We start from the raw sequence: 115,343 nt of genomic DNA on the forward strand, positions 1-115,343 counted from the left end.
TTGATGGACAGGAGTGTATCAAAGTCGATGAATGGGGGACTGAGAAAGAAACCTATGTGCTTGGAAATTCCGTAACAGATAAGCAATTCTTTTATGCAGAGGTAAATGGTGTTTCATTTGAGTATGATTATCAGCCACAGCGGGGAGAAGTAGAGGAAGATTATCTCAACGAGATGGTAGAAAGGGATATAGACCGTCATGAGGCGGAGGTATTTGCACGGATTGAAGGCAGTGATAATGCTCAGGATGGTGTAGAGGAAGCACCATTAGTAGCAGAAGATGTGCAAAATCTGGTTTTGATTAACAGGGAGTATTCTGCAGGAACCAGAACCACGGTTTATGATTTTGAATGTGATATTCGTGGGGAACATGACACATTGCAATATACTTTAGAGCATCACGATGACGGGGAAGGTTATACCATTCATACGCAGAAGGATGATATTTGGGAACGAATGTCTGAGCCGGAACTTGAGCGTCTTGAGGGCATTATCAGCCGTGAATCCTTGTATTTTAAATACCATGATAAAATAGCAGGTGCAAAAAGCGTAGAGGATATGGAGGAGATTCAGTTCAGTATTATGGAAGATGAGTCTCCTTATTTTTCGGCAGTTTCAGATAGGGTATGGAAAGAATTTAACCAGAAAGAAAATGAGCTGTCTGGAGAAAATAGGGAAACTTCCAGACAGGATGTCCAAAAGCCGGAGGAAGTGTCAGATACACCATTAGAGCCGGACATCGAAGTTCCTGTGAAGCAGGCAGAACCGCAGATTGATAAGACCGGAGCCGTCAATTTCCATATCACGGATGATGATTTAGGAATTGGCACTGCAAAGGAAAAATTCCACAGAAATGTGGAAGCCATACGCACACTGGAGAAAATAGAGAGCGAGAGACGTATCGCAACACCGGAGGAACAGGAGATTTTATCTCAGTATGTTGGCTGGGGCGGGCTTGCGGATGCCTTTGATGAAAGTAAGAGTGCCTGGTCGAATGAATATCAGGAGTTAAAGGGACTGTTATCCGATCAGGAGTATGCTTCAGCAAGGGAGAGTACCTTAAATGCCCATTATACAAGCCCTGCCATAATCCGCAGTATCTATGATGCCTTGGATAAAATGGGATTTGAAAAAGGAAATGTTCTGGAGCCGGCAATGGGTATCGGAAACTTCTTCGGAATGCTGCCGGAGAAGATGCAGGAGAGCAGACTTTACGGCGTGGAGCTTGACGGTATCACGGGAAGGATTGCAAAGCAGCTATATCCAAATGCTGATATTAAGATTACAGGATTTGAAAAGACAGATTATCCGAACGATTTCTTTGATGTGGCAATCGGAAATGTGCCATTTGGACAGTACAAGGTGGCAGACAAGCAGTATGACAAACAGAATTTTTTAATTCATGATTATTTCTTTGCAAAGACCTTGGATAAGGTTCGCCCCGGCGGTGTGGTTGCCTTTGTTACCAGTAAGGGAACAATGGACAAGAAAAGTCCGGAGGTCAGAAAATACCTTGCCCAGAGAGCAGAGCTTCTTGGTGCGGTCAGACTGCCCAACACGGCATTTAAGGAGAATGCTGGAACAGAGGTCACTTCTGATATTTTGTTCTTAAAGAAGCGTGACCGTGTGATGGATTTGGAGCCGGACTGGGTGCATCTGTCAGAGGATGAGAACGGCATTGCCATGAACAGCTATTTTGCCGAACACCCAGAGATGATCGTGGGAAAAATGGAAATGGTCAGCGGACCGTATGGTATGGAAAGTACCTGTATGCTTGATACCACAAGACCATTTGCACAGCAGCTACAGGAAGCGGTCAGCCATATTGACGGAGAGATAGAAGCGGTGGAACTGGATGAGCTGGCAGATGAGCTTGCGGATGCCACCATTCCAGCGGACCCGGATGTCAAGAATTACAGCTACACTCTTGTGGATGATAGGGTGTATTACCGTGAAAATTCCATTATGAAGCCTGTGGATATGTCAGCTTCCATGCAGGAACGTATCAAGGGCATGGTGGGTATCCGAAACTGTACGCAGGAGCTTATCAATCTGCAATTAGAGGAATATCCGGATACAGTAATCAAGGAAAAGCAGGCGGAGTTAAAAAGTTTATATGATGCTTTTTCCAAGAAACACGGTCTAATTAACTCGCAGACCAACAAAAGAGCATTTAATCAGGACAGCAGCTATTGTCTGTTATGTTCTCTTGAAAAATTGGACGATGAAGGCAATTTCAAAGGCAAAGCGGATATGTTCACGAAGCGTACCATTAAAAAGGCAGAGGTTGTCACAAGTGTGGATACGGCAAGTGAAGCACTGGCAGTGTCCTTATCGGAAAAAGCAAGAGTTGACCTCGATTATATGGCAGAGCTGACTGGAAAAGATGTGGATACGGTCAAGGAGGAGCTGACAGGAATTATATTCCAGAATCCCTTGACGGATCAGTGGGAAACAGCAGATGAGTATTTAAGTGGAAATGTCCGTGACAAGCTGGAAACAGCAAAGGTCTATGCAGAGAGCCACCCGGAATATGCCGTGAATGTGCAGGCACTCACACAGGTACAGCCGAAGGAGCTGGATGCCAGCGAAATTGAGGTGCGTATCGGTGCCACATGGATTGACCCGAAGTATATTGAGGATTTTATGAGGGAGACCTTTGAAACGCCGCAGCATTTGTTAGACAGAAATGTCGTGGGCGTACAGTACTCCGATGTGACAGGACAGTGGAACATAAAGGGAAAAAATGCGGACTATGGCAATTCCCTTGTAAATATGACCTACGGTACAAGCCGGAGAAATGCCTATACCATTCTGGAGGATTCCCTTAATTTAAAGGACAGCCGTGTTTACGATACCATAGAGGAGGACGGCAAGGAAAAGAGGACCCTGAATAAAAAGGAAACCACCATTGCATCACAGAAGCAGGAAGCCATAAGGGAAGCATTTAAGGACTGGGTGTTCCGTGATCCGGAACGCAGACAGGTACTTGTGGCAAAATATAACCAGCTTTTCAATTCCACCAGACCAAGGGAATATGACGGTTCACATCTGAAATTCCCCGGCATGACACCGGATATTGAGTTAAAGCCTCACCAGAAAAATGCAGTGGCTCATGTACTTTATGGGGATAATACCCTGCTTGCCCATTGTGTGGGAGCCGGAAAGACTTTTGAAATGACAGCGGCAGCCATGGAGAACAAGCGTCTTGGATTATGTCAAAAGAGCTTATTTGTGGTTCCGAACCATTTGACGGAGCAGTGGGCAAGTGATTTTTTACGGTTATATCCCGGAGCCAATATCCTTGCTGCAACAAAGAAAGACTTTGAGCCTGCCAATCGTAAGAAATTCTGTTCCAGAATAGCCACAGGAGATTATGATGCGGTTATTATCGGGCATAGTCAGTTTGAGAAAATTCCACTTTCGCAGGAAAGACAGGTAGCCATTATTGAAAGGCAGATTGATGAGATTGAGCTTGCCATTGCACAGGCAAAAGCCGACAACGGAGAACGCTACACCATTAAGCAGATGGAGAAATCAAGAAAATCACTTCTTACAAGGCTTGAAAAGCTGAATGATGCATCAAGGAAAGATAATGTAGTGACCTTTGAGCAGCTTGGTGTGGACAGGCTTTTCGTGGACGAGAGCCATAATTATAAAAATCTGTTCCTTTATACTAAGATGCGTAATGTGGCAGGAATCGCACAGTCAGAGGCACAGAAGTCCTCGGATATGTTTGCAAAATGTCAGTATTTAGATGAGTTGACGGGCGGTAAGGGCGTGACCTTTGCAACAGGTACGCCGATTTCAAACAGTATGACGGAGCTTTACACCAATATGCGTTACCTTCAGTATGGTACGCTTCAGAAGTTAGGTCTGGGACATTTTGACAGTTGGGCATCCTCTTTTGGAGAAACGCAGACCGCCATTGAGCTTGCACCGGAGGGAACCGGATATCGGGCAAAGACAAGGTTTGCAAAGTTTTTTAATCTCCCGGAGCTGATTGCACTTTTTAAGGAGAGTGCCGATATTCAGACACCGGATATGTTAAATCTCCCTGTGCCGGAAGCAGAGTATGAAAATGTGGTGCTAAAGCCAAGTGAATATCAGAAAGACATGGTGGCATCTTTGGCAGAAAGGGCAGAAGCCGTGCGTGACAGACAGGTACAGCCTTATGAGGACAATATGCTAAAGATTACCAATGACGGAAGAAAGCTGGCATTAGACCAGAGGCTTATCAATGATATGCTGCCGGATGATGAAAATTCAAAGGCAAACACCTGTGTGGAAAAGGCATTTGAAATATGGGAACAGACAAAGGAGCAGAAGTCAACGCAGCTTATTTTCTGTGACCTGTCAACACCGAAAGGAGATGGTACATTTAATGTTTATGATGACATCCGCAACAAGCTGATCGAAAAGGGTGTCCCACCGGAAGAAATCGCATTTATACATGAAGCAAATACGGAGCTTAGGAAAGCGGAGCTGTTCGGAAAAGTAAGAAGCGGACAGGTTCGTTTTTTACTTGGTTCCACACAGAAGATGGGAGCCGGAACCAATGTGCAGGACAGGCTTATCGCACTGCACCACCTCGATGTGCCTTGGCGTCCTTCTGACATTGAACAGCAGGAGGGGCGTATTTTACGACAGGGCAATCTTAATCCCAAGGTCAAGATTTTCCGCTATGTGACGGAAGGAACCTTTGACAGTTATTCGTGGCAGCTCATTGAGAACAAGCAGAAATTCATCGGTCAGATCATGACAAGCAAATCTCCGGTACGTTCCTGTGAGGATGTGGATGAAGCAGCCCTTACTTATGCGGAGGTCAAGGCTCTGGCAACAGGAAATCCCTACATCAAGGAAAAGATGGACCTTGATATTCAGGTTTCAAAACTGAAACTTATGAAAGCAAACCATACCAGTCAGAAATACCGTTTGGAGGACAACATTGCAAAGCATTATCCTCAGCAGATTACAATTTTAAAGGAGCGTATCAGCGGGATGCAGGCGGATATTCAGACTGCAAAAGCAAATCTTCCGGTGGACAAAGAGCAGTTTTCCATGAAAGTTGGGGATACGCTCTATACAGATAAAAAAGAAGCCGGAACAGCCCTTGTGGAGATGTGCAAGGAAATAAAAACAGTCAATGCCCCTGCGGTCATTGGCGAATATGCAGGTTTTAAGATGGCAGTATCCTTTGATGCGTTCAACCACAAATTTGTAATGAACCTGAAAGGACAGCTTTCCCACAATCTGGAAGTCGGTTCAGACCCACTCGGTAATATCTCCCGTATTAACCATGCACTGGAGTCCATGCCAAAGCAGCTCATGGAAGCCCAGACAAAACTTGAAACGGTGGAGCATCAGCTTGAAACCGCGAAGGTGGAGGTGACCAAGCCTTTTGCACAGGAAGCGGAACTTGCAGAGAAGTTAGAGCGTCTGTCAGCATTGAATGCCCTGCTTAACATGGATGAAAAGGGAAATGACGGGATTGATATGGATGATGAGCCGGAAGCTCCAAAGAGCGAAAAAGAGGTTGCAGACCGTCTGGCGAAGAATACTCCGCTTGCAGAGAAAACAGTGGGTATAGGGCAGGATAAGAGCATCAGACAGTATGCAGATGTACCTGCAGAAAGAGTATCCCTGAAGGCGAAGCTGGAGGTGATGAAAGCAAAGGTTGCAGGAGGAGATACAGAAAAGCCTATGCCACAAAAGGTAAAGGGAAAAGAAGAAACCTTATAAGAAAATCTGAAGTTTTTTTATTTTTATTCCCAACTTTATTCCCAACATGTTATAATTATTCTGGTTGGGAATAAAAGTTGGGTAAAGGAGCATACTAATGGATATTAAACAAATTGTTTTAGATTTATGTGCCTTAAGTGATGAACAGGAATGGTTTGAATTTAAGGAAAACTGGTTTCAGCCTGAGGCATTAGGCGAATATGTATCTGCCCTGTCAAATGCGGCGGCTTTTCATTATAAAAAATATGCGTATTTCATTTGGGGTGTAAATGATACAACCCATGAAATTGTAGGAACAACATTTAATCAGTATTGTGAATATAACAAGGAACCGTATCAGAATTATCTTGCGAGAAATCTGTCACCAAGCATAAATTTTAGTTTTGAAGAAACAGAAATTTATGGAAAGAGAGTCGTTGGTTTGGTAATTCCTGCGGCAACCGAGATTCCTACGGCATTTAAAGAAAAGAGGTTTTTAAGGATAGGATCATCAAAATGTAATATGAAAGATTACCCTAAGAGAGAAATTGAACTTTTCAAAATACTGGATGGAAGAACCGAAACGATAGAAACAGTACCGGCAAAATACCAGGAACTTACATTTCAAAAACTCTTTGGATATTACGGTTCCAAAGGTATTGTTCTAAATCAAAAGACGTTTATTAAGAATCTGGGGCTAAAAACAGAAGAAGGCGAGTTTAATATATTAGCGCAGCTTCTGTCGGATAACTCTCATTTTCCGCTTCGTGTATCTATTTTTGATGGAGAAACAAAAGGCTCTAATCTTTTCTCTGTACGTGAATTTGGAAATGACTGTTTATTATACAGTTTGGATGAGTTGTTGCGTTATGGAGATGTATTGAACCTGATTCAGGCGGATGAGACAGACAGGGTCGTTGAACGAAAGGAGGTTCCGTTATTTGATAACAAGGCATTTCGTGAGGCTGTCATAAATGCCGTCCTGCACAATAAATGGGTGGAAGGAAATGAACCTATGATTTCGGTTTTCTCTGACCGGATAGAGATACTATCGAGAGGAACACTTGCTCCGGCACAGACCATGGAGGGATTTTTCTTAGGAGAATCAATCCCTGTAAATGAAAAGTTGTCCGAGATATTTCTTCAACTGCATATAAGTGAGAAGTCCGGACGAGGGGTTCCTAAAATTACGGAAATGTATGGAAAAGATGCATTTTCATTTAGGGAGAATTCCATTGTTGTTACTATCCCATTTGAGAGAATAAATAAGGTTGGGAATAAAGTTGGGAAAAAGGTTGGGGATAAGAAACCTTTAAATTCCAGAAGACAAAAGATTATTGCAGAAATGAGAGATAATCCGAATATTACAACTGCGGAACTTCATAGCATATTAGGCGTGAGTGAAACAGCAGTAGAAAACAATATATCATTTTTAAGAGAAAATGGGTATATAGAGCGGGTTGGTTCAAAAAAGGCAGGATACTGGAAAGTATTATAGCAGTTTAATTTTAATAGTGTGATTATGCAGAAGGCAGTCCATAGCGGGCTGCCTTTTGTCGTGCAAAAAAATGAAAATATGGAGGTTTATTATGGCAGACGAAAGAACAGAAAAACAAAAAGTACAGGAAATTACAGACAAGTTGGAGGAAGGATTAAAGGAACTTTTTGAGAGTGAAAAGTACAAGACTTATCTTTCCACCATGTCAAAATTTCATAATTACAGCTTTAACAATACGTTACTTATCGCCATGCAAAAGCCAGAAGCAACACTTGTAGCCGGATATAAGGCATGGCAGAAGAATTTTGAAAGACACGTTAACAAAGGAGAAAAGGCAATCCGTATTCTTGCCCCTGCACCTTACAAAATTAAAGAGGAACGGGATAAATTAGACCCTGTCACAGGAGAAATGATGTTTGATGAAAACGGTATGCCTCAAAAGGAGCAGGTAGAGGTCACGATTCCAGCATTTCGTGCCGTGTCTGTATTTGATGTATCGCAGACAGACGGAAAGCCAATTCCGGAACTGGAAGCACAGGAACTTTTATCAACAGTGGAGGGATATGAGGACTTTGTGCAGGCACTTATGAATGTTGCCCCGGTTCCTATTGGTTTTGAGGATATTCCTGGCGATTCCAAAGGATATTTCCATACCGAGGAAAAGCGGATTGCAGTGCAGGAGAATATGAGTGAGAGCCAGACATTAAAGACAATGGTGCATGAAGTAGCTCATTCCATGCTGCATAATAAGGAAATCAATCGGGATGATTTGATAGAAGAACCTGCAAAGGACAGAAATACAAAAGAAGTAGAAGCAGAAAGCGTTGCCTATACGGTATGCCAGCATTTTGGCATAGATACCTCGGATTATTCCTTTGGTTATATTGCAGGGTGGAGTAGTGGTAAGGATATGAAGGAACTGAAATCTTCCCTAGATACTATACGAAAGACGGCATCGGAACTTATTACAGGAATTGAGGGAGCATTAAGGGAATTGCAACTAAATCGTGAGATGGAACAGGAACAGAGTAAAGAGTGTATCCTGCTGATACAGAATGAAGATCTGACGGAGTTCAGCCTTGTAAATGTCCGTGGAATGGATACGCAGGAGCTTGTGGCTGCTCTTACTAACATGAATGAGGATGATAAACTCAGCATACAGGCATACTTGGAAAGCAAGGGTGCATGGACTACAGAGCTTGGTAATGATAAAACGAGAGAATTTGAGGAATATCATCTTGATGTTCGTTACAATCTTGATACATGTGGAGACGGTAGTCTTGATGTCAAGAAAAGATAAATAAGTGCCAGAAAGCGGCGTATTTCCGGGCTTTTTCGGAGGTTTGGATTTGAAGCCAGACTCTTGAAAAGGCTCGGTTGTTTTATATGGAAACATATCTAATGCAAAATGTGTGTCAGGTTGTGACCTCGGATTAGATGTCACGGATTTTGGAATGAATTTTGGAAAACGGAAAGGGCTGACAACTAATCAGGCAACTCGACCATTTGGGGTGGTTGCAGGCAGTGGAATAGATATTAAGAATTGGAGGCGTATTTATGTTTAATCCTGGGATAAAAATAGGACAAATTGTAAAGAACGCAGATATTGTTGGAATATTCAAATGCGGAAATATGGGAGGTATGCGCCGGTCAAGAACAACGAATACACTTGTTATCGTATCGGATTATACAAAAGGTCTTTATCATGATAAGTGGATTGGCGGGGTTTTACATTATACGGGCATGGGCAAATCAGGCGACCAAGACATTCATTGGGCGCAGAATGCCACATTGGCTGAGTCTGATTATAATGGAGTCGACGTTCATCTGTTTGAAGTTATAGATGCTGGAGAATATATCTACTGCGGAAGAATAGAACTTGTGAGCAAGCCATATACAGATGTGCAGCCCGGTGAAGATGGTAATGCTCGAAAAGTATGGATGTTCCCGATAAGGCCTGTACCAGATAATGATGTAAAGAAGCCGCAAATGTTCGTGTTTAAGGATATGGATGACTACGAAAATCGCGGTAAGAATGTTGATGCTGAGTATACAAAAATGATGGCTGCTGCCAAGAAAAAAGGAACAAAGAAGCCTGTATTTGTTGCACCGATTGTTCCGAAACCGGAGCAAAAACCGCAGATGGAAATACCAACCGATATTGTCGGAAGACAGGTGAAACATAAAGTATTTGGCCTTGGCAAGATTACAGCGATTGAAGGAACTTTGATAGTCGTTCAGTTTGATAAGGTTGGATTAAAAAAGATGGGGTATGAATTCTGCATGGAAAAGAAGTTGCTGGAGTTTATATAAGGAAGATATGAAGACGATTAGAGTTGTCGCTGCAGTGATTCGTAGCGAAGATAAGATTTTTGCCACAGCGAGGGGATACGGTGAATTTAAGGGCCAATGGGAGTTCCCTGGAGGAAAGATCGAACCTGGGGAAACGCCACAAGAAGCCTTAGTAAGGGAAATTCAAGAGGAACTTGATGTGAAAATCGAAGTTGGCGATTTGATAGACACTATTGAATATGATTACCCATCATTTCATTTAAGTATGGACTGCTTCTGGTGCATTGTGACTGATGGTGAAATAACACTCAAAGAAGCAGAAGATGCGCGTTGGCTTAGTAAAGATGAATTATACAGCGTTGACTGGTTACCTGCCGATATGGAACTGATTGAGAAAATTAGTGTTATCCAATAAAAGCTTAGAATGGAGGAGATTCAAAGGGTGAGACAAAAGCAAAGTATCATCATTTGATTCCAAGAACATACCTATCTGCATGGGAACACGGGAATGGTACTTTATATATACGTTTTCTTGAGAACAAGGAACGTGTAGTTGAGCGAAATAAAGATAATATAGCAGGAATAACAAACTATCATTCGATTGTAGCTGGGATGCCCATCGTAACCAAAGAAGATGCAGATAAAATTTTTGCGTGCCTCAAAGATTTAGAAGTTCATTATGGAAAGGTAGTTGTTTCTGATAATCTTGAATTGAATAAGATTTATTACGACTTTGATAATTGGGCGATCCAGAGAAAGGACGGATCTGTTGTAAGTAAGAAAAAACTGAAAGCGGAAATAGAGAAAGTAAAAATACGAGATATAGAAGAATTATGGTCTTTAAAATATGAAGATGCGTGGGGTACAGTTCGTTCAGAACTTGAAAATTCAATATTTAATTCGGCGGACGGAATTATTTCCAATGCTAATAAAGAGTATTTAATGAAATTTTATACGGCGTTAGATTGGAGAAGTATTAAATCTAACATACAGTTTAACGATGCATGGGAGTGGCTTTGCAAGGAAGTTCTTCGCTTAGATGAAATAGACATTCCTGAAGAAGAACGAGAACTTCCTATACTTGACAATGCTGCAGAAGAAATGAAACATAATTTGTTATTGAAATTTTATCGTCAATATTTAAATGATTCTGGAGTGATATATACACATGCGATGGCAAATTTATCCAATACATCCTTTCATTTTCTTGTTGCAGATGGACCTGAGACATTTAATACCAGTGACAATCCTGTTTTTGTATTTAGAAGGCTGGATGGAAAGCTGCAAGGAGTGCTACCTTTGTCGCCTAGAATTTTAATGGCGCAAGGTAGAAATTCAGAACATGATGAGAATTTTTATGTTACTCATATCGCGGATGAAGCAGTAAAAAGATATAATATTGAAATTGAAAAAAATGCAGCGAATTTTGTTGTCCAGCTGAATAACTAAAAAATACCCTCCCGGCCATCATGGTCGAGAGGGGTTCGTGCATTTACGGGATTACCCTCCAATATCAATTTTTAGTCCGGACTTGAGCTCCACAGTGAAGTGGTCATCCCAGACGATGATTCGCTCAAGCCAGCGCTTTACCAGGGGCTCGTCGAAGGCTCCCAGGTGTGCGGGCTGCTGCTTGATGAAATCCTGCAGCTCGTTGATGCGGGCAATCTGTGCGTCCCTGGCAGCAGTGTCAACTGTACATTTTTCTCGTTGTTCCCGGAGTTTGAAGATCTCGTCAGCAACCTCATCATAGGCCTCTTTGTTATGGGCTTTTTTGAGAAGCTCTTTTTGGAGTTCCTGCAGTCTTTCGTCAATGCCATCAGCGGTATTTTGCTGAGCGCTTCGGATCACCTTTGCAGTGCTCTGCTGGGGCTGCGCCTGGTAGGTGGACTTATCGCCAAGGAGCGTGTTGATGGCCTGAACTACCACATTCTCCAATACCGGCTCATTGACAGTTCTTGCGTGGCATTCCTGCCCGGTCGGCTCCAGTCTACTGATGCAGCGCCAGACGATGGATTTGCAGCCGCGATTGTTCCAGTGAATTCTGCGGAACATTTCACCGCATTCGCCGCAAATGACAATCTGAGCAAAACAGTGGTTGCAGCTGTAGGAGCGCTTTTTGCCATTGGCGCTTGTCTTGACCACTCGCCTGCGTACCAGCTCCTCCTGCACCCGCAAAAAAATGTCCTTCGGAATAATTGCTTCATGATTGCCTTCTACATAATATTGTGGAACGATGCCATTGTTCTTCACTCTGGTCTTGTTCAGGAAGTCTGTGGTATAGGTTTTCTGAAGCAGGGCATCGCCGATGTATTTCTCGTTTCGGAGGATTTTGCTGATGGTGCTGGTCCACCATTTTGTTTTGCCAGCGCCGGTGAGGATGCCGTCTGCTTCCAGACCTTTTGCAATCCGGTCCATCGAGTAGCCCTCCAGGTATTCCCGGTAGATGCGTTTTACCACCTCTGCCTGTTCTGGATCGATGATGAGATTGCCATCTGCATCCTTGGTGTAGCCGAGGAAGTGATTGTGATTTACCTGTACCTGGCCATTCTGGTATCGAAACTGGAGTCCAAGCTTTACATTCTGGCTGAGGGATTGTGATTCCTGCTGCGCCAGGGAAGCCATAATCGTAATCAGGACCTCACCCTTGGCATCCATTGTGTTGATGGATTCCTTTTCGAAGAAGACGGGAATGTTCTTATCCTTCAGCTGGCGGATGTATTTCAGGCAATCCAGCGTGTTTCTGGCAAATCGGCTGATGGACTTGGTGATAATCATGTCGATATTTCCGGCCTCGCAGTCGTCAATCATACGGTTAAAGTCCTCACGCTTTTTTGTGTTGGTGCCGGAAATACCATCATCGGCGTAGATACCGGCAAATTCCCATTCCGGGTTTTTCTGTATAAATTCTGTATAATGCTCGACCTGAGCATCGTAGCTTATAGCCTGTTCATCGCTGTCAGTACTGACTCTGCAATACGCCGTGACTCTAAGCCTTGGCTTTGCATCCTGCTGTTTGGCAGTGTTTCCGACCTGCCGTTTTGCAGGGATGACCATAACATTTCCCATTATTTGACCTCGCTTTCTATCAGGCTGTATGGGTATTCTGCCTGCCTGACCGGATTTTCATAATTTTCTGTAATGTCACCAAGTCGAAAGGCTGTCGGTGGCTTTTTTATGATTGGTGCAATATAGCGGTCATTCCGTCCGAGCTTTGTGGAGCGTTTGGTAAGCTCCGCACTGACGGCATCGAAGGATGCCGGATCAATGATGGCAGGGTAGAAGTCGTCTCCGAGGTAATGCCTGTTTAGCATCATGCGTTTGGCACCTGCATGGAGAAGGTCAAGCCCGGCTTCCTTCGCAGCATTGGTAAGGGATAGACCGCTTAAATAATGCTTGTAAAGATCCCGAACCTGAGCGGCAGCAGATTCATCTGTCACTGCCTTGCCATTCTCAATCCGGTAACCGAAGGGTGTGTGTCCCATCAAATCACCTCCTTGGATTCTTTTTCGGTAGATTAGTTTGTCTTCTCGTAAACCTTCATGCGGGCTTCGTGATATTCAAGATCACGCTTAGCACTTTCCTGTTCGCGAATCTCACGCTTGTGGTCATTGATGAGGTTCTGGATCGCAGTGATAAGAAATACCACACTGAACAACAGCCAGATTGCAAGAAGAATAACAACGAGAATAGTCTGCAACATTTCCATAGTCGCCACCTCCATTAATTAAGGAAATCGTCATCTTCATCAGATGCGAAATCAGACTCAGCAGATGCCTTGCCACCAAGAGGTTCACCGTCGCGAATCTTCTGCAGATTGTTAAGACCGCAGGCGATACCCTTGTTACCGGAGCTGTTGAATGCATAGAAGCTGATGCTGGCGCGACCATACACACCGGAGTAAACCTCGGAGCGAGTAAGAATTGGATTGCGGTCCGCATCCACGATGCCAGGAGCAGAGGTTGCATTGGCATTTACGAAATAGGCATTGGCGTAGGCCGGATCGTCCGGACGCTCCATGTCGCCATCACGAAGAGGCGTCTTGATGACAGAGAGGGCAGGTACGGACTTGCCATTGCCCTTGAGCTTGGCCTCGCCCTCCTTGTAAGCGGCCTCGATGGCAGCTTCAATCTTGGCGATGGTCTTGGTATCAGACTTCGGAATAATCAGAGATACGCTGTACTTCGGTGTACCTCTATTGATGGATTTCGGCTCCCAGACGTTGGCATAAGACCAACGAGTGTCAGGGCCAGTGATTACCTTCATAGGATTGTTGATTTTTACATTCTTGTTCATTTAATTTTCCTCCATAAAATCAGTTTTTGCATTGTTCATTGCCGGACGTTTATCGCTCTCCGGTACGAGCGTCGGTTTACCTTGAGGCTTTTCAATATAGGCGGTAAGCAGCTCATCGAATCTGGATTTGCCAAGACGCTTCTGCATGGCAGTGATACCAAGGAGCTTCTTTTCATATGGATCAAATCCGGCATCTGTAACTGCCTGGATGACCGCTTCCTCATTGGAATACTTACGGTTGGATCTTCCTTTGACTAACTTCCAGCCAGCCCATTCCTTACCGCTGATGGCCTGCTGCAGAGCATATTCCTTGATATCGGATGCCCAGGCAACCAGCTCATCTGCGCGGGAGAGGATGTATTCAATCTCCGAATCCTCTAAAAGAGGTGGAAGCTTGAAATCGTACTGAGCCAGCGTAAGATTGGCTTCCGCTCTGGCACGGCATTCGTGCTTGGCCTTACAGAAACCACACCATTCGCCACAGAGGAAGTTTCCATCCCCGGCAAAGGCAAGATCTGCGGTCGGCTTCAATACTTCATTCGCCCACTTGTACAGCGCATCCTTGGAAATTTCAAAGGTGGAAATATTCTGACGCCTTGGCTGGTAGATGGTCATGCTGACATTATTAATGTCGTAGATGTCATCAAAGAGCTCCAGGGCTCCAAGCGCGTAGCATTTCATTTGCGGATTATCGGTCGCATCTACGAGGACTCCAAGACCGTGCTTGTAATCGCATATTCTCAAGGTGCCATCTGCAATGATGATGCAGTCAGCGGTTCCGAAGCCCTGCTCCACCCAGCGAGAGAAATCTACACGCTGTTCAATCAGAACCTTCGGATCAGCGCAGCTTTCCTTGGCAGCCTCTACCATTTCAAGGATGTAGGCGGCATAGCCATTGGCACAGTCCTCCATTTCCTCGTTGTACCAGGTGAGATTCTCCGTCGGATCACTGGCATCCATCCCCAGGGCCCTCTTTAGCTTGTACTCACAAAGCTCATGAGCATCGGTGCCTTCCGCAGCATAATCGCTGCCTTTATCTTCGTAGGTCTTGCAGAGCCTTGCAGAAGGCGGGCAGTGGAGCCAGCGGTCCGAAGAGGAAGCAGATAAGATAGCATGTCCTTTAGGTGGCATCGTCAAGTACCTCCGCATCCTGTAACAAGGCTTCATAGTGCTTCGGATCAACAGCAGATAGCTTGGAAGCACCATACTTCTGAAGTAATGTACGGATAGCAGCGGTATGCCCGGCACGGGACTTTTCTGCTAAGACAGCTCGTACATCCTCAAGCTTCAGCTCCGGTTTCTTTTCTTTCTTGGCAGCAGGCTCTTTGGCAGGTGCTTCATCAGCAGTGCTACCAAACTGTTCTGCTAACCAGCTGGCTGCTTCGTTAATAGCAGCGGCTGCACTGCGCAGCTCTTCGATGGTCATAGCCATATCGCTCATTTTGCTCATAGCAATGTTCTCCTTTCTCTGATTGTCTTTGCTGTGCGAGGATGGTCATGTTTCTCGCCATTCTTGCGGATACGTGGGAGATTGCATTCAGTACTGCAATCAGCTCCGTGTCGTTATCGCCTGAATCGAAGTTGGACTTCTTCATGTGCTTCACCTCCGTTTCTGTGATGGTTAAGGCTTGTTGTTTCGTGCCTTACACCTTCCACTGGAGATGAGTGGCGGATTTGAGCGGAGAAAAGTTGAAAAAATATAAAATCCCTCCGGGCATCGGTTGATGGCATGCCAAGAGGGATGAATTGCTACATACGATATGTAGGATTAATGGCCACGGACCTTACGGAGCTCCGTGCGGATCTTCTTCATCTGATCAGCGAAGGTACGCTGCGGGCGACCGAGCTTTTCAGCGATTGCACGATCTGAGATCTTGTAATCATCAAGCCAGCACTGAATGATGGTATCAGCATCCGGATCAAGTTCTCTCAACCTATTAAAAAGCTGGTTGAGAAGGAGCCTGTCTGCAATTACATTCTCCATTGATGGTGATGAATCAGGAATGCAATCGTACATATTGGCTTCACCGTCTTCGGTAGGAATATCGAGTGAAAGCGTATCTCCAGCTGCATGATATTTGCATCCGATACAGTCTCCATCGCATTCCCAGAGATGTTTTTTGCTACACATACAACGATGATGATGCTGCTCTTTATGACGGATGCGGTCGGCTTCCTTATAGAAAGCATCACGCTGTTCCTTTGTGACGGAGATTTTCTCTCCTGTAGAGCGAAGATAGATGAATGGTGTACTAAGATTTTCATGATTTGACATAAATTTTCCTCCTGTGATTGGCTTTGTTGAGCAATCGCAGGGGCATTTGGCTATCACGAAATTCGCATCTTCCTATCATCACAAAACGTTGCGTGCAATTGAAAAGGAGTGTGGATTGTGATATACTTTATTAAGGTTTATTGGGGTTTAATCTGATTTGCGTACCAGAGAAAATCCTGCATCAAAATAAAAAAGTCCCTGTGATTTGCTCACAAGGACATCCAATAGTTGCTTGAGTTAACGTGTCATAGTTGGCAGAGTTAGTAGAGTTGGTGTTTTGAAAAAGAGGGACAATCAATGACGAATAGAGAGAATATAAGACTCTGCGGCGGCACGTTCTTCACCTTATTGCTTGAGGATAGAAAGCCACGGGCCGGAGTAAGAGAACATTACGCGGGAGAGAAGGATGGGCTGTCTGAACCAGAAGTATTGATAGGATTATCTAAGGTTTTGGTGCCTGATTTTCAGGAGCCGCTAGAAAGTATGATGACAACTATTAAAGGGAATACGTCGGAATACAAGAGCTGCAAAAACAAAGGAGGCACTTATTTTCCTTTTGGCAATAAAGTTGCTTTGACGGCATTTGATAAATGCATAAAAGAAAATTATCGGGTTGCGTTGAATCGAATGATTGAATTTTGCGATGAGTTTCTTCACGTAAAAGACAGTACAAAAAAAGACGAGAGGCTGGTCAAGGCCCTTATCGATACGATAGATAAAGATGATTCAATAGAATCAAACCAGCTATTCTACGCTTTACAGGATGGCATGGGCATGTCGAAAGCAGATATTATCAAAAGCCAGAGTTTTTGCTTTCAGACATTTTTGCTGGGAATTCTGCACTTTTGTGTTATGCGTACCGATCCTGCAACGATTGGAAAAGAAACCTTTGATTTCTGGTGTCCGCCAAAAAACAGAGCACCCAGAACATATGTGGGAACTATGGGTGAGGATTGGAAAAAAGAAGTGAAACTGACTTATGCAGAAGAAATTGAAGCAGAACGCAAAGATCCGGAAATTGTCGAAATAATAGAGGCGGATCAGGAACAGACATATGAAGAACAGCAGTCGGATGTAGAGGGACAAGATATAAAAGAAGCTCCACAAATGAATTTCACTTTTAACGTTACCGGCAATAACAATAGCTTCTACAACCATGTTGACACGGTAAATAATTACTATGGAGGAAAGAAGGATGGAAAATAAGCTTCAGTTAAATAAGCCTACCGTGCTTCAACAAAATAACACTCCGACGGAAATTAACCTTCCGGGCGATCATAATACGCTTATTGCTCATGCAGATAATGTGAAAAACGAATATAGGCCTACAATCCTGATCACGAATCCTATACCGGGGATGCAGCAAGGTTACGCGATAGCAGTAACACTAAATCTCGATTTCTATAATTTGATAGTCGTCGCTGGAGATGTCCTTGATGGAACAAATCATGTGATGGTTGATAAAGAGAGAGCTATTACGGAGAGTACGTCAGATGAATTGAAAAAGCAGTATGCTGCACTGACACCGGAGGCTATAGCTGAAATAAAAACGTTTCCAACAATCATAGCCACTGAAAACCATAGTTATGGGAAAACAGATGAAGCGCATTACGCTCACTATGGAATTATCACCGATATAAAAGTTCAAGATAATGGAATAAAGATATACTATCAGTTTTTGAATTCGATTCCCCAGCAGAAACTAAATGAGCTTTTATTTGAATTAGGTCTGCAGGGAAATTCAAATTTTAATGAGCTTAATCGAATGCATTGGGCAATCAAAAGAATCAATATGGTAGAAGTTTTAAGAGAAAATGGAATTCAAGTTTTCTCTATGTAATACAGCTCGCAGACAGCAATGAATGGAGGTAGAAAATGAGCAAGGAATACGAAGAAATGAACGTAGAAAAATGGGTAAACCTTGAGGATGTAGCAGTACATCTGAGTCTCAGCCAGGATACCGTCAGAACATGGATAAAAGAAGGAAAGCTGCCTTTTTACAAAGCAGGTAAGAGATATAAGTTTAAAATTTCCGAAGTCGATGAGTGGGTTAGAACAGGGAAAATTAAGGAATAAAGGAAAAGAGGTGCGGTGTATTCTATGAAGCCAAAGATGCAATCAGCAATTGAAAGAATAACCTTAAACGATGCGACTTTTACTGGAGAAGTAATTGAGCCGACTTTCGTGAACTTTTTCTACGGAAAGAATGGTGCGGGAAAATCCACAATAGCCAGATCTCTTCGTGATAATACAGGAATAGAATGGAAAAATGGCAAGTCAGCATCAGACTATGATGTGCTTACATACAATACAGAATTTATTGATGCCAATTTCGCCAACTATGGCAATCTGGCCGGTGTATTTACCGTTTGCGAAACAAATATAGAAGTACAAAAAAAGATAGAGGCCCTTCAAGCTGATAAGAGTGCGGTTGCGGAAGAGTATAAAAAGAAGTCCGAAGCAGCTGAATCAAAGAGAAAGGAAAAAGAAGGTGCTTTAGGAGTATTTCAGGAAGCCTGCTGGAATCAAAGCAAAACACTTAGACCAACATTTGATGCAGCTATAAAGGGTAAGAAGACGAAAGCTCTGTTTGCAGGTGAAATTCTAAAGATTACTCCGGTTCATCATGATGGAATTGCACTTGAAGAAAGAGTAAAGACTCTTTGGGGCGGTGATGATAAGCAGTACGGCAAATTCACTAAGGCAGGAAAAGTTTCTTATGCTTCGCTGCCTGGATTTGATTTAATAGGAAAAGTTGTTGCTAGCAGCAGTGAAACGCCGTTTGCAAACTTTATCAAGAAATTAAATGCAACCGATTGGGTAAGACAAGGTCATACGCATTATGCTGGACAAACGGATGGCAAATGCCCATACTGCCAGCAAAAATTACCGGTGTCATTTGAGGATGATCTGCTCAAATGTTTCGATGCTCAGTATCAGGAGGATATTGTAGCAATCAGTAATTTTCAGTCAGTTTATGTATCTGAAATGAGCAGTTTAGTGCGCACATTTGAAAGCAATCTTGATGAGGTTCTGCCAGGACTGAATACAGATGAATATCAGGCAAAGGTAAAGAACTTCAAGGATGCGATTACCATCAATTCACAGAGAATTGAGGCCAAGGTTAAAGAGCCGACTACGGTAGCATCGCTTGAGGATACAGATTCTTTACTGCTGGAAATCGGCAGCATCATCGATCAGATGAATGTTCAGATAGAGGCTCACAATACCCTGGTGGGTGATAAGAAGAACCAGCAATCAAAATGCAGCAAAGAAGTGTGGGAGTATTTGGCTTTTGTGCTTCAAGATGCTGTAAAAGAATATAATGATACGCTTGCTAATGCGGATAAGGAATTAAATGCACTTAAAACAGAGCTGAATAATCTGAGAACAAAGGATGGAAATATCACAACTGAAATTAGCAACTTGAATAAGCAGGTTGTTAATACCGAGGCCACGATTGAGGGTATCAACAAAATATTAAAGACTTCTGGATTCCAGGGGTTTAATCTTCGTGCAAAGAAAGATGTGCAGAATACATACGAGGTTATTCGCCCAGACGGAACGATTGCTGAGAAATTATCTGAGGGCGAGCGGAATTTCATAGCTTTCTTATATTTTTACCACCTTGTAAGAGGTAGTTTCAGTGACAAGGAAGTGAAGGATAAGATTGTAGTGATTGATGATCCGGTTTCCAGCATGGATAGCAGTGCGCTTCTCATCGTAAGTGCACTGGTGCGCGAAATGGTTGAAATCTGTCTGAATAACACGGATTATTTGAATCAGAAAATTGAAGGTAACTTTATCAAACAGATCTTTATTCTGACTCACAATGTCTATTTCCATAATGAGATAACGCCACGTCAGGTAAACAAATATAGAAGTACATCTTTCTATCTCATACGCAAAACAGATAATATTTCACATATTAAACTTTGTGTAAGACAAAGCCACACAGCACCGACGGATGAGGAAAACTATAATCCGATTCAGAACTCTTATGCAGCTCTATGGGATGAATACAAAGAATTGAAGACCGTGAATACTCTTACGAATGTGGTACATCACATTCTGGAATACTACTTCATCCAGATTTGTGGATATGCCGGAGCCGATTTACAGAAGATTGTCCTTGATGATAATAAAGACAAATTCGTAGATACCAGTGGTAGTAAGCCGGATTATACGAAACACGAACTGGCGTCGGCGCTTCTCTCTTATATTGATAGTAGTCCGGCACTGATTGCGGATGGTTTCAATATCATAGAAACGGGATTTGATGCAGAGCAGATAAAAGAAGTGTTCAAGATGATTTTTGAGGCAATGCAGCAGGAGCAGCATTACAAAATGATGATGAATACGGAGTCCTGATTATGGGACACGATAAGAATTAAAATGAATTTAGTCAGGGATATCAGATCCCGATGAATGGAGGATACAGCAATGGCTGAAAAGCAGACAATTGACGCAATGTGGGACGACTCTCCGATTGACGTTTCTACAGAGGTGAATTTTATCTGGTCTATTGCAAACAAGCTGCGCGGTACATATCAGAGTGACAAATATAAGGATGTTATTATTCCGATGGTTATCATCCGCAGATTTGAGTGCGCATTGGCACCAACAAAGCAAAAAGTAGTAGAGCAGTTTAAAGCTAATCCTACTTACCCAGCAAAGGCTATGTATCGTATAGCTGATGGATACCATTTCTACAATACTAGTGAGTTTGATCTGGCAGAGTTGATAAATGATGCCGATCATCTTGCGGCAAACTTTAAGTCCTACATCCAGGGATTTTCTGCAAATATTCAGGATATTATTAAGAGTCTAGATTTTGATAAACAAATTGACAAAATGGATAAGAACAACAGATTGCTTAGCGTTGTAAAGGCTTTCTCAGAATTGGATTTGAATCCAGTGACAATCGATAACGTAAAGATGGGATACATCTTTGAAGATTTGATCAGAAGATTTTCAGAAAATGCTGAGGCCGGTGATCACTATACCGGCAGAGACATCATCAAACTGATGGTCAATATTCTGCTGGCAGAAGGCTGTGATGATATTTTTGACGATGGAAAGGTCATTACTGTATTGGATCAGGCCTGTGGAACCGGAGGTATGCTTTCCACCAGCTACAACTTTATCAAGCGCTATAATCCGTCTGCGGATGTGCGCCTGTTTGGTCAGGAAATTAATCCAGAATCATATGCGATCTGCTTGGCTGAGATGATGATTAAAGGTCAGAACGCAGAAAACATTTGCTATCAGGACACGATGAAAGCTGATCGATTCAAGGAAACCAAGATGCGATTTGTTATTGAAAATCCTCCCTTTGGAACCCCTTGGGGCGGCAAGGATGCAGCAGAAGGCGTAGAGCAGGCAGTTAATGATGAATATACAAAAGGCTTCGACGGTCGCTGGGGTGCGGGCCTTCCTGGCTCTGGCGATATGCAGATGTTGTTCTTGCAGTCTGCTATAGATAAGATGGATGACAATTTTGGTCGTGCTGCGATTATTGAAAATGGTAGTCCCCTGTTCTCTGGTGGAACTGCTTCCGGTGAAAGCCAGATCCGTCGTTGGATGTTGGAGAACGATCTGATTGAGGCAATTATTGCACTACCTACGGATCTTTTCTACAACACAGGTATCGCTACATACATCTGGGTACTTTCTAAGAATAAGAGACGTGAGAGAAAAGGGAAGATTCAGCTGATCGACGCGTCAGGATTTTATAACAAGCTACGTAAAGCTCTTGGTGATAAGAAAAATGAAATCTCACCGGAGAATCGTACTGATATTACAAAACTCTATGCGGACTTTGCTGAAAATGAGTATTGCAAGATTTATAAAAACGAAGAGTTTATCTATCGTGAGTACACTGTGATGCAGCCGCTTCAGAGAAGCTATGCTATTACCGGAGAGAGAATTGAAGCAATGCTGTCAAAGGGCTCTCTTTCTTCTCTTTACGATCAGACAAAGGTGGATGAACTGGAGAATATGGAAGAACTGTCCGGTAAGGATTTAAAGAAGCTGGAAAATTACCAGAACAACCAGCCGGTTTATGAAGCAATCATTGAAGCGATGCAGGCGGCAGTATCAGAACAGGTTTATGATTCACCAAAAGCATTTATGCCGGTGCTGACAAAGGCCCTTGTTAATGCAACAGCAGACAAGAAACTGCTTGATAAGATTGCGGATGGTTTGTCTGTCATGGATAAGGATGCTGAAATTCAGAAAGATAAAAAAGGCAATATTCTCTTTGATAAGGAAACCAAAGATACAGAACTGGTGAAATGGGAAGAAAGCATCGACGATTATATGGCGAGAGAAGTACTGCCGCATGTCCCGGATGCTAAGGCATTCTTTGAAGAGGATCTGGGCAAAAAGAAACCAGTCATAAAGACTGGCGCAGAGATTCCGTTTACACGCTACTTCTATAAGTATCAGCAGCCGACACCAAGCGAAGAACTGGAAGTGAAGTTTATGGATCTGGAGCTTTCAGTTTCTGAACGTGTGTCAAAGTTGTTCGAGTAAGGCGGTGATGATATGCGTGAAATGAAAGATAGTGGGATTGAGTGGATTGGAGGGATTCCGGCTACATGGGACATACATCCTGTTTATAGTTATTTCGGAGAGAGAAAAAATAAAAATAGCCTTGGAAATGAGAATAATCTTCTGTCTCTGAGCTATGGTCGTGTTATAAGAAAAGATATAAATGCAAACGGTGGATTGTTACCAGAAAGCTTTAACACATACAACATAGTGGAAGCAGACGATATAATCATTCGTCCTACAGATTTACAGAATGACAAACGAAGCCTGAGAACAGGGTTGGTAAAAGAACATGGAATTATCACTTCTGCATATATAGATCTGTGCCCTATTAAACATGTTGATTCGAGATATTTTCATTATTTACTTCATGCTTATGACGTAATGAAAGTGTTTTACAACATGGGAAATGGTGTACGACAAGGATTGAACTATTCTGAATTTTCAAAGCTTATGGTATTCGAGCCGAGTTATGCAGAGCAGGTATCAATAGCGGATTTCCTTGACGCTAAGTGCGCCGAGATAGATGCTCTTACAGCAGATATTCAAATGCAGATTGATACATTGGAGCAATATAAGCGTTCCGTGATTACGGAAGCCGTAACTAAAGGGCTGAATCCAGATGTGGAGATGAAGGATAGTGGAATTGAGTGGATTGGCGAGATTCCAGCTACATGGAACATTATTAGAGGAAAATACCTTCTCAAATATTTGCAGAAACCAGTTAAAAAGGATGATGGTGTTATTACCTGCTTTAGGGATGGCGAAGTTACTTTAAGAAGTAATCGTCGCGAGGATGGGTTTACGATGTCTGATAAAGAAATTGGCTATCAGGGTATTGATGTAGGTGATCTTGTAGTGCATGGTATGGACGGTTTTGCAGGTGCTATTGGTATATCAGATTCCAGAGGAAAGGCATCACCAGTTCTCAATGTGATGGATACCAAGCAAAACAAGAGATATATCATGTATTACCTTCGGAGTATGGCTTATAGTGATGTTTTTGTCGCATTGGCCACGGGCATCCGTGTACGTTCATGTGATCTTAGGTGGAATAAGCTTGCTGATTTGCCATATCCAGTTCCAAACATAGAAGAACAGATTGCCATTGGTGAGTACATAGACGCAACTTTAGAAAAAACGGATGCTGTAATTACTGAAAAGAAATCCCAGATAGAAACGCTGGACGAATATAAGAAATCTCTGATTTACGAATACGTCACAGGAAAGAAGGAGGTGCCAGCTATATGATCAGACAAGGTGGATGGTACTGGTATCTTTCTGGTGAAGAGGGCAAGCTCGAAAAACACAAATGCGGCAAGTGGATGTACTTTTTTGAAGATCAGTCCTTTGCACAGCAGATATGCGAGAAGGCCATTACGGAGCACGTATGCTATGAGTGCAAGTGTACCGACATGGAAGTGCAGCTTGCTCCGACGGGAGTGGTTTGCTTTTACTTGAATGGTGATGACATTGAGAATCATAAGCGTGTGATTCAGTTTATGATGGACAATGATCTGATTCGGAAAACTAAGACCGGTAGATACTATAACAACAGCTTCAAGTTTGATGACCAGACTCGTGCCGGTGAATATGGGGCGGATTTTGAAGGAAAAATCAAGTTGGATGAGTTTATCAATTTGAAAACCGGCAGATGGATCAGAGAGGAGGCTTAAAGCGAATGAATGATAAAAATATACTTGAGCTTCATGTGGAACAACAGGATGCAGATGGGACTGCAAAAAGAGCCTCAGAATACCATAAGCGCCTGATCCATCAGGCATCCATTCTCTCTGAGAAGGAATACCAGAAATTTTTGCTGGAGCGTTTGGAGAAGGACAATGGTTTTGTAGTCCGTAAAGCCGCGAATTTTGACCGTTATTATGCCGTGGATCGAGAGATGCTCTTTAAGTTTCTGAATGATACTCAATCGGATACCATGGAGTATCTGCGCAAGATTTACAAAGATGATCTGGAAGAGACGATTGTCAGCTTCATCAATGCGGAGACTACGAAGACACGTGGCAGCCTGATTGAGGTGCTGAAGCATGGCATTGAGCTTTCGAATCAGAAGATTGAGCTCATGTATACGAAGCCCGCGACTACCTTTAATCCGGAATTGACGAAGAAATACAGCCAGAATATTTTCTCTGTGATGGAGGAGGTCTGGGCCAGCGACAAGGAAAGAATCGATGTGGTTATTTTCCTGAATGGTCTGGCAATTATGGCTTTTGAGCTGAAATGTAATGCGGCGGGTCAGTCTTATCAGGATGCCATCTATCAGTTCCGTACTGACCGAAATCCAAAGACAAGACTTTTCCGGTTCAAAGCGGGAACTCTTGTGAATTTTGCTATGGATTTAGAAGAAGTATATATGACCACAAAGCTTGATGGTCAGGCTACATTCTTTTTGCCTTTTAACATGGGGAATGGTCATGGTGTTACTGCAGGGGCTGGGAATCCGGCATTTAAAGATAAATACAGTGTGTCCTATATGTGGGAGGATATCCTTACCAAGGATACGATTCTCGATTTGATCAGCAAGTTTATCTTTGTGGAAGTAAAAGAAAAGGTCGATGAAGAAACCGGAAAAGTGAAGCGCTCGGAAAATCTGATTTTTCCACGTTATCATCAGCTGGATGTTATACGTAAGATACTGGCAGATGTACGTGAGAATGGAACAGCACAGAATTATCTGATTCAGCATAGCGCTGGATCCGGAAAGACCAACTCCATTGCGTGGCTGGCACACCGGTTAACTTCACTGCATGATCCAAACAACAGGATTATTTTTGACAATGTTGTTATTGTTACAGACCGAGTTGTTGTAGATAGGCAGCTGCAGAAAGCCATCATGGGTATGGAACACAAGGCAGGACTCATCCGTGTGATGGATGATAAGTGTGTGTCCGCGGACCTGGCGATTGCGTTGAATGGCAATACAAAGATTATTGCAACAACGATTCAGAAATTCCCATATATCGTTGATAGTGTAGCTAATTTGAAGAACAAGCGGTTTGCCGTCATCATTGACGAGGCGCATTCTTCGACAGCCGGTAAAGATATGGCTGCTATCACGATGACGCTTGGATCCGGAGAAGATACGGAAGCGGATGTGGAAGATATGATTTCCAGCGAAATCAAGCGGAATGGTAAGCAGGCCAATGTGTCTATGTTTGCTTTTACAGCAACACCGAAGCCTACTACCATACAGCTTTTTGGGCATCAGAACACAAAGGGCCAGAAGGAAGCATTTCATGTATATTCCATGAAGCAGGCGATTGAAGAGGGATTTATCCTGGATGTACTGCAGAACTATACGGAGTATTCAACGTTCTATCAGATTAACAAAGAAATTGAGGATGATCCGCGCTGTAAGACCAATGATGCGAAGCGCCAGATTGCACGTTTCATAGAATTGCATGATACCAATATTGCGCAGCGTGTAGAAGTGATTGTAGAACATTTTCGCACCACGGTCATGCAGGAATTAGGCGGTCAGGCTAAGGCAATGGTAATTACCGCTTCTCGTCAGAGCGCAGTAAAGTATCGTCAGGCATTTGAAGATTACATTGCGAAGAAAGGATACGAGGGCATTCATGCATTGGTGGCTTTCTCTGGAAAAGTAAAGCTTCCGGATGATGAGCAGGAGTATACGGAAAGCTCTTTGAATGGATTTCCGGAGGATCGTCTTACAAAGGAATTTGATACGGATAAATATCAGGTTCTACTGGTAGCAAATAAATATCAGACCGGATTTGACCAGCCGAAACTCTGCGCCATGTATGTTCTGAAAAAGCTGAAAGGTGTCAATGCGGTACAGACATTGTCCCGGTTAAACCGTATCTGTGCACCTTATGATAAAAAGACGTTCGTGCTAGATTTTGTAAATAGCTATGAAGATATCAAATCTGCTTTCGCACCATATTATACAACGACATTACTGGCCAATTCTGTAACACCGAGTGCGGTATATGATCTGGAAGCTAAGATTGATGCTTATGGCATATTAGATCCGGCTGATATCGAAGCGGCTAACGATATCCTGTATGCCGACAAAGTGAATGGTAAGCAGAAACAGAGATTGACCTTTTTCCTTCAGAAGAGCAAGAAGCTGATTGAACATTATGAATACAATACACAACGCCAGTGCGTAGCTGATATGAGAAGCTTTGTTCGCTTCTATGAATTTCTGCTGCAGGTGTCCAGCTTTGAAGATACAGATTTACATAAGAAATATAACTTTGTATCCTATCTGCTGGCTTATATTAACATCAAACATCCAGGCGGCGGTTTTAATCTGGATGGAAAGATTAAGGCTACTAATTTCGTACAGAAGAAGGGCGAAGAGCATAAGTCGGCTGATCTCGTTGCCGATCCGGTTATGAAGCTTCCGACAGCAGAACACTTTGGACTGACAGAAGACAAGGAAAAGAGACTATCTGAGATCATCGATGAAATTAACAGCCGCACTGGTAAGAATTATGACAATGATTTAGTGGTTAGAGCGATGCTACAAATTCGTGATATCTTGATGAAGTCAGAAAAGTTGAAGACAAGTGCACGCAACAATACGCAGCAGGATTTTGAGTTTTCCTATTTTGATGATATTGACGACGCTTTGATTGAGGGATTGTCACAGAATCAGGACTTCTTCTCCATGCTTCTCTCCAATGATGAGATGAAGCGGCAGGTTCTTGGTATTTTCTCAGCTGAGATATACAAGAGTCTTCGGAATGCAAAATGATAAGGTGGTGATTTGCAATGTTCAATAAAATGCGATTAAAGTCAGCGCTTGTTGAATACAAGAAACGATTTATACAGACACAGTGGCCGGATGAAAAATATAAGTGGGAAGCTGTAAAATGCTTTCAGGTGAACTGGGATGTTAATGCGGATGATTTTGCGGCAATGCTTACAAAGGCGTTATCGCAGACAGGCAATCTGCTGGCTTCAGTAAATAACTTTCCGGCCAAAATGATTATTAAGTTTGCGGAGATAGCACAGGAAGAAGTCAGAGCAATGTTCATCGAGCTCTTTGATGAAGGCAAAGATGTGTATGAACGTATTGACTCTTTCAAGCAGAAATCGAATAGCCTTCTCGAAAGATATGGCAATGGTGCGGCACAGCATTATCAGTATGAGAATGCAATATGCACCTATTTGTGGCTGCGTTATCCGGATAAATATTACATTTATAAACTTACAGAGATCAAGGCAGTTTCTAATGAGCTGGAAAGCGATTATACGTTCAAAAAGGGTGCGTATGCAGATAACATTCGTAATTTTTTTGCTTTCTATAATGAAATCTGTGACGAGTTGAAGCAAGATGAAGAACTCAAAAATATGCTTGCATCACAAATAACGGGAACGTGCTATCCAGATCCAGAATTAAAAACACTGACAATTGATGTTGGATTCTTTATAAGTCGATACCTTAATAAAGATGAATCTGCACCGACATCAGATGAATGGTGGCCGACAGATTATACTCCTGCATTATCAGTCGATGATTGGGAAGTATTGCTTAATGATGCGGATATATTTACAGACAGTAGCCTTGAAATAATGAAGCGCATTCTTGATTATGGAGGGAAGGCTACCTGCACTCAGCTTGCGATAAAATACGGTGAAAGCAAGAATTTCTATAATTCAGGATCATCAGCGTTGGCCAGAAGGATTGTAAATAAAACAAACTGCCCAATCATGTCGCGGGATAACGATGAAAGTAAATGGTGGCCAGTTCTTTATGTTGGCAAAGCAGCCAAAAAGGATGAAGAAGGATCTTATGTTTGGAAGCTTAGAGATGAGCTTGCAGAAGCTCTTGGACGAGTTGATTTGTCTAAGGTGAATTTGTATGCAAATTTAGAGCCTAATTTCTGGAAGATAAGCCATGGTAATGACTGTATTTCTGATGTAGAGGCAGCAGCATTTGAAAAAAGACAAGTAATTGTGGTACATAAGGATACAGCTGCAAAGGGTAAATCAAAAGTATCTCAGGGCGAAGATTTTATGGCTACAATGAAGAAAGGTGATTTCTTCTATTTGTGCCGTGGAAACAGCATACGGCTTTTGGGACGTATTGATTCGGATGAAGTAAATGAAAATCCAGAAAAGCAGGATGGCTGGTATGAGAGAAGTTATACGGTTATTACGGAGTCTCGTGATACAAGTGCCTATTCTGGAAATAAAAAGTGGTGGACGCCAAACGAGAACTCGACTTGCATTGTTGTTCCTAAAAGTGAAACACAGCTCTTTGAAGACTATATCTTAAAGCCTTATTTTGACATTACAAAAGAAGAACTTCTGAAGAATGATGCATCAGGTTTGCGCTACTGGTTTTTAAATGCAAATCCTAAAATATGGAGTATGTCCAGTATGCCAATTGGTGAGGTTCAGGACTATACCCTTTATAACGATAATGGAAATAAACGCAGGATTTTTCAGAACTTCTTAGATGCTAAGGCCGGCGATATGGTAATTGGTTATGAATCAACACCAGTAAAGCAGATCGTTGCAATTCTGCGCGTTAGTGCGGAGCAAGATGGGCAAAAAATCTATTTTGAGAAAGTAGAAGGCCTTTCCTCTCCTATTGATTTTTCGACGTTGAAAGAATGCTCAGAGCTTGAGAAGATGGAATATTTCTCTATGACACAGGGTAGCTTGTTTAAGCTTACACGTGGAGAATATGATTTTATCATCGACATGATCCGAGAGGAAAATCCGGCTCCCTCAGGGAAAGGCAATACCGAATATACGAAAACAGATTTTTTAAGAGAAGTCTATATGACAGAAGCCAAATACGATAGGCTTGCAGCGGTTCTGAAAAAGAAAAAGAACATTATTCTGCAAGGAGCACCAGGAGTTGGAAAGACATTTGCAGCTAAAAGGTTAGCCTACTCTGTGATGGGTGAAAAAGATGATGACCGTATCGAATTTGTTCAGTTCCATCAGAATTATTCTTATGAAGATTTCATGATGGGCTATAAGCCTGTGGAAAATGGATTTGAACTAAAATATGGTATTTTCTATCGTTTTTGCCAAAAGGCTGCAAACCATCCAGATAAAGACTATTTCTTCATCATAGATGAAATCAACCGTGGAAATATGAGTAAGATTTTCGGAGAACTGCTGATGCTGATAGAGGCAGATTATCGAGATAAAAAAGCAACGCTTGCATATAATGGCCTGAGCTTTTCGGTTCCTAAGAGATTACATATTATCGGAATGATGAATACCGCAGACCGAAGTCTGGCAATGATTGATTATGCATTAAGACGTAGATTCAGCTTTTTCGATATGGAACCAGGCTTTGATTCGGAGGGATTTATCAATTATCAGAATAGCTTTGCAAATGAAACATTCAACACTCTCATTGAGCGTATTAAGGAACTCAACAAGGAAATAGCTCAGGATAAGTCTCTGGGTAAAGGCTTCTGCATAGGGCATAGCTATTTCTGTAATGCGGATGACTGCACAGAAGAATGGATGAAGGACGTTGTTGATTTTGATATTTTACCGATGCTCAGTGAATACTGGTTTGATGAAAGTTCAAAGTTACAGCGGTGGGAGAACATCTTGCACGGTGTATTTCAATGACAAAAGATAAGAGCATATTCATCAAAAATATATATTATATGCTGTCCTATGCTTTTCAAACGTTGAATCAGGAAAACTACGATGATGTAGCAGTTGAATCGTTTGACGAGATGTATGATTTATTGGCTGCGATTCTTGCAAGAGGGATTGGAATTCAGCTGAAACAAGGCCTCTACCGGGAGTATATAAACCGTCAGGAGGAACTCCCGGTAATGCGCGGAAAGATTAACATGCCAGGAACAATTAAGAATCGACTGGTACGTAAGCAGTTACTGACATGTGATTATGATGAGTTGTCTGAGAATAATCTTTTCAATCAAATAATTAAGACGACGGTTATGCTGTTACTGCGAAATGCAAAGGTTAAGGCGGAGTACAAGGATGATTTGAAAAAGAAGATGTTATTCTTTTCCGACGTTGATACGCTTGAGCCAACCTCCATACGGTGGTCATTTATTAGATTTCAGCGAAATAATCAGACTTACAGGATGCTTATAAGTATTTGCCAGCTGATAATTGAGGGTATGCTTATCACAACAGATGCTGGAGAGTATATGCTTGCATCATTTGTGGATGAGCAACGCATGTGTAGGCTGTATGAGAAATTTATTCTTGAATATTACAGTAAGCATTTTCCTGAGCTGTCAGTCAGTGCCTCTCAGATACCTTGGTCTGTGGACGACGGAATCAGAACGATGCTACCGGTAATGCAGAGTGATATTCATCTGCAAAAAGGTAATACCGTACTGATTATTGATGCGAAATATTATAGTCATACAACTCAAACGCAGTATGACAAACATACGCTCCATTCAAATAATATGTACCAGATATTCACGTATGTGAAGAATCGCGATTATGAATTTGGAGATGAAGATCATAAGGTTTCCGGGATGTTGCTGTATGCAAAAACGGAAGAAGAGATTCAACCGGACAACGTGTATCAAATGCACGGTAACCAGATTACCGTCAGAACATTAGACTTGAATAAGCCTTTTGCGGATATTGCTAAGCAACTGAATACCATTGCGGAAACGCACTTTGATTTACCGGAGAGGAGCAAGGGATGACAAACGAAGAAAAGATAATGAAGTTTAGGCAGTTGCTCTCAAATATAAATGTTACCAATAGCTATGAGGTGCTTGAAGAGACTGGTGACCTAAAAACAAACTACTGGGATTATATGACCACAGAGCCTGTAAATTGTAACGAAGAGTTAAAACGCCTGGAATGCGCTGACTATGATTTGTGTTCAGCTTTGTTGACGATGCTATTGCGAGAAGATCATTTTTGTAATGGTGCTTTTGATCAGAGAGTGGAATCCGGACAGGTTGAACATATTGTTCAGCGAATGATAAAATTGCTTGAAAAATAAGGAAAGGTTTATTTATAGCATTTATCTGCAACAGGATTCAGTCATTCGAAAAATTCGAATAACTCATAATTATAAGAAGCTTCAGTTATCTGATAATTTTGGATAACTGCTGGTAGTGGTTATTCACAGGGTGAAATTGGAAAAACAGTATTTACCCGATTCACAAATTAGTTTAAATGAACTATTCGGAATTTCCGGATAGTTCAAATCTAATGGAAGTTGGGGCATATGCGATACCGATAAAAAGATGACAGGATACCAGGTCGAGACGGTGAAATCCGGCAACTCAACTCCCTGAGAGTGTATGGCTAATCATCGGTCAGAGCGGATGGATTGTGTAGAAGTTGAACGGCCTTCACTGTCTCAATGGTCGAGACAGTGGCAGGTGGTAGCAGTGTAAACTTGCCTTGCATTATCATAGGTAGAAAAGGCCTTATACCGACTTGTTCCCGTAGACTTCAACAGTCAAGACCGTGGTATGGATGTCATTTTTGCCACAGATTGCATCTGTTTGTAGCTGTGAATGCGCGGTTTCAGAAGCTGTGGACATGTTTCCGTTTTAACAGGATATATTTCCGCGAACGGGCACAAAACCTGACATCAATCAGAAGGTATCGTGCCATGTGGAGACGGTAGTACTGCTTTCCCACAAAAAGCCAGACGGACATATCAACGTAAAAGTTGAGTTTGGCGAGGGTGAGGGAAAAGTTCCACTTGATAATATTGCTAAAAGAGCGGAAAGTTACAAGCCCAAAGAGCGAGTGACCTACAAAATGATAAAGGAGTACATAGAAGCTAAATACGGTTTCAAAGTACATACCGCATATATCGCAGAGGTAAAGAGAGATTTAGGCTTGCCAATGTACGATGCTCCTAATGCGGTAGAAGAATTGAAACAGTCGAGGAAGCATCCGACAGCGGAGAAAGTGGAAGCGATAAAGGATGCGTTGAAGCACTTTGAGGTGATTTAAAATCATGAGCGTACCATTAAAAATAATGGTATACTTATGATATGGGAGGCGAATATTATGATTATACCTGTAAGCGTTAAAAATCAGAGTATTGATTCTTCTGGAATTACAAGTGATTACAAAGCTGCTATAAGTGAATATATTTGGAATGGTTTTGAGGCTAATGCTAAAAGAGTTAGTATAGAATATACACTTAACGAAGCGTTTGGAGTTAAGGAATTAATTATAAAGGACAACGGTGATGGAATAAATTACGATGAATTGGAGGAGACATTTGGTGCTTTTCTGGCATCAAAGAAGAATTTACTGTCATTACAAATGAAATCTAAGGCAAATAAAGGGAAAGGGCGATTCTCTTTTATTGCTTTTTCAAGTAATGCAGAGTGGCATACTGTTTATAAAGATAACAATGTTTATAAAGAATATGATATTAATATGTCCAGTGATAAAAAAGAGGTTATTGACTGTTCTGAACCACAGTTATCTGACAGACAAGAAACAGGAACAGAAGTGAAATTTACCAATATAAATACATTAACTGCGGAGAATATGGGCTTTGAAATAATTGAGCCAGCATTACTTAAAGATTTTGCTTGGTTTTTGTACCTATATAAAAATAAGAATGTAGAAATAGTAGTTAATGATGAAAAGATTGATTATGAAAAGTATATAAACACAGAGTTGAGCGAAAAATCTATGGTTACAATTGAAGGATATAGATTTGAGATTAACTTAGTTGTATGGCAGGAATCAATTTCTGAAAAATTCTGTTGTTATTATTTTGATAACAAGAACGTGCTGAAAGGAAAGCGAACTACAACTTTTAATCGGAATACGATTAATTTTAATCATAGTGTGTTTGTGAAGTCAGAATTTTTTGATGATAAGGAAAATGTTATAAGCGATCATGATGATACCCAAATTAATATGTTCGAACATCCAGATGAGAAAAAGATTCTGAAAAAATTGCATAAAGAGATTCAAATGCTTATTGAGAAAAAAATCAGTGTATATTTATCGGATAAGGCAGAAGAAGCGGTCGAAGCAATGATAACAGAAAGAAAAACGTTTCCGGAATTTCCAAAAGATGTATATGGACAAATGCGTAAGAATGATTTGAAGAGGGTAACAAAAGAAATTTTTAAATTGGAGCCACTAATTTTTCATAAATTAAAACAAATTCAAGAAAAATCGTTATTAGGTTTTTTGAATTTGCTTTTGAGTTCTGAAGAGAGAGAAAATGTTTTAACTATAATAGAGCAGGTTGTGGAATTATCACCTCAACAGAGATCTGATTTTTCAATGATATTAAAAAAGACATCTTTGGAGAATATCATTGATACTATCAAGTTTATTGAGGATAGGTACAAAGTAATAGAATTATTAAAAAGTATTGTGTATGATTTGACAAAGTTTGCAAATGAACGTGATCATGTGCAGAAGATTGTAGAACGACATTTTTGGCTTTTTGGTGAACAGCATAATTTGGCAAGTGCTGATCAGAGAATGCAAAAGGCATTGGAGCAGTATAGGAATATTTTGTATGGAGAAGAGGATATTACAGCAAAATTAAATTCAGATGCGGAAAATGAACGACGTATGGACATTTTTCTGTGTAATACGCGAAATATCGAAACAACATTTGAAACAACTCTGGAAGAAAATATTGTTGTTGAATTGAAAGCACCGAAAGTTCTGTTAACGAAAAAAATATTACGCCAAATAGAAGATTATATGGATTACGTTAGGAGACAGCCTCAATTCAATAGTGAATTACGGAAATGGAAGTTTATCGCTGTATGTAAAGAAGTAGATGATTATGTTAAAAGCCAATATAAAGCATTTGAAGATAAAGGAAAAGTTGGGTTAGTATTCCAAGTTGATAATTGTGAAGTATATGCGCTTACTTGGGATGATATATTTAAGAGTTTTGAAATAAAGCATAAGCCGATGTTAGAACGATTGAAGTATGATAGAGAACGGGTGGCAAATGAATTAATGGCAGAAGTAAGTGGTATTGAAGGGCGAGAAAAAGCGGATACTCTTACGAAAATTGCTGTTGCAAAAGTGCTGTAAAATATTAGTTGATAATTTAAGAAGGAGAGTTAATAAATAATTTGTAAATGAGAGGATGGCTTTGATATGATGTGCGAATCTTTTTATAAGGAAATCAAATAAATTTTAATTTCAGCAAGAAACAAGGTTTATCAAACAGCCAATTTTGCAATGGTTGAAGCCTACTGGAATATCGGGAAGTCAATCATTGAAGAACAAGGTGGACATGAGAAAGCGGAGTATGGTACAGGCTTGCTAAAAGAGTTGTCAAAACAAATGACACAAGATTTTGGAAAAGGATTTACTGTTGCCAATTTGAAAAATATGAGGCAGTTTTATTTGACGTTTCCAAATGGCTAGCTAAAGGAATTCATGATTTAGATATCAAACTGACAATACATGATAAAAGGCCAACTATACGGAACCTTGCTGGTGACAGGATTTACTGTGATGATGCCTGATATGGATTTTGAAGCAGCTGGAGTTAAAGTGACCACTTATTATAAAGACGAGAAAGATGGCCACGAGTATGGCTTTTTGCCAAGTTGGAGGAAGGACCTCCCGAAGGAGACAAAACGAAATTATCATACAAAAAATTATGGGTAAAACTTGTAGAAATGGATATGAAGAAAACCGAATTTGCTAAGAAGGCAGGAATTAGTTCTGCGTCTGTAGCAAAGCTTGGTAAAGGTGCAAATATCACTACAGATGTACTTGTAAAGATATGCGAGTATCTAAAGTGTGATATTGCGGATATTGTGGAAGTAGTTTCTGACAAAACGCCGGAGGAGGAAAATGATAATGGCAGATAAAAATGGCAAGGTTAAAAAATAACAGCGAGGTGATATGAAGTGAACAAAGATCCATTTAAGGAATATATCAAAGAATCCGAGCCTGCAAAGCGGGACAAAGGCTATGCATGGCATACGGCCATTGGCCTGCAGGCGGTTGACGGACTGAAGACATCAGAATATTTGGTGCATACCGCTGTCCGGAATATCGAGGGCGAGATTTCCCTTGAAGAGGCTAATGCGCTTTTGCAGACCTACTACGAGGAAAATCCTACCCGTGATGCGTCAGACCGCACTGAGGAGGCCGACAAGGTTTCGGCGCGGATCGCTACACTTCTTTCCGAGAAGGCTTTCAGCTTTACACCGAATGAGTATCTTTCCATTCATAGGAAACTGTTTACCGGTATCTATTCCCACGCCGGACGCATTCGGGATTATAACATCACGAAGAAGGAATGGGTGCTGAACGGAGCGACAGTACTTTATGGAAGTGCCACTGAGCTTCGGGCGACATTAGATTATGATTTCTCAGAGGAGAAAAAGTTCTCTTATAAGAGTCTTTCGATGGATGAGATCATCCAGCATCTTGCGTTTTTTATTTCCAGACTGTGGCAGATCCATGTTTTTGGAGAGGGTAACACAAGAACGACGGCGGTATTCTTCATCAAGTATCTGCGCACATTGGGCTTTGATGTGACAAACGATACTTTTGCCGAGAACGCATGGTATTTTCGTAATTCATTGGTCAGGGCGAATTACAATGACCTGAAAAACGGCATTCACGAAACGACGGAGTTCCTTGAGGTATTCCTACGCAATCTTCTGCTGAATGAGAATCACGCGCTTCATAACCAGACATTGCATATCAGCCGCACCTTTAAGGAAGCAGAAAAACCGGACATTGAAACTGCAAAACCGGACATTGACGATTTAAAAGCGGACATTGAAGCTGCTTTTCAACCGAAAACGGCAAGCCATATTTTGAAGTTGCGTGAGACATTTCCGGGGCAGACGATCTTTGGACGGTCAGATGTAATGAAGGCGATTGATATTAAAGCATCCAGAGCTTCTGATCTTCTGAAGGAAATGGTGGAACATGGAATCATTGAGCCGGTATACGGACACGGAAAAGGTAAGTATCGCTTCCTGCGGCAGTAGAATGGATGTAAAAGAGATCCGGCATGAAGACAAAGAAAATAAGGAAAGGTTTGTTTATAGCGGTCTCTGTAACAGAATTTAGTCATTCGAAAAATTCGAATAACTCATCATTACAAGAGGGTTTGGTTATCCGATAATTTGGGGTAACTGCTGGTAGTGGTTATTCACAGGACGAAATTGGAAAAACAGTATTTACCCAATTCGCAAATTAGTTTAAATGAACTATTCGGAATTTCCGGATAGTTCAAATCTAATGGAAACTAGGGCATATGTGATACAGATAAAATGATGACCAGATTCCAGGTCGAGACGGTGAAATCCGGCAACTCAACTCCCTGCGAGTGTATGATAAATTCGTGGTCAGAGCGGATGGATTGTGTAGAAGTTGAGCGTTCTTCACTGTCTCAACTGTCGAGACAGTGGCAGAGAGCAACAGCGTAAAATTGCCTTGCATTATATAGGTAGAAAAGACCTTATGCTGATTTGTTCCCATAAACTCCAATGGTTAAGACCATGATATGGATGTCAAATTTGCCACAGATAGCATTGGCGTGCAGCTGTGAATGAGCGGTTTCAGAAGGCGTGGATCTGTTTCCTTTTTGACAGGATCTGTTTCCACGAACGGGCACAAAACCAGACATCAATCAGAAGGTATCGTGCCATGTGGAGACGGTTGTCTTGATGTCAAAAGTACAGAAATAAGAACTGCAAATAGTCTTGAAATAAAGGGATTTCGAGAGTTTGGAGTAAATATTATAGGTTTGCTCCATGCTCTCTTTTTTGTGTCTGAGAGAACTGGTCTACTGCGATTTTTCGGTATGGTTGAGTTGACAAGATGAACATTGGCATAGGTTGAGTTGATAGGATTATTGAATTGGCTAATTACTATATGTTATTATTGGTTTATATTGATTAGGCGTCAGAGGGGAGGAGAATAAAATATGCAGAGAAATTCAAAGGTACATTTTATACCTCCGATACCGAAGAGAGAGCAACATGTCGGTATTTATTGTCGTGTTAGCACAAACAGTATGGAGCAACTGCAAAGCTGACTGCTCAAGTATCTCATTTGACAAGACTGACGGCTGCCATGCCGCAATGGGTGTTGGCAGGTGTTTATATGGATATTGCTACCAGCAAGACAGGTTCATCAAGGAAAGAATTCAATCGTCTGCTGGAAGATTGCGATTCGAGGAAGATTGAGATAGTAATTACGAAAAATATCAGCAGATTTGGAAGGGATACTGTAGAAATTTTGGATGCCTTGAATCAACTGAGAACATTAGGCGTTCGTGTAATATTTGAGCAGGAGGAACTGGATACTGCGAATACGGATAGCGACTTAATGATTTCAATAATTGAATCGCTTGCATAGACTGAAAATGAATCCCGTAGTGAAAATATAAAATGGGGCATTAAGCAACGAGCAGCGTCAGGAACTTCAAAACTGTATGACAGGAAGTGCTATGGATATAAACATGATAAGGATGGCAAGTTGATTATTGATGAACAAAAAGCTGAAAATGTTAAACTGATATTTGATTTGTATCTTAGCGGTCAAAGTGTTATAGGAATTATCAAAGAGCTGGAAAAACGGAATATTCTCTCACCTACCGGAAAAGAGAAATGGTGTAAGAGAACGATTGATGTAATGCTTAGTAATGAGAAATATACTGGAGATGTCCGGCTTCTAAAATCGGGTAAAAGTGAGGTTCAATATCTGTCTTTGAATAATAATCCTATGATAATTTCAAAAGAAGCGTTTGAGGCTGTGCAGATTGAAAAGAAACAGAGAAGTAATATGGTAAAAGATGAGAATGGATGGCAGAGAAAAAATGAGAAATATAGTTCAAAAAAGAAAATCGAAAACAAATAGCATTTGAAGATATAACCAGAAAAATAATAACTAAAATGGGGTGATTTTTTGCAATCAAATAATAATGAGTTATATAGGCGCCATATTGCAACACATTCTGAACGTTCAGCAGAAGATCGTGCAGCAGTTTCAACTTTAGAAACATTCCTGACTTCAGATGGAAAAATTAATACAGATTTCTCTTGTGATGATAAGTGGCCAAATCATGATGGTACATTTGAGTTTGTTTCGGAACCCGAAATATCTAGATGTCCAGAACAGAACTTTATAGTTCAGATAAAAGGAACGCATAATTATAAAGACGTTGATGGAATTATTTCGTATAGCTTGACAAGCTTAGCATTTCCAGCTTTTATAGCTAGTGAAGTAACTGCAGATCCAGGAATTTTATTTATTGTTTTAAATCCGGATGTCAGAGGCAAGAAACGTGTTTTTTGGAAATATTTGTCTCCCAGTTTTATCCAATCTATAGACTTTGGAAAAAATAGTACTACAATTAAACTCAGTTCTGAAGATGAGATAGAAGATACAGATGAAAGCGTTAATATGTTCTGTCATAAACTTCAAAAAATTATCGATATCCATTTGTTCCTGAGTAAATTAGATAAGGATAATCTCAGAAAAGAAGAAGCTGTAAAAATCATTGAAACTAGATGTGAGGATATATCACTAGAGATTGATAGAATTAGTGATGGTAACAAATCTCGCGACTGTATATCCAGAAGAATTGTGAATGGATTATATGATTTGTGTTATGCTGTTTTAGTTTTAAATGCAATAAATCTGGGATATATGAATGTCAATGAAAGATTGGCATGGGAGTTATCTCAATTTAATATTGAAACTAAATATTTGAGTAACTTTTTGAAAGGTCTTAAATATATTGGATCAAGAATTCCAGAAGAAGGTCAATCAGAAAGGTTGATGCTGAAATACTACAACTATCTTTGGGAAATTAGAAGGTTCTTAAAAACTAATTTCAATATTGATGTATTGAGAAATCTGGAAAGATTTCCTTTGAATACGGATACTCTTGATGTAGAGTATTATGAAATGGTAGCTTCGAGCATTTGTGCAATTGATTTATCACCAAAAGCACCGAGGACTTCCAGATATTATATTCAAAAAAAGACACCTTTCTTTGTTAATGGGGAAAGATATTTTGAAATCACGTTACAGCTCGCCGGATTGTATGCAACGAAATTTAATCGTATAACTGTATATAGCAAGCAAAATATATCAACTAATTACTCAATACAGATTGCATATGCCGATGCAGAAATTAACCTTTGGGGAGCAAAAAGTAAAATTAAAGTAGTAACGAATTGGAAGGTGTCTATTGATCCTTCATGTTTGAATAAGTTAGGGAAAATCTTAAAAATTGATATTAACTTAAATAAAAATTATGGTGAGTACAACGCATTGATGAATTTTCTCACTAGAACAGGCATGAATCTTTTTGATTTAATTAATATACATGAAAATAACTTTCAAAATGCTTTGGATCAAATCTATGGAGAGACAAACACTAATACATTTAAGGATGTATTGATTAAACTGAGAAGAGATTATTCACTTTCTTCAAACAAAAAAGGAAAGCATACAATACGCTACATATTACTAAACCTGCGGGAAGAAACGTTAGAATTCGTGCTTCCTAATACGTTTGATAAGTATTGTCTTTCTGATGATCTTTATATTACGAGTAGATGTTATCCATTTGAGAAAAAACCCTTTATTTCAAATTTAGCCGGAAGGAAAACCAGTAAGGGTAATATAAAGGATATCCTTGAAATAACAAATGGCTCTGCGGAGTTTGATACAGTACGTCCGTACTTAACGATTGAAAGTATGATACGTGAAACGGGGGAGCTGTATTTTGATATTGATTCGGTAGCAAGCCGGGAAGCGATAAAAAAGTACAACTCTAGTCTGGATCAGTGGGAATGCAGTAACGGTTTTATGATAAATGAAGAAAATGGATTTTTATCAATTGCTTCCTACGAAACTACAACTATATTTATACTTAATAAATTGCTAAAGTTTTCAAAAATAAGTAATAGAGGACAAAGGGAGTCCAACCTACGATATCTTAAGCAATGTAATATAAATTTCGAAGATCCATTAAAAAAGGTTGCCTTGCAAAAGTTATTTGTAAGTTCTCAAGTAATGCTCATTTACGGAGCAGCTGGTACGGGAAAGACAACATTGATTAATTACATTTCAAATATGATGAATCAATCAAAGAAACTTTTTCTTACGAAAACGCATACTGCTTTGCAGAATTTGGAAAGACGTATAGAAAATCCGGGTCTTGATTCTGATTTTATAAGTATTGATAGCTTTACAAAGACAATTACACTTACAGATTATGACATAGTTTTTGTTGATGAATGCAGTACAATAGACAATAGAACAATGAAGAGGTTGCTTGAAAAAATTGATGAAAGTACATTGCTTGTTTTAGCTGGAGATATTTATCAAATTGAGTCCATTGATTTCGGTAACTGGTTTTATTATGCCAAGGATATTATTAAAACGGATGGTGCCAATGTTGAACTTTTAAATACTTGGAGAACGGACAAAAAAGAGTTAAAGGGCTTATGGGATGAAGTTAGAAAAATTCAACCTATTATTACTGAAAAACTTGCAATAGATGGTCCCTTTTCAGCTGATATAGGAGAAGAAATATTCGTATCTCAGGATGAAGATGAAATTGTACTATGTTTAAACTATGACGGTAAATTTGGTTTGAACAACATGAACCTTTATTTTCAAAATGCTAACACTAAAAGCGAAGTATATACGTGGGCTGAGTGGACATTTAAAGTCGGAGACCCAGTGATTTTTCTCGATACCAAGCGTTCTCCTATATTATATAACAATTTAAAAGGAAGAATTGTAGATATCTCGAAAAGAGATTCAGCTATATTATTTACGCTTGATATAGACACTATTTTAACAGAGCGGCAATGCAGAAACGAAAGTTTTGAATTTGTTGATGTGACAGATCGTGGAACAAGAATACGCTTAGAAGTAATCGCAAGCGATGATGAATCGGCACCAGAGGAAGAACGATTCAAGACAATTATTCCTTTTCAAATCGCATATGCTGTTTCTATTCATAAGGCACAGGGTTTAGAATATAACTCTGTAAAGATAATTATTCCCTCTTATAATGCAGAAAAAATATCGCATTCTATTTTTTACACTGCAATAACCCGTGCAAAAGAAAAACTCAAGATATTTTGGAGTGCGGAAACAATGAAAGCCATTGTAGAAAGTTTTGATAAAGAAAAAATCGGACAGCGTACACTTAAGTTTATAGAAAAAAAGCTAGAATAATATAATAGCCTAATCAAACATACAACGTTGAGAAGATAAGATGGCTGCAAAAGGATTGAATTTCAAGGAATTTTAGTAAATGTGGGTTTGTTTGGTTATAGCCTAACTATTACACGTGGAGACGGTAGTCTTGATGTCAAGAAAAGATAAATAAGTGCCAGAAAGCGGCGTATTTCCGGGCTTTTTCGGAAGTTGGGATGTAAGGCCCGACATCTGAAAAGGTCCGGTTTTCTTATATGGAAACATATCTACGGCAAAATATGTGTCAGGTTGTAACCTCGAATTAGATGTCGCGATTTGGGACAGTGGATTAGATGTCACGGATTTTGGAAAACAGAAAGGGCTGACAACCAATCCGGCAACTCGACCATTTTGGGTGTTTGTAGGCAGCGGAATAGATGTGAAGGGAAAATTCGGTAGATTACAATTTGAGGAAAAGAAGAATGGAAGATAAAAAAATATTACTCGATAATATTAACAAAATTCATACAACTGAACTGGGAGTTGATAGAATTAAAAGAAATCTAAAAATAGATATAGTAGATGTTGTTGAGTATTGCAAAAATAAGGTGTTGGATGAAAATTGCCATATATACAAACAAGGTAAAAATTGGTATTGCGAAATTGAAAATGTCAAAATCACTATCAATTCATATAGTTATACAATTATTACAGCACATATTATTAAGTAAATTATAAGTTGAGGTGAAATTATGGCATCAAGCAAAGAATATTTAGAGTTTATTTTAGGGCAGCTATCTGAGTTAGAAGAAATTACTTATCGAGCTATGATGGGAGAATTTATTATTTATTATCGAGGAAAGATTGTAGGTGGTATCTATGATGATAGATTACTTGTTAAACCAGTAAAATCAGCAATTAGTTATATGCCGACAGCTTCATATGAATTACCCTATGAGGGAGCAAAAGAGATGTTGTTGGTAGATGAAGTTGATAATAAGGGATTTTTGGCAGGTTTGTTTGGTTCTATGTATGACGAACTGCCAGCACCAAAACCGAAAAAGAAGAAATAAACAAATTCACGTTTGCCGAAATATATTTCTAACTTTCCCTATTTTACAGGCTTTCCAGCCTGTGCATTAGCGAAACGATATGTATTTTCCCTTATTTTTGCCCTTATGAGATAATCGTAAGGGAAATAAGGGAAAGTTTTATTTAGTCATTGCCTGCCACTTTATCAAGTAACCTTGCAGATTCCCGCTTGGCTTTTCTTGTAGAGTGTGCATAGACATTCATGGTGGTACTGACATCTGAGTGCCCTAACAGTTCCTGCACATCCTTTGGTGCTGCTCCATTTGCCAGAAGGTTGCTTGTGTAGGTGTGTCGCAACTGGTGAAAATGAAATCCTTCAAATCCATTCAGTTTCTGAGCAATCTTCCTGCAAACAATTCCTAACGTGCTTGGCAGTTCCAAACTTCCATCCGGTCTTAAGCAGACAAATGATATTTCCTTATAATCTTCTGGAACATTCTCTGTTCCGTCCAGATGATAGAAATCATAGTAAACTCTGTTTTTGTCTTTTACTTCTCTGTAGTAGTTTTTGTGGTAAAGTTCTCCGTACTGCATTCGGTTTTTAAGTTGTTCCTTTCGGGCATTGCGAAGAATCTCTGCCAGTGTATCTCCAAAATCAACAATCCTTACCTTTTTTCGTTTGGTGGGTCCGATGATATTCTTGTGCCTTGAACCATCATATCGGATACTGCGTCTGATCGTAAGGCACTGTTCTTCAAGATTTACATCCTGCCATGCCAGACCACAGGCTTCACCGATACGAAGTCCTGCATAATAAGCTATCTGGATTGGAAGTATTGCCGGTGGATTGTAATCCTGTAGAAATTCAATCAGTCTTTCATAATCCTCTCGTGGAATTGGCTGTATACCGCCATCCATGTCATCATCAGAAAACAGGTCAACCTCATCCGTCTGGTATTTCAGCTTAATATACTGCATCGGATTGAAAGTGATATATTGCTTTGGTGATACTGCAAATCGGAATGACTGCTGTAATACTGCCGAGAAAGAACGAATGTAATCTTTGCTATAACCTTTTCTTTCTGAACCATCTGGATAAGTGCCACCAAAGGAAAGCAGATCGAAGAAGGCTTGTAAATGCTCAGATGTTACATTTTTCAACTTTCTCTCTGAAATTGGATGCTTCTTGATGTTGGTAATGGCACCGAGGTAATTCTGGACTGTCCCATTACTGAGCGTACCGGTCTTTAATTCTTCCTCTGCCCATATATCAAGTAATTCTCCAATTGTAATATTTTCCGACTTTGCAATGAATTTCTTGCTTTCGTAATCGTCCATTGCCTGACGGAGCAGTTTTTCCGTTTCACTTTTACTTTCTGTTCCAGCGTATTCTTTCTGAACCAGATTGCCGCTTGCATCTTCTACATAGAAGCGGTAGTACCATTTCTTTCCTTTTTTTCTTACAGATCCTTTTGCCATAATCGTGTGTCTCCTTTCGATATCAGACAATCGGAACTGATGAAATGCTTCTTGCGTGTAAGTATATCATAACTCCGGTTGTCGTTCTATACCGAATCGGAATCCTCATACAAAACTTCTGATAAAAGATTTTCAAGCCTTTGTTCTGCCATTTCCGGTTTCTTGGAATAAAGCCTTACAATATCTGCCATATCATTAAAGGCATTAACGGTATGGGTGATCTCCCGGAGAAACATAATCTCGTTATATTCATCATTCGATTCAAATCCCATTGCCTTTGCAATATCCGCTTCATTCGTGTTGCCCTTGTAATTCTTGCAGGCAAACTGGAATGATTCAAGAAACAGGTTATATTGCTTTAACATCAACAGCAGTAAATCTTTGGAAAAAGCATCTTCCTTTTTACTAAGGTCGAGAGGTAACTGTTTGAGAATATCGCCCATTGCATCACGAATCTGTAATTCTTTCTTATCCGTAATATCGGTTTCGTATTCATCGGTTTCCCCCTTGAGCCATTCAATAGATACATGAAGTGCTTCCGAAAGACCTTCCAGCACCATCTTTTTGGTATTGTCAATCGAACCATTCTCATAACGCAGGATTGTGGAAGCTGTAACTCCCATCTTCTCTGCAACATAAGGCTGTGTCAGATTTAATTCCAGACGACGCTGTTTTGCCCTGCTGCCTATCAGTTTGCGTAGTTCTTTATCTTTCATGCTGATTGCCTCCTTTTTCGGTATGTATGAATTATAGCATGTACCTCACATAATTGCAATATGCAACTTAATGATTATTTTTAAAATTTCATAACGCTTGACAACGCAATATAAAACCGCTATACTAACAGCACAACAAAAATTGCATAATGCAATTTAACGGGAGGTGACAAGATGACGGAAAGAAAGATTGCATTATCCATCGAGGAAGCAGCCGACTATACAGGAATTGGCAGAAACACTTTGAGAAAGCTGGTTGAATGGAAGAAGCTTCCGGTATTAAAGGTCGGAAGAAAAGTCCTTATTAAAACTGACATTCTGGAAAAGTTCATGGAAGCCAACGAGGGGCGTGATCTGAGGGATAAAGGAAATGTAAAAGCTGTCACAAGAAATGTGGCAACTTAAAAAGGCGGCTTCCTAAGAAACCGCCAAAGGTTCTATCAGACCGAAGCCATGATATACCTACACGCAAGAGGATTATACCATGTGCTTCTCCTGATATGCAACCGGGAACTGTTGTTTATCGGAAAAAGAAAGGATGAAGACGATATGGCGAAATCAACAAAGACTTATGAAGAAAGAATACGTGCATTAGAGAAAAAGGAACAGGAAAGCATTGAAGCTACAAAAAAGCTCATTGCACAGCGGAAGGAACTGGAAAAGCGAAAGAAAGCAGAGGAAAGTAAAAAACGAACCCACAGGCTCTGTCAGATTGGTGGCGCAGTGGAATCGGTTCTTGGCTGTCCGATTGAGGAGGAAGATTTACCAAAGTTGATAGGCTTCTTAAAAAGGCAGGAAACAAACGGAAAGTTTTTCTCAAAGGCGATGCAGAAAGAGCCACTTACAGATATGGAGGAAGTGTAATGGCGGAGGGAGTGGTTTTTCCATTCCCTTCATTGCCTTTGAATGAAGGGCGCACTTATGGACAACCAGAGGTCGTCCTTATAAGTTTGCCACAAGTGGCAACCGGTCTGCGCTTACGCTTGCCGGGCTCGTTCCGTCGGCGGGGCTTTCAGCCAGACCTGCTCATGCCGCAGGGGGCACTCTTGCGCAGAGGGCGTTCCGACAGCTTCACTTCTGCCAAACCAGAAGAAGATGCTGTCGGAAATCAATGCCGGATACGGCAGAAAGGGGGAATCGTATCATGGCGATATTTCACTTTACAGTAAAGATTGTCGGGCGCAGTAAAGGAAAATCTGTCATATCCGCATCGGCATATCTTAATGGAGATGTGATGAAGAATGAGGAAACAGGCAGAATCAGTTACTATACTTCCAAAAAGGAAGTCGTCTACACCAGTCTGATGATGTGCGAAAATGCACCTCCTGAATGGCTGCATGTACCGGAAGAAAATATAAAAAGGTTTCAACAGTCTATCCGTTATAAAAGAGCGGATGATAAAGATGCCGCACTGGAAAAGTTTAAAATCACATTTCAGAAACAGCGTCTATGGAATGAGGTATTGAAGATAGAAAAAAATGCAGATGCACAGCTTGGACGCTCATTTGAATTTTCCCTGCCGAAAGAATGGAGCAGACAGGAACAGATTGATTATACAACCGAATATATTCAAAAGACTTTCGTGGATAAGGGAATGTGTGTCGACTGGAGCATACACGATAAGGGCGATGGAAACCCACATGTGCATTTACTTGTAACCATGCGACCATTCAATCTGGATCATTCATGGGGCAGCAAAGAAGTCAAGGACTGGGATTTTGTCAGAGATACTGACGGAAATATCGTGGTTGATGAATCCCACCCGGACTGGTGGCAGGATAAGAAAAATCCTGACCGGCATGGAATCCGCATTCCGGTACTTGATGAAAACGGAGTACAGAAAGTCGGGGCAAGAAACCGAAAACAATGGAAACGGGTTCTGACCGATGCTACCGGCTGGAATAATCCAAAGAATTGTGAGTTATGGCGAAGCGAATGGGCTGGGATGTGTAACCGGCATTTATCCATAGACAATCAGATTGACCACCGCTCTTATGAAAGACAGGGCAAATTAAAAATCCCTACGATTCATGAGGGTGCGGATGCAAGAAAGATTGAGGAAAAATATCTCACCGGACAGATATGGAATGGTTCATGGAAGGTAGAGGAAAACCAGATGATTAAAAAACAAAATGCACTACTGCAAAAGGTAATCACAACCTTTGGTAAGGTATCCGGTGCATTGTCAATATGGAAGGAGTGGTTGAATGACATTAGAAGAAAGCAAAGAAGTAATTCCCATGATGGAAGCAATGATTACACAGATAGAGGAACAGCAGAATATCATGACAGAGATGCTTCAGGAAATACAGGAAAAGGACGAGAAGCTGATGTGCTTTCAGGAGAAGGAAGAACGATTGCAGCAATTAGAGAGCGAATTATCAGAACTGCTTCAAATCTTGCCGGATACAGAAGAACTGTTGATACTTCTGGAAGAAAAGACAGACCAGATACAGAAGCTTACAGACGAAAATCAGCAATGGCAGGAATTGGCACAGAAATTAAACAGCGAGAACCGGCTATTGCAGAAACAGAACAGCGAATTACTGAACTTGAACAGCAATTAGAGAAAGGAAGGTCGATTGATGAACGAATTAAGAAACTCAAAGAGCGACGATCAACTGGAAGAGTTGCTTCTGCTGACAGAGCAGATGCAGGAAGAACTCGACCAGAAAGACAGGACTATCCGGGAACTGAAAATGCAGCTCGACGAATCGCTGACCTTGAACGAGAGGTTAAACAGCGAGAACAGAGCAGGGAACATTCAAGCCTTAAAGAACGACTTGAGGAAAACAAAAGAATTGTTGCAGAGAGAGAAAGAGAAAACGCACGCTGCCGAAATCATGACAGAGGAATGTCAAGATAAGCTAAGGCAGGCAGAACAGGAACGGGACTATGCACTCTCTCATCAGAAAAAAGTAGAGATACCGGTTGAAAAGCCAGTACTCTATCAAAAGTGTGGGAACTGTAACCTGACAGCTTATCTGAAAGCCAAGGAAAAGTATGATACGCAGAGAGAAAAACTGGCAGGCAGATATAAAACAAAAACAGCCATGTATGAAGCATTGATGTTTCTGCTGATATGGTATTCCGTATCAACTACTCTTTTTCAGATGATACGGTCAAAAATATTTATTTCTGATTGCGTGGTATTCTTTGATACAATCGCCACTTTTATACAGATCATTGCAGGGTGGATTATACTGACAGGAAAGAACATGGCACAGATTAGTAATGGAATATCCAATCCTGTCGTTGCCGGAATTGTATATTGGCTGATAAGAATACTGATCTGCGGTGGATGTTTGGTGGGTGCTGGAATACTTGTAGCATTTATAGAGATAAAGATTGCAGAGTTATATAAGAAGTGCTGTTGGGATATGATTACCATAATGGTAATACTTATAAGCATGGCAACAGCTATCTACTTTGGGAAGTGGATAAAGACAACATTGCCAATCAATCTGCTATTTCTCTTATTATTCGTGCAACTGGTATATGTTGGAATCAGGTGGTATGTAAAGGGATGGCGAGAAACAAGGGGATATCATTAAAACAAAAATACCGATATTTTATTGGTACTATATGTCTTTACTTTCGTGCTAATATATATTATCATATTAGCACGAAAGGAGAAAGCATATGACTCAGTTTGAAAAATTAGATTTGTTGTTGCGTGAATGTGGAGGGACAATTCAGACATTTCAAGTTCTAAATAATGGAATTAGTAAGTCTGTGTTTTATGCATATGTGAAGGAACGAGGATTAGAACAAGCTGCTCATGGTGTGTATGTATCGCCGGATACGTGGACAGATGCAATGTACCTTTTGCATTTACGTTGTGGTCAAGCTGTATTTTCTCATGAAACTGCATTGTTTTTTCATGATTTAACGGACAGAGAGCCTTTGAAATACACCATAACAGTAAGAACTGGATATAATCCAAGTCGTTTGCAGGAAGACGGTTTTCAAGTGTACACAGTAAAAAAGGATTTACATGAAATAGGAATCATAGCTATGCAGACATCATTCGGACATTCCGTTCCCGTTTATGACATGGAGAGAACAATTTGTGATCTGCTTCGTAGCAGAAAAAATGTTGAAATGCAGGTCTTTCAAGACGCATTGAAACAATATGCAAAACGTAAGGATAAAAACTTACGGATGCTTATGAAATACGCAGCTATGTTTCATGTTGAAAACATACTTAGACCATATTTGGAGGTGTTACTTTAGATGATAACAACGGCAAGACAATTAAAGGATTTAATTCGTAATATGTCAAAGAAAAAATCCGCAGATGCACAGATTTTGATGCGGAATTATATGATGGAACGTTTTTTAGAACGAATTTCTTTATCAGAGTATAAAAACCAGTTTATATTAAAAGGTGGAATGCTTGTGGCGGCAATGGTTGGTCTGGATGCCAGAGCTACTATGGATCTGGATGCTACCATAAAAGGCACTAATGTTAGTGTGGAGGATGTAGAAATGATTATATCCCAAATTATATCAATTCCACTGGACGATGGTGTTTCATTTCGGGTCAAACGGATATCGGAAATCATGGAAGAAGCAGATTATCCTGGTGTTCGTGTAAGCATGGAAACGAAATTTGATGGTGTAATCACACCATTAAAGATTGATATTTCTACAGGGGATGTAATTACACCAAGAGAAATCAAGTACAAATTTAATCTTATGCTTGAAGACCGCACTATTGAGGTATGGGCATATAATCTGGAAACGGTATTGGCTGAAAAATTGGAAACTGTTGTTAGTCGAAACGTTACAAATACACGAATGAGAGATTTTTATGATATTTATATTTTACAAAAGTTGTATGGAGAACAACTCCAAAAACAAGTTTTATGGACTGCACTTGTGGCTACAGCCAAAAAAAGGGGAACATTAGACCTGATAGAAGCTGAGGATATAAGAGAAATATTTGATGAAATTGAATCAAGTCCGGTTATGGAGACCTTATGGAAAACATATCAAAAAAATTATTCTTATGCTGCTGATATTTCATGGCATGCAATTGTGAAGTCAATCTGTGCATTATATGGAAGTATATTGGAGAATATGTATGACACATAAAAAACTGATATGTAAATTACGTTAGCATTTTGAGTTGCCTAAATTCGAAAGTTAGGAAAATCTTAATAATTTCTCAGGCAATCCATTGTGAATTTAGATGTTGTATTTGCTATACTTAATTGGAAATATGAGCAAAGGAGTTGAAAATATGTCTGAAAAGATATTGATTATAGATGACGAGCAAGATATAGCGGATCTGTTGGAGGTCTACTTGAAAAACGAAAATTACATCGTTTATAAATTTTACTGCGCAACGGATGCCATGTCGTGTATTGAAAGCGGCGACATTGATCTTGCCATTCTGGATATTATGCTCCCGGATATGAACGGCTTTTCACTTTGCCAGCTTATCCGAAAGAAATACACTTATCCAATCATAATGCTAACGGCTAAAATTGAGGAAACGGATAAAATAACGGGGCTGACATTGGGAGCGGACGATTATGTGACAAAACCCTTTCGCCCACTTGAAGTAGTTGCCAGAGTGAAAGCGCAGTTAAGACGTTACAAGAAATATTCACCCGGTATCATCACAGAGAAAATTCCATCGGAACTTTCCTATAACAAATTGTGCTTGAATGTGCAGACCCATGAATGTCTGTTAGACGGGGAACCTGTTTCTCTAACCCCGACAGAATTTTCTATTCTCCACGTCCTTTTGTCAAGTGCTGGAAATGTTGTAAGCATTGAGGAACTGTTTCATGCGGTTTGGAAAGATGAATACTACTCTAAAAACAGCAGCACAATTACTGTGCATATCCGGCATCTGCGCGAGAAACTGAACGATACTTCCGATACTCCGCAGTATATTAAAACGATTTGGGGTGTCGGCTACAAAATTTAAGCGAAAGGAGAACGCTATGAAGAGAAAATCAAATTGTTTGGCAACTATTTTATTCTTAATTTATCTGGCACTTCTGGTTTGGATCATACTGTTCAAACTACAGTTTTCAATCAGTGATCTGGATAAAGTAAGGAGTATAAACCTTATTCCTTTTCACTATGACAAAGAAGTTGGCGCAGCATTTCACTTAACAGAGGTACTCGAAAATTTCTTGATTTTTGTTCCTATGGGCATTTATCTTCAAATGCTTCTGCCAAGAACAAAATTATATGTGAAGTTCATGCTGATTGCTGGAACAAGTTTTTTATTGGAAACTATGCAGTATATCTTAGCAGTCGGACGTTCTGATATTACTGATGTACTTACAAATACGGCAGGTGGTCTTTTGGGGCTTGCTGTATATTCGATGGCAGCCCGGTTAATCGGAAATAGAATAAAAGCAAACAGACTGTTTTCCATTCTGGCAGGCATAGTAAGTGTTGTCGTGATTGGTCTGCTTGGCTTTCTTCTGTTTGCTAATCGGTAGGAGGTGTATTCTCATGTCGAATAAAGAAATGACAACAGAAAAGCGCCTTAAAGTGCGCTTATACCTATCATTGCTGGTTTATACCGTTGTTGGATATGGTTTGACCCTTATCTTGGACTACATCTTTTCAAAATTTGACAACGGTATTTTTGCATGGCTCTACTGGCGGCTTGATCTGCTTTTTATTTTGTATCTGATGCTCGGCTTTATATGTATCTTCAATTACTATTGGAAAAAGCCGTGGGGCTATCTGGATGAAGTAATTGACGCAACCCAAACGGTCTATGAGCAGAACAATCATACAGTATCGTTGTCTGAGCCACTGAAAGAACTGGAGGAACAGCTCAATCAGATTAAAATGTCTGTTCTGTTGAGCAAGCAGGCTGCAAAGCAGGCAGAAGAAAAGAAAAATGAAATTATTATGTATCTGGCACATGATATACGCACCCCTCTCACAACAGTAATCGGCTATTTGAGCCTGCTCCATGAAGCCCCTGACATGCCTGAACAGCAAAAGGAAAAGTATGTAAAAGTGGCGTTGAATAAGGCAGAGCGCCTTGAAAAGCTCATCAATGAACTTTTTGAAATTACCAAGTACAATGCACATACGGTTATTATCAAAAAAGAAACTGTGGATTTACATTGTCTGATTGCGCAGGTAATAGATGAAATATATCCGACACTCTCCGCAAATGGCAATACAGCGGTATTTACTGCGGAGGATAACTTATCCGTGAACGCTGACCCTGAAAAACTGGCGAGAGTTTTCAGTAATCTTTTACGAAATGCTGCGTCATATAGTTACCCGCAGACAGAAATCACTATATCCGCCAAACGGTTAGAGCATGATATTCAGATCACTTTTGAAAATCATGGAAAAACAATTCCACAGGAACAGCTTAACAGTATATTTGAAAAATTCAATCGCTTGGATGATGCTCGGCTTTCTAATACAGGTGGTGCGGGACTTGGTCTTTCTATTGCGGAAGAAATTATACATTTACATGGTGGAAAGATTACTGCATCCAGTCAAAACGAAACCATAGACTTTGTGATTACATTACCACTTTCCGCTTAGGAAAATAAGAATGTGATCTTAGGAATTACTTAGGAATTTAAGCGTGTGATTTTTGAGATTGAAAAGCCTTTGTTCGGTACAATGATTATCGAACAAGGGCTTTTTATTGTTCAGCTGAAGCAAAAGAAAGGAGTGTAAGCATGGAACTGAAAATAGAGCATTTAAGCAAGCAGTTCAAAGACAAAACAGCAGTAAATGATGTCAATCTGACATTGACTCCCGGCGTTTGGGGACTTTTGGGGGCGAATGGTGCAGGGAAAACCACGCTCATGCGCATGATTGCTGATATTATGACACCAACCAACGGAGCGGTTTACTATGACGGAAAAGACATTCGAGAGTTAGGTGAAGTCTACCGAAGCAAGTTTGGCTTTCTGCCGCAGGATTTTGGGTATCACCGGGATTTTACGGTCAAAGATTATTTGGAGTATATGGCTGCGCTGAAAGATATTCCTACAAGGGCAACCACCCAAAAGATCAATCATTTGTTGGACATTCTTTCGCTCTCCGATGTGAAAAAGAAAAAAATCTCCAATCTGTCAGGCGGCATGAAGCGTCGTGTTGGTATTGCGCAGGCTATGTTGAACGACCCGGAGATACTTGTCATGGACGAACCGACAGCAGGACTTGATCCCGGGGAGCGCGTGCGTCTGCGGAATTTCATTTCCGAGTTTTCGCATGATCGAATCGTGTTGATTTCCACCCATATCGTATCTGACATAGAATATATTTCTACGCGCAACGCAATTATGAAAGCCGGAGAAATTGTTGATGTCGGAACTACCGCAGAACTTGTCAAGCGGATTGAGGGCAAGGTTTGGAATTGCATAATTCCGACCTCAAAGCTGCCGGAATGTGAAATGCGGCTGCGCATTATCAATCAGCGAGGCGAAGATCACAATCAGGTTTCTATTCGTTATCTGTCCGAACATTCGGAAATTGATGGGGCTGTTACAACGGAGCCACGATTGGAAGATCTGTATCTGTGGTTGTTCCCGCAGACAGACTTGGAAAAGGAGGACAGATAATATGCGGCTCTTTAGACTTGAACTAAAACGTATTTTGAAGTCACGGCGCACCCTGATTTTACTTGCAATCGCACTTTTGCTTTCCGTAGCCATGGCATACCTGCCTATTTCATTTGAGGGTATTAACCGTCCAAACGAAGATGGCACGGTTACAGAATTAGATGGCTTGGCAGCTATCAAGTACAAACAAGATTTATATAAAACATCCGCTGGTGAAGTGACCCCGGATAGGATCAAATCGGCTTTGGAAACTTATCAAAGCTGCGTTCGAGAATATGGGCCAGTCGAGGAAGAGGGCTTTCCTCTGGCTGTATTTATTGAAAAAATCGTCCCGTTCCGTCACTTGCTGATGGGTCTGTCCGAAGCGTTTGCTGATCCATTAACAGGCATTGGTGCTGATTTAATGGATATTGACCCGAATGACATTGACGGAGCATATTATGAAAAGTGCGCAGAACATTTACAGGATGTCATGCGGAATGAACAAAGAGAAAACGAAACCGCACAACAGAAAGCTCTTGAAAAATATTCAGAACTTGATACGCCATTTTATCTTCATTCTGGAATTTCTAAAGATGCATTTGATTATATTGAGCTTTATATTTTGTTCCTTGCTATTTTGTGTGTGGCAATCGCAGCTCCTACTTTTGCCGGAGAATATCAAACGGGCGGTGACAGCATCCTGCGAACCACCAAATACGGGCGTAAACAATTAGCAATTACCAAAATTCTGGCGGCATTTACACTTTTCGTTGTTACTTTCCTTGTCGGGATCACGGTACACATTCTGATTTTAGATGCAGCGTTCGGGACGGATTGCTTAAAAACATCGTTTCAGATGCGATACTCTATCATTAACCTGCCAAACATTAATCTGGGGCAGTTGCAGATAATTCTCGCAGCAGCGGGCTTGCTTTCTGTATTAGCAACGGTTAGCTGTACGTTGTTCCTGTCTGCAAAATGTAAAGACACATTGACAGTTTTGCTGATCTCTATTGTAGTTCTTCTCATGCCGCTTTTTGCTTATGTGGCGATGGGAGCAACATGGCTCTCTACCATATTTCCATCTGCCGGAATTGGTATGCAGAACAATTTCCTTTATCAGCTTGCAGATTTCAATTATCTGAATATTGGAGGAATGAGTTTCTGGACACCGCATGTTATTTTGATTTCGGCAGGAATTGAATTATTTGTGTTTACATTCTTGGCGATTCATTCCTATTGCAGACATCAGGTAGCATAAAAGAAGTTCAAAATAGAACGAATAGGTTATCTGCAGCGCGACGGCAAAAGAAAAAAAGCCGTCGCAGAGCAGACACATTTTCACGCGCCTATGAAACGGCGGCTTTGATTTTCAGAGTCGCCGTTTCTTTGCATTTGCACAAACCTATGATGAATTTTCCGGAAATATTGTGGTTAATAGCGATTTAAACTGTTGTATTTGTTTAAAAATTAAAAAATATCTAATGAGTCTTCCGCATCTACCCACATCTGCAAATTTCCATCAAGATATAATTTGGCATATTCAAGAGGTTCATCAATGGCGAGTGCGTTTAATGCACAGTCTGATCCTGGTGTGGTTTTTAAGTTCTTTTCAGCTTCCCAACAGTCAATGCGGAGCATATAGCCAACAGAGGTGTAAACATCAATACTGTTGCGCTTGGGATTGTATTCTGCAAATATTGTTCTCATCGTATCAAATCTCCTTATCGTTAAATCAATCATTTGTTGCAAAAATCAGAAGCATTTCAATCAGTTCACAATGTCACTTTTATTTTGTGTTATACTGTTTTATATAATTTTCTTGCCCTTGTTTTTGCCCTTATCAGAGTTCGTAAACACTGGTGGGACGATATAACGCAAGGGAAACAATAAGGGAAAGCTCACCTGCGATAAACTTTGTGTTTTCAAGGGATTGAGAGATATTTGATAATAAAATATAACAGTTATTAAATCCCTTGGAATATATGAAATCTCAATTCAAGTTTGTTGATATAGAAAACACCCTCCCGGCCATCATGGTCGAGAGGGTTTCGTGCATCTATTGGGATTATCCTTCAATATCAATGTTCAGTCCAGACTTAAGCTCCACAGTGAAGTGGTCCTCCCAGACAATGATCCGCTCAAGCCAGCGCTTTACCAGGGCCTCGTCGAAGGCTTCTAGTTGTGCGGGCTGCTGCTTGATGAAATCCTGCAGTTCATTGATGCGAGCAATCTGTGCGTCTCTGGTCGCAGTGTCAACCGTGCATTTTTCTCGCTGTTCCCGAAGTTGGAAGATATCGTCGGCAATCTCATCGTAGGCTTCCTTGTTGTTAGCTTTTTTGAGAAGCTCTTTCTGGAGTTCCTGCAGTCTCTCGTTGATCTCATCAGTGGTATTTTGCTGAGCACTGCGGATCACCTTTGCAATGTTCTGCTGGAGCTGCGCCTGGTAGGTGGACTTATCACCAAGGAGCGTGTTGATAGCCTGAACTACCACATTCTCCAATACCGTCTCATTGACGGTTCTTGCGTGGCATTCCTGCCCGGTAGGTTCCAGTCTACTGATGCAGCGCCAGATGATGGATTTGCAGAATATTCAATCGCCACCGATTTCGACCGTGATACCCTTGGTTCTACTTCCCGCCATAGCGCACCTATTCTCTGCAAAATGGGTATAGAAAAAGCACCGTCCAAATAAACTTGAACGATGCTCTGATAGTTATCGGATTGTTGCTCAATCTGCTATCTCTTTATATTTTGTTTTATTGCAGTGGTCACTGCATCTATATTGAATGGCTTTGAAATGTGTCCGTTCATTCTAGAATCCAAGGATGCCTGTACATCTTCCTTGAAAGCATTTGCAGATTGTGCGATGATTGGAATTTTCGCAGCGTCTGGGCGCTCCTTGCTCATTGCACGAATTGCCCTTGCCGCCTGATGCCCATTCATTTTAGGCATCAGGACATCCATTAGAATCACATCATATGTGTCTGCTGGATTGTTGGCAAAACAAGCAACTGCGTCCTGTCCGTCTACTGCACGAGTTACATGCATACCTGCTTCTTCGAGCAGCGTGATTGCCAATTCCGCATTCAGCTCGTTATCTTCTGCGAGAAGAACCTTTACTCCATTAAGGCTGACATCCTGTATCAGATTCAGCTCAGGTATCTGTTTGGGGTTTGCAAGTTCCATATGATTAGCTCCTATTAGGAAAACACACTGTCAAAGGGGTATGTAGCGGGGGTTAGCCCGCTACTGCGGGTTTTGTGGTATTGATTTCAATGTATTCTGCTATGCGTCTAAATTCATCCGCAAACTTAAATCTCACACTAATGTTTCCATTCTCATAAACCTTGATATGATCGATCAGCTCAACGAGAAGTTCCCGGGAAAGCTGGTCGATATTTTGATGTTTTGTAAAGGCCACCAGTGCGGGATGTTCACTCTTTACACCGTTTGCCAGTTCCGCCCGTTCAGCGTTCAGCCGGGCCAGCACATCCGTAAGAGCGATGGTCTGTCGCTCATAATCGGTTTTCATATCCCGGTAGTCCTGCTGGGGAATTTCCCCGTCTTTCCAGTCTTGATAAAGGGACTGCTTGTAGCGGCTGATTTTTGCCAGTTCCCGCTCCTTCGCAGCAATCAGTTCTTCCAAACGGATGGACTGGCTCTTTTTGACCGGAGCGGTGTTAATGCGGGCAATCATTTCCGAGTATGAAACAGCCAAATGGACTTGCTGTTGTATCGCAAAGAGAACAGCGGCCTCCAGACGATTATGCTTGATTGAGTGCATTGTGCAGGCTGTCCGGGAGCGGTTCTTGTAGGTGGAGCAGGCATAGTACACATTATTGTTGTTGCCTACGCTCCGGGTAATTGCCCGCCCGCAGTCAGCACATTTCAGAAAACCGCTGAACAGGTGGACTTCCCGGCCTTTTGGAGAAGTGCGGGTATCACGCTGTAAGAGGGCCTGTACCTTATCGAAGGTTTCATAATCAATGATTGCCTCATGCGTACCAGCTACTTCCACCCATTCTTCACGGGGAACGCTTTCAACCTCGTGTACCTTATAGCTTTTTACCCGACTGCGGCCCTGTGCCAAATCCCCGGTATAGGTGGGGGTCGTCAGAATGGAGTGGATCATACGGGCTCCCCACATAGGATCGTTATATCCTCTTGTTGAAACGGGTATGCCCTTTTGCAGTTTATAAGCCGAGGGGCTGGGTACGCCGTGTTCATTCAGATACAAAGTGATGGCCCGTTTCGATGTCCCTTTTAAGAACAAAGAGAAAACGAGTTTGACAATTTCAGCGGCATCGGGATCGATGATCAACCGGTGCTTGTCCTTTGGGTGCTTCACATATCCATAAGGAGCAAATGCGCCGATGTACTGACCGTTGCGCCGCTTGTAGTCAAATACCTGGCGGATTTTCTTTGAGGTCTGGTAGCAGTATTGAGCGTTCATCACATTTGTAATTGGGACGATAATACTGGAAACGCTGTCCGGGTTGAGATAGCTGTCCACATTTTCAGCAAGACTGATAAAGCGGACACCCATCTGCACAAACAGGTTATCAATCAGACTTCCCGCATCACTGTAATTTCTTGCAAAACGGGAAAGGTCTTTTACTACCACGCAGTTTATTTTCCCGCTCATTACATCGGAAAGGAGCCGCTGGAAATTCTCCCGGTTGGCGTCCGTTCCTGTGTGTCCATCGTCTACAAATTCGGAAACACTTTCAAATTCTCCGATATGCTTCTGGTAAAAGTCATTGAGCAGATCACGCTGGTTGATGACGCTGTTGCTGTCGTCCTTTCCCTTTTTCAAGTCCTCCTTGGAAAGCCGGATATATTTGCCCAGCCGCCAGCGGCGGACGGTATAAGAGGGAGAGAAACTCTGTTGCAATCCTCTGTTTTTTGTTCGTGCCATTGTTCCTCCTTCCCTATCACATTACATCTATATTATACCTCTGCCCGGGCGGGACAACAAGGATGCCTCCGCCTCGGGACACTTTGTCTCGAAGTAGAAACGGGCCATAACCGAAGTTACAGCCCGCTTTTTTGCCGGAGCAGGAAGTCCGTCAATGTGTCCTGTAAGGACGGCCCGCTTTCCGCAAATTCAATTTTTACACCGATCCCGCCGATGCAAAAGCAGTATGGATTTTCTACCGCCTGCAAAAACAGAGCGATCCGCTCCTCCCGGGGGAGAGAGGTGTCAAAGGCCATACCGCTCACATCCGGCAGGGACTCGGGAGCCACTGCGCCGATGTCAACGCTTTTCATTTGTTCCAGTTCCTTTGCCGTTAATCTCACGGTAAAACCTCCTTATCAAAAATAGGATACGCCTCCCGCATATCGTGGGGAAACGCCAGAGGGCAGCACCCAAGCGATGCTGCCCTCTGGCCTCACTCCATGTAAGTATAAAATAGAGAACGCCGCTCCCATCTTCTTGCCCTGTCCAAAGACAACCATGCTCAGAGCGGCGTTTCCTCGCAGATAAGGGGGCGGCCCGGAGGGACAAGCGGCCAGCCTGTCCTATGCCGGATCGTGGCCGTGGGGTGGCCCGTCCCAGTTGCGGCGTTGGTGTTGTTCGCTCGTTCTTCCGAAGAAAAAGTCACAGCGTACCCGCCGCCCAGCTCCCCGGACTATGCCCGGGGCCGCCGCTGTTTATCTGCGAAAAGAAGAATATCTTCTTTCATAAACCGAGACATTTTTTCATCATTTCCAAGTGGGGAAAATGAAAAAATCAAAAAGTTTTTTTCATGCGCTCAAGGCCACGCTTGATCGACTGGCGGACAGACTCCTCGTGTACGCCCTCGGCCTCGGCAATTTCCTTGATGCTCTTTCCGAGAATGATGTGGGCATCAATCCTGCGGCCCTGGATCTCCGGTAAAGAGTTGAGTGCGTTCCACAGATGGATGAACAGCTCCATGCGCTCCAGAAGCTCCTGGGGCATTGGCTCATGCAGGCAGGCGGAATATTCGATCCCGTCATCGCAGTCCAGAGAATACTGCGCGTTATGCCGGGAGAGCCGCCGCTGGTAGGCCATTTCGTGCCGGGCATCGGACACAAACACTTCGGCTACCTCGTCAGAAACCTCGATAAACTGATCCTGTGTGTACCAATAATAAAAATTCTTCAGATTGATTGTAGTCATAAATAAACCTCCGTTTCGGTGTTGGGTGGATGAGTGACCGAAACGGGGCTCGGCGGGGAGCGGCACCCCGGGGAGCCGCCCCGCACCTCGGGACAATTTGTCTCGAAGTACAAAAAAGCGCCCGGGCGGCATGAAGCCACACGGACGCATGAAGTTACATATTCATTTATGTACTGTCTAATTTCACATTCATAACCAGACTGTCCCGGAGGGGGAGCTGCGCTTTTTTTAGCTGGTGTAGATCATGGGTACTGTGAAAAAAGGCAAAAATGGACACGGCGATACCTCCAAGATACCGCCGTGTCCTTAAAAAAGGGCGACTTTAATACGCCCTCCGTATTCTCATTTTTCAAAAGAAAACGGCGGTCTGAAATTTGTTATTTCAAAACCGCCGTAAGGCTACTTGTATTTTGTTTAGGCGCACAGATAGCCAGCCGCCAAAACAACGGTTTTTTTATTATCCCGTTGGGCGGTTGTTTCTATTTAGATTGCTTTGAGTTCTCGGTTAAAATAAGTAACACCCGCAATTATAATAAGCGCAATACCCGATCCAATCATAATCCACTGCAAAGGAAGAATATCCGCCAATGGGCCAAATATAGCCATACCAATCGGCAAAAAGCCGGAGTACATTGTTCCGAGTAATCCAAAGACACGCCCTTGCATAGAGGTGTTTGTTTTCTCTTGCAGCATAGTGGTAATTGCCGTTTGCACCATCGTCAATGCAACTCCGTAAAATACCATCAAGCCAAGGTAGAGAATAAAATTCTGTGAGAGGCCCATTCCGATTGCAAAGGAACCAAACGCCAAAAGTCCGACTGATAGAGTTTTCCCCCGGCTCTTAAATCCTCCCCAGGTGCTCATAACAACTCCGCCTGCCATCATGCCTGCAAACCCGACTACTTCTACTGCGGTAAGATACCAGTAAGTATCACCGAATACCCGCCGAACAAGAAGTCCTGCAAGATAGCCTGCTGGAACACAAAAGAAAGTGAATAGTCCGTAGATGATTAAAAGATTTCCAATTAGTTTGTCTGCAAAAGCGTATTTGACGCCAATTTTCATGTCAGAAAAGACGCTGGCCTTCTCAATGGAAGTATTTTGTTTCGGAAGTGCTAAGCAGGACAATAGGCCCGTTCCCAAGATCGCCGTTACAATGTCTATCATAAGCGTAGTTCTCAATGTGCTGATTGCAAAAACTGCACCTGCCGCCACCGGAGCCGCGAAATTGACAATAGACTGCATGGTTGCATTGATGCCGTTGTACCGCATAAGCTGATCCTCCGGGACAAGCTGTGGAATAACAGCGTTGACCGCTGGAGTTTGTATTCCTGCCCCTAAAGATCGAATGACCGACATAACAAGCAGACCGCCAAGCAGAGCGGGCTCTGATGAAATATGCGGAATCGCCAAAACCATTATGAACGTGGCAAAAGCAATCAGCATATCTGCGCCTATAATCAATTTTTTCCTATGGTATCGGTCTGCCCATACGCCGCCTACAAACGAAATGAGAAATTGCGGCAGATAGGAACAGATTGTAAATGCGGCAACCCACGCCCCACTGGATGTTTGCATGGTCGCATACCAGACAAGCGCCATCTGAACAAGCGTAGAGCCAAAGAGTGTGATACATTGACTGGTCAAGAAAAGAAGTATTCTTTTCTGCCAGCCGGTGCGCTGTGTGTCATCCATTTTACATATCCTCCTGTTTTTTAGGAGGGAGCACAAAGCGTTGCGTTGGATAGCCAAACTCTGTCAGCAATTCTTTTTCGGCAAAACCAAGTTGCAATAGCATATCTCGATGCCCTGTATCGGCCTTGTCCTGTTCTCGAAAGGTTGTTGTGCTGATTTCCTGCCCTGGAAGATATGTTTCCAATAAGGCATCCAAGAATAACTTTTGAAGTCCGCGATTTCGATATTGCGGATGTACGCCAAGAAATTCTATACTGCTTGGAGAATAGGTAAATGCCATCGCTCCAATGAGAATATCTCCCTCCCTTAGCACAAGCGCACGCTTTTCGTCAATACTTTCTTCCAGCTTAGCTAAGTAGTCATCTTCATCCATTACAGGATACCCATCAATAACAAGCCGCATTAAGTTCATCCAATCGACAATATCTTTCTTTTCTGCTAACCGAATATCCTGTATTGTAAATTCCATAGCCGTCGTTCTTCGATGTAAAATGAACCGCAACTGCAAAGGATAAAAGCTCCGTTCTTCACGATACTCCGCAGGCGGCGATTTATACATGGCCTTAAAAGCTAATGAAAACGATTGCTGGCTCTCGTATCCGCAGATAAACGCAATTTCGATAATAGGCTTATCCGAAAAAACCAGGAGTTTTGCCGCCTCTGTAAGTTGTCGGCGTTGCACATAATCATGGATTGTCATTCCTACGGTGTCGGTAAATAGTCGGTGCAAATGATATTTTGAATAGTGAACAGCCTCCGCAACCGTTTCTAATTCCAGTTTACCGTCAAGATGATTTTCGATATAGTCAATGACTGCCGCTATACTGATGACTGATTGATTGCCCATTTGTGTTCCCTCCTTTCCATTGAACATAATAACAAAATGGATCAATAATGTTTTAATAATTCTTGCGTGTTTTGAAAGTAGTTCTGAATACAGATGCTATTATAACTCCGCCTCATAAGGACAACAAGAATGGCTCTGCCTTGGGACACTTTGTCTCAAAGTAAGGTGGGACTATTATTAGCTCCGAGTAAAAATTATCGTTCTAATTTTATTGTCTTGAATTTGGTTTGTGCTTTTCCGTACTGAATATTATTATCAATCTCGTTACTTTGATAAGTCAGGTGTGCCAAAATTTTATCAAGATACAGAACTAGTGTTTGCCGTACATTGAGAGATATGGTAGAATGTAAACAAGGAAAAGATATGTTTGCATCGCAGAAGAAATCAGCTATAATAGAAATACTGGACAATCAAAAAAATATATGAGGAATTTGGGGTATGGAAGGAAATTTAACAAAGGGGCCTATTATGAAGACGCTGGTGAAGCTTGCTGTCCCAATCATGGCATCGGCATTTCTGGGGACGCTTTACAACATTACGGACATGGCGTGGATCGGCCTTCTGGGATCAAAGGCAGTAGCGGGAGTCGGCGTCGGTGGAATGTTTACCTGGCTTTCGCAGGGGCTGGCGTCCATGGCGAGAATGGGCGGACAGGTTCAGGTGGCACAATGTATCGGGCGCGGGGACCGGGAAAAAGCCCACGGATTTGCCCAGGCTGCAGTGCAGCTTTCAGCGGCAATGGGAATCGCGTATGCGGTCCTCTGTCTCATATTTGTCAATCAGATGGTGGGATTTTTTAAACTTGAGGATGTGGAGGCCCAGGCGGCAGCACTGGCTTACACAAAGATCGCCTGCGGACTGATCGTATTTTCATTTTTGACATTGACACTCACTGGACTCTATACGGCTCAGGGAGATTCAAAAACGCCGTTTGTGGCAAATCTGATCGGACTCGTGACAAACATGATCCTGGATCCGGTCCTGATCCTCGGACCGGGGCCATTTCCGAGACTGGGTGTAACCGGGGCGGCGATCGCTACGGTGACGGCCCAGGCGATCGTGATGAGTATCATGATCCTTGGGATCATTGCGCGGAAGAAGGAGAATGTGTTAAAAGGAACCCGGCTCTTTGCGAAGATCCCTGCTGAGTTTTTAAGGGGGATCTGCAGGATCGGAATTCCAACCGCGATTCAGGGCATGGCGTACTGCGGAATTTCCATGATCCTGACGCGAATGGTGTCCGGATACGGTGCGGAGGCAGTGGCAACGCAGAGAGTTGGCGGTCAGATCGAATCGATCTCCTGGAATACGGCTGATGGCTTCGCGGCGGCGTTAAACGCGTTTGTGGCCCAGAACTATGGGGCAGGGGAGAGAGAACGCGTCCGGAAAGGATATCAGGTATCCCTGTGGACGGTCGGAATCTGGGGAGTGCTGGTCTCTGCCGTATTTATCTGTTTCCCAAATGCGATCGCGGATATCTTCTTTCATGAGCCGAAGGCGGTTGCGACAGCTGTGGGCTATCTCGTGATCATTGGATTCAGCGAGGCATTTATGTGCGTGGAGCTGACGACGATCGGAGCACTGTCGGGACTCGGAAGAACGAGACTCTGCAGCGTGATCAGTATTGTGCTTACGAGTGCCAGAATACCGCTTGCCATCGTTCTTAGCGGTATCATGGGGCTTGACGGAATCTGGTGGGCGCTTACGTCCACGTCGATCGTAAAGGGAATTATATTTACGTGCACGTTTTTCTGGATCATGAGAGAAAAAAGCGTGTGAGCAGGCAGTGCGGCAGGATGAGCTGAGACATGATCATAGAAAGGTTTCCTTTGAAGTGCCTGACCGAATGAGGAGACAGAAGTCTTAGAAAGTTCTGGTATGAGGAAAACAGTATGGAACGGTTGATATTTCATGTGGATGTGAACAGCGCCTTCCTCTCCTGGGAGGCGGCGAAGCGCGTAAAGGAGGGGCTGCCGGATCTTCGGGAGATCCCGTCCTGTATCGGCGGGGACCCGAAGCTAAGACGCAGCATCGTTGTGGCGAAATCGATCCCGGCGAAAAAGTACGGGGTGACGACAGGGGAACCTGTGGCACTGGCACTGCGGAAATGTCCGGATCTCGTGTGTGTGCCGGGTGATTTTGCGTTGTACCAGAGGTGTTCCCGGGCGTTTAAGGAGATCTGCGCGTCCTATGCGCCTGCGATGGAGTCCTTTTCGATCGACGAGGTGTTTCTCGACATGACCGGTACCCATCTGATCTATCCGGATCCGGTGGCGGTGGCCCACGAGATCAAGGATAAGATCCGGGATGAGCTGGGCTTTACGGTGAATGTCGGGATTGGAACGAATAAGCTGTTGGCGAAGATGGCATCGGATTTTGAAAAGCCGGATAAGGTTCATACGCTATTTCCGTCCGAGATCCCGGAAAAAATGTGGCCGCTTCCTGTGCGGGATCTTCTGTTTCTTGGAAAGGCATCGGAGCAGAGACTTTTACAGGAAGGAATTAAGACCATCGGAGATATGGCGCAGAGCGGGGAAGCTGAGCTTAAGCGGATTCTGGGAGAAAAGGCCGGGCATCAGCTTTACCGGTATGCCAACGGCATCGATGATTCCCCGGTTCGGGCAGAGCGGGAGGAAGCGAAGGGCTACAGCGCGGAGACAACCGTGGAAGAGGATCTTGTGACATACGAGCAGGCACTGGCACTTCTGCTCGCCCAGTGTGATGTGGTGGCTGCAAGGATGCGCAGAGACGGGAAAAAGTGCAGCTGTGTGGCGGTGACCTATCGGACACTGGATTTTAAGACGAGGTCACATCAGAGAGCTTTTGAGGATCCCACGGATGTGACGGATGAGATCTTTGCGCAGGTGAAAAAACTGTTATATGAATGTTGGAAGTGTGAGCCTCTGCGGCTGATCGGAATGGCGCTGACGGATCTTACAACGGATGATTTCAGACAGATCTCCCTGTTTGAGAATCCTGATGAACGGGAAAAACAGAAGAAAGCAGATGAGGCGTTCGACGATATCCGCAGGCGTTTTGGAAATGGAATGATCGTCCGGGGCAGTACGATGAGCACGGCCGGGAAGGTTGCGAGAAAGGCGAAAGCTCAGATGGATCAGGACGTGCGGACAAAGAAGGAAAAAGAAAAATAGGAAATTCTTTACTTGCAAATTTTCGAAGATGCGCTATAATAAGTCTTACAAAAAACAGGGGAGCTCGTTGGCGGGCTGAGAGGAAGTAATCGAACTTCGACCCTTTAACCTGATGCGGATAATGCCGCCGTAGGAAGTCATGATATGAATTTTTACAGGGGACATGCCGTGAAGGGTGTCTCCTGTTTTGATGTCATCTGACTTAAAAAGTTCAGGATCATTGTGTTTCCGAAACGGGTGGCAGAAAAAAGTAACAAAACCATACTTTGAGAAAGGAGGAAACGGGATCCGCCAGCAGGCGGCGGGCCGAGGGGGAGCGCCCTGGGCCATGTATGAGATCAGCGATGGGAAGCCGTGTTCCGGCGTGAGAGGATGCCAGTAAGCATCGACCGCCTTCCATACAGTGATCCGGAGAGGGGAACTGTACATTTTTATGTGGAGTACATGGTACTTCGCCTGTGGAAGCGCTGTTGTCGTACAGACGTTTCCTAAAAATGCAGCTGCGCAGGGAAGCTTTGCGGCTGCGGAAAATTTTCAAAGGAGGAATGTGTGACGGTCCGAAGGAAGGACCGGTCACGCGGAATAAAACATGAAACAGACAAATACGAAAAAATTAGCGGTTGCAGCCGTTTTCTGTGCTGTCGCAGTGGCAGGAAGCTTATTTTCATTCCCGGTATTCGGGAGTAAGTGTTCCCCGGTACAGCATATGGTGAATATTCTCTGTGCAGTCCTCTTAGGACCGGGATACGGACTGGGTGCGGCATTCGCGGCGGCGCTGATCCGGAATCTTCTGGGACTTGGAAGCCTGATGGCATTCCCGGGCAGTATGTTCGGCGCGCTGATCTGCGGGCTTGTGTATCAGAAGACACAGAATATTCCGGCGACACTGATCGGTGAGGTATTTGGAACCTCTGTTCTTGGCGGACTCACGGCCTATCCGGTAGCGGTCTTCCTTATGGGAAAGAGCGCGGCAGGTCTGGCATTTTATGCATATGTGATCCCGTTCCTTGTTTCAACTGCCGGAGGTGCAGTGATCAGCGGTGTGCTGATCTACAGCTTAAAGAAAGCCAATATCCTTGCAGGGATGCAGGAAGCAATGGGACAGTAGAGGAGAGAGAAGCATGTTAAAACAGATGTTTGATCAGGTGCGGGAGAAGAGCCCGCTGATCCACAATATTACGAACTATGTGACGGTGAATGACTGCGCAAATATGGTTCTGGCCTGCGGGGCTTCCCCGATCATGGCGGACGATAAGGAGGAGGTCGCGGAGATCCAGACGATCTGCGCAGGCCTCAATATCAATATCGGTACGCTGAACAGCCGTACCATCGAGTCCATGAAGATCGCGGGAATGCGGGCCAATGAGCTGGGACACCCGGCAGTGCTGGATCCGGTGGGCGTCGGGGCATCGACACTCCGGACATCGACGGCAAACGAACTCTTAAAAACGGTAAAATTCACCGTGATCCGCGGAAATATCTCTGAGATCAAGACGCTTGCAGTGGGAACAGGGACCACAAAGGGTGTGGATGCGGATATCGCAGACCGTGTAACCGAAGATAACCTTGATGAGGCGGTGGCATTCGTGAAGAAATTCGCGGGGAGGACAGGGGCTGTGATCGCGGTCACAGGCGCTATTGATCTCGTGGCGGACGCAAAAAAAGCGTACTGTATTTACAATGGCCATCCGATGATGTCCTCCATCACGGGAACCGGCTGCCAGCTTTCTGCTCTTACAGCAGCATTTGTGACTGCAAATCAGGAGCATCCGCTTGAGGCGGCAGCAGCGGCAGTCTGTGCCATGGGACTCGCAGGGGAGATCGCCCATGAACGGCTGACACCGCAGGACGGGAACGCAACATACCGGAATTATATTATCGACGCGATCTATCATATGGACGGGGATGAGCTGGAGCACGGGGCGAAGTTTGAAGTAAAATAGGACTTGAAATTATGCCGATGCCCACATATACTGTGTATAGTATTTCAGACAGAAGGAAATGAACAGCATGGTCATTGATGAAGAACTTTACAGGCAGTATCTGCGCGGCGATGAAGCAGGACTTGAGGCTTTAATGAGAAAATACGGTAACCCGCTGACCCTATACATCAATGGCTATCTGCATGATGTCCACGAAGCGGAGGACCTGATGATCGAAGTATTTTCCTATCTGTTCACAAAAAAGCCGCGTATCAGGGACGGTGGCCTTAAGGCCTACCTGTATAAAGCAGCGCGGCACATGGCTTTGCGCCACAAAAGCAGGCGTCGGCTTTTCTTCAGCCTTGATGACCTGACGGAAGAGCCGGATGGAAAGACGCTGGTGGAGGAGGTTATCCGGACCAGGGAACGGGATCAGATTCTGCACTTCTGCATGGACGAGTTAAAACCGGATTATCGGGAAGCTCTTTATCTGACATATTTTGAAGGAATGAGCTACCAGCAGGCTGCCGAGGTCATGGGAAAAAGTGAGAAGCAGATCACCAATATGGTATACCGGGGAAAAGCGCGCTTGCGCGGATTACTGGAGCGGGAGGGAATTACCAATGCGAAGTAATGAGGAACGGATCGCGGAAGTAAAACGTCGTATTGCGGAAAAAGAATACAAAAAAAGACTGCGGAGAGAATGGGCTGCCGCAGTTTGCTGCGTGGCCGCATGTCTTGCAGTGATCGCAGGTGTTTCCCTTTCCATGCCTGATATTGTCAGCCAGATCGAGATGGGAACCGCCTCTAACTTTGAAACAACTGCGACGATGTTGGGCGGCAGCTCTGCACCTGGATATATCGTGGTCGGACTGCTCGCCTTTGTCCTCGGCGTGTGCGTGACGGTTTTATGTTTCCGCATCCGCAGACTGAATGAAGAAGAACAGACAGGGGAGCAAAAGGGGGAAAATGCAGATGGAAGTCGTCAGTAACCTTTTGCAGGCCGCGGTTACCCTGCTGGGCTTTGGCTTGGGTGGTATCCGGTATCTGAAAAGCCGGAAACAGGAGTATTTCCTGCTGACCTGCTTTTATGGCTGTTTCTTCCTTGGCTCTCTCTACTGGACACTGTATCTGCTTTTATTTTCCGAAACGCCGCAGGTCTTTTATGTGTCAGAGTTCGGCTGGGTAGCAAGTGTCATTTTCCTTTCCATGCTGCAATACACGCTTTCTTCGGCAGAAGAACGGAGATTTCCGTGCAGGAAAGCTCTGAGCGCCATCTTCGCCGGTGTTCCGCTGTGCATATTTTACTGCACCTTTGGAGATATCCTCTCCAATCTGCTCTGGTGCGGTATGATGATCGTTGTTTCCTATTCTTCTATCCGGGGGCTTGTCTATGCCAGAAGGCAGAGGGGAGCTGCAAATAGTATGAAATATTTTCATATCTGGGTCCTTTGCTATGTGACATTAGAATATGCCCTCTGGACTTCCGGCTGCTTCTGGCCGGGAGATTCCATTTTCAGCCCATACTGCTGGTTTGATCTTTTGCTGGCGGGCTGCCTGTTCGCTTTGCTGCCGGCAACGGGAAAGGCGGTGCAGGAATGACGTATATTGAAAATGTTTTTATCTGTATGGCATCGCCGTTACTGATTGCCGCCCTGTGCATGGGAAAACGGCAGACAAAATTTTTTCTGTTCTGCCTTGCGGGAATGGGGGCGTGTCTGCTTTCCGCTTATATCAATACCTTTTTTGCCGCGCTTTATGGTGCGGACAACCTTGCCGCCACTGCGGAGATTGCCCCGGTGGTGGAGGAAGTCATGAAGCTTCTGCCTCTGCTTTTTTATCTTCTGGTATTTGAGCCGAAAGCGGAACAGATCAGAATTACTGCTGTGATGGTCGCCCTTTCTTTTGCCACTTTTGAAAATATCTGCTATCTGATCCAAAATGGAGCCGGACATTTTTCCTTTATTTTTTTCCGGGGGATCGGAACAGGAGCGATGCATGTGATCTGCGGAGCCATTGTAGGCGGAGGTCTCGCGTATGTGTGGCAGCGGACCTGGCTGAAGATTGCCGGAACCTGCGGTCTGCTGGGAGCAGCCATCACGCTTCACGCGATTTATAATCTGCTGATCGCTTACGGCGGTGCAGTGCAGTATATTGCCTATCTTCTGCCTGTAGTGATTTTGGCAGCGGGAAAGCTGATTGCCTGCCGTCTGACACCGTAATATAACTTTATTTTGTGATTTTTGGGAGCTGTTTTTACGCAGCTCTCATTTTTTTTTGAAAAATCTACTTCCCGGGTGAGAGTTTTTCCGGATTTTTGTACCTATATAAGTGAAAGACCCTTAAGCTGAGTGTTCAGAAAGGAGGTTTTGTGTGCATGTACGATACACAAAAGCGTGTTTCGCTGGCAAAAGAGCGGATAGCGGAATATCGCCGCCGACAGGCGCGGCGAAGCATTCGCAGTCTGTCTGTACTGTGCGCTCTGCTGTTTTTGTCCCTTCTGGGAACGGTAGGTACGGTGCAGAGCCAGCCGATGGATGCCGCGGGAATGTACGGGGCGATCCTGCTGCATGAGGGTGTGGGCGGATATGTGCTGGAAGCGGTCATTTCCTTTACCGCGGCAGTTGTGCTCACTGTTTTATATATCAAATTCAGAAAAAGGAAACAGATACCATAGAAATGGGGGGAAAATCAATGAGAAAGCCAGAAAAACAAAAGAAACAAAGAGAACGGATCTATGCGGCACTGCTCGGTATCTGTATGATGCTTTCTTTGGTTTCTGTGCCTGTATTGGCGGCAGAAATGAGAAAAGGAGCGGGCAGCCATGAACATACCCCGGAGTGTTATACGTGGACGGAAACATGTGTCCATGAGCATGCGCCGGAATGTTACCCGCAGAAGGATACAACGGAACAAGTGGTCACCCCATCTGATGCGGTGGAGCCCACCGAGTGCGGCCATGTATGCAGTGAGGAAAGCGGCTGCATCACAAAAGAATTAAATTGTCAATATGACAGCGAAAGCACTCCAATAACTGCGAAAGCGCTTATGAAAAATAAAGCGATCGCAACCCGGTCCAATGCGCGGAAAGTCTCTTCTATCGCTCGCGCACAGGAGATGATCGATGCTTTGCCGGACGTAACAGATATCAATAACGATAACCTCGAGGAGGTAAGGCTTCAGTTTAAAGCTGTTGAGGACGCAATGATACAGCTTTCCGTTGAGGAGTCGGTCATACTTGATATCGCACGCTATCTGAAGGTTGCGGCTGTGCTGTATGGACCGTTTCCTGACATCCAGAATCCTATCCTCGGCACAGATATTAAATGGACGATCAGCAGAGACAATAAGACCATTACGATATCCGGTAAAGGGGAAATGCCTGATTTCGACAATACTATTTCCGGTAAAAGATGTCCCTGGGAGGACAAAAAGTCTAAGATTAACAAGGTGGTCATAGAGGAAGGAGTGACAACGATTGGAAAACATGCATTTAGTGGATGCATAGCACTCAATGAGGTGCAAATTCCAAAAACAGTCAAAACAATAGGGATTGCCGCTTTTCAGGGCTGTAACACCCTCAGGCAGATTGATATTCCAGGTAGTGTCAAAGATGTGAGGGGCTTCGCATTTTATGATTGCCCGCAACTTGGGCAAGTTCACACCCATTGGAAAGATCCGGAAGAAGCAGAATTGTCATTGGCATTTTATCTGCCCGGTAAATCATGGCCGGAGAATCTGACGATATATGTTCCTGACGCGTATAAAGACAAATTTGAAGCTGCATGGATAAACTGGAAGGTAAAGGGCGAAACTTACACAGTCTCTTTTGATGGAGGCAGAGCATCGGGACGTATGGAGTCAGTGGAAGGCATATCCGGGGATTACGTTCTTCCGGAGTCTGGTTTTACATATCAATCAGCGATCCTTGATTGCTGGGCGCTGGATAATCCTGATGGAGAGAAAGCGGGATGCCCGGGAGATATTTTTCCTGTTACGGAGAATGTGGTGCTTTATGCCAGCTGGAGACTTGTGATCGTGATACCGGAGATTCACGCATGGGGCGAATGGCAGAGCGATGCCGGAAAACATTGGAAGAAATGCTCAAACTGTAATGTCATCGGTGAAGAATCAACACATAAGTGGGATAGCGGCGAAGTGACAATACAGCCTACCTGTACAACCGCAGGTCAGAAAACCTATACCTGCACAGTCTGCTCCGCAACAAAATCAAAAACGATGGATGCGCTGAGTCATGATTTCAGTGTGCAGCAGCATAATGAAACCCGGCACTGGAAGAAATGTTCCCGCTGTGAGGCAGAGGATATCAGGGAAGATCACTTCGGCGGAACAGCCACCTGCAAAGATCAGGCGGTGTGTTCTGTCTGCGGCGCGGCTTATGGGGAGCTGAATCCAGATCACCACACGGGCGGCACCGAGGTGCGCGGCAGAGTTGAGGCCACTGCCAGCGCGGATGGCTATACGGGGGACACCTATTGTAAGGGCTGTGGTATCAGAATTGCGGCAGGACAGGTGGTACCGAAGGATCCGGCGTCCCCGACGACCCCGACAACCCCGACGACACCGACGACACCGACGACCCCGACGACCCCGACGACACCGACGACACCGACGACACCGACAATCCCGACGATTCCAACGACCCCGACGACCCCGAAAAAGGACAGCAGCAGTTCCGGAAGCAGCGACGATACCACCAGCTATACGCTGAACTTCCATGCGAACGGTGGCGGTGGCATAAGTGCAATTGGGGGAACCTACGGTAAGACGGTCAGCCTTTCCGATTATATTCCGACCCGTGAGGGCTATGATTTTACCGGCTGGTATTCTGATCAGGCATTGACACAGAGGATCACGGAACTCAGGATGATCGGAAACAGGACGGTTTACGCCGGGTGGATAAAGAGCAATTCAGATACATGGGCGAATCCATTTACGGACGTGTATGGAAATGATCGGTTTTATAAGGATGTGATGTTTGTCTATGAGAAGGGATTGATGTCCGGAATCAGCGCAACGACCTTTGCACCGAACACCAATATCACCCGGGCCCAGATCGCGGTGATCTTCTACCGTATGGCGGGCAGCCCTGTTGTTGATGGAAAGAATCACTATACCGATGTGGAGTACGGTCCCGGCACCGTAGGGCTTTACGATGCGGTAACCTGGGCACAGCAAAACGGCATTATGGGAGATTGCGGCGGCAATAAATTTGGGCCAGATGATCCTGTTACGCGTGAACAGCTTACATCGATCTTTTATCGCTACGCACAGGTCAGGGGCCATGATACCACACAGGATGGCATGGCAGCCGGCAGCGATCTTCCTGATCTGAAGGGCACGGTTACCCGCGCTGAGACTGCGGAGATGCTCCATCAATTTGTAGAAAAACAGGGACTGAAACCTGTTGCTGCGTCGACAGGTGCGACAGAATGGGTGAAACCGGCGAGCTGAGGCGATACATCGGGCTGACTATCCGGTAAAAGGTGGAACCTGAGCACAGGCGGCTGATGATCTGTGTGTCCGGGTCAAAAAATGAATAAAAGACCTTTTGACATCGTTGATTATTTTGTGTCAAAAGGTCTTTTTACTATTTATAAAATCTATGTAGTTCATACTGGACGTCAGTTGTAGAAAGCATATTTCTGGGCAGGATGGAATTTCTGCAAACAGTCCTAAAAAGAGATGAAATAGCAGGGATTTATTTTATCTGCGTGAAGACAGAATATCCACACCCCACACAAGCAGAATCAGTCCCAAAAGGATCGCTCCAGCCTTATTCCAGTCGTACTGGTTCATCGCGAAGATAAGCGGTGCGCCGATCCCGCCTGCGCCCACGAGTCCGAGAACGGACGCCTCACGGATATTGACGTCAAAGCGGTAGAGGACGGCGGAGCAGAACGCCGGAGCGATCTGCGGGAGAACGCTGTGGAAGACGGCTGGAACCGGGTGGACACCCATGGCGAGGAGCGCCCGGTACGGGCCGGGATCAATGGTCTCCAGACATTCGGTGAAGCGCTTTGTGAGAAGTCCGATGCTGCAGACGGCTAACGTCAGGACACCTGTGAAGGCGCCGGGACCGGAGACCCGGATAAAGATCAGACCATAGATCAGAAACGGGATCGACCGGATCGCCATGATGATCAGGTTAAAGAAAAAAGCGGTCGGAGCAGGGACAAAGCGTCTTGTGTTGAGAAAGGCAAGGGGTGCGGAAAGGAAAGCACCGATGGCTGTTCCGACAATGGCAATGCAGATGGTCTCAAGAAGCAGATAGCCGAGCCCGTCTTTCTTTGCGGAGAAAAAGAAGCTACAGTCCGGATGCGTGAGTCCGGCTGCCATACTTTTTAAGGCAGCGGCACTTGTTCTTGAAAAATCCGGCGGAGTCTGTGTCGCTAGGCAGAAGAGGAAGAGCACTGCAAAACCGAAAAGGATCATCCGTCCAGAGATACGGGTCTTTTTGGACAAGTCCTTTCTGCCTGAAAAAAGTTCTGCGATCTGTCCGCTGTGGATCACAGCTGTAAAATACCGGTTTGCGTACTCGATGACACAGACGGTGAGAAAGAGCAGCAGCAGGATCGTTCCGACTTTGTGGAATTCCCGCCAGGAGATCTTTTCATTTAAGATCAGGCCGATCCCGCCTGCCCCTACGTATCCGAGGATAGAGCTGTGCCGCACATTCGTCTCAAAGAGGTACAGGGCGTTTGTCAGAAACGCGGGCAAAATCTCCGGCAGGACGGCATGGATAAATGCCGGGAAACGGGCACAGCCCATAGAGATAAGGGCCTGATAGGGAGCTGTGTCCGTATGTTCCGCATCCTCGTAGGTGAGCTTAGTCATGATCGCAAAGGTGTAGAGCGTGATCGCGAAGGTTCCAGCAAAGGTTCCGAGTCCGAAGAGAAAGGTCGCGGCGAGCGCCAGGATCAGCGCCGGAAAAGACCGGAGTATCTGGATCAGGAGACGCAGCAAACGCCTTGCCCAGGACGGAAAATGCAGGGACACAGCGCCGAAAGGGGAAACGATCAGTGCCAGAGCGGATCCTGTCACGGTACCTGTCACGGACATCTGGACCGTGTAAAAGAGCGGCAGCAGGATCTTCGGAAAATAGGAGAGATCCGGCCGCATCATGTCGGCCGCCAGATCTGAAAGATGGGAGCTCCTTGAAATAAAAAGAGCCGGATCACATCCGGTGAAGGACGCGGCGGCGTAAAAGCAGAGAAGGAAGAGGATCCAGCCGGCAGGTTTTATATATTTTTTTCGATTTCTGTACATGGATTGCTTCCTCCTCTGAAATGCTTCTCTGCAAGGATCCGTTGGGGTGGATAAATGCATAAATAGCAGAGTTCTATTACTCATCACCTAAGATAGGTGGGAGTCTTCGAGACTGAGATAAATGTTTCTCAAGATTTCCTCATTCATTTCCGATGGCGTTCCATCAAAAACCACATTTCCGTCCTTCAGCCCGATGATCCGGTCGGAAAACTCCTGAGAAAATTCAAGGTTATGGCTGTTCATAAGAATCGTGACGCCATCCTTTTCCTGAATCTCCTTTAAAAGTGTCAGGATCTGCCGCCCGGTGACCGGATCCAAGGAGGCGGCGGGCTCATCAGCCAGCAGGATTTTTGGATGACGCATGAGGGCTCTCGCGATGGCGGTGCGCTGTTTCTGACCACCGGAGAGATTTTTTACCGGTTCTTCTGCTTTTTCCAAGAGTCCCACGCGGTCAAGAAATTTCAGTGCTTCCGCCCGGCGCTTTTTTCCGTAGATTCCGAACACAGCGGGGAAAAATCCCATATCCGGCAGACAGGCAGTGAGCACATTTGCAAGGCAGGTGGAATTTTCCACGAGGCAGAAATCCTGATAGATGGTGCCGATGGATCTCTTTACATTCTTCCTGGCGGTTCCGGACATGGACGATATGTCGCTGCCATCAAAAAGGACAGCCCCGTCCCCCGGCGTCTCCATGCCGTTTAAGATCCGGAACAGGGTGGTTTTTCCAGCTCCGGACGGACCGATCACGGAGACGAACTCGCCCTGAGGGATGGTAAAGGTTACATGGTCCAGGGCGCGTGTCCCGTTTTTAAATTGTTTTCCAATGTTCTGAAGAACGATTTCCATGAAGATACCTGCCTTACAAATAATGAATCAGTAAAAAATTGGGATCTGTTTAGTTCATAGACTTTAACATTTCCTGTGCGGCGCGTTCCCCGTCATAGTTCGCGTCATCGCCCCACTCGTAGCCGACCTGACTGAAGACTTTGATGATGTCTTTGCCTTCATCAGTTCCTGCGATCTCGATGAAGGAATCACCGAGAGCTTGACGGAAGTCAGCGTCCTGCATGAGCTCGGAAGTTTTGCTGTATGCGATCATATCGTTGTAGATTCCCTCTGTGACGCCGATGATGCCTGTCTGCTTTACCATATCATCAGTGCCGCCGAATTTCTCTTTCCAGTCCGGCGCATATTTTGTGCGGATATGGCCGTAGGAGACCATGAGGTCTGCCTGTCCGGAGGCGAGGCGGGCAAGGGATGTGGTGTAGGAATCAGACTGGACCGCATTCGCGAGGTCAGCGATGGTCTTTCCGTAGCGCTCGTTTAACCATAAGGACGGATAAATGTAGCCGGACGCGGAGGTCGGTCCCATGACTGCCCAGGTGGCGCTGTTTAAGTCATCCCAGGTAAGTTCCTCGCCGTTGTTGACTTTTGCTAAGAGCTCCTGACCTTTTTCACTCGGTCCCGCGAGAATGATGGAGCGGTAATATGTGCTCATTTTGTCTGTGTTTTCCTCGATGGTGCCGTCGTTCCATTCCTTCGGATCTTCGGAGTCCTTGTTGATGGCGTAGCGGAGAGCCGTGAGGAGAACGTCGCAGTCATCGGAGAACAGGACATAGTTTCCTCCGGAGATAAATCCGAGATCAGCGCTTCCTGCGCTCAGTGCCTCACCGACAGCAGTGTAGCTTGTTCCGACGGTCATGTCGATGTCTTTGACATCGTAGCCTTTTTCAAGCAGTGTCTCTTTTAAAAGGTTCTCTAACGGCTCTGTTGCTGTCGTGATCGTATCTGCGTCCGCGTACGGGGAGAAAGCGATCTTTAAGGAATCGATGGATTTTGTCTCTGCGGAAGCGGCTGCTTCAGAAGTGCTTTCCGCAGAAGCGGCAGCTGTGGTCTCCCCTGTGGAAGCAGCCGGTGCGTCCGTTTTGGAAGAACATCCTGCAGTGAGTCCGAGGCAGAGTGCCAGGGAGAGAGCCGGTACAACAAATTTTCTCATAATATAATACCTCCATAGCCCGTCAGGGCAGAATATATTTTCTGCTGAAAGAATGGGACACCGGGAAATACGGTGAAATAGTTTCAATATCCGCTAATGGTCAGGACACTGTGAGAGCGTGATCGTTCCGAATAAGAAATAGAACGCGTTCAGCTGCCATGAATCCGGAAGAAACAGGCGGATAAAGAAAAAGGCATGCCTTCTGCAGCATGCCGTAAAAATGACTTTCAGGCAGAATGCTGACAAGCCGCGGACATGGATCCGCGGCATGGGACGGTCGATCCTTTCTGGGATCCTCTCAGCCCGGAACACGGACTCCCTCGCAATCTGGTCTTCGTCATCAAGTAATTGAATTGACCGCAGCACCAGGGCGCTCCCCCTCATGCTGCATTCCGTTAACCGATTTGGATTGTAGCACAGGAGGCGAAAAAAGGCAAGAGAGGAAATTTCTGAAAGGCCGCCGGGAAAAAGCGATGGGCGGGGAACACAAGGCTGTAAGCAGGCTGCACGGAATACATGAAAAATATCGATGGATCCATGCAAAATCCGCAATCTTAAAATCATGTACGAAACCGGGTGCAAACTTGACTTTTCCGCTCGGAAAGTATATAGTAAATCTTGTCAAAAAAAGAAAATAAACAGACCGGGGAGCCTGACGGATCAGGCTGAGAGTTGGCTGCATCGCCAAGACCCGTATACCTGATTTGGATCATGCCAACGTAGGAAGCTGCTGAAGAGAACGAGTAGAAGTGGAGATACCTGCGGGTGTCTCCTTTTTTTACGCGAACAACGAGCCAAAGTCCGCGCTTGCGCGAGACCTTGGCGACTGTCGCGATAACAAGGGGAAACTCGCGAAGCGTGTTTTCACTTGTTGTAACAGGAAATTCCGGGGAATTCCCTGTTACACAAAAGGTACTGACGTGCCAATGCTGTGCACTCGCGTGAAGATGTAGATCGTCGCAAGCGGCCGCGCGAGGAGCGGGAATGTGCGAGGCGCGTTTCATGTATTGTAGGAGGTAGAAGATATGAACTGCAGACCGGAAGATATGCTGCTCTACGCGGTGACGGACCGCGCGTGGTTAAATGGTGAGACTTTGGAGAGTCAGGTGGAAAAGGCTTTAAAGGGCGGCGCGACCTTTGTTCAGCTGAGGGAAAAAGAGCTGGATGAGGAGATGTTTTTAGAAGAGGCGAAGAAGATCAAAAAGCTCTGTGCCGAATATCATGTTCCCTTTGTGATCAACGACAACGTGGATATCGCTCTTAAGATAGACGCGGACGGCGTTCATGTGGGACAGAGCGATATGGAAGCTGGAAAAGTGAGAGAAAAGCTGGGACCGGATAAGATCATCGGTGTTTCCTGTAAGAATGTGGAGCAGGCACTTCTCGCGAAAAAGCACGGGGCAGATTACCTCGGTGTCGGAGCGATGTATCCGACAGGAACAAAAAAGGACGCCACAGCGGTGACACCGGAGGCGCTTTCTGCGATCTGTCAGGCGGTGGATATCCCGGTAGTCGCCATCGGCGGGATCAATAAGGACCGTATAGAGCCCCTTAAGGGAACCGGTGTGGATGGTGTCGCAGTCGTCAGCGCGATCTTTGCGGCAGAGGATATTGAGAAGGCGACACGAGAACTGAAAGAGGCGGTAAGAGAAATCTTATAATATAATTTTTTAAACACTACATTCAAACAAGCCAATAAGCCAGAAGAAAAATACTACTTGCCTGAAAATATGAATTCTAAATTCACAGAGCAGCAATTTTCCCTCTGGGTTTTGGAATAGATCAAGCGGAAAACATTTCCGCGGCGGCACATTGGGGGCACCACCTTGCGTCGCCTAATAAAAAGTTATTGATGCCTGAAAGGAGTTTTTATGATGAAGACAGCATTAACGATCGCTGGAAGCGATTCCAGCGGAGGCGCCGGCATCCAGGCCGATTTAAAGACGATGATCGCAAACGGAGTATACGGAATGAGCGCGATCACAGCACTGACGGCCCAGAACACGACCGGCGTCCAGGGGATTTTCGAGGTAACACCGGAATTCCTGGAACAGGAGATCGACAGCGTATTTACGGACATCCGTCCGGACGCGGTAAAGATCGGAATGGTTTCTTCTGCGGGACTGATCAAGTCCATCGCAAAGAAGCTTCATGAACACAAAGCAGAAAATATCGTTGTGGACCCGGTCATGGTGGCGACAAGCGGATCAAAGCTGATCAGCGACGATGCCATCGGCACATTAAAAGAATACCTGTTTCCGATGGCGGCAGTTCTGACCCCGAATATCCCGGAGACAGAGGTTTTATCAGGGATGGAAGTAAAGTCCGCCGAGGACATGATCGCGGCGGCAAAACAGATCAGTGAGACCTATCACTGCGCGGTCCTCTGCAAGGGCGGTCATCAGTTGAATGATGCCAACGACCTGTTATACCGCGACGGCAGCTACCGCTGGTTCAACGGTAAGCGTATCGACAACCCGAACACCCACGGAACCGGCTGCACCTTATCGAGCGCCATCGCCTCCAATCTGGCGAAGGGTTATGATCTCGATACGGCGGTGGAACGCGCAAAGGCTTACATCTCCGGAGCGCTGGCAGCCATGCTGGATCTCGGACATGGATCCGGACCGATGGACCATGGATTTGATTTTCGCGGAAAAGGATTTGCGGAGGAACAGGCATGACAATGACAGAACGCCTTTTAGAGGCAACAAAGGAGATCTGGGACGGCTATAACGAGACGCCTTTTGTAAAGGGAATCGCGGACGGCAGTCTGGATCATGAAAAATTTAAATATTATATGATACAGGATTATCTGTATCTTCTTGACTATACAAAGGTATTTTCCATCGGCACGGCGAAGGCGAAAAACCTCGACGCTATGCGCCTGTTCGCGGGTTATACCCATTCGATCCTGGACGGTGAGATGGATATCCACCGCGCGTACATGACGAGACTTGGAATCGCGAAGGAGGAGGCGGAGCAGACACCGGTCGCTCTTGATAATCTGTCCTATACCTCTTATATGCTTCGTGTCGCTTACGAGGAAGGAGAGGCGGAGGTCATGGCGGCGATCCTTTCCTGCGCGTTGAGCTATGAGTTTATCGCGAAGAAGATCCTTGCGGAGTATCCGGCTGCAGATAAGCATGAGTTCTATGGGGAATGGGTCAGCGGATATGCGTCCGATTCCTACCACGAGGACAATGAGGTGCTGTCAGATCTGATGAACCGCCTGACGGAGGACTATTCCGAGAAGCGGAAACAGCATCTCGTGGACATATTTACAGCATGCTCCCGCTACGAGGCGGCATTCTGGGATATGGCATGGGAAATGAGGCAGTAGGATGCTGAAATTTGACAATGTAAGCTTTCAATATGATGTGGAAGATTTCTCCATCATTGACCACCTTTCCTTCGATGTACAGGACGGGGAATTCGTGTCCGTCATCGGCGCTTCCGGCTGTGGTAAGAGTACGATCTTCCGGCTTGTGAACAAGCTTCTTCTGCCGGCTTCCGGCGAGATCCTGGTGGACGGAGAGTCCATTGAGAGGAAGAGAAACTACTGTGGATACATGCCGCAGCAGGATCTTTTATTTCCATGGCGGACCGTGAGGGAGAATCTCCTGCTGCCGATGGAGATCCGGGGCGGATATTCGAAAACGGAGATGAGAGAGAAAGCGGACGCGGCGCTGGAATCGGTTGGTCTTAAGGACTGGGGTGACAAGATGCCGAAGGAGCTTTCCGGCGGCATGCGCCAGAGAGCGGCGTTTGCGAGAACGGTGCTCACGGGTTCCGACCTTCTGCTTCTCGATGAGCCATTTTCAGCCCTCGATTACCTGACAAGGATCTCCATGCGGGAATGGCTTTTAGAGCAGTGGGAGAGGGAGAAAAAGACAGTCCTTTTTATCACGCACGATGTGGAGGAAGCGGTCTTTTTGTCCAGCCGGATCCTGGTTGTAGAGGAATCACCGATCACCCATCTGCGGTCCATTGATGTTCCGGCAGAATATCCGAGATCCAGGGACGAGCTTCGGAAACCGGAGATACTGTCCCTGAAGGAGGAGCTGATCGGTATGCTGAGGAAGGAGACGTCATGAGTAAGAAGATGAAGAAGGATCATGCGCGGGTTCCTTCCGGGGCTTCGCGCGGACAGACCCATAATTTTCTGAGTACGAATCTTCCGGCGGCGATTCTGGTGGCAGCTCTGCTGATCTTCTGGCAGGCGGCGGCTATGGGAATCGATGCGGCGTATATCCTGCCGTCACCGACCCAGGTGGTGGTACGGCTCTGGGAGCTTAGAGGTCCGTTATTTAAGGCACACCTTCCGGCAACGATGTCGGTGGTGGGGATCGGACTTCTGATCTCCATTATTCTTGGCCTTGGTCTGGCCGTTCTGATGGATGCCAGCGAGACAGCGGAAAAGGCACTTTATCCGCTTATCATCGCGTCCCAGACGATCCCGACGACAGCTCTGGCACCGCTTTTTGTACTCTGGTTCGGATATACAATCTGGAGCAAGGTGCTTGTGACGGTGCTGATCACATTTTTCCCGATCACGATCACGGTATTCGACGGATTTAAGTCGGTGAAGACGGAGATGGAAGAGCTCTTGTTTACCTTTGGCGCGGATCAACGCCAGATTTTTATGAAGTTAAAGGTTCCGGCTGTCCTGCCCTGCTTTTTCTCAGCGATCAAGATGGCGGTTCCGTTATCGATCATCGGAGCGGCCATCGGTGAATGGCTGGGAGCTCAGAGCGGACTTGGATACTTCAGCAGGAGGATGATGACGCAGCTTGATGGAGCCGGAGTGTTCGCACCGATCTTATTGTTATCGGTGGCAGCGATGGCGGCTGTCTGGGTGGTCACACTGCTTGAAAAACGGATCATTCACTGGAGAAATGAGTAGAAAATACAACATGAAATTCTGGCTGACCAGTGAAAGAACAGGACAAATTATTTTGATAACGAAAGGAAATGACATGAAAAAAGGAATGAGAATCGCTGCAGCGGTGATGGCTGCGGCTTTCAGTATGACAGTACTTGCAGGATGCGGTAAGAGTGAGACAAAGACAGCGGAGACGACGGCAGCGGCTTCAGCGGACAACAGCAGCGCGGCAGAGACAACAGCAGCTTCCGGTGAAAAAAAGGATCTCCGTGAGGTCAACGTGGTATTGGACTGGTATCCGAACGCGATCCATACCTTTATTTATACCGCCATCGAACGCGGATATTATGCGGAAGAGGGGCTTGATGTGAAGGTCCGCTTCCCGGCAAACGCGAATGATGCTCTGGCTCTTGTCGCTGCCGGCAAGGCGGAGATCGGAATGTATTATCAGCAGGATGTGATCCAGGCGGTTGCAAATCAGGGAACGAAGATCAAGTCCATCGGCGCGATCGTGCAGTCTCCGTTGAGCATTGTACTTTCTTTAAAGGATAAGAACATTACAAGCCCGTCCGATCTTGTCGGAAAGACAGTTGGATACGGCGGAACAGCTCTCAGTGAGTCCATTGTGAAGACCATGATGGAGTATGTGGGCGCGGATGCGTCAGATGTAAATCTGATCGACGTTGGATTTGACCTGATGAGCTCTATGACTACCGGCAACGTGGATGCCACCATCGGCTGTCTTGTGAACCATGAGGTTCCGCAGCTGGAGGAAGAGGGCTTTGACGTCAATTATTTCATGGCAAACGGATATGGCATTCCGAATTATTATGAGGAAGTGTTCCTCGCAAATAATGAGATGATCGAGAGTGAGCCGGAGGTCTTAAAGGGCTTTTTACGTGCATCTGCAAAGGGCTTTGAGGACTTTAAGAAGGATCCGGACGGCTGCCTCGCGATCCTCATGAACAACCAGAATGAGGAGAATTTCCCGCTGACACAGAGCGTTGAGGAGAAATCCTGTGAGACTCTGCTGCCGCTTATGGAGACGGAGGATGTTCCGTTCCTGACACAGACGGAGGAGTGCTGGCAGGAGAACATCGACTGGATGCTTGAGAGTGGACTGATCGATCAGAAGGTTGAGGTTTCTGATGTGATGGTGGACCTCGGGGAGTAGGTTCCTGGGGGAATTTTATAGGAATTGAGAAATACCGGGATGGCGGGGAGACTGCTGTTCCGGTATTTTTGTTGGTTTGAGTTGGGAAAAGGGAGGTTGGGTCAACTTGGCGGAAGTACGCGCAGGTCAGCTTCCGGCTCCTGGTGCTGTCGATTTCCAGGCGGTTCCTCTATGCTTGCAGAAAAATGCTAAGGGCGGAGAAAATGGGACGCAACTCGCTTCGCTCAGACAAGCGCCCCATTTCCTCCAACGCATTTTCCTGCGAGCCAAGAGGAAGCCAGGCCTGTAAATCAGGCACCCGGTTCCGGAGGCTGACCTGCGCTGGGGATTGAAGATTTAAGTATAGATCTGGATGATGTATATCGTTGTTACTGTGGGAAAGAACGCTTGTTCATATGAGAGATATGTATTATAATTGGGATTAGATAATGTTTTTACGAGAAAGAAAGAGATATCTGGATGGAGGAAATGAACATGGCGGAACAGATGAAGAAGGAGAGGGCAAGGCGGCTGTTTTTGATCGCTTTTGTTTTGTTTACGTTTGCGAACGGATTTGGCGGCAGCATTATCTCGAACTATTTTAAGGGCGTGTATCAGGTGGACTCGGTGCAGAGGGGGCTTTTGGAGATCCCGAGGGAGCTGCCGGGAGTTGTGGGAGTGTTTGTGATCACGGCGCTGTCGGGATGTGGAAATCTGACGTTAGCGATGATTAGTTTCTGCCTGTACGCGGTGGGAATGTTTGTCCTTGGACTCTTATCTCCGGGATATCTCTTAATGCAGCTGTTTGTGTTTACCTATTCTCTCGGGGATCATATTGTCATGCCGGTCCGGGATGCGATCGCGATGGATCTTGCGGATGAGGGGAAGACGGGAACGTTTCTCGGAAAATACCGGGGATATGCGACGATGGGGTCCATGGCGGCATCATTGCTTGTATTTATCGGGTTCCGGTACGGGGCGTTCTGGTTCCGGGCGGACAGATCGATCGTTCCGTCGTTCTGCGTGTCACTTGTAGTCGTTGCGGCGGCGTTATTCTTCCTGTGGAGACTGAGAAGAGAGGTTCCGGCCCTTGATGTGCGGAAGCATGATGAGAAGAAAAAAGGACTGCCGCTTAAGAAGAAATACATTCCTTATTATATCGTTACGGGAGTTTATGGTTTCCAGAAACGGATGCGTCTGGTGTTTGCACCGTGGATCATTATCGAGCTCCTTGCGATGGGGGCAGATACGGTGGCGCTTCTTGGAATCGCGGCGCATTTTGGCAGCAGTATGATTGCTCCGCAGATCGGAAAATTTCTTGACCGGTACGGTGTGAAAAAGGGACTTGTTCTGGAGAGTGTGACGATCGGGGCGATCTTTCTGTATGCGGCCTGGGCAGTCCATGGGATCACGTCAGGTGTGTTTACGGGGAGAGTGGAGCAGATCTTTGCGTTCACGGCATATATTTTTATTATGATCGCAGATCATTTCAACGCGGTTCATGTGATGTTAATGAAAAAACTCAGCGACTCTCCGGCGGACGTGATGGAGAACCTGTCCTTCGGACTGAGTGTGGATCATGTGCTGGCAGTGACGGTCTCCGGGCTTTTAGGCGCTGTCTGGAAGTTTGTCGGTCCGGAGTGGGTGTTTGTATTGGGAGCAGCGGTCTGCCTGGTGCATTTCGGGGTGGCTGTGTGGCTTGGAAAGAGAGCATGATAAAGAAGACACAAAATAGCTGGCGGATATGATAAATTTAAGGAGAAACAGAATATGATCTTTGTATCGCATTATGATTCACCGCTTGGAATCCTTTATCTGGCGGCGGATAAAGATGGATTAAAGGGAGTCTGGTTTGAGGGGCAGAAGTATTTTGCTTCCGGGTTAAAAGAGAACGGGACAGAGGAGAAGGAAACTCCTGTCTTGAAGAGGACGAGAGAGTGGCTGGATCTTTATTTCGCAGGAAAAGATCCGAAGTTTCTTCCGCCGCTGGCGCCGGACGGATCAGAATTCCGGAAAGAGGTCTGGAAGCTCCTGCTTACGATCCCATACGGGAAGACGATGACTTACGGAGAAATCGGCAGAAAAATTGCTGAGATGACAGGAAAAAAGCACATGTCCGCTCAGGCCGTCGGAGGCGCAGTCGGCCACAATCCGATCTCGATCCTGATTCCATGCCACCGGGTGGTCGGAACGAACGGTAGTCTCACCGGGTATGCGGGCGGAATTGAGAAGAAGATCGGGCTTTTGAAACTGGAACAGACAGACATGTCCGGGATGTTTGTGCCGAAGAGAGGGACGGCGCTGTAGTGGAAAATAAAGTTGTAATTAGCTGCAAAGCAACGGAAGGAGCTGATATCATGGATGAATTTTTAAAACTGCCGGTTGGCATCGATAATTTTGAAAAGATCCGTCAAAATGGATTTTACTATGTCGATAAGACGAGCTTGATCGAGCAGCTCTTTTCGAATTGGGGGGAAGTTAATTTATTTACCCGTCCGCGCCGTTTTGGAAAAACACTCAATATGAGCATGCTGAAATATTTCTTTGAAATCGGGACGGACCGGTCGCTTTTTGACGGACTCCATATTTGTGCCAATGAAAAGATCTGTTCTGAACATATGGGAAAGTACCCGGTGATCTTTCTTTCATTAAAAAATGCAGAGGGATTGAATTTTGATACAGCGAAATATCAGATGGTCGAACTCATTGCGAGGGAGGCAGAGAGGTTTCCTTTTTTGGCAAAGGACACAAATTTATCGGATCGTGACAGGGAAAAGTACAGAGTGTTGACAGCATTTGCAGATGGACATTATCAGATGAGTGATGATGTACTGTACGGCTCTCTGCAGACGCTTTCAGAACTTCTGTATAAGTATTTTAATCAGAAGACGGTTATTCTGATCGATGAATATGATGTACCGCTTGATAAGGCCTTTCAGCATGGTTATTATCGGGAGATGGTCGCTTTGATCCGGGCGCTGTTCGGAAGGGCACTGAAAACAAATGAGGCTTTAGCATTTGCAGTATTGACTGGATGTCTCAGGGTTTCTAAAGAGAGTATTTTTACGGGATTAAATAATTTTAAGATCCTGTCGATTACGGATTCGCGGTTTGATGAACAGTTTGGTTTTACAGATAAAGAAGTACAGAAACTTCTCGCGGATTATCACTTGGAAGCGAGATTTTCGGAAACGAAGGAATGGTACGACGGTTATCGTTTTGGCAATGTTGACGTGTACTGTCCGTGGGATGTCATTAATCATATCGACCGAATCAAGGACGATCCGAATGCAAGACCAGAAGCATACTGGATCAATACCAGCGGGAATGACCTTGTAAAGCGCTTTGTGGATAAGGCAAACAGAACGACCCGGAATGAGATCGAACAGTTGATTGCCGGGAATGCAATTGAGAAGACGCTCCGTCTTGATCTCACATATGATGAGATCGATAACAGCATCGAAAATCTCTGGAGTGTTCTATTTACCACTGGATATCTCACACAGACGGGAATGACAGAGGATGGCGCGTACAGGCTCGTGATTCCAAACCGGGAGATTTGTGAAGTGTTTAAATTGCAGATCCAGGAGTGGTTTAAAAAGTCGATCTTCAGCAATACGGAGCAGTTAACTGCTTTCTGGAAAGCTTTTGAAGAGGGAAATACGGACGGAGTTGAGATGTACCTTAATCGGATCATGAGCAATTCCATCAGTGTTTTTGATATAAAAACGGGAGAAGGGAAAAAAGAAATCTCGTATCATAACCTTCTTGTTGGTATTTTGACGGGAAATGCAGACTGGCTTGTAAAATCTAATGTCGAGGCAGGAGAGGGATTTGCGGATATTATCGTAGAAACGGAAGATCCGAATGCAGGCATTATTGTGGAACTGAAATATACGAAGAATTACGATGAGATGGAGCAGGCCTGCAAGGCGGCGTTGGATCAGATCAATGACCGGCGTTATCAGGAATATCTTTTAAATGATGGTCGAAAAGATATCACACTTTATGGAATTGCCTTCTGTAAAAAACGTTGTAAAGCGATTGCTTCCGGAAACTTATAATTGATTGGTGTTAATGATGGATGGGTGTAGTGCAGAAAAACGAATTTTTTGCATTACACCTGTTTTTTATGATATTATGGTAGCTGAAGAATTTAGATTTCGTTGAGGTGCGACATGAAGATACAGAAAAAATGGCTCTATATACTGCTGGCTGCAGCAGGTGTGTTCGGTGTGGTCACAATTCTCTTTTTTTCAGGTGAAAAATGGTTGCGTGATGGCTGGTATTATATCCCTGACAGGGCGATCGCCATTGCACTTGGGCTCTGCGTGTTCTGGCAGATCGTGCTGACAGCGGGGACATTTTTTTTGCTGGCGTGGAGCAGAAAGAAATTCGACGGCTGGATGAGAAGGATTATCAGGATACCGGTGATCGTGGCGGCGGTTTTTCTGTTCCTGTTTTTTGCATGGAACTGGTTTCTTTACAGTCTTGGATTTGAGCAGAAAGTGGAACAGTATGATGAACACATTGCCCTGTATGTAACGAATACATTTGTGAGAACGAGATTTCGGTATCCGCATTATATGTATGAGGAAAACTGGCTGTTTATGAGGAGTCTGAGTGATGAAGAACAGCAGGAAGCTGTTTTAAAATACGGAGATCCGGATGATTATTACAGGGAATATCATTAACGGCAGACGCAGATATGCGACGGAAGAAAAGCTGCAGTTGGAGAGTTATGTGATTCAGAAAGGAAAATAAACGATGCGATATTTAAAACCACATTTTTACGATAAATTTGTCTGTACAGCCGGAGATTGCCCGGATACCTGCTGCGCGGGATGGCAGATCATGATCGATGAGGATTCTCTTGAGAAGTATAAAAGCGTGCAGGGGGAGTTTAGAAAACGTCTGCATAATTCGATCAACTGGGAAGAGGAGTGCTTCTGTCAGAATGACAGGCGGTGCGCGTTTTTGAATGATGAGAATCTGTGTGATCTCTATAAGGCGCTGGGACCGGACGCGCTCTGCGATACCTGCCGCCTTTATCCGAGACACACGGAGGAATTTGAGGGACTCAGGGAATTATCCTTATCCCTTTCCTGCCCGGAGGCGGCGAAGATCATTCTTTCCTGCAGGGAGCCGGTCCGGTTTCTTGAGGAGGAGACGGACGAGGAGGATGATTTTGACGAGTTTGATTTTATGATGTTTTCGAGGCTGGAAGACACCAGAGATGTTCTTTTCTCTGTTTTACAGGATCGAAATCTGCCGCTGACACTGCGTATGGCAGCGTGCGAGCAGCTGGCGGAGAGATACCAGATCTGTATGGAGGAAGGAAGAGAGTTTGAGATCGATGATCTGCTTCAGGAATGCGAACGCCATCACAGGGAGGGAACCTTGCGGGAGTTTATATCGGAAAGTCTCTCAGAAAAGGGCGTGGATGCGGCATCTTTTCATCAGTGGGAGTGGCAGAAGGAAGAACTTCAGGTGCTTTATGGCCTGGAACGTCTGCGCCCGGAGTGGGATCAGGTGCTTGACGGGGCGGAAAAGTGGCTGTATCAGGGAAGCAAAGAGGAATATTTTAAGATCTGTGAGGAATTTCACCGGATGTATGGGGCGCTGAGCAGCCATAAGGAAGAGTGGGAAAATCTGGGCGAGCAGCTTTTGATGTTCTTTGTGTATACATATTTCTGCGGAGCCGTCTATGACGATATGGTCTGTTCCAAACTGGAGCTGGCGCTGTTCTCTGTCCGGTGGATTCAGGAATTTTTGATCGTCCGTTGGATGGAAAATGGAAAAAAACTGTCCATGCAGGATGTGGAGGAACTCTCCTGGCGGTACGCGAGGGAGATCGAGCACTCCGATGATAACCTGAATGCGCTGGAGGACTGGCTGTTTGGGATGTATGCGCCGGAAGGATGTATGTTGGAGGATGAATAGAGATGATTTCATCCGGTCTTTTCGTGTGATCGGAGCCGGACATATCGCTGCATTTTGATCTGGTTCTGAATGATTTTGTTTTTGGGGGATTTCAATATTAAGGAAACGAGTTTGCTTTCTTTATACATTTTTTGCAAGAGGTACGCGCCAATGAGTCTCCGGGCGCAGACGCTTAGTGGGATTCCGGAAGGGTTCCTCTAAGCTTGCAGAAAAATGCTAAGGACGGAGAACAGGGAACACAACTCGCTGACGCTCAGACAAGTGTTCCCTGTCTTCCAACGCATTTTCCTGCGAGCCAAGAGGAAGCCAGCTCCCGGGATCCAGGCGCGCCTGTGCCCGGAGACTCATCGGCGCTGGGAATTGACTGAGCTGAAAGCGAGGGGTTATTCTCTTAATTCAGGCAGTAAATTACTATAATACATCATTTCCCCAGACAAGACTTTATCATAGAAGCTCTGCTTCCAGTCAATAAATGCGACAGCCTGCTGCAATTTTTCGATAGACTGAAGCAGAGCTTCTCTTTTATTTTGCAGAATAATTTTTCGCGTTGGAATAGATTTTTCTCCTTCAAGGCAAAGTGCGAGATACTCTTTCATTTCAGCAATGCTCATACCGCAATTTTTCAGGCAGTTTAAACTCTGGATCCATTTAATATCGTGATCATCAAACACCCGATAATTTCTTTTATCCCTTTTTACATTGGAAACAAGTCCTTCGTTGCAATAAAATTTCAAATTTTCGTAGGTCATATCGGTTAATTTGCAGGCCTCTTTCATGGAATACATAACATTCTCCTAAAAACATAAAATTAAATTCAAAATGCTGAATTTAACAGCTTGGATCTCAAAAAGTCCTTGACCGGTAGCAGCTACCGGCTGGTAGGATTATAGCATGATGAAAAAAAATGAATCAACAGGCAGGGGGAGAACAAATGGAATATATCAGGTTACGAAAGATGAGTGTGAACGATGCGTGCGGGATGCATTGGAAGTGGGATATCGCAGCATTGATACTGCCCAGAGTTATTTTAATGAAGAGGAGGTTGGAAAGGCTATTGAAAAGTCAGGAATTGACAGAAAAGAAATATTTTTAACCTCCAAGGTATGGATCGAACATTTCGGATATGAAGAGTGTAAAGCAACGGTGTACAAGGGGTACAAACAAGATTAAAAAGAAAAGATAGATTTGAAAGTAAGTAGAGTGGGATAATCCAGAAGTTAGAGCTTAGATTTTCCACTCTACTTGAACGTGGTCGCTAGTTGCGCTGATTGAAATAATCAGGCCGTCAACGGCTTTCCTTTTGTCGTCAAATTCAATGCTGTCCCAATGGTCGAGGTAATAAGAGAGTTCCTGCTCCTTTTGGGGTGACATTGTTTCAATGGACATTTCCGCAATCTCCTTTGAAATGGTCTGGCGGCGAGTGTCCAGTTCTTCAATTTTTTTGTTAGCATAGGCAAGAAGTGTTGCGTTGGCTCCGGTTAGCGTATCAAGTAGTTTTTCAATCTCGGCTTCAACTTGCGCCAGTTCAATTTGATGGGCGGTCAGTTTGGGATTGACTTTTTCCTCCCGGCTATGGCGGACTTGAAAATTTTTAAATCTCGCCCGCATAGCACTGAAAATAAATTCCTCAAATTCAGATTTACGGATTTTACCACAGCCCGGGCAGCCTTTATTTTCAGTCCGTTTACTACAGCGAAAATAGCCTTCGCTGTTCGGAACGTGTGTTGCCTTTAAGGCATATCCGCAACACCCGCATTTAACTTTTCCGGCAAGCCATGTATTTTTCGGCTTACGTCCTTGTTGAAAACTCTTATTTGTCATTAGCTTCTTCCTGCATTTCAGCCATACATCAGACGGTATGAGCGCTTCATGTGGAGCGATTACAAGTATCTGGTCTTTCAGGCTCCTGTCTTTATCCTCCTTCACGTCCCGGCCCTGATAGAGATAACAGCCATTGGTTCCGGCAAAATCGGAAGCGTCATTGACAATAGCCGCCCCCTGGCTTTTAAAAAATTCGTAGAGTTCTAAATCTGCTTGTGCGTAAACAGGATTTCTTAAAAGCTGTGAAATAAAGGTACGGAATAGCGATTTACCGTAAACTTTGATGTTCTGTTCCTCAAAGTACCGTGTAATGTCACCAAAAGACGTTTCCGGCTCGGAATACATTTCAAACATGAGCTTTACATATTGGGAAGTTTCGGGGTCTGCCACCATCTTTTTTGTGCGGATACCTTCAACCACTGTCGGCTCCAACTGATAACCATAGGGGGCCTGTCCGCTCATGTGAAAACCTTTCAGGCACCGGGAGTAGTAAGCGTCCGTGACGCGTTTCTGGATTGTCTCACGTTCAAGCTGTGCGAATACGATACAAATATTCAGCATGGCCCGCCCCATTGGGGTTGAGGTGTCGAACTTTTCTGTGGACGAAACAAACTCCACGTCATATTCCTGGAACAGCTCCATCATGTTTGCAAAGTCCAGAATGGAACGGCTGATTCTGTCCAGCTTATAAACGATTACCCGCCGCACCCGGCCCTTTCGGATTTCTCCTAACAGCTTTTGAAACTCCGGCCTGTCCGTATTCTTCCCGGAATAGCCTTTATCCTTGAATACTTTACAGCTTCCGCCTTTCAGCTCATACTTACAAAAATCAATCTGGCTTTCAATGCTGATACTGTCCTTACGGTCTACCGACTGTCTCGCGTATATACAATCTTCTCTGATAATGTCCATATTGGGCTCCTTCCGTATGGAATGGAGCTACCAACCTTACAATTATATTATACCATAGGCAGCCCCGGACAACAATGTTGCGGTTGATTAGTAAAATCTGTCCGTGTATTTACTGAACACATCATATAAGTGATTTTCGATTTCTCTTTTTCGCTTGTTCTTTTCATCCGGGGATAGTACCGGAATTAGATTTTCCAATACGATAAGTTTCCCTTGAAAATATACGGATTGTTTTTCGCTTTGGTATGTAACAGATTGAACCATCGAAAACCTCCACTTTTCAGTACGGATGAACAGCGGCCAGCTTCCCTCTTGTCTGCTGGGGAAACCTAAAAAAGCGGCTCCCTGGAAGGAACTGCCCTTTGAGCTTTCCCCAGCCTCGGGCCACGTTGGCCCGAAGCTAATAATCGCCGTTATAATATTTCTGTTCAGCCTCGTTGAGTGTGTATAAGTCAAACACTCCATAAAGCTGATTTACTACACGGCTAATATCTTTATGGGTGAATCCACAGTCCTGCATGGCCATAATCACATAGCCCCGGCAGGCGTCATTACTCCATATATTCAGCGTTAATTCTGGACTAGATATATTTTCCTTCATAAAATTCTCCTGTTCATAGAAAAATATGGGGCCCAGCCAGAACGGTTGCCCTATCATCAGACAGTAATAGAGGAAGGGCCCCACAGGTTAGAAAGTTTTTTCAGATAGACCGGACGGACAGTTGGCTTTTTGTCCCATAGCATTTCAGCTCTCCCCATTCTGATGGCAAGGCGATCTCATTACCTGCGACGGCTCACGGTTCGCAACACCGCTGCACGCTCGGATTGTGACTAATCGCAAGTATCCGGGTTTTGTGTTTTGTCCGGCAGACCTGCCACAGTCTGCCTACGGCATGGGCCTGGTCGCTCTCTCTAGTGTAAAAATAGAGGTCATGGCGGGCCTGTCACTGGACACAAGCACCCTTCGTATCCGTCTATCTTTTATTCAGTTTTCAATCTGCGTGAGGCGTGTCCCGCTTCGGGCCAATGTGGCCCGAGGCTTTGACTGCCTCTCATAAGCCATTTCATTTTTGAGGCGAAATCGGTACACCTTATAAAAATTTTTTTAAAATTTTTTCCAAGTTCCGAAGGCCGCGCTCAATGGCGAGCCGCACGACCTTTTCATCCACACCCTCGGCCCGGGCAATGTCTTGTTTCGTCAAGCCGAGAATGAAATGAGCGTAAATGCGCTTTGCCTGTTTGTCGGGCAGTCGTGAGATGGCGGTATAGAGTTCTTGTATCGTCACTTTACGCTCATACAGTTCATAGGGAGAGAACGCAACGAAAAGCGCCTCATGCTCAATTCCATCATTCCGATCCAGGGAGTAATAGGCTTTGTGCCGGTATGTACGCAGACGGTAAGCGGCTTCCTTCCGGTCAAACTCCTTGAACATTTCAACAACATCTTCTGGTACTTCCATAAAGTAGTCTGACGTATAAAAAGGGTAATAGTCCCGTAAATTTATAATAGCCATATTGAACCTCCGCTTTGTTTTGTGATGGATGGACAACAAAACAGAAGCGGCGGGGAGCGTATATGTAGGCTGAAATTTCTGAAATTTTCAAAAAATAACAGTGAAAAATCTATAAAATAGTAAAGATGGCTACTCGTTCTAAAAAAGCCTCGACAGCTTATCTCAAGACTGGCTCTGTTTCGATAGCAAATCCTGAAATAAGGTGTCGAACATAAAAAAAGCTCAAACAAATAACAGCTTGTTTGAGCCTTAAAAAAGTTTAAATTGGAATAAAACTCCTCCCATCTAGGAGGAGGTAAAGCAAAAGGGGCGTTGCTTCATCTATTTTTTCTCAATAATCTAACTCATGTTATTAGCAACCTCCGCGTAAAAATCTCGTAGTTCTTTTATTATCATATAATGTATTTTTTGCAAAATTTGTCGTAGATAGGAGGCAAAAATAAAAAAATAGAGTAGAGGATATGTTAATGGTTAACGTACCTCTACTCTATCTAATTGTTACTAAAAATTTTCTTTTAAAAAGGTTGTTACAAAACAGACTCAATTTACTATATATAGTATATGTCAATTATTAAATCTACCATATACAGAACATTACTTTTCTCTTTGCAACAACCCTTTTAAATTGTATAATTGCTTTCACTTAATCAGCATTATTTTTTATCTGATTGAATAGCCATCCTATAATTCGAGCTATACAGTATAAAACACCAAGTCCAAGGACGGAGCATACAACTAGAAAAAATATAGACATTGCCGACATATTTACATCAACACCTTTTTGAATAGGACTCTACTTATATTATTCTTAATTTAATACGGTAGAAACTTCTCCATTAAAAACTTCCGTTCTTAAAGCGAAAGAAAGTGTTCCTACTCCGCCGACTACATTTGCTCTCATAGAGCCAGTCACTTCGGCCGCTTTGCTTGAGGTAGATGTTGCACGGCCAATGGCTAAACTTTCATCTTCAACCGTTCCGCCAACACAGTAGGTATTTAAATCACGTGCATTAGAAATTTTCCACTGGCTACCACTCTTTGATAAGTCAAATCTGTAATCCATACCTGCGACACCCCAAAATGCATCCGATTTCCACGTTCCTTCAGTAGCAGGATCACGAGTTAAAGGAGGCGTATAGCTAAGTGTCACTGTTACCGGCTGACCGTCCTTCTCGAAATGTAATGTTTCCGAATAGGGCTGGCTTTCGTCAAAATTATTCAGATCGACACTGAATGTTTGTCTCTGTTCTGGAGAATCAGCAGCAAGAGCACTAAATGCGCTACCAACTACCATGAGACTCAGCGCTACCAACAGACCCAATGCCTTTTTCAAACCTTTCTTCATAAATGACCTTCTTGAGACTTTACCATAGTAACAAACTCAGATTTTTTAGCGCCCACCATTATGTAAGGCACTATTCTCTCAAATTCTCCTCCTCTATAGCCCCAATGGTATCCCTCCCTTTACTAATCGGTTATGAGCTTTTTATAACTAACTGTAGTATACCACAGAATCCCTATATATGCAATATAATCTAAAAATGGTAAATAAAACTTAATAAATTGTTAATTATCAACATATATCGTATATTTTTCTGATATAAAAACCGGGTATTCAAGTTTTGTGTTTTGATGTTTGAGTTAAAACGATAAAAAGAAAGAGAACTTGTTGATATAAAAAAAATATCATTCTTTTTGCATAAACATATAAAAACTCGAAAAGCGATTGATAAATCACCGAAAATTTGTGGCGAATTTTCTTAATATAGATATTTTAAGGAGGTATTGCGTAAAACAATAGATGTTGTATAAACTCAATAATCTTTTTTGCAGTATATTGCTAAATAGCTAAATGGCAAGCAATGCCTCTGTGGCCACAAGTGGCAGAAAGGCGGCTTGTTGGGGCTCGCCCCAAACCCGTATCTTCGGGCCAACATGGCCCGAAGTGTCAGCGTCGCTTTGCTCCTTATTTTCATAACCTTAACGCTCCTTTTCCTGCTTTCTTCCCGGCTCGGTGTAGCCCATCAGAGTGTCAATGTTCGCCTTGATCGTGACGATCTCCTGCATATCCCGTCGTGCCTTCTGGTATTCTCCATAGAGCTGTTTTTTCTTTGCTGTGAGCTTGCGGCCTTCCTCCTTCAGCACATCCATTTTAGGGAGCTTCGCCCCGCCCAGCAGAGAGCGCATTTCCGCTTGTGCAGCCCGGTACAGTTCAAGGTCGGCCTCATGCTCCGCAAGGAATTTCCGACTGTACTTCGTCGCCTTATACTGCTCAAAGACTGGGCGGGTTTTGGCATACTGAACCGTTGCGGCCTTTAGCCCGGCATTGGTTTTCATGGCCTGTTCCGTCTGCTTGACCTGTTCGGAAATAACATGGAAACGGTCTGCCGCCGCGGTGGCTTTCTGCGCCAACTGCTCATAATCGGTCAGGTTATTGTCCTGTATATAGGCAAGAGCGGCGGCCATCTGCTTAATGTTAAATACCTTCGCCCAGCGTTCATATCCCGGCCCCTTACCGGCAGCCAGCTTTGCTTGAATATCCACCGCCAGACTGATTTTCCGCTCCGAGCGCCCGGGGCGTTTTTCTTTGCCCTCAATGGCGGACAGAACATCTTGCAAGTCGTAGCCGTCCCCCAGCGTGGAGGCACGCAGACGGGTGAAGCGTTCCTGTCCCTGCCCGGTCAGCCGGAAGCTGATACCGCCGCCTCGAACCGTCTTGACCTCATACCCGGCCCGCTTCATCAAATTGAGAAATTCGTCCAGATCAGCGGGGCGTTCCGCCAGCGCAGTATCAATAGCAAGGCGCAGTCGGTCCTGATAGGAAAGCGGCCCTTTCCGGTCTTTCTGCCACTCCCCATAGTTCCGATACTTGCTCTTGCTCCGGGGCTTCGGGTTCTCCACGATGGACAGCCCGTTTTCAAGGCACAGCCTGTCAGAGAGCCGCCGAAGGGCGAAGCTGGAGCCCCAAAAATTTCGGAATTTCCGGGTGCAGTCAAGGGTGGTGGAGTTGTAATAAATGTGACAATGGATGTGCTGCTTATCGGTGTGCGTGGTAACGATAAAAGCGTGCCGCCCCTTTGTCCAGCGCATAGCCAGCTCATAGCCGATACGGTTCGCCTCCTTCGGGGTGATCTCGCCCGGATAGAAGGATTGTCGTATCTGATAGCACAGCACATTATTTTCTTTCTTCTGTTCCCGGCCCGTCATAGCGGCATAGCTGGCCTTTGCCAAAAGGAACTCGTCCGCCACGGTGGCTGGATCACATTCATAAGCGGAGATATACTTTCCGCTTTCTGTTTTCTCCGGGTCCTTGCCATAGTCCAGACAATCCCGGATAGCCTCAGCAATCGTTTCGCCTTCGCCCGCATGGCGCTGTAACAAAGTTGTGGTAGCCAAAAATCATTCCTCCTTTCCATGAGAAAGGGGCGGCCCATTCAGACCGCCCCGACTTCGGGCCAGTATGGCCCGAGGCTGCTTAACTTGCCAGAAACCGGTACAGAGCGGATTTGCCTCCGTCCAGCACCCAAAGAAGGGAGCCCGCCGCCGCTTGCAGTCCATACGGCGAAAGAAGGAAGGCAAGAAACAGAAATACAATCCCGCCTATGGGCGTCGGCGTGAAAAAGAGAGCGACACCCAGCACCACCAGAATCACAGAGGCAATCGTCAGCAGGACGGCACAAATATCAAACAGGAATACCAGCAGAGCCGCCAGAAGGGACAACGCTAAAGCAAAGGGAGCAACCAATATTTTCAGCAGTATCTTCATCTCCAAAACCTCCTTTATCTATCCTTCCTACCTCTATTTTATCATGCCTGCCCGGGGACATAAATGTTGCGAAAGATTAGTGAATCCTGTCCCAAACCTTCGGGCCATGATGGCCCGAAAACAGAAAAAGCAGGACACATTCATGTCCTGCCAAATTTCTGCTATTCTGTTTCCTGCTGCGGGCAATCGGGAACTGTCAGCAGCGAAGTGTCGATAACAATATCCTCTGCTGGTTTCAAGAGCTCTGTCAAATCGTGCTGCCGTCCCACGTTGGTCACATCAATTTTATTCACGCATATTCCAATCCACGGAAACTGTCTGCTTAATTCATCCATCAAGTCGTATATATCAGCAGTTGCCAGCTTATCATCCGATATGTAGCCGGAGCCTTGACGGTGAGAAAAACGATGCCGTTTGAAGAACCGGCGCAAGTCGTCATACGCCTGCCGGTAATTGGCTCCGGGGTAATGCTCTTTTAATTGATGGGTGTCCAGATCAAAATTTAAGGCTTTGAAATATTTTCTCTCCAAAACTCAAGCCCTCATTGCTGTTTTTTCCTGATAGTGGGTCAACAGATCTTCTTCATTGAAATCATCTGGACTGTCAGAATCGTCACTGTCACAAAGACGCCACACAGAAACATTATCCATGAACCATGTCTGCCGCTTCAAGGTATTGACGATCCGGCCGAACAGACTAAAATCCCTCGCTCTGCCGCAGTCACGGAATACCAAAGCGCCGGAACCATCCTCCATACGGGGAAGGCCCACGGTTTGGAATGTATGATTGATTGTGTTGTAAATGCCATCCAGCCGGTACTTATTTTCGGCTGTGATTTTATCATCATTCATGCGAATAACCATTTTCAGCATGGTATCAGCCTCCCTTCTTGAATTATTATATCATTATAGAGCTGGTTCTACAATCTTGAAAATCTGAATTTTTTATGACGGGCTTCGGGTCATGCTGGCCCGAAGTGGTAAAAAAAGAGCAGGGCGGCAAGCCCCACAACGGAAGCCTGCCGCCCTCGTCTTACTTTGCCACCAGCTCGGAAAGCTCCCGCAGCACTTTTGACACCTCGCCCCACAGCTTTTCATAGTCCCGCTTCAATCCGTCGATTTCCTCCGGGTACACGCCATAGGTGTGTGCGTGTACGGCGACCTGATTGAGATTGTTGGAACAGCGCCGTTGCAGAGAGATCAATTCTTTTACGGGCGCAAGGTCGATGTGCAGGATATACCCGTTCAGAGCCATTTTCCGTACATAGGCCCCGGCGTTGGAAATGCCCGCCTCGGCCATCCGTTCATGGATGGCTGCCAGCTCGTCCGGCGTTACCATGACGTGCAGATGGACATTCCGCTTGCGGTTCTCCATCATCGTTCCAGCTCCCGGCCTTTCCGGCGCTTTTTGGGTTCCTTTACCTTATCCAGCGGTTTTGCGTCCAGCTCCGGGGGCGTGGGTTGGATGGGCGTGTTGTTGGGTACGCCGTCAATCATGTTGCAGTTCTGCTCCGTGGAGAGCTCGGCGGTTTTCAGATAGTTGTCTTTTTCGTGCATGGCGATCCTCCTTTATCGTTCCTCATGGTTTTTATGGCTCCGCTTCTGGCCGGGCTCCTTCGGGGGTTCCTGCCCTCTGGTTCCTTCTTTGAGCCGGGCGGTAATGGATGAGCGCACCCGGTCAGGATTGCCCGGTGCTGGTTTCAGTTCATAATCCTCCATTTGCTTTTCGGTCAGCGGCTTTGTGTAGGTCAGTTCGCCCCATGCCATCAGCCTGCCGTCTGCCACAGGACGCCGCCTGTCATCGTCGTAGTTGACAATGGAAAGAGGCTGGTTATCCGGCGGCTTCGGGTAAGTTCCTATGTCCACGGGCCGCTGGGTGGAATAATAGCGGTAAACGCCTTCCGGTCCCAGCTCGGTATGCTTGACCGCCGCATGGTAAAGCTGCTGATAATCGTCCACCCGGCGGTCAAAATCCCGCTGCGCCCATGCCTGGCTGTTTCCATAGCGGCCCCAGTAGTAATCCCGATGGCCGTTTTCCCCCTCGGTAAACTGCCAGGTCACAAAGGGGCTCGGCGCTCCCGGATTATGCCCAAGCGCAAAGCCGTGTCCAGTTTCAAAGGTGGCAGCTTTCAAAATCACATATCCTTGTACTGTCTCCAAGAGATCCCTCCTTTCTGTGCCTCGGGCCAACATGACCCGAAGTGCTGGATGTTACGAAATAAGAGGGCAGACCGGGGAGGAATGTAATAAGATATTCCCACCCCGGAAACACCCTCAAAAAAGCCCGGAATGTCAAGCCTTTGGAGGCGGCAAATCGTAACAGCCGCCCGGCCTTTTCTCCCGCATTTTCCTCATGCGTTCCCGGCTTTTCCGGCGGTTCCCTTCGGCCTTGCAGGCGTCGGAACAGTAGGCTTGACGCCCCTCGGGCAAAAACGCCTTTCCGCAGACCGCACAGGCCCGCAGCTCCGGGGAGATGCCTTCCGTTGTCAGCGACGCTTGAAGCTCCGGGTTAAGAGGCAGGACAGCCTCACGGAAATAACGGCAGTACGCCCCTGTCCAGCACTTGTGCAGCATATAGCAGGCACAGTCAAGAGGAAGGCACAGGCCGCTTTCCCGGTCATAGTTGGCGCACATCCCCGTGACCAGAGTGCGGATTTTCTTCTTCTCGTCACGGGTCAGCTCCCGGGCGTCCATTTATGACTTCGGGCCACGATGGCCCGAAGGGCGGGGCTCCACGATCAGCGCCCGGAACTTCTTCCGGCACTGTTTTTTCTTTCCTTTGCACTCCTTGTAGTAACGGCATCCCTTACAAGGATCGTCATTGTCCCAGCCGGGGTGCGGTACTTCCTTCATCATTCGTTCAAAAGGGCTGCTTGTAAAATTCATTCTCATTCCTCCGTATCTTCCTCCCACGGCGGGGTATCTTCGTCCTCGGGTTCCTCTGCGATCTCCTCCAGCTCCCCGTCCTCATATTCGCAGTAATCATCCTCCAAATCCGGGGCCTCATGCTTCGGCTTGTAAATCTTGAAATAGTAACCAATCCCACCGCCGGCCAGCACCACCGCACCGATCAGGAGCAGAGAGAGAAGGGGGCTGTCCTTTTTCTCCGGCTCGGGTTCCGGTACTTCCTCCACAGGTTCGGTGGGCTTTGGCTCTGGCTCCGGGGTCACTTCTTGGGGCGGTTCCTTACCCTGTTCGGCAAGAGGCAGAAGGTCGTCTGTGGTAACGGTATTGAGGAAATAGACGTTCTCGCTGGTTTTCTGTTTGTCGATCACCAGATAAAACACGCTCTCGTCTGCGGTGGTGATGGTGTAGAACTCTTTACCGTCCTCGTCGGTGGCGTTGTCCACCACGGTTCCCGTCCCGTCCGGGGTAAAGGGGTTCTGGGTTTCCGGCTCCGCTTCGGTTTCCACCGGGGCGGGAGCTGTCTCCGGCTGCGGCTCGCTGCTCTGGGCGTAGGCCGGGACCGTAAAGATCAGGCAACACAAAAGGCTGGCAGCCATCGCCGCCAGCCTGCGGTATTTAGTTTTCTTCATGGGCTGTGTCCTCCTTTTCGGGTGCCTCCGGCTTCGGGTCAGTATGGCCCGAAGCGGTAAGGCTGTTTTTGGGGTCATTCAAAAAAGCCATAAGCTGGGCGGGGGTCAGTTTGAGCGAGCGCACCGCCTGCACGATCTGGCTGTTTTCTTCCTCCTGTTTCTGCTTTTCCAGCTCCCGGATTTTGGCCTGCCACTCGGCTGCCTTCTCCCGGGCTTTTTCCAGTTCCTTATCGAGCTTGTCGATCTTGTTCATGCAAGGACTCCTTTCCTCTGGCTCACAAACGCCCGAAGGCATAGAAATGTGTCTGCCAGTAGCTTGAATTGATGTTTGCGTATTGGATGGGCGAACCACAATGAAGCATCATCCCGTCGCCCACATAAATCCCCACATGGGACACAGGGCCGGGGCTGTCATAGGTTCCCGTGAAAAAGATAATGTCGCCGGGCTTTGCCTCGGAGGGAGAAATGATAGCGCACTGGTTGTAAATGCCCTGCGCCGTGGTACGGGGCAGGTTGTGGACGCCGCTGGCCGTGTACACCCAGCAGACAAAGCCCGAACAGTCAAAGGAGGTGGACGGGCTGGAGCCGCCCCACACATAGGGCCAGCCGATATACTTTGTGGCTTCTTCCATGAGCGCCGCAAAAGCCGGGTCATCCAGCGCCTCGCCGGGTATCTCATAGCTGGGGCCGGTATCTTCGCCGCCGTTGTAAATCCCTTCCCACAGATAGGGCTTGTTGCCTTTGAGCTGCTGCATAACGGTGTAGATTTCCCGCTGCTGTTCGTTAAGCCTCGGCAGGATCACGGCAGGCAGCGTCTTGTTTGTGAGGGTCACATTTAAGATGTAATACTCATAGGGGACTTCCTCGGTGGTGGTTTCCCCTGTCTCCGGGTCGGTGCTGGTTTCGGTGCGGTAGCGTATCTCGACTTCCTCCGTCAAGGTCAGTTCATACTGTGCCTCAAAGATCTCCCGCAGCTCGTCCTGCACCTGTTCCCGGAAATACACATGGTACTTTGCCGAGAGATAGGACGCCAGCTCATAGGGGTTATGGCCGATCTCGTCCACGGAATAGCGGTACTCGTCATAGCCGGGATGGGTGCTTTCGATGTTTGCCACCGTCTGCGCCAGCTCGTTTTCCAGCGCCGTGTAGTCCTCGTCTACGCCCAGCAGGTCCGTATCCTCCGAGGCGTAGGAGGTGCCGGATAACGCATTGGCAAGGCCGCTGCCAAGCGTGGGGAAGATGGAGCTTACCGCCGACACAAGAAAACAGAGCAGCAACAGCAGGAGCAGGACCAGCACCGCCACGGGATGACGGGTCACAAACTGCGCCGCCCGCCGGGTCGCAGTTCCCGAAGCGGCAGCGGTTTTCTTTGCGGCCTTTGCGCCCTGTTTTGCAGCCGCCTTTGCTTCTTTGGAATACCGGCGTTTCAGTTTCCATTTCTGCTGCACACGGGAAAGCGGATTGCTGGCAAGCTCCGGGTGCTCGGAGGCCATCTTCTGAAAATCCATATTGGCCCGGGCTTTTATGTCCTTCCGTTCCCACTTTGCCACCTTCCGGGCCGGGTGTTCCTGCCAGCGGCGTTTGGCATACCGGGTCAGTTTCCGGGCTCCGGCCTCGGCCACAAGTTCCGACTTATGGGCTCCTTCCACACCCACATTTTCATGCTCGACTTCGTGGATCTTGTTGTGGACATAGAACCATGCTTCTGTACGGGCTCCCCGGACTGCCTTTTTTGCAAGCCCCGGCGGTTTCTTCGCTGCCCGTTTTGCCTCGGTCTTGTCCAGTTTCTCCCGAGCCTTTCCCAGCTTTTTCCCGGCGTGTTCCGCTTTTGCCTGTGCTTTCTGGTACTTGTCCTTTTTGCTCCCGGCATTCTCTGCGGAGCCCTCCGGCTCCTGTGCCTTGCTGGTATCCTGCGGCCCGCCCGCTTCATCCTCCTGCCTCATGCGGTCAGAGGGACGGCTTTTGCGGCTGTCCTCTTGAAACTTGCCGCTTTTGGACTTCGGGCCATCGTGGCCCGAAGGGCTGTCCTGCCCGGTATCCTCGTCCTCAAACCGCAGGCGTCGGGATGGTGCAGGGGAAGGCCCTTCCCGTTCCGCCGGTCCGGGGCGATTGCCCCCGGTATCCTCCGTCGGCCCCGGCCTTTGAAAACTCCGTTTGTCCGGTTTCTTTCCGATGATGTATCCCTCCTTTCCAAACCTCGGGCCAGCATGGCCCGAAGTGTGTTATGCCCGGTTCATTTCCTGTTTTTTGTCCTCCGGGCGGGTGGTCATAATGGCGTACAGCTCGGTGTTCTGCGGGAAGCGGTCAACAAACGGGATGGTGGTGTTCCCGAAGAACAGCAGCCCTTCGCCGGAATTGGTATGGGTCACATAGGAAAGCTGGTGGGGGCTGATCCCAAGCTGTTTGGCTAAAATCTGCCGGTCCCCCTGTGCCTGCGAGAGCAGCACAAGGAAGTCCGAGTTTTCAAAGATGTTCTCGATCTCCGGGCTTGCCAGAAAATCCTTTACGTTCTGCGTTAAAGCACTCGGAACGCACCCTTTTTTCCGCAGCATTTTCCAGATCGCTACACAATAGCTTGCCGTCAGACGGTCACGGAGCAGCACATGAAATTCGTCAAAGTAGCACCATGTAGCGATACCGCGGAGGAAATTCATGGACACCTGCGAGTTTACCAAGTCCTGCATAATGAGCATGGCAATCGTCCGAAGCCCGGCTCCCAGCTTTTTTAAGTCAAGGCATACCAGACGGCGGTTTAAGTCCACGTTGGTTTCATGGTTGAACACGTTAAGGGAACCGGACACATAGATTTCAAGAGCCGTCGCCAGCCGCACCGCCTCGCCCTCCGGCTGGGAACAGAGCAGGTCATACAGGGTTTGGAGGGTCGGCATTTTGCTTGTTTCCGGGTCCTGCAAGTGTTCCCGGTACATCTGGCGCACACAGCGGTCAATGACGGTACGCTCCACCGGCTGCAAGCCGTCCTTGCCGCCAACGATCAGCTCCATCAGCGACAGGATAAAGTCGGCTTTCAGCGCCATCGGGTTTTCCTCGTCGAAGCTCAAATCAATGTCCATCGGATTGATGTGGTGGGGGCTGTCCGGGGCGATCTCGATGACCTGTCCGCCCAGCCGCCTGATAAGGGGCGAATATTCGCCCATCGGGTCCACCACGATAATGCGGTCTTTTGTGGCAAGGAACACATTCACAAGCTCCCGCTTTGCGGCAAAGGATTTGCCGGAGCCAGGCACGCCGAGGAACAGGCCGTTGGGGTTTTTGAGCTTTTTCCGGTTCGCCATGATGACGTTATGGGAAAGTGCGTTGAGCCCGTAATAGACGGCTTCGCCATCCATGCGGAGCTCCTGCGTCATAAAGGGAACGAAAATGGCCGTGGAGCTGGTCGTCATGCCGCGCTTGATCTCAATGCCGTTATGGCCCAGCGGAAGGCTGGAAAGAAAACCGTCCTCCTGCTGGAAGTCCAGCCGCTTCAAGGTGCAGTTGTATTTCTGGACGATACCGGACACCGTGAACAGGTCATTGTCCAGCTCCCGGCGGGTCGGAGCCATGTTTACCACAAGGAAGGTCAGCAGGAACATTCTTTCATTCCGGCTCTGTAAATCTTCCAGAAGGGTCTTTGCGTCGTTGCTGTATGTTACGAGGTCGGGCGGAAGTATGTCCATGTCGTACCCTGACCGGGCTGCCTTCTTTTGTTCCTCCACCTTCATCTTGTCAATGTCGGAGACTTTGGCCTTGATGGATTTTACGGCGGCGGCCTGATCAACGGTCTGGATATGGAGGGTGATGGTCATTTCCGCATCCATTTCCAAAAGCTCCGCCAGCAGCTTGTCCGAGAGCTCCGAGGCCAAAATCTGCAAGTAGGAGGCAGCGCCCCAAGTCGTCCCCACCCGGAACAGTCGGCTGAAACGAAAATCGAAACTGTCCGGGGCGATAAAGTCTTTGGTGGAAAGCCCGGTTTTGGGGATCATATCCCATGAAAACCGGAAGGGGGAGCCGCTGCCGGGGTGGAGCTGCCCGTGAAGAAGCTCCAGCCGTTCCAGCCCTGAAAGGGAGCGGCACTTGACGCCCAGCTTTTTGAAGTTCCCGCAAATGTCCGCCTCTACACGTTCCAGCCTTGCCCTGGCGGTGGAAAGGTCGTCCACGTTCACGCCGAAGGTCAGGAGCTTTGTGCGGACAATGCCGTTGTTGCTTTTGGCGATCTGGTTTTCCAGCATTTCCACATACTCACACCGGACGCTGTTGTAATCGTCATCCTGCATGGGGATGTTCACGCTGTACCGGCTGCCCGGGCGGCTTCGGTGGTTGAGGAAGGAAAGCTGGAACGGAAGGCTGCTGTCAAAGTAGTTGAGGCAGGCGCTCCACCCGTCAAAGATGGCCGCCTGATCTTCGGACTGTGCGAGCTGGTAGTTGATGTCCTCGTATTCAATGGTTTTGGTGTAATAGCGGTCCGTTACCCGGCACACCCCATCCCGGTACATTTCCCGGTAAGGGAGGGTCTGCTGGGCGGTGGTGGGAATGTTCTTTCCCTTTGTGAACAGGCCGGTAAGGCCCTGCTTTTCAGGCTTTCTGCCTGCGGGCTTTCCGGCCCTTCTGCTGTTTTGCAATCGGCTGCGCCTCCTTTCTGGCGCTAAGCAGCGCATAGAAGTTTTCGGTTTTGTAAGGCCGCACCCGGGGATAGAGGAACCGGGTGCGGATGATGTTTTTCAGCACTTTTTCCAATGGCAGGCCGTCCCGCTCATACATAGCCAGAAAGAAGAACGGGAGCATGAGGCCGATCATCAGGAACATGGCGGCGCTGTTCCCGATACTGTCACGGGAAAGCAGGTAGGCCGGGAGCCCCACCGCCGCTGCGCCGGAAAAACAAACAAGCTGGCGCTTCGTCAGATTGAAGGCCAGCTTTGTCTTAATTTTGGAAAGGTCTTTTGGTACTGGCACATAGGCCATTTGGGTACACCTCCTTTACTGCTTCGGGCCAGCATGGCCCGAGGTCATCTTGCGGCCTCTTTGGCCGGGGCTGTACTGCGGGCGGCTTCGGCGGCCTTACGTCCGCTCTGCCTTGCCCGCCAGTATTCGGGATTATACTGCCGGATGGACTGGTTGAGGTTTTCTTCAAACTGCCCTTTGTCCTTAATGCGGTCAGGTATGTTCCACAGCTTTTTGTCCAACAGTTCCCGGAGCACCACACTTTCCTGCGCGTCCTCCTCATAGCAGATATAGCCCTTATCCTTGAAGCCGCACTTTTTCGCTGCTGGGGAGAGGACGGCGGCTACCTCGTTTGCCACCATCGTTCCGCCGTGGCTGGCGGTAGATACCAGAAACACCCCTGGACAGAGGGTTTCACAGCTCTGCACATCACCCCACGGGGAACTTTTCGGCGCATGGAACATTCCGCCCGTCCGGCTCCGGTCCGCCTGCATGAGCGCCGCCTTTTCCAATATGGCGCGAAGTTCCGGGGAAAAGTAGGCGTATTCCCGCAGGACACGGGCGGCCTCCCCGCCGCAGGCGTTCATCAACAGGGTATAGGCATCGCTGTCCGCTTTGGTACAGCGGCCCAGCAGTTTTCCGTCGTAATAGCAGGCCGCGTCATAGCCCGTCCGTTTGCGTGGCATGGTTCCCGCCTCCTTTCTGCTTCGGGCCAGCATGGCCCGAGGTCAACGCTCTGCGCTGCGGCTGGGCTTTTCCTTCGGAGGCCGTTCTGCCTTTGCCTGTTCGGCAGCCGCTTTTCCGGCTTTGAGCTGGTCGCTGATGGATGCACGCCCCACAGAGCCACGCTCCGCCATCTGTTCCAGCTTTGCCTCATAGGCTTGCAGAACAGCGGTGTTGAGCTGTTCCCGGAACTCCTTTGTGACAGGGTAGGCCATATCCCGGTAGCCGCCTTTGCCGTCTGGCTGGCTGGGCATCCCAAGAAAGAGCCCCTTGCTGCCCTGTACGATTTTCAGATTTTCCACCACAAAGCAGTCATTGAATTTCACGCTGGCAAAGCCCATGAGGTTTTTCACAGGTTCGATGACCCGCACGCTTACATCCAGCTTTATAGGGGCAGCTGGTGTTCCGCCCGCATTTTTTTCCTGCATGGATTTCTCCTTTCCGCTTCGGGTCAGCATGACCCGAAGCTGTTACAAGTTTACAGTGCTTTCAACTTCGTTTCCCCACACGTCCCATCCGGGCTTTTTTTCTCTGGCGAACAATTCCACTCGTGGTATATCGCCCATCAGTTCTACAATTTTCCGCCTGGCCTCGTCCGGCTTTTTACTGTGGCGCTCTATCGGGGAAACAATAAGCTGGTGAACACCGGTAGACTTACGCTTCGGATGTCCTTTTACTGCTAAAAGACAAATTTCTGCATTGCCTCTGGTCCAATACCCCAGACCGTAAAACCATGAGTAGGAGCGCCGGTTCCTCTTTATCCATACAAAAGCCACAGAACGATAAGAAAAGCCCCATGCTTTAATGACCTTTAAGGCTTCCGGCAGTTGTGGGAATGTTGCCCACAGAAACAAAACGCTGTCTTTTGCAGCCAAGTCGGCCACTGGAAGGGAACAAATTTCTTCAATACTCATAGTGGGATAATGAAGCTCTGCTGATCCCTGCCTGTTTTTCTGCTCATACCGCCACGGTGGATCTGCATAGATTATCGAAAATTTTTCTTTCGGCATGATCCTCCTTTCCGCTTCGGGTCAGCATGGCCCGAAGTCTCTTAATGGCAGCCGAAGATGGATTTTGCAAGACTGCCTGTTTTGAATAAGGTAAAACACAGCAGCACCGTATATCCCACGCAGTCCCAGATCGCCCCGATGGGGTCGCCGTCGGTGGCGATACTCTGGATCAGCACCGCATAGATTGCGACACAGACTAAGATCAACAGACCTTGAAAGCCCACCGCAAAGAGGGAGCGGAAATAGTTCTGCCCCATGTGTCCGGTTTCCCTGTTGGGGACTGTGGCAAACGGGATAGGCGCTAAACTTGTGAGTAAATAGATTTCAGTCATACGGCCATATACGATGACGAAGATCACGATATTTAAGGCAATCATGGTAAGCTGGATCAGGAAGGATTGTAGCCAGAGTCCGAACAGAGGACCCAACTCCATCGCTTCAAGTTCTGTCCGTAGACTGTCCAGCACATCCGGCGTGATCTCTGTCCCGTTCTGGATAATGCCCGCTGACTGCTGTATCACATGCTGGCTCACATCAAAGACCGCCAGCACGATATTGAAGGTATTCGTCAGGATCATCACAGCCACAAAGGTTTTGAACACCCACTTAAAAAACATCCATGTGTCAACTTCATGGAGGTTGTTGCGTTCTATGAGCATCTGTATCAGCTCATAGGTCATTACAAAAGTGAGGATGACCCCGGCGATTGGCAGGATGGCAGTTTCAGAGATCTGTCGTATCATGGAAAAGACCCCGGCGTTCCAGTCCGCCGGGGTCGTGCCGACCTGTGTGGCGATCTCGCCAACGCTCTGATTGACGTTATCGAAAAGGCCGTCCAGATTTCCCATGATACCATCGACGAGCAGACCTTTCAGCCATTCAACGATTGCGTCGATGATAAAGTCCATACATCAGCTCCTTCTGGAAAAAGGGACAACGGGTGACACTTAGCTGAACAGACCGGACAGCAGAGGGATAAGCTGAAGGCCGATCAGAACGACACCGCCGCCAGCCATGAGCTGGTTTATACCCAATTAGGTGTAAAACTCTGCTCGATGGCGGGCGGCGGCGTACAAAAAATCTATATGGTGTTTTTAAGAGAACCGTCCCGGCGGGACAGGTCAGGCAGTGACCTGTTCCACCTCTGGGATGGGTTTGAGATTAAAATGAATTTCGATAGAAATGTGTCTTGTTTTATCTTCGTCAATGCGCTCATGCACGACGATTTCTTTGATTAAGCGGTTGAGGGTGGCTGCGTCCAGCTCTGTGATATTGGCGTATTCCTGAATGGCTTCCACCCATTGTTTTGCGTCATTGGCAAGCTGGACTTCATCGGACAGCCGCTTTCTGCCCTCGGACACTTTTGCTTTAAGCTCCGCTTGCTCGGTCTGTGTCTTTTCCAGCATGGTGTTGAAATTCTGTTCACTGATACGCCCTGCAATCATATCCTCATAAAGCCGCATTACCATTTTGTCCAGAACCTCAATCCGTTCCTCGTCCCTTGTGAGGGAGCGTTCCATTGCTTCCCGCTGTTCCCGCTGCTCGGCTTCACAGGTATTGGTCAAGCGGTCGGCAACCGCTTCCCCGTCCATCAGGGCGGCTCTGGCACATTCCCGGATTTTCCGCAGCACATGGCTGTAAAGGGTGTCATAATCAATCCGGTGCTGGGTGCAGTGGTTCTTTCCAAAGGCATTGTAGGTTTTGCAGGAGTAAATCTGCTGGGGATGTTTTGCGTTTGTGTAGCGTATCGTCAGTGACTTCCCACACTCACCGCATTTTATCAGTCCGGCAAACAGGCTGATTTCATTGGTCTGCCCCGGACGCTGGCGGGATTTCAGCTTGTTCTGCACAATGTCAAAGCTCATGCGGTCAATCAGCGGTTCATGCTGTCCCTCCACCACAATCCAGTCCTCCGGCTTCTTTTCCCCAATCGTGCCGATTTTGAAACGGTAGTCCTTTTTCTGGGAAGCAATCGCCCCGGTGTAGACGGGATTCATCAAAAGGTCTTTGATAACGGAGAAGTCCCACATATACCGCCCGTTTTCCGGGTCTTTCTTTTCCCATTTGGTGCGGGTATTGCGAAGCCCCCGTTCCCGGTTCCACCATGTGGGGCAGGGGATTTTTTCTTCCTCCAGCCGTCTGCGGATATAGTTCGGACCATGACCGTTTAGGGCATATCCGAAAATCAGCCGCACAATCGGGGCGGTTTCCTCGTCAATGAGCAGATGGTTTTTGTCCTCCGGGTCTTTCCGATACCCGAACGGGGCAAGACACCCGGTAAACTGTCCTTTCTGCGCTTTCAGAAGATAAGAGGAATGGACTTTCTTGGAAATATCCTTGCTGTACATCTCGTTCAGGATATTCTTGAACGGGGCAATATCGTTGTTATCCCGCAGGGTGTCGATACCGTCATTCATGGCGATATAGCGGACACCATTTCTTGGGAAAAAGTCCTCAATCAAATGCCCGGTTTGCAGATAGTTACGCCCCAGTCGGCTGAGGTCTTTCGTGATGACAAGGTTGATTTGCCTGCGCTCAATGGCTCTCAACATTCTCTGTAAATCAGGACGCTCCATATTAAGACCTGTGAAGCCATCGTCCTGATAGACTGCCACAACCTCCCATCCCTGCTTTTCGCAGTATTTTTCCAGCATATCACGCTGGTTTGCGATACTGGCACTTTCGCCTTGCAGGTCATCGTCCTTTGACAGTCTGCAATAGACCGCTGCACGATAGCCCCCGGCAAGTGCCGAACCGATTGTTCTGTATTCCATTTCGTTCATCATAGCCATTTACCCACACAATCCAGACGGTATCTGGCTCTTTTGAACCTCATCTTCATTATGCTTCATATCTTTCTTTTTAGCAAGATATTCTTTCGTATTTGTCTTACCGTATTTCTGGGAAATCAGGCTGACGAACACATCGGTTGCGTCCAGCTCCCCGTCAAACACCGTTGTAACATGAATCTCTGTTTTGTTTTTTGCCATAGGCAGTTATCCTCCATACATGAAAATAGCCAGACAGAGGGTGTCGGCAACGAAGTCCGGCAACGGGCTTCAAAAGACCTTGCAAACAATCTCAATCTGGCGATGGTTACTATTTATACTTTTCTTTTATTTTTCTGTTGTTTTGGTTGTCATAGGGGAGAAAAGCCGATAGTTTCGGGATTTTCCCCGGCAACCGGCTCGGCAACGGGATAGCAACAGGGGGTGCAACGGGCTGCCATTTTCAGAACGGAAGCTCCATCTGTTCTGTGACCTCCACAAAACCGTCCATCGTTTTTTCAGACGGGTTGCCGGAGTCCGTTGCCGGGTTTTCACGCTCCCAGCCCTTTTGTCTGCCATATTCGGAAAACATTCTTGGGTTCGGGAAGTACCGCCAGCCAGAAATGCACTGGTTCATAATCTCGTTGATTTCCCGGATTTCCCATTGCTTCGGCTCGTCAAAGGCATGGTTCAAGGCTTCCTTATAGAGCTGCTTGGAGCAGACCATGCTCCCGGTGTACTTATCAAGATACGCCTGTATCATCCCGGCTTTGGTGTCCTCCGGCATAAAATCCCGCTGGTGTTCTTTGAGATACCGCTGCATGGCAGGGCTGAAAGCCAGCTTGAACCTGCCGCTTCTGTAAATTTCCATCGCTTCTGCCCACATCTGCTCGATATAGGCTCTGGAAGCGGCTTCGTCCTCCAAAATGTGAACCTCGGCTTGCTCCGGGTACACCATGACGGGGATAAAGCGGCGGTTGCCGGAACGGTCAAGGGGCAGGAAGTCAAGGGCATTGGAAGTGCCGCCAAACACGCACTGACGGGGGCGGTCTGCTGGGTGGGTTTCATAGGGTATCTTGTAAACCTCTTTCTGCCGGCTTAAAAATGACTTGATTTCCTCAATGCTCTTGGCGTTTGCGGTTGCCATCATTTCCGACATTTCGATAATCCAGTGACCTTGCAGCTTACGGTACACATTGTCATCGTCCAGCTTCCGCAAATCATCGGAGAACCACTCGTCCCGGACTGCCAGCAGACGGAAGAAGGTGGACTTTCCAGCCCCCTGACCGCCTACCAGACAAAGCATGATTTCAAACTTGCACCCCGGCTGAAAGGCTCGTGAGATTGCACCCAGCAGGAACAGCTTCAACGCTTCATAGGTGTAATCGTCTGCGTCAGCCCCCAGAAAGTGCCGCAGACAGAAACGGATTCGTTCTGTCCCGTCCCACACAAGGGCACTTAGGTAGTCCCGGATGGGATGGTACTTGTTTTCATTCGCCACAATCCCGATGGCATTATCAATCTTTTTCTCATTGGTAAGCCCATAGGTTTCTTCCAGATAGAGAAGCAGATACTTCATATCCGTATCGTTCAGGGCTGTGCTTTCTCTGTGAAAACCGATGGGCTTTATGATGTCCTTGCGGTCGGTCAGGATGTTGTATGCGATAGCCCCGGAAAGCAGAGGGTCACGCTGGAATACGGTCAGGCAGTTCCGTATGCTCTGGCGGACACCGCCTTTCTCGGTGGTTTCCAGCCCCGCCTTGATTTCCTCAATGCTCTGGGGCGGCTGCATAGCGTTCATGGTGTTTTTTAGTTCTTGCTGCGTCTGCGGCTGCAAGCTCTGCCATTCGTTGTTCAAGCTGTATCACATCCTTTCCGTAGTCCGTAATCAAAGCCGCTTTTTCCTCTGTCTCCCCGAACAGCAGCACATCCAGCAGATATTCCACTTGGGCTTGCTTCTGTAAGGCTTCCACAAACCGGGGATGAACGGCTTCCTCCGGGGAGTGCGGGACATAATCCTTTCTCCATGCCCTAAGCAGGTGGAGATAATCGGCAAGGATACGGAAGCAGCGGTTCTTTGCTTCCTGAAACTGTTCCTCCGGGGATTTCTGCCGGGGCTTGGGCTTTTTTACCTTTCCCGGCGGCTTCCAGTCCTCATAAGAAAGCCCGAAGTCATTTGCCAGTTGTACGGCGGCTTCTTTCTTTCCCAGCCCATACAGGGCGGCGACAAAATCAATCACATCCCCATCCGCACCGCAGCCGAAGCAGTGGTAACGCCGATCCAGCTTCATGCTTGGGGTTTTATCATTATGGAACGGGCAGCAAGCCATCCCGTTCCGCCCTACATGGATTCCATAATGCTCCGCAGCCTGTCTTGTTGTGACGGACTGCTTCACAGCTTCAAATACATTCAAATCTATCCCTCCTTGAAAATAAGAAAAGCACCTGACATTCTCTGATTGAAAATGGCAAGTGCCTGTTAAAGTTCCATATCCTGTTGTCTGTGTTTCGCCTGTGCCGGGGCGGTTCTTTGTGCTTTTTTCTCGTCTGCCTTATCCTGCAAGACTTCTTTGATAGGCTGTTTCTTGGGCGGCTCTTTGCTTTCTTCTGTGCCGGGGGTGGCTTTCCGTACCCAGTAGCGAATGTCCCGCAGCTTCTTCAAATCCTCCTGTACCTCGGTCAGCGGTATTTTCAGGGCTGCAATTTCTTCCAGAAGCGTTTCCTGCTCCTCTTGCAGCTCCTTTTGGGTACTGTCCTTATCGTCCGGGTGCTTGGCAAGGTAGGCGGCGGCTTTCGCATACCGGGCAACCTCCGGGTGTTCCTGTTTGAATTTCTCCTTTGTTTTCTTAAAAAATATCTTCTGGTACTTCTCATAGACAGGCTTACATTCCTTGCAGTCTGTCCGGCTGGCAAGAATCCCGTCAATCACTTTGCTGCGGGCTTCCTTTGGCTTCATCTGATTGCGGTAATCTGCGGCTGATTTCCCGGAAGATTCCAGAAATGCTTCTAAGTCCTCCACAGTGGAAAGCCCCTTTTGCCGGAGATAGGACAGGGCTTCGCTGACTGCCTTTAAGTCCTGTGAAGTCCCCCGGTTCTGTCCAGCCCTTGTCCAGTCCTTCCGTTCTTCCTTTCGTATCTCCATATACTTCATCAGCAGATTGGGAAGAAGCGTTGCTTCCTCCGCCGCTTTTTGCGCAAGCAGCTCTTTCCGTTTTTCACCCAGCTCGGTAATCCAGCCTTTGAGGTTTTGGATAAGCTGCCGGATGGACTTCATCAGACTGTTGGCGGCTCTGATTTCCCGGTTCAGGTTGCCGATATTCGTCTGGATACCACGCTTTTCCATCTGCTGGACAGCAGCCCCCTCATGGACAGTGGGGACTATATCAAGCCCCTGTCTGGCATAGGAACGCAAGTCCACACGCTCCGGGCGGTCATTGGCTTCCAGATAGCGGTTCTGGATGACCTCCCATTCATGCCGCCAGATTTCACAATACTTCTGGTCGTTCCAATCAACCGTATCCTCCTTGTGGCTTTTCCACCTGCCGGACGGAAGTTTTATCCGTTCTCCGCTTTCATCAAGGTCATAAACCTTGCGGCTCTTGGGAAGCCATTTCCCATGTTCGTCCATTGCCCTCATAGTGAGCAGGACATGGGCGTGGGGATTGTGTCCCGGCGGATGGGGGTCATGGATGGCAAAATCAGCAATCATGCCTTTGGAAACAAACTGCTGCTGGCAAAACTCCCGGACAAGGACAGCGTACTGGTCAGGCGGTATCTCTCTGGGGATGGTAAGCACCCACCGCCTTGCAAGCTGGGAGTTCCATTGTTTTTCCACAGCTTCGGCGGCGTTCCATAGGGTATTGCGGTCTGCATACTCCGGCGGGGCATTTGCCGGGAGCAGGATTTCATTGTGGACGATACCACGCTTTTCCGGGTAGTGCTTCACTTGCTGGTCGTATTCACAGAACAGCTTTTCGCCACTCTGGTAAGCAGCGGCGGCAACCGCAGACTGTCGCTGGCTGCGCTGCACAATCGTGATTTCGTTGTGTGGACAGGGCATTTCGTGTCCCTCCTTTCGGTAATTGGTGGATGGGGTGGCGTTTTACCACCTCATTTTGGGCAGAAAAAAAGCAGGAGACCTTTTTCAGATTTCCTGCTTGGTGTGCCGCTGTATGGGCGGCGGGTATTTAGTTGTGAAAGTTCGGGGCAAATTGACCCGATGTGCGGATGGTAAACTGGGATTGTTAATTTGGAACAGGTCCTATAATGCCAACTGCTATTGCATCAATAAAAAGCACAAATGCTATTACACAAACAATTAAAATAGTTGTAATGACTTTAATAATAAGTTGTTGATTTTTACGTAAATCACTCTTACTGACAATTCTTAGGACAAAAATCAAAACAAAGATGATGATAAGAGAAATAATATTATAAAGAATTACTGTTTTCATCTGTGTATCCTCCTTTTCCTTATCAATTCCGACTTACAGAATACCTGTTATTGAAATAATTGCACAAGCACAGGCAAAAATGCCCATACATAAAGAGGCAATTACCCATTTCTTTTTCTTCTGTTTGTGATATTCCATTGCATTAAACAATTCTTTTAAACCAAAAGCCAATACTAAAAATTGAAGTATTCTAATCATGTCCATCAATCAACTCCTTCGCCAATTTTTGATTTATTGGTAATTTTATTATACTTCATTGCCTATCGAAAAGATAGCGTATTTTATGAAACTTGTCGGCTGGGAACAACTTGCAATGCAAGATGTCCCCAGATGGCAAGTCCACAAAAGGGTAGCTGGCGGCAGCCAGCGCAGGGGAAGCGTAGCGTCCCCTGTTTGATTTGGAGCAGACCATGACTGCGGAAAATCACAGCCCTCCGGCGAGGAGCCTTCGGAGAACGCAATGCGCCAACCTCTGGGTGGTGTATAATTGCGCCCTTAGTAAACTAAGGGGTTTCCGGCTTCTCCCGTTCCAGCAGTTTTTTCAATAGTTCCTGCGTGTCCTGCCTGTGAAAAATGAGTTTCAACAACAGCATGACATCATCATCTGTCAGGCGTTCCGGCTCTTGCAGAAAACTTTCCAGCATACCGCCACGAGTACAGAGCCGGTGCGTCCGTTCCTTTCGGGTAAGCTGCTTTAACTGGTGCTGCAATGCCTTTTCATCATTGATGGCTTTCCGCAGTTTCTTTTCGCTTTTCTCCAACTCCCGATTGAGTTTTTCCAGCTTTGAGGTATCAGGCAAGGGCAGCGTCCTCCTTTCCCGGTATCAGCACATAAATCCTGTTTGGTTCTCCAACGCCCTGACGCACCCGCATGATAAGTCCGGCGGTTTCCAGTTCATTCAGAGAACGCTTGACCGTCATGGGACTGCGGGACAGGACTGCGGCAATGGCTGTGACAGGGAAGCAGACAAACAGGATTCCGTTCTCGTCCTCCTGCCCATTGGAGAGCATAGCGTCCAACATCCGGCAGTACATGACCTTTGCGGTGCTGCTGACTGGAAATCCTGTCAACGCTCTGGGAAAGGGCATACAGGGCGGCAATGGTGTGTCTATCGTCATAAATTCAAAATTCATTCGGTGTCTTCCTCCTTTTTCCTTGCTCGTTTGGATAAATAACGGGGGCAGTCAACCACAACCGCCCGGAAGCTCTGCCTGCACCCATGCTGGCATTTCCGGCATAATTCGTTGTAAGTGACACGCCCCCGGTCATTGAGGTAAAAGGAAAGCTCATGCTTCCTCTTTTTGCTCATTCTCGGCATATTGCG

General features: G+C 45.6%; 115 protein-coding genes, 1 pseudogene and 2 riboswitches (1 of these 118 only partly in view). Of the genes and pseudogenes, 61 read left to right on the forward strand and 55 right to left on the reverse strand.

The window, feature by feature from the left end:
- The 6 genes from ACXMYH_RS05560 to ACXMYH_RS05585 all read left to right on the forward strand — a co-directional run.
- On the forward strand, positions 1 to 5,741 hold the 3' portion of the coding sequence (locus ACXMYH_RS05560) for a DUF3849 domain-containing protein (RefSeq protein ID WP_486555657.1). Its footprint begins 1,909 nt before the window's first position; only the last 5,741 of its 7,650 coding nucleotides appear in the window; its start codon lies off the left edge, out of view; it ends in the stop codon at positions 5,739 to 5,741.
- Between the two features lie 97 nt (positions 5,742 to 5,838).
- Positions 5,839 to 7,218: an RNA-binding domain-containing protein gene (locus tag ACXMYH_RS05565; RefSeq protein ID WP_308727813.1), complete on the forward strand. Its 1,380-nt coding sequence runs from the start codon at positions 5,839 to 5,841 to the stop codon at positions 7,216 to 7,218.
- 91 nt (positions 7,219 to 7,309) lie between these two features.
- Positions 7,310 to 8,518, forward strand: a complete 1,209-nt coding sequence (locus tag ACXMYH_RS05570) for an ArdC-like ssDNA-binding domain-containing protein (protein ID WP_486555658.1) — start codon at positions 7,310 to 7,312, stop codon at positions 8,516 to 8,518.
- A 257-nt stretch (positions 8,519 to 8,775) separates the two neighbouring features.
- The gene (locus ACXMYH_RS05575; protein ID WP_486555659.1) at positions 8,776 to 9,531 is read left to right on the forward strand and encodes an SRA domain-containing endonuclease; all 756 of its coding nucleotides are present in this window, start codon (positions 8,776 to 8,778) and stop codon (positions 9,529 to 9,531) included.
- 7 nt (positions 9,532 to 9,538) lie between these two features.
- A complete protein-coding gene (mutT, locus tag ACXMYH_RS05580; RefSeq protein WP_486555660.1) occupies positions 9,539 to 9,925 on the forward strand; it encodes an 8-oxo-dGTP diphosphatase MutT in 387 nt (128 codons plus the stop codon).
- 53 nt (positions 9,926 to 9,978) lie between these two features.
- Entirely contained in the window at positions 9,979 to 10,959 is a 981-nt protein-coding gene (locus tag ACXMYH_RS05585) for a DUF4238 domain-containing protein (RefSeq protein WP_486555661.1), read from the forward strand.
- A 51-nt stretch (positions 10,960 to 11,010) separates the two neighbouring features.
- Here the strand turns inward: ACXMYH_RS05585 and ACXMYH_RS05590 are convergent, their stop codons facing one another.
- The 7 genes from ACXMYH_RS05590 to ACXMYH_RS05620 all read right to left on the reverse strand — a co-directional run bounded on the left by ACXMYH_RS05590 (position 11,011) and on the right by ACXMYH_RS05620 (position 16,078).
- Complete coding sequence (locus ACXMYH_RS05590; protein ID WP_486555662.1) at positions 11,011 to 12,576, reverse strand: recombinase family protein; 1,566 nt, start codon at positions 12,574 to 12,576, stop codon at positions 11,011 to 11,013.
- Positions 12,576 to 12,992 carry an integrase gene (locus ACXMYH_RS05595; RefSeq protein WP_486555663.1) on the reverse strand — a complete coding sequence of 139 codons (417 nt, stop codon included), beginning with the start codon at positions 12,990 to 12,992 and terminating at the stop codon, positions 12,576 to 12,578. Before ACXMYH_RS05595 ends, ACXMYH_RS05590 begins: the two co-directional genes overlap by 1 nt.
- Before the next feature lie 32 nt (positions 12,993 to 13,024).
- Positions 13,025 to 13,216 (reverse strand): hypothetical protein, encoded by a 192-nt coding sequence (locus tag ACXMYH_RS05600; protein WP_486555664.1) that lies wholly within the window; start codon positions 13,214 to 13,216, stop codon positions 13,025 to 13,027.
- Positions 13,217 to 13,230: 14 nt separating this feature from the next.
- Complete coding sequence (locus ACXMYH_RS05605) at positions 13,231 to 13,803, reverse strand: DUF2815 family protein (protein WP_486555665.1); 573 nt, start codon at positions 13,801 to 13,803, stop codon at positions 13,231 to 13,233.
- The gene (locus ACXMYH_RS05610) at positions 13,804 to 14,934 is read right to left on the reverse strand and encodes a DUF2800 domain-containing protein (protein WP_486555666.1); all 1,131 of its coding nucleotides are present in this window, start codon (positions 14,932 to 14,934) and stop codon (positions 13,804 to 13,806) included.
- Complete coding sequence (locus tag ACXMYH_RS05615) at positions 14,924 to 15,253, reverse strand: DNA ligase (protein ID WP_486555667.1); 330 nt, start codon at positions 15,251 to 15,253, stop codon at positions 14,924 to 14,926. Before ACXMYH_RS05615 ends, ACXMYH_RS05610 begins: the two co-directional genes overlap by 11 nt.
- Before the next feature lie 318 nt (positions 15,254 to 15,571).
- Positions 15,572 to 16,078, reverse strand: coding sequence for an RNA polymerase sigma factor (locus ACXMYH_RS05620; protein WP_486555668.1), 507 nt, complete (start codon positions 16,076 to 16,078; stop codon positions 15,572 to 15,574).
- A 297-nt stretch (positions 16,079 to 16,375) separates the two neighbouring features.
- On the opposite strand from ACXMYH_RS05620, the gene ACXMYH_RS05625 reads away from it, so the two are divergent.
- The 21 genes from ACXMYH_RS05625 to ACXMYH_RS05725 all read left to right on the forward strand — a co-directional run bounded on the left by ACXMYH_RS05625 (position 16,376) and on the right by ACXMYH_RS05725 (position 42,837).
- Positions 16,376 to 17,284, forward strand: a complete 909-nt coding sequence (locus ACXMYH_RS05625) for a hypothetical protein (protein WP_486555669.1) — start codon at positions 16,376 to 16,378, stop codon at positions 17,282 to 17,284.
- Positions 17,274 to 17,918 (forward strand): hypothetical protein, encoded by a 645-nt coding sequence (locus tag ACXMYH_RS05630; protein WP_486555670.1) that lies wholly within the window; start codon positions 17,274 to 17,276, stop codon positions 17,916 to 17,918. The genes ACXMYH_RS05625 and ACXMYH_RS05630 overlap by 11 nt, the downstream gene beginning before the upstream one ends.
- A gap of 35 nt (positions 17,919 to 17,953) precedes the next feature.
- Positions 17,954 to 18,154 (forward strand): helix-turn-helix domain-containing protein, encoded by a 201-nt coding sequence (locus ACXMYH_RS05635; RefSeq protein WP_117567822.1) that lies wholly within the window; start codon positions 17,954 to 17,956, stop codon positions 18,152 to 18,154.
- A 24-nt stretch (positions 18,155 to 18,178) separates the two neighbouring features.
- Positions 18,179 to 20,449, forward strand: coding sequence for an AAA family ATPase (locus ACXMYH_RS05640; RefSeq protein WP_486555671.1), 2,271 nt, complete (start codon positions 18,179 to 18,181; stop codon positions 20,447 to 20,449).
- Between the two features lie 72 nt (positions 20,450 to 20,521).
- Positions 20,522 to 22,615, forward strand: a complete 2,094-nt coding sequence (locus ACXMYH_RS05645) for a type I restriction-modification system subunit M (RefSeq protein WP_486555672.1) — start codon at positions 20,522 to 20,524, stop codon at positions 22,613 to 22,615.
- A 12-nt stretch (positions 22,616 to 22,627) separates the two neighbouring features.
- Complete coding sequence (locus tag ACXMYH_RS05650) at positions 22,628 to 23,884, forward strand: restriction endonuclease subunit S (RefSeq protein WP_486555673.1); 1,257 nt, start codon at positions 22,628 to 22,630, stop codon at positions 23,882 to 23,884.
- Positions 23,881 to 24,309 (forward strand): hypothetical protein, encoded by a 429-nt coding sequence (locus ACXMYH_RS05655; protein ID WP_486555674.1) that lies wholly within the window; start codon positions 23,881 to 23,883, stop codon positions 24,307 to 24,309. The genes ACXMYH_RS05650 and ACXMYH_RS05655 overlap by 4 nt, the downstream gene beginning before the upstream one ends.
- Positions 24,310 to 24,314: 5 nt before the next feature.
- Positions 24,315 to 27,380: a type I restriction endonuclease subunit R gene (locus ACXMYH_RS05660; protein WP_486555675.1), complete on the forward strand. Its 3,066-nt coding sequence runs from the start codon at positions 24,315 to 24,317 to the stop codon at positions 27,378 to 27,380.
- 17 nt (positions 27,381 to 27,397) lie between these two features.
- Positions 27,398 to 30,232 (forward strand): AAA family ATPase, encoded by a 2,835-nt coding sequence (locus ACXMYH_RS05665; RefSeq protein WP_486555676.1) that lies wholly within the window; start codon positions 27,398 to 27,400, stop codon positions 30,230 to 30,232.
- Positions 30,229 to 31,302, forward strand: a complete 1,074-nt coding sequence (gene mcrC, locus ACXMYH_RS05670; RefSeq protein ID WP_486555677.1) for a 5-methylcytosine-specific restriction endonuclease system specificity protein McrC — start codon at positions 30,229 to 30,231, stop codon at positions 31,300 to 31,302. The genes ACXMYH_RS05665 and mcrC overlap by 4 nt, the downstream gene beginning before the upstream one ends.
- Positions 31,299 to 31,607 carry a DUF6508 domain-containing protein gene (locus ACXMYH_RS05675; RefSeq protein ID WP_486555678.1) on the forward strand — a complete coding sequence of 103 codons (309 nt, stop codon included), beginning with the start codon at positions 31,299 to 31,301 and terminating at the stop codon, positions 31,605 to 31,607. The genes mcrC and ACXMYH_RS05675 overlap by 4 nt, the downstream gene beginning before the upstream one ends.
- 623 nt (positions 31,608 to 32,230) lie before the next feature.
- On the forward strand, positions 32,231 to 32,578 hold the full coding sequence (locus tag ACXMYH_RS05680) for an RNA methyltransferase (RefSeq protein WP_243016236.1): 348 nt from the start codon (positions 32,231 to 32,233) through the stop codon (positions 32,576 to 32,578).
- 57 nt (positions 32,579 to 32,635) lie between these two features.
- Positions 32,636 to 34,654, forward strand: a complete 2,019-nt coding sequence (locus ACXMYH_RS05685) for an ATP-binding protein (RefSeq protein WP_182433483.1) — start codon at positions 32,636 to 32,638, stop codon at positions 34,652 to 34,654.
- Between the two features lie 150 nt (positions 34,655 to 34,804).
- A complete protein-coding gene (locus ACXMYH_RS05690) occupies positions 34,805 to 34,993 on the forward strand; it encodes a DUF1016 N-terminal domain-containing protein (protein ID WP_243016238.1) in 189 nt (62 codons plus the stop codon).
- A gap of 257 nt (positions 34,994 to 35,250) precedes the next feature.
- The gene (locus ACXMYH_RS05695; RefSeq protein WP_207663302.1) at positions 35,251 to 35,445 is read left to right on the forward strand and encodes a helix-turn-helix domain-containing protein; all 195 of its coding nucleotides are present in this window, start codon (positions 35,251 to 35,253) and stop codon (positions 35,443 to 35,445) included.
- A 39-nt stretch (positions 35,446 to 35,484) separates the two neighbouring features.
- A complete protein-coding gene (locus ACXMYH_RS05700; protein WP_486555679.1) occupies positions 35,485 to 36,582 on the forward strand; it encodes a Fic family protein in 1,098 nt (365 codons plus the stop codon).
- Positions 36,583 to 37,672: 1,090 nt separating this feature from the next.
- Positions 37,673 to 37,957: a recombinase family protein gene (locus ACXMYH_RS05705; RefSeq protein ID WP_242992211.1), complete on the forward strand. Its 285-nt coding sequence runs from the start codon at positions 37,673 to 37,675 to the stop codon at positions 37,955 to 37,957.
- Positions 37,958 to 38,077: 120 nt separating this feature from the next.
- On the forward strand, positions 38,078 to 38,458 hold the full coding sequence (locus ACXMYH_RS05710; protein WP_486555680.1) for a recombinase family protein: 381 nt from the start codon (positions 38,078 to 38,080) through the stop codon (positions 38,456 to 38,458).
- Positions 38,459 to 38,506: 48 nt separating this feature from the next.
- On the forward strand, positions 38,507 to 41,803 hold the full coding sequence (locus tag ACXMYH_RS05715) for an ATP-dependent DNA helicase (RefSeq protein WP_486555681.1): 3,297 nt from the start codon (positions 38,507 to 38,509) through the stop codon (positions 41,801 to 41,803).
- 443 nt (positions 41,804 to 42,246) lie between these two features.
- Positions 42,247 to 42,495 (forward strand): DUF3781 domain-containing protein, encoded by a 249-nt coding sequence (locus ACXMYH_RS05720; RefSeq protein WP_117567917.1) that lies wholly within the window; start codon positions 42,247 to 42,249, stop codon positions 42,493 to 42,495.
- A gap of 21 nt (positions 42,496 to 42,516) precedes the next feature.
- Entirely contained in the window at positions 42,517 to 42,837 is a 321-nt protein-coding gene (locus ACXMYH_RS05725) for a TfoX/Sxy family protein (protein ID WP_117567916.1), read from the forward strand.
- Between the two features lie 142 nt (positions 42,838 to 42,979).
- On the opposite strand, the gene ACXMYH_RS05730 is transcribed toward ACXMYH_RS05725, so the two are convergent.
- Positions 42,980 to 44,275 (reverse strand): tyrosine-type recombinase/integrase, encoded by a 1,296-nt coding sequence (locus ACXMYH_RS05730; protein ID WP_486555682.1) that lies wholly within the window; start codon positions 44,273 to 44,275, stop codon positions 42,980 to 42,982.
- A gap of 86 nt (positions 44,276 to 44,361) precedes the next feature.
- The gene (locus tag ACXMYH_RS05735) at positions 44,362 to 44,991 is read right to left on the reverse strand and encodes a helix-turn-helix domain-containing protein (protein WP_012744229.1); all 630 of its coding nucleotides are present in this window, start codon (positions 44,989 to 44,991) and stop codon (positions 44,362 to 44,364) included.
- Between the two features lie 174 nt (positions 44,992 to 45,165).
- On the opposite strand from ACXMYH_RS05735, the gene ACXMYH_RS05740 reads away from it, so the two are divergent.
- The 12 genes from ACXMYH_RS05740 (at position 45,166) to ACXMYH_RS05795 (ending at position 54,810) form a co-directional block, all read left to right on the forward strand.
- Positions 45,166 to 45,396: a helix-turn-helix domain-containing protein gene (locus ACXMYH_RS05740; protein ID WP_003505382.1), complete on the forward strand. Its 231-nt coding sequence runs from the start codon at positions 45,166 to 45,168 to the stop codon at positions 45,394 to 45,396.
- Positions 45,397 to 45,507: 111 nt separating this feature from the next.
- Positions 45,508 to 45,855 carry a relaxasome subunit MobC gene (locus ACXMYH_RS05745; protein ID WP_486555683.1) on the forward strand — a complete coding sequence of 116 codons (348 nt, stop codon included), beginning with the start codon at positions 45,508 to 45,510 and terminating at the stop codon, positions 45,853 to 45,855.
- Positions 45,855 to 46,160 carry a hypothetical protein gene (locus ACXMYH_RS05750; protein WP_005345966.1) on the forward strand — a complete coding sequence of 102 codons (306 nt, stop codon included), beginning with the start codon at positions 45,855 to 45,857 and terminating at the stop codon, positions 46,158 to 46,160. Before ACXMYH_RS05745 ends, ACXMYH_RS05750 begins: the two co-directional genes overlap by 1 nt.
- The gene (locus tag ACXMYH_RS05755) at positions 46,136 to 47,857 is read left to right on the forward strand and encodes a MobA/MobL family protein (protein WP_486555684.1); all 1,722 of its coding nucleotides are present in this window, start codon (positions 46,136 to 46,138) and stop codon (positions 47,855 to 47,857) included. Before ACXMYH_RS05750 ends, ACXMYH_RS05755 begins: the two co-directional genes overlap by 25 nt.
- Positions 47,793 to 48,545: a DUF6040 family protein gene (locus ACXMYH_RS05760; RefSeq protein ID WP_486555685.1), complete on the forward strand. Its 753-nt coding sequence runs from the start codon at positions 47,793 to 47,795 to the stop codon at positions 48,543 to 48,545. The genes ACXMYH_RS05755 and ACXMYH_RS05760 overlap by 65 nt, the downstream gene beginning before the upstream one ends.
- Positions 48,546 to 48,633: 88 nt before the next feature.
- A complete protein-coding gene (locus tag ACXMYH_RS05765) occupies positions 48,634 to 49,227 on the forward strand; it encodes a type IV toxin-antitoxin system AbiEi family antitoxin domain-containing protein (protein ID WP_003505367.1) in 594 nt (197 codons plus the stop codon).
- The gene (locus ACXMYH_RS05770) at positions 49,228 to 50,091 is read left to right on the forward strand and encodes a nucleotidyl transferase AbiEii/AbiGii toxin family protein (protein ID WP_003505363.1); all 864 of its coding nucleotides are present in this window, start codon (positions 49,228 to 49,230) and stop codon (positions 50,089 to 50,091) included. It abuts the gene before it with no gap.
- Between the two features lie 148 nt (positions 50,092 to 50,239).
- A complete protein-coding gene (gene vanR / locus ACXMYH_RS05775) occupies positions 50,240 to 50,935 on the forward strand; it encodes a VanR-ABDEGLN family response regulator transcription factor (RefSeq protein WP_308453487.1) in 696 nt (231 codons plus the stop codon).
- A gap of 16 nt (positions 50,936 to 50,951) precedes the next feature.
- Positions 50,952 to 51,461, forward strand: a complete 510-nt coding sequence (locus tag ACXMYH_RS05780) for a VanZ family protein (RefSeq protein ID WP_015526351.1) — start codon at positions 50,952 to 50,954, stop codon at positions 51,459 to 51,461.
- A gap of 13 nt (positions 51,462 to 51,474) precedes the next feature.
- Positions 51,475 to 52,539, forward strand: a complete 1,065-nt coding sequence (locus tag ACXMYH_RS05785) for a sensor histidine kinase (protein WP_003505357.1) — start codon at positions 51,475 to 51,477, stop codon at positions 52,537 to 52,539.
- Positions 52,540 to 52,679: 140 nt separating this feature from the next.
- Positions 52,680 to 53,567 (forward strand): ABC transporter ATP-binding protein, encoded by an 888-nt coding sequence (locus ACXMYH_RS05790; protein ID WP_003505354.1) that lies wholly within the window; start codon positions 52,680 to 52,682, stop codon positions 53,565 to 53,567.
- Position 53,568: 1 nt separating this feature from the next.
- Positions 53,569 to 54,810 carry an ABC transporter permease gene (locus ACXMYH_RS05795; protein WP_486555686.1) on the forward strand — a complete coding sequence of 414 codons (1,242 nt, stop codon included), beginning with the start codon at positions 53,569 to 53,571 and terminating at the stop codon, positions 54,808 to 54,810.
- Between the two features lie 209 nt (positions 54,811 to 55,019).
- Here ACXMYH_RS05795 and ACXMYH_RS05800 read toward each other — a convergent pair whose 3' ends face one another.
- The 8 genes from ACXMYH_RS05800 to ACXMYH_RS05835 all read right to left on the reverse strand — a co-directional run bounded on the left by ACXMYH_RS05800 (position 55,020) and on the right by ACXMYH_RS05835 (position 62,239).
- The gene (locus ACXMYH_RS05800) at positions 55,020 to 55,292 is read right to left on the reverse strand and encodes a DUF6061 family protein (RefSeq protein WP_005345990.1); all 273 of its coding nucleotides are present in this window, start codon (positions 55,290 to 55,292) and stop codon (positions 55,020 to 55,022) included.
- A 325-nt stretch (positions 55,293 to 55,617) separates the two neighbouring features.
- Positions 55,618 to 56,052 carry a site-specific recombinase gene (locus tag ACXMYH_RS05805; protein WP_486555687.1) on the reverse strand — a complete coding sequence of 145 codons (435 nt, stop codon included), beginning with the start codon at positions 56,050 to 56,052 and terminating at the stop codon, positions 55,618 to 55,620.
- Positions 56,053 to 56,288: 236 nt separating this feature from the next.
- Positions 56,289 to 56,738, reverse strand: a complete 450-nt coding sequence (locus ACXMYH_RS05810) for a response regulator (RefSeq protein WP_486555688.1) — start codon at positions 56,736 to 56,738, stop codon at positions 56,289 to 56,291.
- Positions 56,739 to 56,790: 52 nt separating this feature from the next.
- Positions 56,791 to 58,470 (reverse strand): recombinase family protein, encoded by a 1,680-nt coding sequence (locus tag ACXMYH_RS05815; protein ID WP_486555689.1) that lies wholly within the window; start codon positions 58,468 to 58,470, stop codon positions 56,791 to 56,793.
- 116 nt (positions 58,471 to 58,586) lie between these two features.
- Positions 58,587 to 58,853, reverse strand: a complete 267-nt coding sequence (locus tag ACXMYH_RS05820; protein WP_054328128.1) for a DUF6870 family protein — start codon at positions 58,851 to 58,853, stop codon at positions 58,587 to 58,589.
- A gap of 433 nt (positions 58,854 to 59,286) precedes the next feature.
- On the reverse strand, positions 59,287 to 59,697 hold the full coding sequence (locus ACXMYH_RS05825) for an RNA polymerase sigma factor (protein ID WP_486555690.1): 411 nt from the start codon (positions 59,695 to 59,697) through the stop codon (positions 59,287 to 59,289).
- Between the two features lie 483 nt (positions 59,698 to 60,180).
- Positions 60,181 to 61,392, reverse strand: coding sequence for an MFS transporter (locus ACXMYH_RS05830; RefSeq protein ID WP_486555691.1), 1,212 nt, complete (start codon positions 61,390 to 61,392; stop codon positions 60,181 to 60,183).
- 1 nt (position 61,393) lies between these two features.
- The gene (locus tag ACXMYH_RS05835; RefSeq protein WP_117567646.1) at positions 61,394 to 62,239 is read right to left on the reverse strand and encodes a GNAT family N-acetyltransferase; all 846 of its coding nucleotides are present in this window, start codon (positions 62,237 to 62,239) and stop codon (positions 61,394 to 61,396) included.
- 438 nt (positions 62,240 to 62,677) lie between these two features.
- On the opposite strand from ACXMYH_RS05835, the gene ACXMYH_RS05840 reads away from it, so the two are divergent.
- The 10 genes from ACXMYH_RS05840 (at position 62,678) to ACXMYH_RS05885 (ending at position 72,788) form a co-directional block, all read left to right on the forward strand.
- Positions 62,678 to 64,018, forward strand: a complete 1,341-nt coding sequence (locus ACXMYH_RS05840; RefSeq protein WP_486555692.1) for an MATE family efflux transporter — start codon at positions 62,678 to 62,680, stop codon at positions 64,016 to 64,018.
- Positions 64,019 to 64,131: 113 nt separating this feature from the next.
- Positions 64,132 to 65,391, forward strand: coding sequence for a DNA polymerase Y family protein (locus ACXMYH_RS05845; RefSeq protein ID WP_486555693.1), 1,260 nt, complete (start codon positions 64,132 to 64,134; stop codon positions 65,389 to 65,391).
- A 46-nt stretch (positions 65,392 to 65,437) separates the two neighbouring features.
- Positions 65,438 to 65,544, forward strand: a riboswitch (TPP riboswitch).
- A 436-nt stretch (positions 65,545 to 65,980) separates the two neighbouring features.
- Positions 65,981 to 66,499, forward strand: coding sequence for an energy coupling factor transporter S component ThiW (thiW, locus tag ACXMYH_RS05850; RefSeq protein WP_015554054.1), 519 nt, complete (start codon positions 65,981 to 65,983; stop codon positions 66,497 to 66,499).
- A gap of 13 nt (positions 66,500 to 66,512) precedes the next feature.
- Entirely contained in the window at positions 66,513 to 67,334 is an 822-nt protein-coding gene (gene thiM, locus ACXMYH_RS05855; protein ID WP_117515627.1) for a hydroxyethylthiazole kinase, read from the forward strand.
- Positions 67,335 to 67,401: 67 nt separating this feature from the next.
- Positions 67,402 to 67,947 (forward strand): RNA polymerase sigma factor, encoded by a 546-nt coding sequence (locus tag ACXMYH_RS05860; protein WP_486555694.1) that lies wholly within the window; start codon positions 67,402 to 67,404, stop codon positions 67,945 to 67,947.
- Positions 67,937 to 68,305 (forward strand): DUF4179 domain-containing protein, encoded by a 369-nt coding sequence (locus ACXMYH_RS05865; protein WP_486555695.1) that lies wholly within the window; start codon positions 67,937 to 67,939, stop codon positions 68,303 to 68,305. Before ACXMYH_RS05860 ends, ACXMYH_RS05865 begins: the two co-directional genes overlap by 11 nt.
- Positions 68,289 to 68,915, forward strand: coding sequence for a histidine kinase (locus tag ACXMYH_RS05870; protein ID WP_486555696.1), 627 nt, complete (start codon positions 68,289 to 68,291; stop codon positions 68,913 to 68,915). Before ACXMYH_RS05865 ends, ACXMYH_RS05870 begins: the two co-directional genes overlap by 17 nt.
- A complete protein-coding gene (locus ACXMYH_RS05875; protein WP_486555697.1) occupies positions 68,912 to 69,535 on the forward strand; it encodes a PrsW family glutamic-type intramembrane protease in 624 nt (207 codons plus the stop codon). Before ACXMYH_RS05870 ends, ACXMYH_RS05875 begins: the two co-directional genes overlap by 4 nt.
- A gap of 155 nt (positions 69,536 to 69,690) precedes the next feature.
- Complete coding sequence (locus tag ACXMYH_RS05880) at positions 69,691 to 69,990, forward strand: hypothetical protein (protein WP_486555698.1); 300 nt, start codon at positions 69,691 to 69,693, stop codon at positions 69,988 to 69,990.
- Between the two features lie 17 nt (positions 69,991 to 70,007).
- Positions 70,008 to 72,788, forward strand: coding sequence for an S-layer homology domain-containing protein (locus ACXMYH_RS05885; RefSeq protein WP_486555699.1), 2,781 nt, complete (start codon positions 70,008 to 70,010; stop codon positions 72,786 to 72,788).
- 252 nt (positions 72,789 to 73,040) lie between these two features.
- Here ACXMYH_RS05885 and ACXMYH_RS05890 read toward each other — a convergent pair whose 3' ends face one another.
- From ACXMYH_RS05890 to ACXMYH_RS05905, 4 genes are all read right to left on the reverse strand, one after another.
- Positions 73,041 to 74,603 (reverse strand): PhnE/PtxC family ABC transporter permease, encoded by a 1,563-nt coding sequence (locus ACXMYH_RS05890; protein ID WP_486555700.1) that lies wholly within the window; start codon positions 74,601 to 74,603, stop codon positions 73,041 to 73,043.
- A gap of 87 nt (positions 74,604 to 74,690) precedes the next feature.
- Complete coding sequence (gene phnC / locus ACXMYH_RS05895; protein WP_486555701.1) at positions 74,691 to 75,449, reverse strand: phosphonate ABC transporter ATP-binding protein; 759 nt, start codon at positions 75,447 to 75,449, stop codon at positions 74,691 to 74,693.
- Between the two features lie 49 nt (positions 75,450 to 75,498).
- Positions 75,499 to 76,599 carry a phosphate/phosphite/phosphonate ABC transporter substrate-binding protein gene (locus ACXMYH_RS05900; protein ID WP_486555702.1) on the reverse strand — a complete coding sequence of 367 codons (1,101 nt, stop codon included), beginning with the start codon at positions 76,597 to 76,599 and terminating at the stop codon, positions 75,499 to 75,501.
- A gap of 93 nt (positions 76,600 to 76,692) precedes the next feature.
- On the reverse strand, positions 76,693 to 76,965 hold the full coding sequence (locus tag ACXMYH_RS05905; protein ID WP_486555703.1) for a hypothetical protein: 273 nt from the start codon (positions 76,963 to 76,965) through the stop codon (positions 76,693 to 76,695).
- A 268-nt stretch (positions 76,966 to 77,233) separates the two neighbouring features.
- Positions 77,234 to 77,341, forward strand: a riboswitch (TPP riboswitch).
- Positions 77,342 to 77,624: 283 nt separating this feature from the next.
- Between ACXMYH_RS05905 and thiE the strand changes: the two genes are divergently transcribed.
- From thiE to fliB, 11 genes are all read left to right on the forward strand, one after another.
- Complete coding sequence (gene thiE / locus ACXMYH_RS05910) at positions 77,625 to 78,260, forward strand: thiamine phosphate synthase (RefSeq protein WP_486555704.1); 636 nt, start codon at positions 77,625 to 77,627, stop codon at positions 78,258 to 78,260.
- 213 nt (positions 78,261 to 78,473) lie between these two features.
- Positions 78,474 to 79,283 carry a bifunctional hydroxymethylpyrimidine kinase/phosphomethylpyrimidine kinase gene (gene thiD, locus ACXMYH_RS05915; protein ID WP_015554066.1) on the forward strand — a complete coding sequence of 270 codons (810 nt, stop codon included), beginning with the start codon at positions 78,474 to 78,476 and terminating at the stop codon, positions 79,281 to 79,283.
- Positions 79,280 to 79,942 (forward strand): thiaminase II, encoded by a 663-nt coding sequence (gene tenA / locus ACXMYH_RS05920; protein ID WP_486555705.1) that lies wholly within the window; start codon positions 79,280 to 79,282, stop codon positions 79,940 to 79,942. Before thiD ends, tenA begins: the two co-directional genes overlap by 4 nt.
- 1 nt (position 79,943) lies before the next feature.
- A complete protein-coding gene (locus ACXMYH_RS05925; RefSeq protein WP_015554068.1) occupies positions 79,944 to 80,696 on the forward strand; it encodes an ABC transporter ATP-binding protein in 753 nt (250 codons plus the stop codon).
- A gap of 68 nt (positions 80,697 to 80,764) precedes the next feature.
- Positions 80,765 to 81,505 (forward strand): ABC transporter permease, encoded by a 741-nt coding sequence (locus ACXMYH_RS05930; protein ID WP_486555851.1) that lies wholly within the window; start codon positions 80,765 to 80,767, stop codon positions 81,503 to 81,505.
- A 73-nt stretch (positions 81,506 to 81,578) separates the two neighbouring features.
- On the forward strand, positions 81,579 to 82,658 hold the full coding sequence (locus ACXMYH_RS05935) for an ABC transporter substrate-binding protein (RefSeq protein ID WP_252197463.1): 1,080 nt from the start codon (positions 81,579 to 81,581) through the stop codon (positions 82,656 to 82,658).
- Between the two features lie 474 nt (positions 82,659 to 83,132).
- Complete coding sequence (locus tag ACXMYH_RS05940) at positions 83,133 to 84,353, forward strand: MFS transporter (protein ID WP_118728562.1); 1,221 nt, start codon at positions 83,133 to 83,135, stop codon at positions 84,351 to 84,353.
- A 54-nt stretch (positions 84,354 to 84,407) separates the two neighbouring features.
- Entirely contained in the window at positions 84,408 to 84,944 is a 537-nt protein-coding gene (locus ACXMYH_RS05945; RefSeq protein ID WP_486555706.1) for a methylated-DNA--[protein]-cysteine S-methyltransferase, read from the forward strand.
- 50 nt (positions 84,945 to 84,994) lie between these two features.
- On the forward strand, positions 84,995 to 86,701 hold the full coding sequence (locus ACXMYH_RS05950) for an AAA family ATPase (protein WP_486555707.1): 1,707 nt from the start codon (positions 84,995 to 84,997) through the stop codon (positions 86,699 to 86,701).
- A gap of 114 nt (positions 86,702 to 86,815) precedes the next feature.
- Entirely contained in the window at positions 86,816 to 87,331 is a 516-nt protein-coding gene (locus ACXMYH_RS05955) for a hypothetical protein (protein ID WP_486555708.1), read from the forward strand.
- A gap of 73 nt (positions 87,332 to 87,404) precedes the next feature.
- The gene (gene fliB / locus ACXMYH_RS05960) at positions 87,405 to 88,580 is read left to right on the forward strand and encodes a flagellin lysine-N-methylase (RefSeq protein WP_486555709.1); all 1,176 of its coding nucleotides are present in this window, start codon (positions 87,405 to 87,407) and stop codon (positions 88,578 to 88,580) included.
- 383 nt (positions 88,581 to 88,963) lie between these two features.
- Here the strand turns inward: fliB and ACXMYH_RS05965 are convergent, their stop codons facing one another.
- Positions 88,964 to 89,365 carry a MerR family transcriptional regulator gene (locus tag ACXMYH_RS05965; RefSeq protein ID WP_118600013.1) on the reverse strand — a complete coding sequence of 134 codons (402 nt, stop codon included), beginning with the start codon at positions 89,363 to 89,365 and terminating at the stop codon, positions 88,964 to 88,966.
- Positions 89,366 to 89,471: 106 nt separating this feature from the next.
- Here ACXMYH_RS05965 and ACXMYH_RS05970 point away from each other — a divergent pair, with 106 nt between their 5' ends.
- Complete coding sequence (locus ACXMYH_RS05970) at positions 89,472 to 89,750, forward strand: aldo/keto reductase (protein WP_486555710.1); 279 nt, start codon at positions 89,472 to 89,474, stop codon at positions 89,748 to 89,750.
- A 54-nt stretch (positions 89,751 to 89,804) separates the two neighbouring features.
- Here ACXMYH_RS05970 and ACXMYH_RS05975 read toward each other — a convergent pair whose 3' ends face one another.
- The 33 genes and pseudogenes from ACXMYH_RS05975 to ACXMYH_RS06135 all read right to left on the reverse strand — a co-directional run bounded on the left by ACXMYH_RS05975 (position 89,805) and on the right by ACXMYH_RS06135 (position 115,337).
- A complete protein-coding gene (locus tag ACXMYH_RS05975; protein WP_107001168.1) occupies positions 89,805 to 91,313 on the reverse strand; it encodes a recombinase family protein in 1,509 nt (502 codons plus the stop codon).
- Between the two features lie 400 nt (positions 91,314 to 91,713).
- Entirely contained in the window at positions 91,714 to 91,914 is a 201-nt protein-coding gene (locus ACXMYH_RS05980; RefSeq protein WP_107001169.1) for a hypothetical protein, read from the reverse strand.
- Between the two features lie 490 nt (positions 91,915 to 92,404).
- Positions 92,405 to 92,827 (reverse strand): RNA polymerase sigma factor, encoded by a 423-nt coding sequence (locus ACXMYH_RS05985; protein ID WP_107001170.1) that lies wholly within the window; start codon positions 92,825 to 92,827, stop codon positions 92,405 to 92,407.
- A gap of 808 nt (positions 92,828 to 93,635) precedes the next feature.
- Positions 93,636 to 94,172, reverse strand: a complete 537-nt coding sequence (locus tag ACXMYH_RS05990) for a hypothetical protein (RefSeq protein ID WP_107001171.1) — start codon at positions 94,170 to 94,172, stop codon at positions 93,636 to 93,638.
- 635 nt (positions 94,173 to 94,807) lie between these two features.
- Positions 94,808 to 96,223 carry a relaxase/mobilization nuclease domain-containing protein gene (locus ACXMYH_RS05995; protein WP_486555711.1) on the reverse strand — a complete coding sequence of 472 codons (1,416 nt, stop codon included), beginning with the start codon at positions 96,221 to 96,223 and terminating at the stop codon, positions 94,808 to 94,810.
- A 79-nt stretch (positions 96,224 to 96,302) separates the two neighbouring features.
- Positions 96,303 to 96,593, reverse strand: a complete 291-nt coding sequence (locus ACXMYH_RS06000; protein ID WP_486555712.1) for a CD1845 family protein — start codon at positions 96,591 to 96,593, stop codon at positions 96,303 to 96,305.
- Positions 96,594 to 96,754: 161 nt separating this feature from the next.
- Positions 96,755 to 97,123, reverse strand: coding sequence for a VapD family protein (gene vapD, locus ACXMYH_RS06005; RefSeq protein ID WP_016306491.1), 369 nt, complete (start codon positions 97,121 to 97,123; stop codon positions 96,755 to 96,757).
- Between the two features lie 3 nt (positions 97,124 to 97,126).
- Positions 97,127 to 97,465, reverse strand: coding sequence for a hypothetical protein (locus tag ACXMYH_RS06010; protein ID WP_016306492.1), 339 nt, complete (start codon positions 97,463 to 97,465; stop codon positions 97,127 to 97,129).
- Positions 97,466 to 97,625: 160 nt separating this feature from the next.
- The gene (locus ACXMYH_RS06015) at positions 97,626 to 97,967 is read right to left on the reverse strand and encodes a plasmid mobilization protein (protein ID WP_015553878.1); all 342 of its coding nucleotides are present in this window, start codon (positions 97,965 to 97,967) and stop codon (positions 97,626 to 97,628) included.
- Positions 97,967 to 98,149 carry a DUF4316 domain-containing protein gene (locus ACXMYH_RS06020; RefSeq protein ID WP_107001173.1) on the reverse strand — a complete coding sequence of 61 codons (183 nt, stop codon included), beginning with the start codon at positions 98,147 to 98,149 and terminating at the stop codon, positions 97,967 to 97,969. Before ACXMYH_RS06020 ends, ACXMYH_RS06015 begins: the two co-directional genes overlap by 1 nt.
- A 12-nt stretch (positions 98,150 to 98,161) precedes the next feature.
- Positions 98,162 to 98,752: a defense against restriction DarA-related protein gene (locus tag ACXMYH_RS06025; RefSeq protein WP_227589686.1), complete on the reverse strand. Its 591-nt coding sequence runs from the start codon at positions 98,750 to 98,752 to the stop codon at positions 98,162 to 98,164.
- Between the two features lie 132 nt (positions 98,753 to 98,884).
- Complete coding sequence (locus tag ACXMYH_RS06030; RefSeq protein WP_050005650.1) at positions 98,885 to 99,286, reverse strand: cysteine-rich VLP protein; 402 nt, start codon at positions 99,284 to 99,286, stop codon at positions 98,885 to 98,887.
- Positions 99,287 to 99,478 (reverse strand): hypothetical protein, encoded by a 192-nt coding sequence (locus tag ACXMYH_RS06035; protein ID WP_003500082.1) that lies wholly within the window; start codon positions 99,476 to 99,478, stop codon positions 99,287 to 99,289.
- A 2-nt stretch (positions 99,479 to 99,480) separates the two neighbouring features.
- Positions 99,481 to 100,128, reverse strand: a complete 648-nt coding sequence (locus ACXMYH_RS06040; protein ID WP_107001175.1) for a DUF4366 domain-containing protein — start codon at positions 100,126 to 100,128, stop codon at positions 99,481 to 99,483.
- Positions 100,115 to 100,381, reverse strand: a complete 267-nt coding sequence (locus ACXMYH_RS06045; protein ID WP_005927622.1) for a DUF4315 family protein — start codon at positions 100,379 to 100,381, stop codon at positions 100,115 to 100,117. Before ACXMYH_RS06045 ends, ACXMYH_RS06040 begins: the two co-directional genes overlap by 14 nt.
- Positions 100,382 to 100,403: 22 nt before the next feature.
- Positions 100,404 to 102,071 carry a C40 family peptidase gene (locus tag ACXMYH_RS06050; protein WP_107001176.1) on the reverse strand — a complete coding sequence of 556 codons (1,668 nt, stop codon included), beginning with the start codon at positions 102,069 to 102,071 and terminating at the stop codon, positions 100,404 to 100,406.
- A gap of 279 nt (positions 102,072 to 102,350) precedes the next feature.
- The gene (locus ACXMYH_RS06055; protein WP_370823662.1) at positions 102,351 to 104,780 is read right to left on the reverse strand and encodes a VirB4-like conjugal transfer ATPase, CD1110 family; all 2,430 of its coding nucleotides are present in this window, start codon (positions 104,778 to 104,780) and stop codon (positions 102,351 to 102,353) included.
- Positions 104,698 to 105,084 carry a PrgI family protein gene (locus ACXMYH_RS06060; protein WP_016306500.1) on the reverse strand — a complete coding sequence of 129 codons (387 nt, stop codon included), beginning with the start codon at positions 105,082 to 105,084 and terminating at the stop codon, positions 104,698 to 104,700. The genes ACXMYH_RS06055 and ACXMYH_RS06060 overlap by 83 nt, the downstream gene beginning before the upstream one ends.
- 44 nt (positions 105,085 to 105,128) lie before the next feature.
- Complete coding sequence (locus ACXMYH_RS06065; RefSeq protein ID WP_182435827.1) at positions 105,129 to 105,749, reverse strand: DUF7007 domain-containing protein; 621 nt, start codon at positions 105,747 to 105,749, stop codon at positions 105,129 to 105,131.
- 42 nt (positions 105,750 to 105,791) lie between these two features.
- Entirely contained in the window at positions 105,792 to 106,214 is a 423-nt protein-coding gene (locus ACXMYH_RS06070) for a SpoVG family protein (RefSeq protein WP_227589684.1), read from the reverse strand.
- Between the two features lie 42 nt (positions 106,215 to 106,256).
- Entirely contained in the window at positions 106,257 to 106,796 is a 540-nt protein-coding gene (locus ACXMYH_RS06075; RefSeq protein WP_107001180.1) for an MT-A70 family methyltransferase, read from the reverse strand.
- Positions 106,797 to 106,837: 41 nt separating this feature from the next.
- On the reverse strand, positions 106,838 to 107,704 hold the full coding sequence (locus ACXMYH_RS06080; RefSeq protein WP_486555713.1) for a VirB6/TrbL-like conjugal transfer protein, CD1112 family: 867 nt from the start codon (positions 107,702 to 107,704) through the stop codon (positions 106,838 to 106,840).
- A gap of 39 nt (positions 107,705 to 107,743) precedes the next feature.
- Positions 107,744 to 107,827: pseudogene (locus ACXMYH_RS06085) on the reverse strand (Maff2 family mobile element protein); the annotation flags it as partial.
- Between the two features lie 90 nt (positions 107,828 to 107,917).
- Positions 107,918 to 109,588 (reverse strand): recombinase family protein, encoded by a 1,671-nt coding sequence (locus ACXMYH_RS06090; RefSeq protein ID WP_006060475.1) that lies wholly within the window; start codon positions 109,586 to 109,588, stop codon positions 107,918 to 107,920.
- Positions 109,589 to 109,786, reverse strand: a complete 198-nt coding sequence (locus ACXMYH_RS06095; RefSeq protein WP_486555645.1) for a hypothetical protein — start codon at positions 109,784 to 109,786, stop codon at positions 109,589 to 109,591.
- Positions 109,787 to 110,027: 241 nt separating this feature from the next.
- Positions 110,028 to 111,365, reverse strand: coding sequence for a virulence-associated E family protein (locus tag ACXMYH_RS06100; protein ID WP_003500111.1), 1,338 nt, complete (start codon positions 111,363 to 111,365; stop codon positions 110,028 to 110,030).
- Positions 111,334 to 111,978 (reverse strand): CHC2 zinc finger domain-containing protein, encoded by a 645-nt coding sequence (locus ACXMYH_RS06105; RefSeq protein ID WP_009256569.1) that lies wholly within the window; start codon positions 111,976 to 111,978, stop codon positions 111,334 to 111,336. The genes ACXMYH_RS06100 and ACXMYH_RS06105 overlap by 32 nt, the downstream gene beginning before the upstream one ends.
- A 65-nt stretch (positions 111,979 to 112,043) precedes the next feature.
- Positions 112,044 to 113,624: a MobQ family relaxase gene (gene mobQ / locus ACXMYH_RS06110; protein WP_486555714.1), complete on the reverse strand. Its 1,581-nt coding sequence runs from the start codon at positions 113,622 to 113,624 to the stop codon at positions 112,044 to 112,046.
- Positions 113,625 to 113,808: 184 nt separating this feature from the next.
- Positions 113,809 to 114,018: a hypothetical protein gene (locus ACXMYH_RS06115; RefSeq protein WP_015573978.1), complete on the reverse strand. Its 210-nt coding sequence runs from the start codon at positions 114,016 to 114,018 to the stop codon at positions 113,809 to 113,811.
- A gap of 33 nt (positions 114,019 to 114,051) precedes the next feature.
- Complete coding sequence (locus ACXMYH_RS06120) at positions 114,052 to 114,222, reverse strand: hypothetical protein (RefSeq protein WP_162599048.1); 171 nt, start codon at positions 114,220 to 114,222, stop codon at positions 114,052 to 114,054.
- Positions 114,223 to 114,521: 299 nt separating this feature from the next.
- Complete coding sequence (locus ACXMYH_RS06125; RefSeq protein WP_002594808.1) at positions 114,522 to 114,818, reverse strand: DUF3847 domain-containing protein; 297 nt, start codon at positions 114,816 to 114,818, stop codon at positions 114,522 to 114,524.
- Positions 114,811 to 115,152, reverse strand: a complete 342-nt coding sequence (locus tag ACXMYH_RS06130) for a DeoR family transcriptional regulator (protein ID WP_005945246.1) — start codon at positions 115,150 to 115,152, stop codon at positions 114,811 to 114,813. The genes ACXMYH_RS06125 and ACXMYH_RS06130 overlap by 8 nt, the downstream gene beginning before the upstream one ends.
- Positions 115,149 to 115,337 carry a hypothetical protein gene (locus tag ACXMYH_RS06135; RefSeq protein WP_015573981.1) on the reverse strand — a complete coding sequence of 63 codons (189 nt, stop codon included), beginning with the start codon at positions 115,335 to 115,337 and terminating at the stop codon, positions 115,149 to 115,151. Before ACXMYH_RS06135 ends, ACXMYH_RS06130 begins: the two co-directional genes overlap by 4 nt.
- Positions 115,338 to 115,343 lie beyond the last annotated feature (6 nt).

It is taken from the genome of Pilosibacter sp. NGB245 (assembly GCF_057397225.1).

Coding starts and splice junctions, on each gene's coding strand:
- ACXMYH_RS05650 (WP_486555673.1), top strand. CDS start 22,628: ATGCGTGAAATGAAAGATAGTGGGATTGAGTGGATTGGAGGGATTCCG.
- ACXMYH_RS06020 (WP_107001173.1), bottom strand. CDS start 98,149: ATGCACGAAAAAGACAACTATCTGAAAACCGCCGAGCTCTCCACGGAG.
- ACXMYH_RS06080 (WP_486555713.1), bottom strand. CDS start 107,704: ATGGACTTTATCATCGACGCAATCGTTGAATGGCTGAAAGGTCTGCTC.
- phnC (WP_486555701.1), bottom strand. CDS start 75,449: ATGGAAATCGTTCTTCAGAACATTGGAAAACAATTTAAAAACGGGACA.
- ACXMYH_RS05945 (WP_486555706.1), top strand. CDS start 84,408: ATGATCTTTGTATCGCATTATGATTCACCGCTTGGAATCCTTTATCTG.
- ACXMYH_RS05615 (WP_486555667.1), bottom strand. CDS start 15,253: ATGAGCAAAATGAGCGATATGGCTATGACCATCGAAGAGCTGCGCAGT.
- ACXMYH_RS05880 (WP_486555698.1), top strand. CDS start 69,691: ATGTACGATACACAAAAGCGTGTTTCGCTGGCAAAAGAGCGGATAGCG.
- ACXMYH_RS06070 (WP_227589684.1), bottom strand. CDS start 106,214: ATGCAGGAAAAAAATGCGGGCGGAACACCAGCTGCCCCTATAAAGCTG.
- ACXMYH_RS06115 (WP_015573978.1), bottom strand. CDS start 114,018: ATGAAAACAGTAATTCTTTATAATATTATTTCTCTTATCATCATCTTT.
- ACXMYH_RS05705 (WP_242992211.1), top strand. CDS start 37,673: ATGCCGCAATGGGTGTTGGCAGGTGTTTATATGGATATTGCTACCAGC.
- ACXMYH_RS05925 (WP_015554068.1), top strand. CDS start 79,944: ATGCTGAAATTTGACAATGTAAGCTTTCAATATGATGTGGAAGATTTC.
- ACXMYH_RS05795 (WP_486555686.1), top strand. CDS start 53,569: ATGCGGCTCTTTAGACTTGAACTAAAACGTATTTTGAAGTCACGGCGC.
- ACXMYH_RS05660 (WP_486555675.1), top strand. CDS start 24,315: ATGAATGATAAAAATATACTTGAGCTTCATGTGGAACAACAGGATGCA.
- ACXMYH_RS05665 (WP_486555676.1), top strand. CDS start 27,398: ATGTTCAATAAAATGCGATTAAAGTCAGCGCTTGTTGAATACAAGAAA.
- ACXMYH_RS05975 (WP_107001168.1), bottom strand. CDS start 91,313: ATGGACATTATCAGAGAAGATTGTATATACGCGAGACAGTCGGTAGAC.
- ACXMYH_RS05860 (WP_486555694.1), top strand. CDS start 67,402: ATGGTCATTGATGAAGAACTTTACAGGCAGTATCTGCGCGGCGATGAA.
- ACXMYH_RS05645 (WP_486555672.1), top strand. CDS start 20,522: ATGGCTGAAAAGCAGACAATTGACGCAATGTGGGACGACTCTCCGATT.
- ACXMYH_RS05590 (WP_486555662.1), bottom strand. CDS start 12,576: ATGGGAAATGTTATGGTCATCCCTGCAAAACGGCAGGTCGGAAACACT.
- ACXMYH_RS05750 (WP_005345966.1), top strand. CDS start 45,855: ATGGCGGAGGGAGTGGTTTTTCCATTCCCTTCATTGCCTTTGAATGAA.
- ACXMYH_RS06035 (WP_003500082.1), bottom strand. CDS start 99,478: ATGAATTTTACAAGCAGCCCTTTTGAACGAATGATGAAGGAAGTACCG.
- ACXMYH_RS05725 (WP_117567916.1), top strand. CDS start 42,517: ATGGCATCAAGCAAAGAATATTTAGAGTTTATTTTAGGGCAGCTATCT.
- ACXMYH_RS06060 (WP_016306500.1), bottom strand. CDS start 105,084: ATGGCCTATGTGCCAGTACCAAAAGACCTTTCCAAAATTAAGACAAAG.
- ACXMYH_RS05870 (WP_486555696.1), top strand. CDS start 68,289: ATGGAAGTCGTCAGTAACCTTTTGCAGGCCGCGGTTACCCTGCTGGGC.
- ACXMYH_RS05800 (WP_005345990.1), bottom strand. CDS start 55,292: ATGATTGATTTAACGATAAGGAGATTTGATACGATGAGAACAATATTT.
- fliB (WP_486555709.1), top strand. CDS start 87,405: ATGCGATATTTAAAACCACATTTTTACGATAAATTTGTCTGTACAGCC.
- ACXMYH_RS05720 (WP_117567917.1), top strand. CDS start 42,247: ATGGAAGATAAAAAAATATTACTCGATAATATTAACAAAATTCATACA.
- tenA (WP_486555705.1), top strand. CDS start 79,280: ATGACAATGACAGAACGCCTTTTAGAGGCAACAAAGGAGATCTGGGAC.
- ACXMYH_RS05735 (WP_012744229.1), bottom strand. CDS start 44,991: ATGAAAGATAAAGAACTACGCAAACTGATAGGCAGCAGGGCAAAACAG.
- ACXMYH_RS05600 (WP_486555664.1), bottom strand. CDS start 13,216: ATGGAAATGTTGCAGACTATTCTCGTTGTTATTCTTCTTGCAATCTGG.
- ACXMYH_RS05595 (WP_486555663.1), bottom strand. CDS start 12,992: ATGGGACACACACCCTTCGGTTACCGGATTGAGAATGGCAAGGCAGTG.
- ACXMYH_RS06015 (WP_015553878.1), bottom strand. CDS start 97,967: ATGGAGAACCGCAAGCGGAATGTCCATCTGCACGTCATGGTAACGCCG.
- ACXMYH_RS06000 (WP_486555712.1), bottom strand. CDS start 96,593: ATGAAGATACTGCTGAAAATATTGGTTGCTCCCTTTGCTTTAGCGTTG.
- ACXMYH_RS05990 (WP_107001171.1), bottom strand. CDS start 94,172: ATGAAGAAAGGTTTGAAAAAGGCATTGGGTCTGTTGGTAGCGCTGAGT.
- ACXMYH_RS06100 (WP_003500111.1), bottom strand. CDS start 111,365: ATGAACGCTATGCAGCCGCCCCAGAGCATTGAGGAAATCAAGGCGGGG.
- ACXMYH_RS06090 (WP_006060475.1), bottom strand. CDS start 109,588: ATGGCTATGATGAACGAAATGGAATACAGAACAATCGGTTCGGCACTT.
- ACXMYH_RS05840 (WP_486555692.1), top strand. CDS start 62,678: ATGGAAGGAAATTTAACAAAGGGGCCTATTATGAAGACGCTGGTGAAG.
- ACXMYH_RS06075 (WP_107001180.1), bottom strand. CDS start 106,796: ATGCCGAAAGAAAAATTTTCGATAATCTATGCAGATCCACCGTGGCGG.
- ACXMYH_RS05655 (WP_486555674.1), top strand. CDS start 23,881: ATGATCAGACAAGGTGGATGGTACTGGTATCTTTCTGGTGAAGAGGGC.
- ACXMYH_RS05610 (WP_486555666.1), bottom strand. CDS start 14,934: ATGCCACCTAAAGGACATGCTATCTTATCTGCTTCCTCTTCGGACCGC.
- ACXMYH_RS05940 (WP_118728562.1), top strand. CDS start 83,133: ATGGCGGAACAGATGAAGAAGGAGAGGGCAAGGCGGCTGTTTTTGATC.
- thiW (WP_015554054.1), top strand. CDS start 65,981: ATGAAACAGACAAATACGAAAAAATTAGCGGTTGCAGCCGTTTTCTGT.
- ACXMYH_RS06010 (WP_016306492.1), bottom strand. CDS start 97,465: ATGCTGAAAATGGTTATTCGCATGAATGATGATAAAATCACAGCCGAA.
- ACXMYH_RS05830 (WP_486555691.1), bottom strand. CDS start 61,392: ATGGATGACACACAGCGCACCGGCTGGCAGAAAAGAATACTTCTTTTC.
- ACXMYH_RS05985 (WP_107001170.1), bottom strand. CDS start 92,827: ATGGCTATTATAAATTTACGGGACTATTACCCTTTTTATACGTCAGAC.
- thiD (WP_015554066.1), top strand. CDS start 78,474: ATGAAGACAGCATTAACGATCGCTGGAAGCGATTCCAGCGGAGGCGCC.
- ACXMYH_RS05955 (WP_486555708.1), top strand. CDS start 86,816: ATGAAGATACAGAAAAAATGGCTCTATATACTGCTGGCTGCAGCAGGT.
- ACXMYH_RS05635 (WP_117567822.1), top strand. CDS start 17,954: ATGAGCAAGGAATACGAAGAAATGAACGTAGAAAAATGGGTAAACCTT.
- ACXMYH_RS05970 (WP_486555710.1), top strand. CDS start 89,472: ATGATGAAAAAAAATGAATCAACAGGCAGGGGGAGAACAAATGGAATA.
- ACXMYH_RS05690 (WP_243016238.1), top strand. CDS start 34,805: ATGGTTGAAGCCTACTGGAATATCGGGAAGTCAATCATTGAAGAACAA.
- ACXMYH_RS05640 (WP_486555671.1), top strand. CDS start 18,179: ATGAAGCCAAAGATGCAATCAGCAATTGAAAGAATAACCTTAAACGAT.
- ACXMYH_RS05835 (WP_117567646.1), bottom strand. CDS start 62,239: ATGGGCAATCAATCAGTCATCAGTATAGCGGCAGTCATTGACTATATC.
- ACXMYH_RS05890 (WP_486555700.1), bottom strand. CDS start 74,603: ATGTACAGAAATCGAAAAAAATATATAAAACCTGCCGGCTGGATCCTC.
- ACXMYH_RS05755 (WP_486555684.1), top strand. CDS start 46,136: ATGGCGATATTTCACTTTACAGTAAAGATTGTCGGGCGCAGTAAAGGA.
- ACXMYH_RS05575 (WP_486555659.1), top strand. CDS start 8,776: ATGTTTAATCCTGGGATAAAAATAGGACAAATTGTAAAGAACGCAGAT.
- ACXMYH_RS05765 (WP_003505367.1), top strand. CDS start 48,634: ATGACTCAGTTTGAAAAATTAGATTTGTTGTTGCGTGAATGTGGAGGG.
- ACXMYH_RS05885 (WP_486555699.1), top strand. CDS start 70,008: ATGAGAAAGCCAGAAAAACAAAAGAAACAAAGAGAACGGATCTATGCG.
- ACXMYH_RS05630 (WP_486555670.1), top strand. CDS start 17,274: ATGGAAAATAAGCTTCAGTTAAATAAGCCTACCGTGCTTCAACAAAAT.
- ACXMYH_RS05875 (WP_486555697.1), top strand. CDS start 68,912: ATGACGTATATTGAAAATGTTTTTATCTGTATGGCATCGCCGTTACTG.
- ACXMYH_RS06045 (WP_005927622.1), bottom strand. CDS start 100,381: ATGAACAAGATCGACAAGCTCGATAAGGAACTGGAAAAAGCCCGGGAG.
- ACXMYH_RS06040 (WP_107001175.1), bottom strand. CDS start 100,128: ATGAAGAAAACTAAATACCGCAGGCTGGCGGCGATGGCTGCCAGCCTT.
- ACXMYH_RS06065 (WP_182435827.1), bottom strand. CDS start 105,749: ATGCCACGCAAACGGACGGGCTATGACGCGGCCTGCTATTACGACGGA.
- thiM (WP_117515627.1), top strand. CDS start 66,513: ATGTTAAAACAGATGTTTGATCAGGTGCGGGAGAAGAGCCCGCTGATC.
- ACXMYH_RS05780 (WP_015526351.1), top strand. CDS start 50,952: ATGAAGAGAAAATCAAATTGTTTGGCAACTATTTTATTCTTAATTTAT.
- mobQ (WP_486555714.1), bottom strand. CDS start 113,624: ATGCCCTGTCCACACAACGAAATCACGATTGTGCAGCGCAGCCAGCGA.
- ACXMYH_RS06135 (WP_015573981.1), bottom strand. CDS start 115,337: ATGCCGAGAATGAGCAAAAAGAGGAAGCATGAGCTTTCCTTTTACCTC.
- ACXMYH_RS05815 (WP_486555689.1), bottom strand. CDS start 58,470: ATGGCACGAACAAAAAACAGAGGATTGCAACAGAGTTTCTCTCCCTCT.
- ACXMYH_RS05965 (WP_118600013.1), bottom strand. CDS start 89,365: ATGTATTCCATGAAAGAGGCCTGCAAATTAACCGATATGACCTACGAA.
- ACXMYH_RS05900 (WP_486555702.1), bottom strand. CDS start 76,599: ATGAGAAAATTTGTTGTACCGGCTCTCTCCCTGGCACTCTGCCTCGGA.
- ACXMYH_RS05625 (WP_486555669.1), top strand. CDS start 16,376: ATGACGAATAGAGAGAATATAAGACTCTGCGGCGGCACGTTCTTCACC.
- mcrC (WP_486555677.1), top strand. CDS start 30,229: ATGACAAAAGATAAGAGCATATTCATCAAAAATATATATTATATGCTG.
- ACXMYH_RS05810 (WP_486555688.1), bottom strand. CDS start 56,738: ATGGAACTTGCAAACCCCAAACAGATACCTGAGCTGAATCTGATACAG.
- ACXMYH_RS05845 (WP_486555693.1), top strand. CDS start 64,132: ATGGAACGGTTGATATTTCATGTGGATGTGAACAGCGCCTTCCTCTCC.
- ACXMYH_RS05565 (WP_308727813.1), top strand. CDS start 5,839: ATGGATATTAAACAAATTGTTTTAGATTTATGTGCCTTAAGTGATGAA.
- ACXMYH_RS06030 (WP_050005650.1), bottom strand. CDS start 99,286: ATGGACGCCCGGGAGCTGACCCGTGACGAGAAGAAGAAAATCCGCACT.
- ACXMYH_RS05825 (WP_486555690.1), bottom strand. CDS start 59,697: ATGACTACAATCAATCTGAAGAATTTTTATTATTGGTACACACAGGAT.
- ACXMYH_RS05695 (WP_207663302.1), top strand. CDS start 35,251: ATGGATATGAAGAAAACCGAATTTGCTAAGAAGGCAGGAATTAGTTCT.
- ACXMYH_RS06120 (WP_162599048.1), bottom strand. CDS start 114,222: ATGGACATGATTAGAATACTTCAATTTTTAGTATTGGCTTTTGGTTTA.
- mutT (WP_486555660.1), top strand. CDS start 9,539: ATGAAGACGATTAGAGTTGTCGCTGCAGTGATTCGTAGCGAAGATAAG.
- ACXMYH_RS05865 (WP_486555695.1), top strand. CDS start 67,937: ATGCGAAGTAATGAGGAACGGATCGCGGAAGTAAAACGTCGTATTGCG.
- ACXMYH_RS05770 (WP_003505363.1), top strand. CDS start 49,228: ATGATAACAACGGCAAGACAATTAAAGGATTTAATTCGTAATATGTCA.
- ACXMYH_RS05675 (WP_486555678.1), top strand. CDS start 31,299: ATGACAAACGAAGAAAAGATAATGAAGTTTAGGCAGTTGCTCTCAAAT.
- ACXMYH_RS05685 (WP_182433483.1), top strand. CDS start 32,636: ATGATTATACCTGTAAGCGTTAAAAATCAGAGTATTGATTCTTCTGGA.
- ACXMYH_RS05570 (WP_486555658.1), top strand. CDS start 7,310: ATGGCAGACGAAAGAACAGAAAAACAAAAAGTACAGGAAATTACAGAC.
- vanR (WP_308453487.1), top strand. CDS start 50,240: ATGTCTGAAAAGATATTGATTATAGATGACGAGCAAGATATAGCGGAT.
- thiE (WP_486555704.1), top strand. CDS start 77,625: ATGAACTGCAGACCGGAAGATATGCTGCTCTACGCGGTGACGGACCGC.
- ACXMYH_RS05980 (WP_107001169.1), bottom strand. CDS start 91,914: ATGAAGGAAAATATATCTAGTCCAGAATTAACGCTGAATATATGGAGT.
- ACXMYH_RS06050 (WP_107001176.1), bottom strand. CDS start 102,071: ATGAGGCAGGAGGATGAAGCGGGCGGGCCGCAGGATACCAGCAAGGCA.
- ACXMYH_RS05785 (WP_003505357.1), top strand. CDS start 51,475: ATGTCGAATAAAGAAATGACAACAGAAAAGCGCCTTAAAGTGCGCTTA.
- ACXMYH_RS05935 (WP_252197463.1), top strand. CDS start 81,579: ATGAAAAAAGGAATGAGAATCGCTGCAGCGGTGATGGCTGCGGCTTTC.
- ACXMYH_RS05620 (WP_486555668.1), bottom strand. CDS start 16,078: ATGTCAAATCATGAAAATCTTAGTACACCATTCATCTATCTTCGCTCT.
- ACXMYH_RS06095 (WP_486555645.1), bottom strand. CDS start 109,786: ATGGCAAAAAACAAAACAGAGATTCATGTTACAACGGTGTTTGACGGG.
- ACXMYH_RS05790 (WP_003505354.1), top strand. CDS start 52,680: ATGGAACTGAAAATAGAGCATTTAAGCAAGCAGTTCAAAGACAAAACA.
- ACXMYH_RS05730 (WP_486555682.1), bottom strand. CDS start 44,275: ATGGCAAAAGGATCTGTAAGAAAAAAAGGAAAGAAATGGTACTACCGC.
- ACXMYH_RS05605 (WP_486555665.1), bottom strand. CDS start 13,803: ATGAACAAGAATGTAAAAATCAACAATCCTATGAAGGTAATCACTGGC.
- ACXMYH_RS06055 (WP_370823662.1), bottom strand. CDS start 104,780: ATGCGCTGCTTAGCGCCAGAAAGGAGGCGCAGCCGATTGCAAAACAGC.
- ACXMYH_RS05950 (WP_486555707.1), top strand. CDS start 84,995: ATGGATGAATTTTTAAAACTGCCGGTTGGCATCGATAATTTTGAAAAG.
- ACXMYH_RS05740 (WP_003505382.1), top strand. CDS start 45,166: ATGACGGAAAGAAAGATTGCATTATCCATCGAGGAAGCAGCCGACTAT.
- ACXMYH_RS06130 (WP_005945246.1), bottom strand. CDS start 115,152: ATGAATTTTGAATTTATGACGATAGACACACCATTGCCGCCCTGTATG.